Source organism: Paenibacillus sp. 1SOY10, from assembly GCF_056836745.1.
This window is the reverse complement of the sequence record NZ_JBXENK010000008.1, coordinates 113,884-206,355: the sequence shown is the minus strand read 5'-3', so window position 1 is coordinate 206,355 and position 92,472 is coordinate 113,884. Positions and strand designations below refer to the sequence as shown.

The 92,472-nt window shown below is 49.6% G+C and carries 73 protein-coding genes, 2 tRNA genes and 2 other annotated features (1 of these 77 only partly in view); of the genes, 11 read left to right on the top strand and 64 right to left on the bottom strand.

Going from position 1 to position 92,472, the window contains the following annotated elements; all coding sequences use genetic code 11:
* Positions 1–361: 361 nt before the first annotated feature.
* From AC1VOR_RS18040 to AC1VOR_RS17925, 24 genes are all read right to left on the bottom strand, one after another.
* Positions 362–1,948: a LysM peptidoglycan-binding domain-containing protein gene (locus AC1VOR_RS18040; RefSeq protein WP_482619809.1), complete on the bottom strand. Its 1,587-nt coding sequence runs from the start codon at positions 1,946–1,948 to the stop codon at positions 362–364.
* 167 nt (positions 1,949–2,115) lie between these two features.
* A complete protein-coding gene (gene ilvE, locus AC1VOR_RS18035) occupies positions 2,116–2,997 on the bottom strand; it encodes a branched-chain-amino-acid transaminase (RefSeq protein ID WP_482619807.1) in 882 nt (293 codons plus the stop codon).
* A complete protein-coding gene (pheA, locus tag AC1VOR_RS18030) occupies positions 2,973–3,896 on the bottom strand; it encodes a prephenate dehydratase (RefSeq protein WP_482619805.1) in 924 nt (307 codons plus the stop codon). The genes ilvE and pheA overlap by 25 nt, the downstream gene beginning before the upstream one ends.
* Positions 3,893–4,867 (bottom strand): homoserine kinase, encoded by a 975-nt coding sequence (gene thrB, locus AC1VOR_RS18025; RefSeq protein WP_482619803.1) that lies wholly within the window; start codon positions 4,865–4,867, stop codon positions 3,893–3,895. Before thrB ends, pheA begins: the two co-directional genes overlap by 4 nt.
* A complete protein-coding gene (thrC, locus tag AC1VOR_RS18020) occupies positions 4,864–5,934 on the bottom strand; it encodes a threonine synthase (protein WP_482619801.1) in 1,071 nt (356 codons plus the stop codon). Before thrC ends, thrB begins: the two co-directional genes overlap by 4 nt.
* A gap of 51 nt (positions 5,935–5,985) precedes the next feature.
* Entirely contained in the window at positions 5,986–7,272 is a 1,287-nt protein-coding gene (locus AC1VOR_RS18015; RefSeq protein WP_482619799.1) for a homoserine dehydrogenase, read from the bottom strand.
* A 101-nt stretch (positions 7,273–7,373) separates the two neighbouring features.
* A complete protein-coding gene (locus AC1VOR_RS18010; protein ID WP_059049660.1) occupies positions 7,374–7,811 on the bottom strand; it encodes an ACT domain-containing protein in 438 nt (145 codons plus the stop codon).
* Positions 7,812–7,934: 123 nt separating this feature from the next.
* Complete coding sequence (gene obgE / locus AC1VOR_RS18005; protein ID WP_482619797.1) at positions 7,935–9,248, bottom strand: GTPase ObgE; 1,314 nt, start codon at positions 9,246–9,248, stop codon at positions 7,935–7,937.
* The gene (locus AC1VOR_RS18000; RefSeq protein ID WP_482619795.1) at positions 9,239–10,003 is read right to left on the bottom strand and encodes a Spo0B domain-containing protein; all 765 of its coding nucleotides are present in this window, start codon (positions 10,001–10,003) and stop codon (positions 9,239–9,241) included. Before AC1VOR_RS18000 ends, obgE begins: the two co-directional genes overlap by 10 nt.
* Positions 10,004–10,149: 146 nt before the next feature.
* On the bottom strand, positions 10,150–10,461 hold the full coding sequence (gene rpmA, locus AC1VOR_RS17995; protein WP_059049657.1) for a 50S ribosomal protein L27: 312 nt from the start codon (positions 10,459–10,461) through the stop codon (positions 10,150–10,152).
* An 18-nt stretch (positions 10,462–10,479) separates the two neighbouring features.
* The gene (locus AC1VOR_RS17990) at positions 10,480–10,812 is read right to left on the bottom strand and encodes a ribosomal-processing cysteine protease Prp (protein WP_482619793.1); all 333 of its coding nucleotides are present in this window, start codon (positions 10,810–10,812) and stop codon (positions 10,480–10,482) included.
* A gap of 14 nt (positions 10,813–10,826) precedes the next feature.
* Positions 10,827–11,138, bottom strand: a complete 312-nt coding sequence (rplU, locus tag AC1VOR_RS17985; RefSeq protein WP_482619792.1) for a 50S ribosomal protein L21 — start codon at positions 11,136–11,138, stop codon at positions 10,827–10,829.
* A 13-nt stretch (positions 11,139–11,151) separates the two neighbouring features.
* Positions 11,152–11,241 (bottom strand) — a sequence feature (ribosomal protein L21 leader region).
* 55 nt (positions 11,242–11,296) lie between these two features.
* Positions 11,297–12,484, bottom strand: coding sequence for an Rne/Rng family ribonuclease (locus tag AC1VOR_RS17980; protein WP_482619791.1), 1,188 nt, complete (start codon positions 12,482–12,484; stop codon positions 11,297–11,299).
* A gap of 81 nt (positions 12,485–12,565) precedes the next feature.
* Positions 12,566–13,423, bottom strand: coding sequence for a M50 family metallopeptidase (locus AC1VOR_RS17975; RefSeq protein WP_482619789.1), 858 nt, complete (start codon positions 13,421–13,423; stop codon positions 12,566–12,568).
* Complete coding sequence (locus AC1VOR_RS17970; RefSeq protein ID WP_482619787.1) at positions 13,416–14,315, bottom strand: peptidoglycan DD-metalloendopeptidase family protein; 900 nt, start codon at positions 14,313–14,315, stop codon at positions 13,416–13,418. Before AC1VOR_RS17970 ends, AC1VOR_RS17975 begins: the two co-directional genes overlap by 8 nt.
* A 151-nt stretch (positions 14,316–14,466) precedes the next feature.
* Positions 14,467–15,612, bottom strand: a complete 1,146-nt coding sequence (locus AC1VOR_RS17965; RefSeq protein ID WP_482619785.1) for an FtsW/RodA/SpoVE family cell cycle protein — start codon at positions 15,610–15,612, stop codon at positions 14,467–14,469.
* Positions 15,613–15,615: 3 nt separating this feature from the next.
* Entirely contained in the window at positions 15,616–16,413 is a 798-nt protein-coding gene (gene minD, locus AC1VOR_RS17960; RefSeq protein WP_482619784.1) for a septum site-determining protein MinD, read from the bottom strand.
* A gap of 3 nt (positions 16,414–16,416) precedes the next feature.
* Positions 16,417–17,076 (bottom strand): septum site-determining protein MinC, encoded by a 660-nt coding sequence (gene minC, locus AC1VOR_RS17955; protein WP_482619782.1) that lies wholly within the window; start codon positions 17,074–17,076, stop codon positions 16,417–16,419.
* Between the two features lie 79 nt (positions 17,077–17,155).
* A complete protein-coding gene (gene mreD / locus AC1VOR_RS17950) occupies positions 17,156–17,686 on the bottom strand; it encodes a rod shape-determining protein MreD (RefSeq protein ID WP_482619780.1) in 531 nt (176 codons plus the stop codon).
* On the bottom strand, positions 17,683–18,561 hold the full coding sequence (mreC, locus tag AC1VOR_RS17945; RefSeq protein ID WP_482619779.1) for a rod shape-determining protein MreC: 879 nt from the start codon (positions 18,559–18,561) through the stop codon (positions 17,683–17,685). The genes mreD and mreC overlap by 4 nt, the downstream gene beginning before the upstream one ends.
* Before the next feature lie 111 nt (positions 18,562–18,672).
* Positions 18,673–19,707, bottom strand: coding sequence for a rod shape-determining protein (locus AC1VOR_RS17940; protein WP_059049648.1), 1,035 nt, complete (start codon positions 19,705–19,707; stop codon positions 18,673–18,675).
* Positions 19,708–19,746: 39 nt separating this feature from the next.
* Positions 19,747–20,442 carry a RadC family protein gene (radC, locus tag AC1VOR_RS17935; protein ID WP_482619777.1) on the bottom strand — a complete coding sequence of 232 codons (696 nt, stop codon included), beginning with the start codon at positions 20,440–20,442 and terminating at the stop codon, positions 19,747–19,749.
* 67 nt (positions 20,443–20,509) lie between these two features.
* A complete protein-coding gene (locus tag AC1VOR_RS17930; RefSeq protein WP_482619775.1) occupies positions 20,510–21,112 on the bottom strand; it encodes a Maf family protein in 603 nt (200 codons plus the stop codon).
* Positions 21,113–21,287: 175 nt separating this feature from the next.
* Positions 21,288–22,445: an SPOR domain-containing protein gene (locus AC1VOR_RS17925; protein WP_482619774.1), complete on the bottom strand. Its 1,158-nt coding sequence runs from the start codon at positions 22,443–22,445 to the stop codon at positions 21,288–21,290.
* Between the two features lie 284 nt (positions 22,446–22,729).
* Here AC1VOR_RS17925 and AC1VOR_RS17920 point away from each other — a divergent pair, with 284 nt between their 5' ends.
* Entirely contained in the window at positions 22,730–26,971 is a 4,242-nt protein-coding gene (locus tag AC1VOR_RS17920) for a helix-turn-helix transcriptional regulator (RefSeq protein WP_482619773.1), read from the top strand.
* 92 nt (positions 26,972–27,063) lie between these two features.
* On the opposite strand, the gene AC1VOR_RS17915 is transcribed toward AC1VOR_RS17920, so the two are convergent.
* From AC1VOR_RS17915 to speD, 14 genes are all read right to left on the bottom strand, one after another.
* Positions 27,064–30,075 carry an S-layer homology domain-containing protein gene (locus tag AC1VOR_RS17915; protein ID WP_482619771.1) on the bottom strand — a complete coding sequence of 1,004 codons (3,012 nt, stop codon included), beginning with the start codon at positions 30,073–30,075 and terminating at the stop codon, positions 27,064–27,066.
* A 237-nt stretch (positions 30,076–30,312) separates the two neighbouring features.
* Complete coding sequence (locus tag AC1VOR_RS17910; protein ID WP_482619769.1) at positions 30,313–33,810, bottom strand: leucine-rich repeat protein; 3,498 nt, start codon at positions 33,808–33,810, stop codon at positions 30,313–30,315.
* A 209-nt stretch (positions 33,811–34,019) separates the two neighbouring features.
* Entirely contained in the window at positions 34,020–35,339 is a 1,320-nt protein-coding gene (gene murC / locus AC1VOR_RS17905) for a UDP-N-acetylmuramate--L-alanine ligase (RefSeq protein WP_059049707.1), read from the bottom strand.
* Between the two features lie 59 nt (positions 35,340–35,398).
* Positions 35,399–36,778, bottom strand: coding sequence for a bifunctional folylpolyglutamate synthase/dihydrofolate synthase (locus AC1VOR_RS17900; protein WP_482619767.1), 1,380 nt, complete (start codon positions 36,776–36,778; stop codon positions 35,399–35,401).
* 34 nt (positions 36,779–36,812) lie between these two features.
* Positions 36,813–39,497 carry a valine--tRNA ligase gene (locus AC1VOR_RS17895; RefSeq protein ID WP_482619765.1) on the bottom strand — a complete coding sequence of 895 codons (2,685 nt, stop codon included), beginning with the start codon at positions 39,495–39,497 and terminating at the stop codon, positions 36,813–36,815.
* 108 nt (positions 39,498–39,605) lie between these two features.
* Positions 39,606–39,851, bottom strand: a binding site (T-box leader).
* An 84-nt stretch (positions 39,852–39,935) separates the two neighbouring features.
* On the bottom strand, positions 39,936–41,246 hold the full coding sequence (locus AC1VOR_RS17890) for a LysM peptidoglycan-binding domain-containing protein (protein ID WP_482619763.1): 1,311 nt from the start codon (positions 41,244–41,246) through the stop codon (positions 39,936–39,938).
* A 152-nt stretch (positions 41,247–41,398) separates the two neighbouring features.
* A complete protein-coding gene (locus tag AC1VOR_RS17885; protein WP_482619762.1) occupies positions 41,399–42,349 on the bottom strand; it encodes an RluA family pseudouridine synthase in 951 nt (316 codons plus the stop codon).
* Entirely contained in the window at positions 42,346–43,647 is a 1,302-nt protein-coding gene (gene hemL, locus AC1VOR_RS17880) for a glutamate-1-semialdehyde 2,1-aminomutase (RefSeq protein WP_482619760.1), read from the bottom strand. The genes AC1VOR_RS17885 and hemL overlap by 4 nt, the downstream gene beginning before the upstream one ends.
* Positions 43,648–43,698: 51 nt before the next feature.
* Positions 43,699–44,703 carry a porphobilinogen synthase gene (hemB, locus tag AC1VOR_RS17875; RefSeq protein ID WP_482619758.1) on the bottom strand — a complete coding sequence of 335 codons (1,005 nt, stop codon included), beginning with the start codon at positions 44,701–44,703 and terminating at the stop codon, positions 43,699–43,701.
* Positions 44,704–44,756: 53 nt separating this feature from the next.
* Complete coding sequence (gene cobA, locus AC1VOR_RS17870) at positions 44,757–46,304, bottom strand: uroporphyrinogen-III C-methyltransferase (RefSeq protein WP_482619757.1); 1,548 nt, start codon at positions 46,302–46,304, stop codon at positions 44,757–44,759.
* A gap of 6 nt (positions 46,305–46,310) precedes the next feature.
* On the bottom strand, positions 46,311–47,249 hold the full coding sequence (gene hemC, locus AC1VOR_RS17865; RefSeq protein ID WP_482619755.1) for a hydroxymethylbilane synthase: 939 nt from the start codon (positions 47,247–47,249) through the stop codon (positions 46,311–46,313).
* A gap of 3 nt (positions 47,250–47,252) precedes the next feature.
* On the bottom strand, positions 47,253–47,942 hold the full coding sequence (locus tag AC1VOR_RS17860) for a precorrin-2 dehydrogenase/sirohydrochlorin ferrochelatase family protein (RefSeq protein WP_482619753.1): 690 nt from the start codon (positions 47,940–47,942) through the stop codon (positions 47,253–47,255).
* A 175-nt stretch (positions 47,943–48,117) separates the two neighbouring features.
* Positions 48,118–49,503, bottom strand: a complete 1,386-nt coding sequence (gene hemA, locus AC1VOR_RS17855) for a glutamyl-tRNA reductase (RefSeq protein ID WP_482619751.1) — start codon at positions 49,501–49,503, stop codon at positions 48,118–48,120.
* A gap of 196 nt (positions 49,504–49,699) precedes the next feature.
* The gene (gene speD, locus AC1VOR_RS17850) at positions 49,700–50,101 is read right to left on the bottom strand and encodes an adenosylmethionine decarboxylase (RefSeq protein WP_482619749.1); all 402 of its coding nucleotides are present in this window, start codon (positions 50,099–50,101) and stop codon (positions 49,700–49,702) included.
* Between the two features lie 313 nt (positions 50,102–50,414).
* On the opposite strand from speD, the gene AC1VOR_RS17845 reads away from it, so the two are divergent.
* From AC1VOR_RS17845 to AC1VOR_RS17825, 5 genes are all read left to right on the top strand, one after another.
* On the top strand, positions 50,415–51,113 hold the full coding sequence (locus AC1VOR_RS17845) for a response regulator transcription factor (RefSeq protein ID WP_482619747.1): 699 nt from the start codon (positions 50,415–50,417) through the stop codon (positions 51,111–51,113).
* Between the two features lies 1 nt (position 51,114).
* Complete coding sequence (locus tag AC1VOR_RS17840; protein ID WP_482619745.1) at positions 51,115–52,047, top strand: sensor histidine kinase; 933 nt, start codon at positions 51,115–51,117, stop codon at positions 52,045–52,047.
* A gap of 136 nt (positions 52,048–52,183) precedes the next feature.
* Complete coding sequence (locus tag AC1VOR_RS17835) at positions 52,184–53,107, top strand: ABC transporter ATP-binding protein (protein ID WP_482619743.1); 924 nt, start codon at positions 52,184–52,186, stop codon at positions 53,105–53,107.
* The gene (locus tag AC1VOR_RS17830) at positions 53,100–53,858 is read left to right on the top strand and encodes an ABC transporter permease (protein ID WP_482619741.1); all 759 of its coding nucleotides are present in this window, start codon (positions 53,100–53,102) and stop codon (positions 53,856–53,858) included. Before AC1VOR_RS17835 ends, AC1VOR_RS17830 begins: the two co-directional genes overlap by 8 nt.
* 2 nt (positions 53,859–53,860) lie before the next feature.
* Positions 53,861–54,649 (top strand): ABC transporter permease, encoded by a 789-nt coding sequence (locus tag AC1VOR_RS17825; RefSeq protein ID WP_482619739.1) that lies wholly within the window; start codon positions 53,861–53,863, stop codon positions 54,647–54,649.
* 112 nt (positions 54,650–54,761) lie between these two features.
* Here the strand turns inward: AC1VOR_RS17825 and AC1VOR_RS17820 are convergent, their stop codons facing one another.
* The 14 genes from AC1VOR_RS17820 to AC1VOR_RS17755 all read right to left on the bottom strand — a co-directional run bounded on the left by AC1VOR_RS17820 (position 54,762) and on the right by AC1VOR_RS17755 (position 73,818).
* On the bottom strand, positions 54,762–55,775 hold the full coding sequence (locus tag AC1VOR_RS17820; protein WP_482619737.1) for a glycoside hydrolase family 130 protein: 1,014 nt from the start codon (positions 55,773–55,775) through the stop codon (positions 54,762–54,764).
* Positions 55,776–55,819: 44 nt separating this feature from the next.
* Positions 55,820–57,457 (bottom strand): extracellular solute-binding protein, encoded by a 1,638-nt coding sequence (locus AC1VOR_RS17815; protein WP_482619735.1) that lies wholly within the window; start codon positions 57,455–57,457, stop codon positions 55,820–55,822.
* Between the two features lie 60 nt (positions 57,458–57,517).
* Entirely contained in the window at positions 57,518–58,393 is an 876-nt protein-coding gene (locus AC1VOR_RS17810; RefSeq protein ID WP_059049625.1) for a carbohydrate ABC transporter permease, read from the bottom strand.
* Between the two features lie 53 nt (positions 58,394–58,446).
* Positions 58,447–59,400 carry an ABC transporter permease gene (locus AC1VOR_RS17805; RefSeq protein WP_482619733.1) on the bottom strand — a complete coding sequence of 318 codons (954 nt, stop codon included), beginning with the start codon at positions 59,398–59,400 and terminating at the stop codon, positions 58,447–58,449.
* Positions 59,401–59,636: 236 nt separating this feature from the next.
* Positions 59,637–61,922, bottom strand: a complete 2,286-nt coding sequence (locus AC1VOR_RS17800) for a helix-turn-helix transcriptional regulator (protein ID WP_482619731.1) — start codon at positions 61,920–61,922, stop codon at positions 59,637–59,639.
* 240 nt (positions 61,923–62,162) lie between these two features.
* Entirely contained in the window at positions 62,163–62,750 is a 588-nt protein-coding gene (locus tag AC1VOR_RS17795; protein ID WP_482619730.1) for a non-ribosomal peptide synthetase module, read from the bottom strand.
* A 185-nt stretch (positions 62,751–62,935) separates the two neighbouring features.
* Entirely contained in the window at positions 62,936–63,595 is a 660-nt protein-coding gene (yihA, locus tag AC1VOR_RS17790; RefSeq protein WP_482619819.1) for a ribosome biogenesis GTP-binding protein YihA/YsxC, read from the bottom strand.
* Positions 63,596–63,643: 48 nt separating this feature from the next.
* Positions 63,644–65,983 (bottom strand): endopeptidase La, encoded by a 2,340-nt coding sequence (lon, locus tag AC1VOR_RS17785; protein WP_482619817.1) that lies wholly within the window; start codon positions 65,981–65,983, stop codon positions 63,644–63,646.
* Positions 65,984–66,128: 145 nt separating this feature from the next.
* Entirely contained in the window at positions 66,129–67,847 is a 1,719-nt protein-coding gene (gene lonB, locus AC1VOR_RS17780) for an ATP-dependent protease LonB (RefSeq protein WP_482619729.1), read from the bottom strand.
* A gap of 124 nt (positions 67,848–67,971) precedes the next feature.
* Positions 67,972–69,093 carry a flavodoxin-dependent (E)-4-hydroxy-3-methylbut-2-enyl-diphosphate synthase gene (gene ispG / locus AC1VOR_RS17775; protein WP_482619727.1) on the bottom strand — a complete coding sequence of 374 codons (1,122 nt, stop codon included), beginning with the start codon at positions 69,091–69,093 and terminating at the stop codon, positions 67,972–67,974.
* A gap of 105 nt (positions 69,094–69,198) precedes the next feature.
* Positions 69,199–70,461, bottom strand: coding sequence for an ATP-dependent protease ATP-binding subunit ClpX (gene clpX, locus AC1VOR_RS17770; RefSeq protein ID WP_482619726.1), 1,263 nt, complete (start codon positions 70,459–70,461; stop codon positions 69,199–69,201).
* Between the two features lie 12 nt (positions 70,462–70,473).
* Positions 70,474–71,064, bottom strand: coding sequence for an ATP-dependent Clp endopeptidase proteolytic subunit ClpP (gene clpP / locus AC1VOR_RS17765; RefSeq protein ID WP_059049617.1), 591 nt, complete (start codon positions 71,062–71,064; stop codon positions 70,474–70,476).
* Between the two features lie 255 nt (positions 71,065–71,319).
* On the bottom strand, positions 71,320–72,762 hold the full coding sequence (tig, locus tag AC1VOR_RS17760; protein WP_482619723.1) for a trigger factor: 1,443 nt from the start codon (positions 72,760–72,762) through the stop codon (positions 71,320–71,322).
* 168 nt (positions 72,763–72,930) lie between these two features.
* Positions 72,931–73,818 carry a hypothetical protein gene (locus AC1VOR_RS17755; RefSeq protein WP_482619721.1) on the bottom strand — a complete coding sequence of 296 codons (888 nt, stop codon included), beginning with the start codon at positions 73,816–73,818 and terminating at the stop codon, positions 72,931–72,933.
* A 198-nt stretch (positions 73,819–74,016) separates the two neighbouring features.
* Here AC1VOR_RS17755 and AC1VOR_RS17750 point away from each other — a divergent pair.
* Both AC1VOR_RS17750 and AC1VOR_RS17745 read left to right on the top strand, forming a co-directional pair.
* A tRNA-Arg gene (locus AC1VOR_RS17750) sits at positions 74,017–74,090 on the top strand.
* A gap of 647 nt (positions 74,091–74,737) precedes the next feature.
* Positions 74,738–76,087, top strand: a complete 1,350-nt coding sequence (locus tag AC1VOR_RS17745; RefSeq protein WP_482619719.1) for a glycoside hydrolase family 64 protein — start codon at positions 74,738–74,740, stop codon at positions 76,085–76,087.
* A gap of 62 nt (positions 76,088–76,149) precedes the next feature.
* Here the strand turns inward: AC1VOR_RS17745 and AC1VOR_RS17740 are convergent, their stop codons facing one another.
* The 7 genes from AC1VOR_RS17740 to AC1VOR_RS17710 form a co-directional block, all read right to left on the bottom strand.
* A complete protein-coding gene (locus AC1VOR_RS17740; RefSeq protein ID WP_482619717.1) occupies positions 76,150–76,872 on the bottom strand; it encodes a DUF4274 domain-containing protein in 723 nt (240 codons plus the stop codon).
* 45 nt (positions 76,873–76,917) lie between these two features.
* Positions 76,918–77,868 (bottom strand): L-lactate dehydrogenase, encoded by a 951-nt coding sequence (locus AC1VOR_RS17735; RefSeq protein WP_482619716.1) that lies wholly within the window; start codon positions 77,866–77,868, stop codon positions 76,918–76,920.
* A gap of 176 nt (positions 77,869–78,044) precedes the next feature.
* A complete protein-coding gene (gene nikC / locus AC1VOR_RS17730) occupies positions 78,045–78,941 on the bottom strand; it encodes a nickel transporter permease (protein ID WP_482619714.1) in 897 nt (298 codons plus the stop codon).
* Between the two features lie 12 nt (positions 78,942–78,953).
* Positions 78,954–79,958: an ABC transporter permease gene (locus AC1VOR_RS17725; protein ID WP_482619712.1), complete on the bottom strand. Its 1,005-nt coding sequence runs from the start codon at positions 79,956–79,958 to the stop codon at positions 78,954–78,956.
* Positions 79,959–79,997: 39 nt separating this feature from the next.
* The gene (locus tag AC1VOR_RS17720) at positions 79,998–81,650 is read right to left on the bottom strand and encodes an ABC transporter substrate-binding protein (protein WP_482619710.1); all 1,653 of its coding nucleotides are present in this window, start codon (positions 81,648–81,650) and stop codon (positions 79,998–80,000) included.
* Positions 81,651–81,748: 98 nt separating this feature from the next.
* Entirely contained in the window at positions 81,749–82,747 is a 999-nt protein-coding gene (locus AC1VOR_RS17715) for an ABC transporter ATP-binding protein (protein ID WP_482619709.1), read from the bottom strand.
* On the bottom strand, positions 82,744–83,733 hold the full coding sequence (locus AC1VOR_RS17710) for an ABC transporter ATP-binding protein (RefSeq protein ID WP_482619707.1): 990 nt from the start codon (positions 83,731–83,733) through the stop codon (positions 82,744–82,746). The genes AC1VOR_RS17715 and AC1VOR_RS17710 overlap by 4 nt, the downstream gene beginning before the upstream one ends.
* A gap of 658 nt (positions 83,734–84,391) precedes the next feature.
* Between AC1VOR_RS17710 and AC1VOR_RS17705 the strand changes: the two genes are divergently transcribed.
* Positions 84,392–84,973 carry a thioredoxin family protein gene (locus tag AC1VOR_RS17705; RefSeq protein ID WP_482619705.1) on the top strand — a complete coding sequence of 194 codons (582 nt, stop codon included), beginning with the start codon at positions 84,392–84,394 and terminating at the stop codon, positions 84,971–84,973.
* A 116-nt stretch (positions 84,974–85,089) separates the two neighbouring features.
* Here AC1VOR_RS17705 and AC1VOR_RS17700 read toward each other — a convergent pair whose 3' ends face one another.
* The 5 genes from AC1VOR_RS17700 to AC1VOR_RS17680 all read right to left on the bottom strand — a co-directional run bounded on the left by AC1VOR_RS17700 (position 85,090) and on the right by AC1VOR_RS17680 (position 91,929).
* Complete coding sequence (locus AC1VOR_RS17700; protein WP_482619703.1) at positions 85,090–87,528, bottom strand: hypothetical protein; 2,439 nt, start codon at positions 87,526–87,528, stop codon at positions 85,090–85,092.
* 33 nt (positions 87,529–87,561) lie between these two features.
* The gene (locus tag AC1VOR_RS17695; RefSeq protein ID WP_482619702.1) at positions 87,562–88,404 is read right to left on the bottom strand and encodes a carbohydrate ABC transporter permease; all 843 of its coding nucleotides are present in this window, start codon (positions 88,402–88,404) and stop codon (positions 87,562–87,564) included.
* A complete protein-coding gene (locus tag AC1VOR_RS17690) occupies positions 88,401–89,357 on the bottom strand; it encodes a carbohydrate ABC transporter permease (protein WP_482619701.1) in 957 nt (318 codons plus the stop codon). The genes AC1VOR_RS17695 and AC1VOR_RS17690 overlap by 4 nt, the downstream gene beginning before the upstream one ends.
* Positions 89,358–89,427: 70 nt before the next feature.
* Entirely contained in the window at positions 89,428–90,726 is a 1,299-nt protein-coding gene (locus tag AC1VOR_RS17685) for an ABC transporter substrate-binding protein (RefSeq protein WP_482619700.1), read from the bottom strand.
* Positions 90,727–90,870: 144 nt separating this feature from the next.
* Complete coding sequence (locus AC1VOR_RS17680) at positions 90,871–91,929, bottom strand: LacI family DNA-binding transcriptional regulator (protein ID WP_482619815.1); 1,059 nt, start codon at positions 91,927–91,929, stop codon at positions 90,871–90,873.
* A gap of 214 nt (positions 91,930–92,143) precedes the next feature.
* Between AC1VOR_RS17680 and AC1VOR_RS17675 the strand changes: the two genes are divergently transcribed.
* Positions 92,144–92,214 (top strand) — tRNA-Gly (locus AC1VOR_RS17675).
* Positions 92,215–92,324: 110 nt separating this feature from the next.
* Positions 92,325–92,472, top strand: partial view of a tyrosine-type recombinase/integrase gene (locus AC1VOR_RS17670; RefSeq protein ID WP_482619699.1) — the beginning only. The gene runs 773 nt beyond the window's last position; only the first 148 of its 921 coding nucleotides appear in the window; its start codon is at positions 92,325–92,327; its stop codon lies off the right edge, out of view.

Genomic DNA, 92,472 nt, shown 5'->3' with positions numbered 1-92,472 from the left:
ACTTGCTGACGAGAACTTTCGTTCTCTGTATTTCTTACTCACTCGTTGTTCAGTTTTCAAAGATCAACTTGCTTTTTACTCACCACCGCGTTTCAGCGGCGACTTAAATAATATAACACGCTGGGTTTTAAATAGCAAGCAGTTTTTTTGAAAATAATTTAATAGCTTGTATTCCCTAAGCACACCCAGAAATGACTCCCAACCTCTACGAACAGAATAGGTAGATTGGGACATTCAATATATCATAATATTTCAATCTGCTCAAGCGGTTTAGCAGCAAAAAATGCTATATCTCAACTAAAGTATAACTCGAAAAAGCGAGGGCATCCCAAGATACCCTCGCTTTACTGGATTTACTAGCTTAACTGTTAATCCAAGGGTTATGCCGTGTCGAAGCTTTTGTGGAGCGCGAAGTGTGGTTGCGAGACCCGGATGTGTCTCTGCCCGATTTTCCCCGGTTCCCTTTAGCAGAAGGACCTCCCGAGATTTTAACATTTTTCTTCGTCTGCGACTTCGCCTTCCCTGCTGGTTGATGATCCGGCTCTCTCTTTAAGTTACCCTTCAAATTCTCAGAGGCAACATACTCTCCTTTTAAGGGCTTGTTGGCTATAGGAGCCTGATTGGCCATCCCTGCATACGGAGCATTATTATACCCTGGCATCACTGCTCCATAAGGAGATACATACCCCGGGCCAGGCTGCCATCCCATGGTGTGCGGATATGCCATATTCCCGTAGGCTTCCGGAGATACGTACTGGGGAGAGACACTATACGGACTATAACCATGAACCGGACTCCCCTTCATTTCCTGATAAGCACCTCCCAGGTCGGGAGCCTGTGGTAACGGGGCATTAGCATTTGATATTCCTGGATAGTTGACGTCCATTGCAGGTAATGTTGCGGGTTGTTGCATATAGGGAACATTGTCATAAAATACTGGTTCAGCAGCAACGGGATACTGATAAAAAGGATGGTAGGTTTCAGGCTGGTAATTGTACGGTGTGGACCCTGAGCAACCACAAGGAGATGGGGCATACCCCATTGCAGGGAGCACAGAGGCTGGCTGCTCCATCGCGTAGTGTGGCATCGGCGGATTAGGGTAGGCGGACGGGTATAGCGACGACTGCGCCACCGGTTCTCCCTTCATGGGCCCATATCCATATGGATTAAATGTGGCTGGCTCGCCTTTCATGGGCATGTTGGCATAAGGATTAATTGTGGCTGGTTCGCCCTTCATCGGCATATTAGCATAGGGATTATATGCGATAGGTTCGCTTTTCATGGCTTCTCCCTTAAGGGCTTCCCCTTTAAGCGATTCCCCCTTCATGGGCGCGTACTTGACTGGCTCGAATTTAGCCGTCTCATATTTGATTTGTTCAACCTCAACCTTGATTTCCATAGGCACCTTCTTTGGCGGCTCTACATGGATCGGCTGCTCCTTGGGTTTTTCCTGTACAGGAAGAGTCTTTGGTTTCTCCTCCTTAACTGGCTTGGGAGCGGTCATTTCCGGCTTCACGTCAGTGGGTACCTTCTTGATAGGAGCGGTATTTTTCTTCCCTCCAGCCCCAGGCAGAGTTCCTGGATTCTCGTGGGAGGCACCACCTCCCGAACCTCCTGATGCTGACGGAATATTGACGACCTCTCCAATCTTCAGCTTGTTCGGATCGCTTAATTGCGGATTGGCCGTGATCAGGGCTTGTAACGGCAGTCCCCATGCTTTTGACAATTTGAACAGCGTATCCCCTTGCTTCACAACATGCTTGTAGACATTTCCCGTCTCCCCGCCAATCGTTACAGCTACGGCCGGAATTTTCACCTTGTCGCCAATGTTTAACTGGTCCGGGTTTGCCAGTTGCGGATTGGCTTCAATCAGTTTCTGGAGGGGCACGTTATACTTTTTTGACAGTTCAAATAAAGTATCGCCCTGTTTGACAATGTGGATTTTCACGCGATAAAAACCTCCTAGGTTTCTTCTCCGGTACGTGATGTTCGCCCGGGGCCCATTTATTACATCCTATGCAGTTGCCCGGTTTTTGACATCCCGCAAAATAAAAAATCCTATCTCCCTCTCATAATAGAAAGGAAAATAGGATGGATGTAACAGATAGGTCGTCGTTATTGCCAAACTTTCAGGCCATCTTGATCCACGATCGCCCGGAACTCTTCCAATAGCTGCAGCGTGATTGGCCCGGCGTGACCTTCACCAATAATACGGCCGTCTACTTCACGTACGGCAATAACTTCCGCAGCCGTCCCTGTCAGGAACACTTCATCCGCCACATATACATCATGAAGCGTAAATGGTTGCTCTTGAAGACTATAGCCTTTTTGACGACAAATCTCCATGATCGCCTGACGAGTGATGCCGTCCAAAGCACCCAAGTAGCATGGAGGTGTCGTGATAACTCCATTTTTGATGATAAAGATGTTATCCCCCGAGCCCTCAGTCACATAACCTTGTCCATTCAGCATAATGGCTTCACCGGCGCCAGAGAGATTGGATTGAATCTTCACCAATATATTATTGAGGTAATTCAGCGATTTAATTTTTGGGTTGAGCGCATCCGGGATGTTCCGCCGTGTCGATACAGAAACGGTCTTGAGTCCCGTCTTATAGGCTTCCTCTGAATAAATGGCCAACTGTTCTACGATGATAATCACAGATGCTTTAGGGCAGCGATTCGGATCAAGTCCGAGGTTACCCGCCCCGCGCGAGACGATCAAACGGATGTATCCGTCACGCAGTTCATTACGACGCAACGTCTCAACCAACGCATCTTCCATTTCCTGATAAGATAGCGGGATATTTAGCATGATCGATTTGGCCGAATCATAAAGGCGGTCCAAGTGCTCTTTGCATTTAAAGATATTTCCATTGTAGATACGGATACCTTCAAAAATCCCGTCCCCGTACAAAAAGCCGTGATCATACACGGAGACCTTTGCTTGATCCTTGGTTACGAATTGTCCATCTAAATAAATCCATTGCTCTGCCATGTCTTTGACACCTCCGCTTTTTGTTCCCCAGGTGGTAGGCTAGGATAACTCCCCAGCACACGCACCTGACATCCTAATGCTTCAATTTCCTTGATTGCCGAACTCAGCAGCACGGAATCCAGAGACTCCAACACGTCCATGATGAAGTAGTAATTACCCAATCTTTTCTTGGTTGGACGCGATTCAATCCGGGTCAAGTTCAGTTTGCGCCAGGCAAATGCCGACAATACCTGATGCAGCGCGCCCGGGTAATCCTCAGGCAACGTGACCTGCACACTTGTCTTGCTCTGGGCTCCAGTTGTGGTCCGTACCTCAAACGGCTTAGGGCCAATAAGTACAAACCGGGTAAAATTGTTATCATGGTCTGTCACCCGGCTAGCCAGGATATCAAGTCCATGTCGCTGTGCCCCAAGTCCTGTACCGATCGCCGTCCAGCCTTGCCCGGGATTTCGCATGACCCATTCTACAGCTTCCGAAGTGCTTCCAACGTGTTCCAGTTCTGCCTCCGGCATATGCGAGCGGATAAACTGCAAGCACTGTGCCATAGCCACTGGATGCGAAAATACCTTCATCACCTTACTATAATCCACAGCATCGGTATGGTCCGCAGAGATAAACTCTTCCTTCCGTCCAATCAAATTCTGTATAGAAGGATATACCCACTCCACTTGCATCGGAATGTCCACTTCATGGACAAGCCAATCCATATGCAAGCTCACGGAGCCTTCAATGGTATTCTCCATCGGAATCACGCTGTAGTCGCTCTTGCCCGTGGCGGTAGCCAAGAATACATCGGAGATTTGCTTGAAATGCAGCAACTCCGCTGGTTCGTCGCCAAGCAGGTGCAGCGCCGCTTCATGGGACACCGACCCTGCTGGCAGCAGTGCTATTCGCTTCATGTCCTGACTTCCCCTTTGATGTAATCCCAAAATGAACTTTCCTTATCCATAGTAAGCTCCACAGCCCCATGTGTGCAAGATTTTAACCACATCAACTTTGCAGGGACGCCTTGCTCGCCTAATGTATTTAACAAAAAGTTCTCCAGCCGCTTGCTCTCATCCTTAGTACGCTTTGCATCCACCAAGCACAGCAACGTTGGTCCCGCGCCGCTTAAGGCTGCTCCAAGTGCTCCGTGATCAACGGCCTCCGCTAAGATCCGGGCCATGCCTGGAACCAGTGCCGCCCTGTAGGGCTGATGCAGCCGGTCCTGCATAGCTGCCGATATCAAATCCAGTCGACCAGCCGACAATGCCGCTATCAACAGAGAAGCGCGGCTGACATTATACACCGCATCCTGCAAGGTAACTTGCTTCGGCAACGCGTCTCGCGCTTTGGAAGTAGACAATTGAAATTCTGGAATAGCCACCAGTACATCCAAATCTTGTGGCGGTTCAATTCGCAACACATCCGCATGGTTGCCATCCCAGGCTGCCGTAATGATTCCGCCGTAGAGGGAAGCCCCTACATTGTCGGGATGCTTCTCCAAAGCGGTTGCCATATCGAACAGTTTGGCTTGATCCAGAGGTTCACCGATCAGCAGGTTGGCTGCAAACAGCGCTCCGACGATTGCCGAAGCGCTGCTGCCTAGTCCACGTGTAAGCGGGATGTTGGAGTACATCGAAATTTCCAACTCCGGTACGGCTACTCCCGCCTCCGTAAATACCAACTGTGCAACCTGATAAATCAAATTGTTCTTGTCCTTCGGCAGACCCTTCAAATCATCACCATAAAGGTGAAATACCGTCTTGTCTGCCGGCTTGAGTTCAAGCCAAGAGTAGAGAGATAGCGCCATCCCCAAGGTATCGAATCCCGGTCCAAGGTTAGCGGTGCTCGCAGGCACCTTCACCCGGACGCCTTCCCGGCGAATCATGCCTGCGCTCCCCGCAACTTGCTAATGGCCTCCATTACCGCAGCTTCTGTATCCTGTACGACCAGTGGTTCGCTGCCAATACTCTTAATAGCAATATTCGGATCTTTCAGGCCATGGCCAGTCAATACGCACACAACCGTCTCGCCACCTTGGAAATAACCTTCCCGATGCAGCTTGTATACACCGGCAATCGAAGCAGCCGAAGCCGGCTCTGCAAAGATACCTTCCTTAGCCGCAATGGTCCGGTAAGCATTCAGGATCTCTTCATCTGTAACATAATTGATTTGTCCGCCGGACTCCTCCGCTGCTGCTACGGCTGTCTTCCAGCTTGCCGGATTGCCAATGCGAATCGCTGTAGCAATCGTTTCCGGTTCAAGGATTCGCTCACCCTTGACAATAGCCATGGCTCCTTCGGCCTCAAAACCGACCATCCGTGGTAAGGACGCTGATTTGCCACGTTCATGATATTCTTTGAACCCTTTCCAATAAGCCGAGATGTTGCCTGCGTTCCCTACCGGAATAGCCAACACGTCCGGCGCTTTGCCTAATTGATCGCACACCTCAAAGGCTGCCGTCTTCTGACCTTCAATACGGTAAGGATTCACTGAGTTGACCAGCGTAATCGGATGTTTGGCCGTGATATCCCGTACAATCTCCAGAGCACGGTCAAAGTTCCCTTCAATGGCAATCACCTTTGCACCATAAATCATCGCTTGAGCCAATTTCCCGAGCGCGATATTGTTGTTTGGAATAAGTACGATGCAATCAATCCCTGCACGAGCGGCATAAGCTGCGGCTGCTGCCGAGGTATTCCCGGTGGACGCACACATCACAGTTGTGCTGCCTTCCTCAATAGCTTTGGCAACAGCCATCACCATACCACGGTCCTTAAATGAACCGGTCGGATTCAGCCCTTCGTATTTGAAATACAGGTCCAGCCCCAACTCCTGCGACAGATTCTCTGCCCGAACCAGTGGGGTATTGCCTTCCTGTAGGGTAAGCTTCGGGGTATTGCTATTGACGGGCAAATATTCCTTGTACGTTTCCAATAGTCCGAGATATCTCATGCATATAAACTCCTTTTATCTGAAATGTGTATTTCCGTGTCTGATTGCAACTTACCCTTCAACGCGATAGACGCTTTTGATCCGGTGGATGACATCCAGTGATTCGAAATGATGGATTACCTTCTCCAGACTGGCTTTGCTGGCACGATGGGTGACAATCATAATCTCGGCTCCAGCCAGATTGGTATTTGGTGTCTGAACAACCGAGTCCAGGCTCACCTCATATTCGGCAAATACCTGGGTAATCTGAGCCAGTACGCCTGCCTTGTCATCCACATGCAACAGCAGGAAGTTCTTGTACGCAACTTGGTCATCTGTTTTCAGCTTTTTCGTTTTGTAGGGAACGATGGCTTTCAGTCCGTTAACCCCAAGCTTGAGGTTCTTGACCACGGCGACCAGATCGGCCACAACTGACGTTGCCGTCGGCATTTCGCCGGCACCGGCACCATAGAACATCGTCTCGCCCACCGCTTCACCATACACATAGACGGCATTGAATACTCCATGCACCGCTGCAATCGGATGTGTCTTCTTGACCATGGTCGGCTGTACAGTGATACTGAACTCATCGTCTTGCTGTTCTGCAATCCCCAGCAGCTTCATTTCGTAGCCAAGCTTTTTCGCGTACAAAATATCTTCCTTCGATACAGAGGAAATCCCCCGTACCTGCACATCACTCAGTTCCACATTCGTACGGAAGCCCAAGGTACCAAGAATGGCCATCTTCCGGGCCGCATCCAGCCCTTCCACGTCGGAAGTAGGATCAGATTCGGCATAGCCAAGCTGCTGCGCTTCCTTCAGCACATCCTCGTAGGAGGCTCCTTCCTGGCTCATTTTGCTCAAAATATAATTGGTTGTACCGTTGACAATCCCCATAATCCTTACAATTCGGTCCGAAGAGAACCCCTCGATAAGCGTACGGATGATGGGAATACCACCGGCAACGCTTGCTTCATAGAATACATCGCATTGATGCTCAAGCGCCTTGGCTAAAATCTCCGAGCCGTAGAGCGCCATCAAATCCTTGTTGGCAGTCACAATGTGCTTGCCACGCTCCAGCGCCTCCAATATATATGCCTTGGTCTGCTCAACGCCTCCCATCACTTCGACGATCACATCGATATCAGGATGGCGAATGACCTCCCAAGGGTCCTCCGTCAATTTGCTAGAATCCACATAAATACTGCGGGATTTCTCTACATTTCTGACGGCAATTTTCTCAATTAGAATCGGCGAACCAACTTGACTTGCCAGGTCCTCCTGATGACCTTCCAAAATCCGAACGACTCCGGTTCCTACCGTACCCAGTCCAAGCAAACCCACCTTCACAGGCTTCACTGCTGTCCCCTCCTCATATCCAAGTGCGGGTATGTTTCCCTCTTGGTGTTTGTTTCTATCTTTCTCCTCACAATTCCAAATCACCTATTTTCCAACCATGGTCAGCCCTGACCCACAATTTGCGTTCGGCGTACCCCGGGAACGCTTTGCAGCGATTGCAGCATTTCATCCAGTTCCTCCGTTAGCCTGGAGGTCTCTACAGAAATGACCACATTCGCTTTTCCCTGTAATGGAATACTCTGATTGATCGTCAGCACATTCCCTCCTGAACCGGCAATCAACGCGAGCACTTTCGATAATATGCCCGAGCGATGCTCCAAATCGAAGGAAATGGTCACAATGCTCTCCCGCTCGATTTGGTTCAGTTGATGGATGCCATCCTTGTATTTATAAAAGGCACTTCGGCTTAAGCCTACCTGTGCCACAGCCTCATGGACTGTTCTGGCCTCACCGGCTGCCAGCAACTGCTTCACCTGGAGTGTCTTTACTACCGCTTCAGGCAAAATATCCTCTCGTACCAAATAATAATGCTCTTTCACAATCGTCCGCTCCTTAGAGACTTTTGTTTTCATATAGTGGACATTATAACGGAAAGATCAACATCCGGCAATGGTTTTTGCCCTATCTATAACAAGAAAAGCACCCTATAGGTGCTCCTCCTGTTAATAATAGTAACTGCTGCCCTCTACAAATTCGAATTCGAAATCGCCGATTCGAACCGGGGTGCCGTCTTTGGCGCCGCGTTTGCGCAGTTCCTCGTCGACTCCCATATGTCGCAATGTCCGAGCCAGCTTCAGGATGGCATCATGCGAATTCAACTGCATCCGTTTCATCATGCGTTCAATTTTCACACTTTCCACCACAAACGTCTCGTTCTCACGCTTGATTGTGAAGCTGTCGTCCACATCCTGTTCCAACTTATACACCTTGCGTTCCGGAATCTCCGTCAGTTCTTCAATGGCCGGAGCTTCTGGAATTTGATCAAGCAGATCAGCAACACGGTACAATAATTCTTGCACGCCTTGCCGAGTTAAAGAAGAGATAGGCATAATCTCCAAATCACCGCGCACTTTGGCTACTTCCTCCCGGAATTTCTCCAAATTCTCGGCAGATTCCGGCATGTCCATTTTATTAGCAGCCACGATCTGCGGACGATTCTCCAGATCGGCATTGTATTGTCTAAGCTCATCATTGATCTTCTGCCAGTCGTCGAAAGGATCGCGTCCTTCCGATCCAGCCATGTCCACCACATGGATAATCAGGCGGGTACGCTCCACATGTCGCAGGAATTCATGTCCCAAGCCTACGCCTTCATGAGCTCCTTCAATCAGACCTGGCAAATCGGCCATGACAAAGTTACGGCCTTCTCCGACTTCAACTACGCCCAAATTCGGAGTAATCGTCGTAAAATGATAGGCGCCAATCTTGGGGGTAGCTGCTGATACGACCGACAGCAACGTTGATTTCCCAACGCTAGGGAAGCCTACCAATCCAACGTCAGCCATAACCTTCAGTTCCAGCACAACCCAACGCTCCTGGCCTTCCTCGCCGTGCTCCGCTAATTCTGGTGCCGTATTATTGGCCGTTGCAAACCGAGTGTTGCCGCGACCTCCGCGGCCTCCGCGGGCAATAGTGACCTGTTGTCCGTGCCGAGTCAAATCCGCTAGCACTTCCTGCGTGTCATCATCAATTACGATCGTTCCTGGTGGAACCCTTACGATCATATTCTCGGCGTTAGCACCATGCTGGCTCTTATTGCGTCCCTTCACGCCGCGCTCCGCTTTGAAATGCCGTTGATAGCGGAAATCCATCAGCGTTCTCAGGCCCTCATCAACGCGAAAGATCACGTCACCGCCTTTACCGCCATCCCCACCGGCAGGTCCACCTTCCGGTACATACTTCTCGCGGCGAAAGGCAACGATTCCATCGCCTCCGTCACCGCCCTTAACATAAATCTTCGCTTTATCTACAAACATGCATTCACCTCATTCATTTTTCCGCAAGCCATTCGCAGTCTCAGGGAGCTATTCTCCGAGTCCAATTGTTCGGCACGAATTCGCCCCGCCGTCATCCATCCGCCCATATGCTGCCCAAGCAGTTCACGATTTCCCGCTGCCCCCAATTGATCAAACCGGACGACAACCTCTTCGTCCTCAAGGTACAGCAGCATCTTGAGCTGTAAGGTCTCGCCCCAGGAAGAACGCCCACTGTACTGAAACGCCCGTACCGTTTCCATAATGGCCTCTGTCAGTTCCTCCGCATCCGCTTCCGTCAATAAAGTCCCCAATTGCAGGTCATCCGCAATATCAACCTCCAATTGTACAGAACTATTCACCTCACGGAAGGATTGCAGATAGAACACCAAGGACGGAATGCCAAGCCGGGAAATTTTACTCTCCACAGCCATGCGTCCTTTTATTCTTTCCACGCAGTCAACCAGTTTATCAATTTTCCGCAATTGGATATATCCGTACAAAATCTGCAAGTCGTTCATCCAATCGTGCCGATGATGACCTAATGTTGCTGTGGCCGTACGTTGCACCGACGCCAGCAGTTGCTTGCGCTGGGTCTCGGCCTGCTTGCGAATATGTCTGACATAGGCCCAAAATGCGATAAGCAGACTCCCAAATAGCAAGACCTGTCCTATCGGCGATCTCAGATAATACACAATAGCCAGGCAGACCAGTGCCAACAGCACAAACATCGCCCGCACCATGAACCGATGTTTCATATTTTCCCCGTTCCTCTAACAAATTGATCAGGTTATTGACCCCGATATCACTACCAAGTATAGCATAAACCTGTCCGAATATCGCTCTCGTCATTCAAAAAAAGAAAGCCCCGGCACCAAAAGTGCCAGGGCTTTCGTATAAGCTCTTAAGCTTCGACTGCAGCCGCTACTGGAGCGACTTCCACAGGGTAGACGCTCACTTTTTTGCGATCGCGACCCCAACGCTCGAATTTCACAACGCCGTCAACTTTCGCGAACAACGTGTCATCCGAACCGATACCTACGTTCGTACCTGGATGAATCTTCGTACCACGTTGACGAACAAGGATGCTTCCGCCTGTAACCGTTTGACCGTCAGCACGTTTCACGCCAAGGCGTTTCGCGATGCTGTCACGTCCGTTCTTTGTGGAACCTACACCCTTCTTGGATGCAAATAACTGGAGATCCAATTTCAACATTATAGTCTACCTCCTTCTTCAAATATTTAATTCCTGTATCTGAATATACTTACCGTATGTTTCTTGAATACCCTTCAGCATAACAACAAGTGAAGCAAGCAGCAATTGCGCTTGTTCTCTGGCTTCAAGCTCTGTATCCTGCGGAAGACTCGCACTTAGAAAGCCGTTCTTCATGCTGGAGTCCATCACGATTCCCGTCAACGTCTCAACCGAGTTAACCGTACCTACGGTAACCGCCGATACGCCAGCGCACACAATGTCCTTACCAGCTTTGGCATAGCCCGCATGACCTTCAACCTTGAAACCTGAAATGCTGTTATCTGCAAGGCGCAATATGGAAACGATAATCAAATTACCGCACCTTCTTACGCTTGGATTTTCTCGATGGTTACTTTTGTGTAAGGTTGACGATGACCTTGTTTTTTGTGGTAGTTCTTCTTCGGCTTGTATTTGTAAACGACGACCTTTTGGCCTTTGCCGTGTTTTTCGACTTTCGCCGTTACACTTGCGCCGGATACCAATGGAGCTCCCGTTACCAAACCTTCGCCTTTGGATACTGCCAATACACGGTCGAACGTCACGCTAGTGCCGTCTTCTGCGTTCAATTTCTCGATGTAGAGTACATCGCCTTCTTGAACACGGTATTGCTTACCGCCAGTTTCAATGATTGCGTACATTTGCTTGCACCTCCTCATGTCTCAGACTCGCCTGATTCAGGTGCCGTAAGAACCCTAAAGTTCAGCGGACTTGTCAACCCGATCGGAGCGGTTACAGCATGTGCACAAGCTAACGCATGACACATACCTTAATATACTATCACGGAGCACTCAGAAAATCAACCAGTAATTGTAGTCTCCTCACGCATACGCTTGCGCGTCATCTCCAGCAAGCCAAGTCTTGTCCAACCGAGGATATGGTGCTGGGTACGATCGCTATACATGGCTTGCTCCAGTCGTTCGCATACAGCCGTACGGTGAGTGTCGGTGTCCATGTCAATAAAGTCCGCAATAATAATTCCGCCGGTGTCCCGTAGCCGAATCAGCCGGGCCATTTCCTCCGCGGCCTCCAGATTTGTCTGGAACACGGTATCCTCCAAACTGGAACCACCCGTAAATTTTCCAGTGTTCACATCAATAACCGTCAGAGCCTCCGTCGTATCCCAGACAAGGTAGCCTCCTCCCGGCAACCATATCTTCCGTTGGAAATCCCTCTCTAGCTGCGGCTTGACATCATAATGTTCAAATACCGAAGCTTCGCCCTCATAAATAATAATGTCAGGCGATTCTCCGGGCAGCATCCCCTGCAAGAAGGTCAAGGCTTCCTCCGCCTGCTCCGGGCTATCCATAATCAGTTCATCCGTCTCCGGACTATAAGCATCGCGCATCAGACGCTGAATCATACTGAGATCATGATGCAGCGTGACGGGAGCAGTAAGCTGCTCAGCCTTGTCCAAAATGGAGGCCCACTGATTGCGTAGCAGTAACAAATCCTCCGCAATGGATTTAACGTCTTCCTCCTCCGCAACCGTACGCAGGATCAACCCTTCCTCTTCAGTCCGCAGTTCCTCACCAATCGAGCGCAAGCGTTGCTTCTCCGCTTCACGGCTGATTTTCTTGGATACCGCCACATAACCCGAGGTCGGCATATACACAATCCAACGTCCGGGGAGTGAGTAATGGGTCGTCACCCTTGCCCCCTTGTTCCCTATGGCCTCTTTGACAACCTGAACCACCAGCTCTTGTCCGGGCCTGAGCAGTTCTGCAATCGAGGGCTTGGGTTTGGGCTGCTTCTCCAGATGGGGATGCATTACATCATCAATATAAAGAAATGCGTTTTTCTTCAATCCGATATCAACAAATGCTGCCTGCATGCCAGGAATCACATTAACTACTTTGCCCTTCATAAAGCTGCCAACCAGGCCTCTATGCTGAGAACGCTCCACCGCATACTCCACCAGTTTGCCGTCTTCCAGAAGCGCCATCTCGGTAGAGCCGGGCTCGCAGTGAACAATCATCCTTTTCATGATCTCACCCTTCATACGTTCGTCATCTTTGGAAGTGCGGCGAACAACATATCCGTTATATTATAACATGACTTTCTTGCTTCAAGCACCCGAACCTCCCTGTAAGAAAGAGGAAATCACTCTCTGTTCCGGGACGACCGCAACGATATGTCCCCGTGGGTTCATCACATAGATAAAGTGATACTTTTCCCTTCTAAACAAACGTAAAATATGGTCCAAAGGTTGCGTTCTCTCAGCGACAATCGGTTGGGCTAAAGTCCCGGTCAGCAGATGCCTGGCAAAGCGCTGGTCCCGATTCATCAGGAATCGCAAAAAACGGTAAGGAATATTCCGGTAATCTACGATATTGGAATAGAGCAGAAACAGGCCAATCAATAGCAAATTAAGCTGTATTCCCCCGGCTTCAAATAAAAGAGGAAGCACGGAATAAACAACGACCAGTATACTGAACACCAGGCTAATTCGGTATGACCAAATCAAGGTGGCATGGTAAGGCAAGATCATGCTGCACAAGGCCTGGCAGACCTTTCCTCCGTCCAGAGGCAAAATAGGCAACAAATTGAACAAAGCGATAAGTAAATTGCTGGTGATAAAATAACTTAGGAAGGGCCCGTCCCACCATCCGACAGCATGAAGCAGCAGGGAGGCGGCAACCAACAAGATGTTTTGTAATGGGCCCGCCAAGGCCACGATGATTTCCCGTACCGCTGTAATATCACCTGCTTCTTCCATAACAGCTACTCCGCCGAAGGGAAGAAGTTCAACAGACAAGACCTTGATGCCGAAGAGGCGTGCCGCCAGGACATGCCCCATTTCATGAATAAAGACGATACTGAACAAGGCCAGTAGTTCAAGAAAATGACCTGTTAGCACCGAAGTCATCATCAATATGACAAAGAAGGGATGGAAGGACAACTTCATGCCGCCGCATCTAATCAAGCGGCACCACATCCGCCGGGTCGATATAGCGATCCTCTTTTTTGAGCGCAAAATAGAGCGTTGGCCGTGGAGATTGGACAAATTGCGGCAAAGCGCCCAGCACATCCCCACCTTCCAGCCAATCCCCTTTGTCCACAGAAATATGGTCCAGACGCCCATAGATAGATACGTATCCGCCAGCATGCTGAACGGTGACCGTTAGTCCGGTCAAGGCATCGTTCGCCACAGCCAGCACTCTCCCCGTTTCAATGCTTCTGACTTGGACCGCTCCTGCGCTACGCACTGTGTCGGGAACAATCTCTACCCCCTTCAAGCTGAGGGCAAACGGCCCAGCCAGACTGCCCTCTAGCGGAGGGGTGAACCCGCTCTGTGCCCCTACCTTAAGGCTATCCTCTTCATGAGTTTCGAATATAGGAATAAACGACGGGGCTCCGCCGAAATGACTTGTGTACCATGTCTCTATGGCCTTGAAATCCATCTCTTCTGTAAGCGACTGCGCAACAAAGACACGAATGGGTGTCGCCCATGAAGGCTCATAATGATGCATTCCCCAGAAGCCGGCAAACAACATAGCGCTGATCATCAAACGGGCGAACAGTGCGCTCCAAATAGAAGATTTGGGACCAGACCCATCCGGTCCCAAGTCCGCTCGATCACCATACGCGCCAGCATAGGGAGCCTGCCAACGGCCCTGTCCCTGCTTCCATAACAGCTCCGGATCACGCTCTATGCCCTCCCCCGATTCTGTAGCACCCAGTCGTTCAAAATAGGAGGCTGTGGATCTATCCGAAATCTTGCCCTGCTGGGGGGACGGCAACTTCACTTGTCCTTGCATCGTTAACTCGCGAATTCGCTGCTCTCTTCGCTTCCTTACATTGGTTTTAACATCCATCACTAATCCCTCCGGTCGCTTCGCCACAGCGTGTCCCGTCAAACGGGGCCTGTACTTATACTTATGAGCTACCGGATTGGATTATGAACAAGCCAGGTCAAGCCAATGCCCAAACAGCGCAAAAAAACCGATGCCTATGCATCGGTCCCGTTTAATTCACCTTATATTTTTCCTGATGCAGCTTAATACTGAACACCAGCCCAATACATAACATATTAATTAGCAGAGAGGTCCCACCGTAGCTGATGAACGGTAGTGTTATACCTGTAATCGGCATGAGGCCAATCATCATCCCCACATTTTCGAAGATCTGAAACAGAAACATGGCTACAATGCCAATGATTACATAAGCCCCTCGTTTATCTATGCAATGCAGGGCAATCAGAATCATTCGGTAGATAAATAGAAAATAAAGCAGCAACAGCAGTGAAGAACCAACAAACCCAAACTCTTCGCCAATCACGACGAAAATGGAGTCAGAGTAAGGGTAAGGAATAAACTTCTTATTTTTCAGTTCACCCTTCATGTAGCCATCGCCAAGCAGTCCACCTGAGCCAATCGCTATCTTCGCATAGTTCGACTGATGTTTGTCATCGCTAGAGGCCTGGTCCGGATTAATAAAGGTGTTAATCCGTTGATACCAGTGTAGCTTTTGATGCTTGGTAAGATAGTCCTGAATCTCCGTGTTGTAGGCATTGAACAACGTCACCGCCAAAATCAAAGCAGCTACCGCCGCCGTCAAGGCAATCAGAACATGACTGTACCTTGCATTGCCGATCCAGAGCATACCCACTAGAACCACAAGATAGATAATGGCATTCCCCAAATCAGGTTGAATCAGAACGAGAAAGAAAGGGAGCAGCGTCACCAAGGTAATGGGTATGATATCGCGGCGAAATTGCAGGGGCTTTCCTTGTTTTTTGCCCAGAAGGTAGGCCGTAGTCACAATAAGAATCACCTTAACCAACTCGGCAGGTTGAAATTGCAGCCCACCGATGCGAAACCAACTGCGGGCGCCATTTATTTCCGGAGCAAACAGGTAGACCAGCACCAGCAACACACAACCGGCACCGTAGAAATACCAACTAAAGCGCAGCAAGGTGCGGTAGTCGACCAATGCTACGCTAAAGACAACGATAAACCCCAGGACATAGAACAGAAGCGTCTTGATATCGTAGTTATGAAATTCCGATTCGTAAGGAGCGATGGCGCTGCGCACCAGCAAGGTACTGAAGAGCATAAACAGCCCCAGGATGCTCACCATCAGCCAGTCCAGTTTTTTGAGCTTGAACAGCAACGATTATCCACCCATTCCAAAAAGCTTCTTAAAGCGCGTGAACACGCTCTTCTTCTGATCCATGAGCATCAGAGGCACCGTATCACCTAAAATTCGTCTTGCAATGTTACGGTAAGCGATCGCAGCGGGTGAATCCGGGTTCATCACCGTAGGTTCTCCGGTATTTGCGGCCTTAATGACCTTCTCATCGTCGGGTACAATACCGATCAAATCGATGTTGAGAACTTGTAAGATGCCCTCAATATCCAGCATATCTCCGGATTTCATCATATTAATCTTGATCCGATTGACCACCAGCTTGGGCGAATCAATATGCGAGCTTTCCAGCAAACCGATGATCCGGTCAGCATCACGAACAGCCGCATGTTCCGGGGTCGTCACCACAATAGCCCGGTCAGCTCCGGAAATGGCATTTTTGAAGCCCTGCTCAATCCCTGCCGGACAGTCGATAATGACATATTCGAATTCTTTCTTTAATTCCAGAATAATATCCTTTACCTGCTCAGGCGTAATTGAATTTTTGTCTTTCGTTTGCGCCGCTGGCAACATATAAAGCTCTTCAAACCGCTTGTCCTTCACCAGAGCCTGATTCAGGCGGCAACGGCCTTCGGCAACATCAATCAGATCATAAATGATACGATTCTCCAGCCCCATGACCACATCCAAGTTACGCAGGCCAATATCCGTGTCTACCAAGCAAACTTTCTTCCCGAGCAGCGCCAATGCTGTACCGATGTTAGCCGAGGTCGTCGTCTTGCCGACGCCGCCTTTGCCAGACGTTATTACGATAGCTTCTCCCATGATTCACACCCCTCTAAACACATTGAAATCCGGTCTGACCCGGGTTACGTTCGTAATCTTGTCAATCTGCATCTTCCCGTCCTGTAAATAAGCAAACTCCATGCTCGTCTCCCGGTTCTCCCATTCATCCGGAGGCCGGCTAATCGTCTCCGCGATTCGCAACTGAGTTGGGGATAGATATGATGCCGCGATAATTGATTTATCATCGCCTTCAAGCCCTGCATGCGCCATTCCCCTAAGCGCACCTAAGATTAAAATATCGCCCGTAGAACGAATCAACCCGCCGGGGTTGACGTCTCCGACGAACAATAGATGACCTTCATGATGCAGCACCTGACCCGAACGGACAATTCCCGCAATGGTTGTCATCCCATTTGCCGAACTATCTTGGACAATCTCCGGCATCTCAAAGGAACGGACCAGCAGATTGCCCTTTTGCTTCAATATATCAAGTATCATGTCTTTCTGGTCTTCGGTGACGATACGCATGCCCAGCTTCACATCGATATGAATGATTGGACCGGTCAAAATATTTTGATGACTAAACTCCAATTTATATTTAAGTTCTTCCAGCAGACTTGAGAATTCACATTGATCGTCCAGCAGGAAAACCAGGCCATCCTTAATGCCTTTGATCGTCACGTGGTTGGATTTCACTGTCATTAGCCTGTCCCTCCCTCCTAATCAATTCGTTCCAGAGCGGGAAAGTTCCTGCTTGCGACAAGGAAAACTGCACGGTTTGTCAAGCCGCCTCATCGGGAGACCGTCTACGGGTGATGATTTCCAACTGCCGTCGTAGCGGCACATAAATAGCCAGCGCAAAAATAAACTGCACAAATACATTAGGAATAATGTGATTTGTTAAAGCCCAGGTGTACGGCTGGTGAGTCAATTCAAATAGCGAATAGGTACCAAACAGAATGGAATCCAGCAACAGACTTCCGAGCAGAACGATGATCATCATCAAGGGAAGCGGCGCACGCTGTGAGCGGGATAACAATCCCAGCAAGTAGCCGGACAAGCCCATGGCAAAAGAATAAGTTCCAATCAAGGCTCCATAGAATACGATATCATGAAGGATGCCAAATGTCAGGCCCAAGACAAGTCCCGTATGTCGGTGTTCATAAACGGAGAAATACAAAATGATTACATAAACAAGATGCGGAGTAATACGGGTTTGCCATGCTCCCGGTACCAGCCAAGGAATAAGGGTGCCCTCCAGAATAAACAAGACAAAAACGAGCAGCAACAGAATTATTTTACGCTTACTCACTCTTCTTCACCTTCCGGCTGAAACACAATAAACAATTCCTTCCAGTCGGTGAAGTTTGCGGCAGGTTCTACCGTAGCAGTATAAGTAAGACCATATTCGCCAACTTGAATGCTCTTCACCTTGCCGATAACCATACCACGCGGGAATACGCCACCGATCCCGGAAGAAACAACAATATCTTCTTCTTTTAAAGGAGTAGCGTCTTCAATTCTCGTCATCAGGAACATGTCCTGCTCCTGATCGAATGTCTCAATCATCCCGAATACATCATTTTCTTTGCCCTGAGCAGTTACGGCGATACCGTTGGAATTCGGATCGCGAGCATCCATAGAGGTCACCAGCTTGACGGTAGACGTAAAGTTGCTAACGTGGCTAATCACGCCCACCAGTCCCTTATCCGAGGTAACAGCCATCCCTTCTTTTACGCCTTCTCTGGCTCCCAAGTTTAACACAATGGTACGATTCACCGGATCATCATTCACACTAATGACCTGAGCAATCTTCCAGGTGTAGTCGTACAGCTGCTTCTGTACCTCTGTAAAATCAAGCTTCTCTTTTAATCTCTCATTCTCCTGAGCGATCCAGTTATAGGTTGCTTTATCCCGGGTGTAATGGGCTAGAGCAATTTTTAATTGCTCATTCTCCTCCTGCAACGCTTTGAGGTTCGCGATATCTTCAAACAAGCCCGCTACAAAGCTAGCGGGCTTGTAGAACACGTATTGGACAAAACCCACCGTGTCTTTGACAAATTTCTCAGGCCAAGACAAGGAGGTTCTTGGTCCCAAGGTAAAACCCATTACCGCAATAAATAAAATGAGTCCCATCAACAAAATAAACAATCTTTTGTTGCCAAGCAGCTTAAACAGTGTTAGCACCCTCCAACCTTACATATTTCACTCAAAAAAAACGGCATAGGCCGCCCACAAGAGCTTGCTCTTTCAGGACGGCGCCGCTTTATTCATCAGGGTGCCTTCCTCCATGCGAAATTATCGTTTGGAACGAAGGGCGGAACTACTTTTCGCCTTAAATAAATGGATATTATCGAGCGCCCGTCCCGTACCAATGGCCACACAATCAAGCGGGTTCTCAGCTACGATTACCGGCATACCCGTTTCGCTGGCCAGCAATTTATCCAAATTGCGAAGCAAAGCTCCTCCGCCAGTTAATACAATTCCTCGATCCATAATGTCTGCAGCAAGCTCGGGTGGACATTTCTCAAGAGTAACCTTCACAGCGTCCACAATAGCCCCTACCGTATCACTCAAAGCATCAGATATTTCGTCTGAAGTAATTGTAATCGTCTTCGGCAACCCGCTCACCAGGTCACGCCCACGAATCTCCATAGTCTCTACCTGCTCCAGAGCCAGTGCGGAGCCAATATCCATCTTGAGTTGCTCAGAGGTACGTTCCCCGATCATCAAATTGTACTGACGCTTGATATATTGGATGATGGCTTCATCCATTTCATCACCTGCAACGCGAACAGATCGACTGGTTACGATACCGCCCAGCGAAATCACCGCCACCTCTGTCGTACCACCGCCGATGTCTACTACCATACTTCCGGTAGGCTCCCAGACCGGAAGGTCTGCCCCGATAGCTGCAGCGAAAGGCTCTTCAATGGTATAAGCTTCTCGCGCCCCGGCCTGCTTGGTCGCATCCTCTACAGCACGCTGCTCGACTGCCGTAATTCCCGACGGAACGCAAACCATTACGTTCGGATGGCGTTGAAACAACGAGCGTTGCTTTTGTGCCTGTCTGATAAAGTATTTAATCATAGTTGCCGTTGTATCGAAATCAGCAATGACACCATCCTTCATCGGCCGGATCGCCCGGATATTGCCCGGAGTTCTCCCGATCATCTTCTTGGCCGATTCACCGACAGCCACAATGCTCTTGGTGTCCGTATGAATCGCAACCACCGAAGGCTCGCGAACGATAATGCCCTTACCTCTAATATATACCAACGTATTTGCTGTTCCCAAATCAATTCCTAAGTCTTTCGTAAAGCCACCCAACATGCTGTTTTCTTCCTTTCCTTCTGTATCTGAACTATTATATTACATCAAGCCCTGCTCCTTCAAACTGACGAACTTCCCGTCTCCGATCACAATATGATCGAGAACATCGATTCCCACGATTTCTCCGGCTTCGCAGAGCCGTCTGGTCAACTGGATATCCTCTGGACTAGGCGTCGGATCCCCGCTTGGATGGTTATGTGCACATACAATCGAAGCACTACTGCACTTAATCGCGGCACGAAATACCTCCCGAGGATGTACGATGGAAGCATTCAAACTTCCGATGGAAAGCGTCTCCTGAGCAATGATATGATTTTTGGTATTTAGAAAAAGACATACAAAATGCTCTTGCTGCAAATAACGCAATTGTTCCATCAGCAGTTCAGCCACATTCTGTGGACTGCGGATGGTTTCCGCCTCCGGTAGCCTTGTCTTGGCCAGACGGCGACCTAGCTCGATCCCCGCCTTGAGTTGTATGGCCTTGGCTGGGCCGATCCCTTTCGTATGAAGCATTTCATCGAGACTCAGATCCACCAGACCGCGAAGACCTCCAGCCGCAGTTAACATGCGTTGTGCGATATGTATCGCTGATTCCTTCCTCGTACCTGTGCGAACCAGAATTGCCAGCAACTCAGCATGGCTAAGCGCTCCTGCGCCGTATTGCAGCATTCTTTCCCGTGGACGCTCCTCTGCAGGAAGATCCCGCAACATATGCATATAAGGAACCTGTTCCATAAATATTCCCTCGCTTCCGAATGTTTAGTTCGGAAGGATATGCTTTATCACTTCCACTACCCGTCGTTTACAACACGGAGATGCCAAAATCGTTCAACATATCCACAAGCAACGAGATAGGCAATCCCACCACATTGAAGTAACAACCTTCAATATGGGTAACCATTGTTGCGCCAAGTCCCTGTATAGCGTAGGCCCCGGCCTTATCCAAGCCTTCTCCACTACGAGCATAGGCTTGAATCTGCGCTTCGTTTAAAGCTTTCATTGTGACTGTGGTTGAGCGGTAATCAACCTTATACGTCCCCGTGGATGCATCCATACAGGCAACGCCGGTATATACCGTGTGACTTCTTCCTTGTAAGCTGCGAAGCATGTCCGCCGCTTCCGTCTGTGCACGGGGCTTGCCTAGCACAACCCCATCCCTAACAACGATGGTATCGCTCCCTACAATAACTCCATGGCGTCTGGAGGGTTCCAGCGTGAGCCGAACAGCCTCCGCCTTGCGTGCGGCCAGTTCCTTGACCATCCGGTCTGGAGACCAATCTGCCGGAGTAGATTCATCGGCATGACTGGGCATAACCTCAAACGGAAGGCTTAAGGCTGCCATTAATTCTTGCCTCCGAGGCGAGCTCGATGCGAGAATAATCTGAGGCAAGTTTGCTGCTTCCAATGCCGGTCTCTCCTTCGTAAAGACGTTTCATAGACAGAATGGTTACAACTTATCCGCCTTCATACTCGCCATATTTTGACACTAACCTATTATATGATTAATTCGGCCCCCGGTGCAAACACAAAAAAGACAGAGGAAACGATTTCCAGTCCCCTGTCTTCTTCCCGCAATCCCTTTATTCAAGCCCTTTCGCAACCAGTGATTGCTCGGCCAGGATAAAACGCATCATTTCATTTTGAACTTCCCATAGCAGCGTCTTGGCCCCACTCTTGTCGTATTCTCCCATGGCCTCTACCGCACCATTCATGGCCTTCTCCATCTCACTAATGTGCAGAGTCTGGTCCTCAGCCCATTTGCCGCGAATAGCAGATACGCTTTCTGTCCATAACTGATGTTGTTGTTCCAGCAGCAACTGATCCTCCGCACCAAGCGTCCTCTGCTCGGCATCTGTCAGCAAGGAAGCAGATGCAGAGCTTAGCAAGGCTGTTAACTCGCTGCTATGTTTCAAAAAAGTCTCCAGGTTGTCCGGATTTCCAGAGAATTCAACATCGAGCACCTGCGGAAGCACAATTTCATGCAGAATTAAATGCACTCCTGCCGCCTTTAATTGTCCGCTCAGTAGCTTCGACTGCTCACGATCTGTCGAGACCCCGGCATATACCCGCTTCTCATCCACGGTGTCCCTGGCAGCCGCCACTCCCGCTGTCCGTAGCTCCTCTTGAGCAAGCTCTACGCCGTTAGCCGAGCTAAATACGCCATATTGCAGGAAGTAGTAAGTTTGCTCCGGAAGATTCACGCTGATTTGCGGTATCACGTCCTCACTTGACTTGCCAGCTTCATCTATCAATCCCATGACAGGAAGAACGGCGTCTTCACTCACTTTCGTCTGTGAGGTTCCGGTTCCCAGGCCGGGAATAGGCAGCGGCATCTCCTGATTAAATAGCGACAACACCACGAAGCCAAATAATGCTCCGGTTACAATTGCCCCCGTTAGCGAGCCCGCTACCTTCCACCATGAGGTTCGGCTAGGACGAGAGTAATGCGACTCCCGCCATCCCTCCTCATCTTCAGGCAACAAGTCTAGACGCTCTCGCTCTCGTTCCCGTCCATCTGGAAATACGGTTAACCCCATGCCCGTATAATCCGTAAACGGATCACCCCATTCCTCTACCGTCTCTACAGCCCGGTATTGAGATGCGGGAGGGGCTTCTGGTTCCACCGGCGGTCTCCTGCCAAATGGCACTACCTTATCCTCTCCCGGGTCCTTCTTCTGAACTGGCCTGAATTCCCGGCCTTCGTCATCAAACCGGAATGTCATCTTGGCTTTGTTCACATCTGCACGCTCCTTGTCCACTCATCTAGAAATACCATATGAGTATTCGGGTTGTTATATGTCATGCATCAGCAACCTTTGGACGAGCAATTTGTATATTCTTATTCTTACGTACAGAATAGTTCAATTTTTAACTTGCCTGCTTCCTTGATCCAGACGTATCCTTATTATATTAGGAAGAAAAAAATTTCCCACATCATTACAAAAGAACTGCGGTGTCCTCTATGAAAGGCATAAAATTATCTCAATTTATAACTTCAAATGGCATGGAGTTAAAGCCGTTTTTGGAGTTGGCTATACTGCTGGCACGTACGCTCCAATACGAGCATCGAGAACTCTCGTACCTGAATTACCTTCATCCCGAGAATATTCTCATTCAGTCCGGCCAGAATAAGGCCGTCATTATGAAAGAAGCCATAAGTGCCCCGGCCTATTGGGCTCCAGAGCAATCCGGTGTCGCGAATCGCCTTCCGGATGGTCGCTCTGATCTGTATACGCTTGGCATCATCCTGTACGAATTATTAACAGGACATCTCCCTTATCCGGCTGAGGAGCCTGTAAACTGGGAGATGATTCACTTGACCTCCTCACCGGTGCCCATCACCTACTACCGTGAGGATTGTCCCTTGTGGCTGGAGCATATCCTTCGGAAATTATTGACCAAAGACATGAAGCAGCGATACGCGAGCGCATCTTCTTTGTTGCGTGATCTCAAGGCCCATCACGCAGGCACGCTTGATCCAGGCATTGATCATCCCCTCCCCTCGCCGGGATTACTTGATCCCGGCCATTTAATAAGTCGTATTCAGACGGCACATGTATGGACTCGGGAACTGACTCGACTCCATCAAAGCTGGGAGGAGGTCGCTCCTGAACGCGGCAAAGTGATCTGGATTACAGGTGCGAAAGGCAGCGGAAAGACCACCCTGATTCAGCACTTTATACAACCGATTCGACAAAAGGCAGCCGTTATTGAAGCCCAGGCCTATACAAATCAGGACTTACCCTTCGGGGCCATAGCCAGCATTCTTCAATCCTGCTTCCTGTTGCTGTGGAGCGAGCCACCGGCCGCTGTAGAACAAGCATGCAAGATGATCAGACAGCAACTTCCCGATTGGCGCGGGATTCCTTTACTGCAGAAGGAGCTTGGGCAGTTGATGGGACAGCAAGCTCCCTCTCTGGAGCGAACCTTCTCCGAGCAGGAGACGGAGGCCGCCTTTGTGAATCTGATTCGTATCCTTTCACAGCGCTTAGGCCCTCTGGTCATTGTCATAGATAATCTGGAGCAGAGGGATTCAAGATCCCGGCTTCTGCTTCAGCAGTTCGGTGCAACCGGAGACGCTATTGAAAATGTGCTTCTCCTTGTCGGGACTCGGGCCCTTGAGCAATCACACAGCCAGAGCCCTGACCTTCTGTCTGCGGAATACGATCAGATCACTCTGGCCCCACTTTCTTACAAGGATGTATACAAGTATATGTCCACTGTGCTTGGAGAGAAGTCCGCACGTGTACATCCATTATCCCGATTGCTTTATGAGCAGACGGGAGGGGAGCTTGCTATGCTTGCCTCTCAGGTGACGCAGTGGGTACAGCAACAAACATTAATCCTTAACGACGACCTGCGGTGGTCATGGAGTGAGGACTTACTGTTCTCAAGCAACCAAATGGAGATTGAGCCGCAGCTATTTTATGCGGAGTTCATGCTATTGTCAGAGCAAGCCAGGCTACTGCTGCAATACGCCTCTTGCTTCCATACTCACTTTGATGGACATCTGCTCCTACCGCTAACCCAGCAGGCTCCGGAACAGCTTCAAGCGCTATTAAGTGAGGTCGAGGAAGAAGGATATCTGGCCCGGACACGCGATAACAAGCATTATTTTATTTATAAGCAAGTCAAGCAGTACATTTATGATTCCGAGCCTCAACAGCAAGGTGTCTGGCATTACCAACTAGCACGCTGTCTAGGACAGCAGCTTAAGAAGGATTCCCCTCTCTTTTCCGAAGAGGTGGTAAGGCATTGGAACCTCGCGCAAGGCTTATCCTCTGAGGAGGTGGAGCAGCGAGCCCGCTTCAATTACCAGGCTATGAAGTACTGGCAAGATTGTAGAGAGTTTGTCAAATGCAAAGAGGCCGCCAAGCTGACCATTCATTATATCGAGGCAAATCCCGCTTCACCGCTGCGCTCTGTACTCTATCATGCTCAGTTAACCCTGGCCCGTGCACAATACATCACCGGGGAGATGGAGCAAGCCAAGGAGTTACTTTACTCTCTGCTGGAGGACTCGGAGAATCCTTCAGTATCTGAACAAGTGGACGCTTATGAGCTCTTGATGCAAATCCATGCCTTTGATGATAATCCCAAGGCCGTGAGGTTCCATCAAAAAGCCTTATCCCTCCTTGGCTGGGAGATGAAATTTAGGCCCTCGCCAGCAGCGATGCTTGTGGAAATTCTGCGAACCCAGATCACCCTTAATCGGTACAAGGATGGGATTGAAGCTCTTCCCACAAATGAAGAAGGGGATTATCTGCGACTGTGTGACATGGCAATTGAGACTGTAATTCCACAGCTCATAGAAAATCCAACGGGATTGCTTCATTTTTATGCACGTTTTATTCGCCATGGCTTAAAGAAGGGAATGAATCGCCCGTTCAGCGTAGTGCTAGGAGGCTATGCCCTGCTATTGGAGCGATTCCTGCCTCATCTGTCGCGTCTGCCAGGATCAGACAACCTTAAGCAGATTGGGTTACAGAGTCTGGAGCGTATGGAGAACAAGCTAGTGGCAGATTATTGGAAAAGTCTTTATTTGCAGACTCGCTCTCCCAAGCAAAGCAGTGAATATATGAGGCAAGCGATGTATCGGGGAATTCAGGAAGAGAATCTCCATTTTGCCAATTTTGCATGGATTTCATTGATCCTGATCAGTACGGAGACGCCTGCGGCAATGGAGGGTCTTGTTTCGTTCTATGAAGAGCATCTTCTACCCGTGACCAGTGCAATTAATCGGGAAATCTATCAAATTACCAGACAGTACACACAGGCTTTAAGGCAGCCTGAAAAAGCAGCTACTTTTATTCAGACCGGACTCTCTCCAGAGCTTATTCCTTTGCACGAGAAATACGACAATTTTGAATGCCTATGCAAACTGGAGGTTGCTTATCTTGCCGGGAGCTATGATATTGCCAGTGTTTGGGCGAGAGAGGCAGGAAAGACCGAGTTCATCTATGACCATAGCCGAATTCGCAAGCAGCGTATCTACGAGTGGTTAATTCTGATCAGTCACTATGAACAACAACACGAAGGGCGACGCATCTTTGTTCAGCTCTTAAGAAGAGCATTGCGGCAGATTCAACAATGGAAGGGATTGTATGGCGAGCATTCCTCTGTCCATGAGTTCTTTCGAGCAGAATGGAGCAAGGCTCATGGCCAACAGACACAAGCTGTTCTGAGATATCAGGAGGCTGCCCGATTAGCTGGCTCTGAACAGTTGGATTGGCTGGAGGGTATTATCCATGAACGTCTCTCTCTGTGTTACCATCACGATTCTCGAAATCAACTGCTTGCGATTGTAGACGCTTGCGCTGCCTACTCAAGAAGGGGGATTGACTTTAAAGTCAGCTTGCTGCAGCAGAAGTATGCCGACTTATTCCAATCGTTCTCGCAGGCTTGGGAGAATCATGCCTCTTCCTTAAAGCTATGGCTCAAGGAAGAGGGGCTAGAGGTCCGTGCTCAATCAAACTCACAACCCTCTCTCAATGAAGAGGCTGCTTCTTTCATCCTGGAGCTTCCCGCAGATACCGTCAAGCAAGAGCAGGCGCAGTTTCCCCTTGCCCAGCTTGCCGAGACTTCGCTGATGTTCCGCAATGAATATCTGCTGCAGGACCTGTTGGAGCAGACCATCCAGCAAACAGGTGCTAGCGGGGGGATGATGATGATGTGGTCAGAGGCTCAGCCCCGGATCATGGCTACACCATCCTGGTCCGACACCCAAGCGTACCCGTCAAAGCTGTTACGTTATACGGCAACTACCGGAGAATGGACAATACTCCCGGACGCCAATCTGAGCTTGTTTGCCTCGGATGATTATATCCGCTCGGTCCAACCACAAGCCCTATTATGTGCTCCTATAACGATCCCGGGCATGCCAGATATGCTGCTCTATCTGGAAAATCGCTATCTTGCAAATGTATTTACTGAGAGGGATAAGTTAATCATCGAGCTCCTAATATCTCGTATGATTTACCTGGAGATGCTCAGTCAGCCAGAGGAGGGCTCAGCAGACAAAGCTAAACCGACGGCCAGAGCCTATGCACCTGCTACATTGCTAGTTGAACCATTAACGGTAAGAGAGGAAGAGATTTTATCTGCCATGGCTGAAGGCTTGTCCAATAAAGATATTGCCATTCGTCTGGGTATTGCCGAGACAACCGTGAAGACGCATGCTACCAACCTGTTCGGCAAGCTCGACGTCAGGCGGAGAGGTCAAGCCGTTGCCCGGGCCAAGGAATTAGGACTGCTTCAGTTCTAGTGCGTGTCTGTTTTATCGGAATAGGTTTTAAAAAAACAGCAAGTGCGCGAAGAAAACCGAGCACTTGCTGTTTATCTATTGTGTAAGCTGCTTTAATCCAGCATCCGCAGTATCATTACTGTTGCTTCCGCACGATGGGCAAAAGCGTTTGGTTCGAAGCGATTATCGGCTCGCCCGATAACGATGCCTTGGAGACGACTTGCTTCCACCGCACCTTTGGCCCACGTGGGGATCACATCGTCATCCGTAAATGCTGTAGTAGCTATCGTTGTTTGCAAGCCGAGCGACCGGGCGATCATAGTCGCCATTTCAGCCCGGGTAATGACTGCGTTTGGTTGGAAACTTCCATCAGCATATCCGTTCAAAACGCCTAGCTGTACCGCCTGCGCTACGGCCTCGGTTGCCCATGCACCAATTTGCTCCCGGTCTATAAAAGCAAGCTCGGCTCCAACATGCTTCCACTGCAGTGCGCGGGCTAACAGAACGGTAAACTCGGCTCGTGTGACCGGTTTATCAGGTTTGAACGTGCCATCTGGATAACCGCTCACAAGGCCTTGTCTTGCTGCGCGTTCAATCGCGGATTCCGCCCAATTTTCATAAATGTCATAAAATCCTCTTGAAGGTTCTGTTGGTATATCGGGATTCCCGTTGTCACGCTGGATGGTTAGCCTGTAGGTTTTGCTCGTGCCGTTTTCGGCTTGCGCGGTTAGGACAACCAGATTTTCACCAACTGCCAGTTCAATTTCAGTGTTGTGTGTAAGCAGTTTGTCCGACAACCTGACTTTCGCAGCTGGATGAACAGTCTTCCATGCAATTTTAATTTGGGCTTCATCGGTGCGTGTCATGTAGGCAGTTGTTTCAGGAGCAAACGACGGACTTAGCACTAACTCGTTATCCCCAGCCTGTACTAGCAGCTCAGCCAAATCGGCGTTAGCGGACAGGACAGGATTAGAATTAGAATTAGGATTATTGCCCGGAACGAGGATGGGTACCCATGATACCTGCACGGTTCCTCGAACGTCCGTATAGTTGTAAGCATCCGTTGGTATAAAGACCCATTCCTGTATTGTTCCATCCTGCAAAGGGACAAGTGCAGGTTCAACCCAGCTTAAGGTACCAGGCACTACTTCACCCGTGGTCGGGTGTTGGAATTCCCCGCTAAGCGAAGCGTGTAGCAGCGATTGCCCTTGATAAATCGTTCCAGCTTGTACACTAGCTTGCAAGACAGGAATCGCTGCTTCAATGTTGATTGTGTAGCTTTGTTTTGCAGTGCTTGCGGTTGTTGTGTCGGTAGCAGTCACTTCAAAAACATATTGCCCGGCTTTCTTGGCCACACCTTCGATTACACGGCCATTTAGAGTTAGACCGTCCGGCAAATCGCCGTCGCTGACCACAAATGTGTAGTTGCCCGTTCCACCAGTTGCATCTGGAATCAATGCACTATACCTTTCACCATATATGCCATTTTCCAGTAAAGTGCTAGGCAAATTTAGTGGATTGGCTGTCCAACGAGCAAACAACTCGATGTCTTCTTGCATCGAAAACGGAAACAGAATTTCCTGCGCATGGCTGGTATCGGTATACCAGCCGCCAAATGTGAACCCGCTGCGTTCGGGAGCAGGGGACGCTGCCACGATGGCTGTTCCGTAAACAGCTTCTGTAACTGGACTTTGCTCCAGAGTCCCGCCTTCCAATTGCCAATTGAGCGCATATCGGTTGGACCAGAGAACGGTGCCTGCATTCGCTTGTTGTTCATCCGCCAGGATTGTAGAAGGGGTCAAGGAAATTGCCCTATATCCGTTTGCCCCGCTTAATTCGAAATCCGCCAGCGTATATTCGCCTGTTGCGACATGAAACCCAATAGTGCCGTTTTGGTCGGTTTGGACAGAAATGTTTTTTACGAAAATTTCTGCGTTTTTGACCGGTATCTGAGAGGTGCCATCGGGCTCCATAAATGTCAATGTTAGCAACAATGGCGCTTTTGCATTAGGGTTTACGTCGCCGCTGAGCATATTGCCGTCATAGCCAGGCGCGCTGAAGACCATCCCGCCCAAAAGATGTATTGTAGCACTATTGGTAACATAACCACCGTTTGAAAAGATAGAGCCGCCGCCGACACCAGCCGAGTAACCAGCGCCGCCAGAAGCGACAATCAATCCATCAGTAATAGTAATCTTACCGCCGTAGCCACCGTATGAGCCGCCGATGCCTGCTCCGCTCAAATGACCATTATAATTTATATATCCGCCAATGGCCTTAATTTGACCGCCATTGATGTCAATCTCGGAACTATTGCCGCCACCACCGCCACCGATACCTGCACTACCGCTGCTGCCAGTGGCATATATCATTCCGTCATTAATGGTAATTGGACCACTGTTTCCAAAAGACCCTCCGCCAATGCCAGCGCCGCCGTAGGATCCAGTTGCCTGAATTGTCCCACCATTGATTGTAATCTTGCCGGGATGGCTGCCGTATCCGCCACCGATGCCAGCGCCGCCATTCGCGACGCCTATCATGGATCGGTCGTTTGCAACAATCGTGCCACTATTAATGACAATGGTTCCGGTTGAGTTGTAGGCCCCGCTGCCAATGCCTGCCGCCCCGCCACCGGATGTGGCCGATAGCGATCCATCTCCGGAGATCGTCAGTTTGGCGGATCCCTCCACACCGATTGCCGGAGGAGGATATTGAGAAGTAGAGATGGATGTATCGAGGCTGTTTTTCCCTTTCAAAATTAAATGCACCTCACCGCTTCCTCGCAAATCAATGGCGCCAGACAATAACGATTGAAGTTGCAGACCGTCAATCGTCAAGTTCATCATTCCAGTATTGTACGTGAGAATACTCGCCGTTAGCGTCGTGTCGCTAAACTGCTGTCGCAGCACAACGTCCGTAACCCCATCGGCAATACGGATTTCCCTGGGGATGCTGTCCTCGCCTGTTAATTCATAAATGCCATTGGTGATAATCTGCATGTCCCCGCTAATCGGAATAACCTGCTCGGTCGTCGCCCCTTGTGTAAGTTCCGGTTGTAAGACGGTCGAAAAAAGGAAAATGCAGGCCAGCAAGCCTGTAAACCAATGGCGGTAACTATTACTCACTTTTTTTCTCACTCCCTTGTTATTGTCAACTCGAGCCCTCCTATTTGATGCTATAGGAAGAGATTAAAAGGTAATGATTCCGTGGTTAAGGACTAGTCAGGATAAGGGGCCAGTGTACAAATGCTCCCTTATATGTTCCAAGCCCCTTCAGTCCCACTCTTTTGTTGATGTGCAGGAAGGGGCTTTGCTCACTACATCCTTAACGTCTTAAATCAATTAAGCAGGACCCTTTGACGCTTACCTTGCTTCTGTTGCAGCTGCCTCAATTTCTCCCAGGGCCCAATGATCTGGCGGGACATCGCTGAATGTGGACACGGTAAGGCCTTCTACCGCTTGTCGGCCAAATAATTGATTCAGCACCTTAACCGCCTCGGCTCGGCTTAACACTCCATCGGGATGAAAGGTGGTGCCACTCTTGCCGGACATGATTCCCGAGGAACTTACCCGCTCAATAGCCTGGGAGGCCCAATGCGTCGAAGGAACATCCGCAAATGCTTTTCCTTGAACCACAGACCTGCAGTACACTTCGTCAGCATCTGCTCCGCATTGCTTGTCAAGCCAATTGGCTACTACACTCGCCAACTGCGCTCGGGTCAGGGTAGCATCGGGCTCGAACGTACTGTCCGTTGTTCCATGTAATAATCCCGCCTCCTTTACCACCTCGATCGCATCCTTTGAAGGGTGATTCACACTGTCTGCAAAGGAATGGGCTGCCGCTACCGGAATATCTCCATGGCTGAGAAAACGCGCCAGCATCGTTGCCAGCTGTGCACGGGTGACCGGAGCACCCGGTTGAAAGGTACCGTCCGGGTAGCCTTGAATATACGGTGCCAATCGCTGCTCTTCTTCTACCTCTGACGCATATACCAGACTGATCGTTGAAGCAGACCCTGCTTCAAATTGATAGCCCTGTACGCCCCCCTCCAATTCAACCCTCTGCCCGCGTTGGATCTCTACCGTCTCGTCCTCATGCCCGATATAAACAACGATGGAGGCCAGCTGTTCCTCCGTAAGCTCTGGCGGGATTCGTAATGTCATTGTGAGGGGCGCTTGCGTGATATTGCTCTCTAGCTTTACCGGAGTGCCTAATAGAGAGCTCACCGCATTCCCTGGCAGGGCTTGCTGGAGCTGCTCATCGGATAGCACTCTCTCACGAAGTGTCTCGTAAGACTGTCCCGTTACAGGCACCATGCGAACAAGTATCTCCTCTGTCGCACGAGCGAAGGCGGCGGATGGCAGCCTCAATTGGGCTAACGCGGTATCCATGAGGAAATCTCCTCGTTGCTGGCTCAAATACAATGCCGCCGGGCTTGAAAGCTTCGCTTGAGCCTCTGCCGTCACTGTTTCTGCCGGGTATACAAGGTGAAGAATCCGTGCATCAGACTGCGACTGTGGCTGCAGGTGTGCTCGAGCCTGCTCCAGCCCAATGTCCGCCTGGTACTTTACAACCCCTTGCTCCACACTGCGAATGATTCTGATCTCCCGGGACGGTATCGGTTCTACCGAGGAAGCTGACTCTCGCTCCGGTGTTGTCGGTGCTGGCTGGGGGACTACTGGAGCGGCAACCACTGTAATTGTTGTCGTGTCGGATAAGCCGCCATAGGTTGCGCCCGTTACGGTGACCATTCCGGGCGCTAGCCCGGTCAGCGTGTTCCCCTGCATCTCGGCGATGGCCGGATCGCTTACGGTGAAGGTTGCACTCGCTGTCTGGTCGGTGGTGGTGCCGTCTGACAGATGTTCGAGCAGCTGGAAGCTCTGTTTGCCTCCCACCTGTACTTGCCCTGTTTTGGGCGAGAGCGCTATGCCCGTCGTAGTCACAGGAGCGGCAGACACCGTAATTGTTGCTGTATCGGACAAGCCTCCATACGTGGTCGCCGTGACGGTTACGGTGCCGGGCGCTAGTCCAGTCAGCGTATTCCCCTGCATCTCGCCGATGGCCAGATCGCTTACGGTGAAGGTTGCACTCGCTGTCTGATCCGTGGTGGTGCCGTCTGACAAGTGTTCCTTCACCGTAAATATTGTCGTATCACCAACCGTAATTGTGTCTGATTTCGGTGATAAGGCTACTGCTGTCGGTTGAGCCTGCCACTTAGCATAAATGGTCATGGGCTGGGGCACCATTTCCGTCCACGATTTAGTGTATGCTGCATCCTCGAACCACCCGAGAAAAGTATGGTCTTGCTTTCTTTGATCAGTAAATACCTCTGAACCTAGATTTATAACTTGTCCTTTAAATTCAACTTGATTTAGCTGATTAATACGAAAGGCAAAAGACCCTATACTCGTCACGCTGGATGGAATCGATACATTCGTAAGCCGATTATTCCAAAAGGCATAAGACCCTATAATCGTCACGCTGGATGGAATCATCACACTCGTCAGCTGATTACTGCTAAAGGCATAAGACCCTATAATCGTCACGCTGGATGGAATCGTCACACTCGTCAACTGATTACTGCTAAAGGCAAAAGACCCTATACTCGTCACGCTGGATGGAATCATCACACTCGTCAGTTGATTACTGCTAAAGGCGTTAGACCCTATACTCGTCACGCTGGATGGAATTGTCACACTCGTCAGCTGATTACTGCCAAAGGCATAAGATTCTATACTCGTCACGCTGGATGGAATTGTCACACTCGTCAGTTGATTACTGCTAAAGGCGTTAGACCCTATACTCGTCACGCTGGATGGAATCATCACACTCGTCAGTTGATTACTGCTAAAGGCGTTAGACCCTATACTCGTCACGCTGGATGGAATCATCACACTCGTCAGTTGATTACTGCTAAAGGCATAAGACCCTATACTCGTCACGCTGGATGGAATCATCACACTCGTCAACTGATTACTGCTAAAGGCAAAAGACCCTATACTCGTCACGCTGGATGGAATCATCACACTCGTCAGTTGATTACTGCTAAAGGCAAAGGCCCCTATACTCGTCACGCTGGATGGAATTGTCACACTCGTCAGCTGATTACTGCCAAAGGCATAAGCTTCTATACTCGTCACGCTGGATGGAATCATCACACTCGTCAGTTGATTACTGCTAAAGGCGTTAGACCCTATACTCGTCACGCTGGATGGAATCATCACACTCGTCAGTTGATTACTGCTAAAGGCGTTAGACCCTATACTCGTCACACTGGATGGAATCATCACACTCGTCAGTTGATTACTGCTAAAGGCATAATGCCCTATACTCGTCACGCTGGATGGAATCGTTACACTTGTCAGTTGATTATCATAAAAGGCATAAGGCTCTATACTCGTCACGCTGGATGGAATCGTTACACTCATCAGCTGATTATCATAAAAGGCATAAGACCCTATACTCGTCACGCTGGACGGAATCTCCACACTTGTGAGCTGATTACTATTAAAGGCAGCATACCCTATACTCGTCACGTTGGGCGGAATCTCCACACTTGTGAGCTGATTTCCGCTAAAGGCAGCATACCCTATACTCGTCACGCTGGGCGGAATCTCCACACTTGTGAGCTGATTTCCGCTAAAGGCATGAAGCCCTATACTCGTCACTAGCTCACCGTTAATTGTATCTGGAATAATGACGTCTTTTGTTGCTCCAATGTAATCCGTAATGGTTATCCCTGTAGGATTGCTTTCAGTTCGAAAATCCGCCTCCCTATTTGCTTCACCATATATGGGTGCACCTCCCCATGGCAAATTTAAAAGCAATACGATTAGGAATAAGCTCAAGATTTTTTTCATATCGGGTGTCTCGCTCCTTTTTTTGTTGACAAATTACATAGAATTAAGGCTGGGCAACTATTATTTATAAATGATTCGGCTTGTTTTCGGATCATCCAAAAGTAGTAGATGGCCAAAAATACTATGAATTTAATCACAAAAGGCGAGAAATGCAAAAAACGCCCTTCCACATGGAAAGGGCGCGCTGTACAAACTAAAAAGGTCTGATCTTAGCCAAGCTGATGAGCTAACTCATAGCCTACCTTATATATATCTCCCGCTCCCATCGTGAGCACGAGGTCGCCGGACTGAAGACGGTTCTGGAGATCAGCCAGCACGTCTTGTTTGGTGGCCAGGTAGCGGGCACCCGCATTGCTGTTCTCCTTAATCAATTCAACCAGCTTGGAGGAATGAACACCTTCAATCGCTTTCTCTCCGGCTGGAGAATAGATGTCGGTAATAATTACTTCATCTGCTTCTCCAAAGGCCCGGCTAAACGCGTCGAGCAGGAAGAAGGTCCGCGTATACCGTTGCGGCTGGAACACAGCAATAATTCGTTTGCCCGTAGCCTTTGCCGCAGCAATGGTCGCTTGAATCTCCGTTGGGTGGTGGGCATAGTCGTCAATAATAAGGATGCCGTTCATTTCACCCAATACCTGGAAGCGCCGTTTCGCTCCATGGAAGTGTGGCAACGCCTTGGCAATATCCTCGAACGCAATTCCCGCTTCCAAACACACGATGACGGTGGCCATCGCATTATAGACATTATGCTTGCCTGGAACGGAGAGTTCAACCGTACCCAGAGTCACGCCACCATGCTTCATTACGAAGCTGACATACCGGTCTCCCAGTTGAATGTCGTGTGCCGTATAATCACAGACGGGTTCCATACCAAAGGTAATTACATGGCAATGCAGCTTGGGCAGAAGCTCCTGTACATTATGGTCATCCCCACAGACGACAGCTTTGCCGCCCGGTTTCACTTGATTGAGGAATTGCACATAAGCATCCTTCAACTGGCCAAAGTCGCCGCCATAGTTCTCAAGATGATCGGCCTCGATATTCGTAACCACACCAAGAGAGGGATGATACTGCAAGAAGGAGCCATCGCTTTCGTCAGCTTCAGCTACCACGCATTTGCCCTGCCCAGCCTTGGCATTGGTGCCCATGTCCATAATCTCCCCGCCGATAATATAAGTCGGGTCAGTGCCGCATTGCTCCATGACCAGCGCAATCATCGACGAGGTCGTTGTTTTGCCATGTGCTCCCGCAACAGCTACGCCCGTTCTCTCATTGAGCAGGCGTGCGAGCATTTGCGAACGATGCAGGATAGGGATACCCTGCTCCTGCGCCTCTAGCCGCTCCACATTATCCTGTGGCAATGCCGTAGAGTAGACTACCAGGTCCGCTCCATGAACATGTTCTGCTGTATGGCCAATATAAATTTTTGCCCCTTTAGCTGCAAGCTTCTCCGTCAATTCCTGGGAAGCGACGTCCGATCCCGTGACGGTATAACCCATCTCCAGCATAACGCGGGCAATGGCACTCATGCCATAGCCCCCAATGCCGATAAAATGCACATGTTGTTCCGTAATATTTGTCAAAATGGTCACCAGCCTTTTTCAGAATCGGTTTGATGCAAAAGGGCCGCCCGCACGTCAGAGATCATATATAATGTACCGGTCACTACCCCAAGATCCTCCCGTTCCGTCCGTGACTCCAAAAGCGAAAGGGCTTTTCTCCAGTCACGTTCCACGATAATTTCCAAATCCGCTTTCGCGTCCGTTCCCCGAGCTTCCATCACGAGGTTGTACAATGCCTCGGCATCCATCTTCCTGCGAAAATCGGGCTCGGTCAGTATAAGTGTATCCACTATTGGTAATATATGCTTCAAGTAGCCATGATGATGCTTATTGGCTAACATCCCCATCATCAAATGAAGTTTCCGGTAGCGGAAGGCTTCAGGCAAGCTTTGGGCAAGCGATGCGGCTCCCTCCGGATTATGGGCACCGTCGAGCACCAGCCGCGGCTCCTTGCGGATCAGTTCCAGCCTCCCCGCCCAAAAGGTGGTGCGGAAGCCGTCTTGTAATGGCTCATCCTCTAACACGAAGGCCATATACTGCCGCAACAGCTCCAACGCCATCATGGCACCGGAAGCATTCTTGCATTGATGCTCACCCATCAGACCAAGGGTCAGCGGAAGCTCCCGAAAGGGACCGTAGAAATGAATCTGCTGCTCCGATTCCCCAATGGCAAGACGTTTATAATTGAACTGTTCTCCAAGCAAATATAAGGGGGCCTGCTGAGCTTCTGCTGTTGCTTTCAGCACTGCGATGGCCTCCGGTTGCTCCACACAGCTTACAACAGGGACGCCAGGCTTAATAATCCCCGCCTTCTCACGCGCAATCTGCTCAAGGCTATCACCTAAAACATCCATATGATCGTACCCAATATTCGTGATGAGCGAGACGATAGGTGTCACAATGTTGGTAACATCCATCCTTCCCCCAAGCCCGGTCTCCCATACCACTACATCAGGATAGCAAACCTCGGCAAAATATAAAATGGCAATCGCCGTACTCACCTCGAACATGGTTGGAGAACCCAGCTCCGTATCCGCAATCTCTCGCACCAGCGGAGCAATTCGATTGCTCAATTCAAGCAGTGTCTGCTCGGGAATATCCGTCTCATCATATTGGAAGCGATTCGTGAATTTGGTGATATACGGGGACGTAAACGTCCCCACGTGATAACCGCATTCACGTAACGTACGAGACAGAAACGCACAGGAAGAGCCCTTCCCATTCGTTCCGGCAATATGGATGAACTTGAGTCTCCGTTCAGGATGCCCTAGCCGCTCCATCAATAGTTCGATGCGCTCCAGTCCTGGCCGAATGCCAAACGGCAGCAGTGCGTTAATCCAGCTTACCGCTTCGTCATAGCTTTGCAGTCCCAAAGAGCTTGATTCCTCGTCTGTGTGATCCCCCATGTTTCCGTCACCTTCGATTTGTTATTTTTCCAGCCTAGCCCTTCAGCTCGGCAATCCGGGCCAACACCTTATCGCGTTTTTCAGCATAATCCGCCATTTTGGCGCGTTCTTCCTCGATGACTTTGGCCGGAGCCTTGGCCACAAAACCTTCATTCGCCAGCTTCTTCTCTACCCGCTCAACCTCTTTGTTGAGCGTATCAAGCTCCTTGGACAAGCGCTCGATCTCCTGACCAATATCAATCAGTCCGGATAACGGCAGGAACAGTTCGGCACCAGTTACTACCGCAGTCATCGCCTTGTCCGGCACGGCAACCGTCAGGGAAGCCTCATATTCCGAGGTGTTGCAGAAGCGACGGATATAGTGTGCATTGCGCTCCAGCACTTTCAACACTTCAGCATTACCCGGCTTGATAAATAACTCGACCTTCTTGCTCATCGGTACACCCACCTCGGCACGAATGTTCCGTACAGCGCGAATGATATCCATCAAGAGGTTCATCTCCTGAACAGCATCCGGTGCTTCCAGCGAAGTATCATACTCTGGCCAAGCTGCCAGCATAATCGTGTCGCCATGATGCGGCAAATGCTGCCATATTTCCTCGGAAATAAACGGCATAAACGGATGAATCATACGGAGTGTCCGATCAAGAACATAGGCCAGTACCGATTGCGTTTTCTGCTTGGCGGCAGCGTCCTCTCCATAGAACGACAGCTTGGCAAATTCGATATACCAATCGCATAAATCATCCCAAATGAAGTTGTACAGCACTCGTCCAGTCTCTCCGAATTCATATGCATCGATCAGCCGGGTAATCTCGCGTGCCGTCTCGTTCAAGCGATGTAGAATCCAACGGTCCGAGGTCGACAAGTCACCACTGATATCAATATCTTCATACTTCACGCCTTCCAGATTCATTAAAGCAAAGCGGGAAGCATTCCATATTTTATTCGCAAAATTACGCGCCTGCTCTACGCGTTCCCAACGGAAGCGCAGATCCTGCCCCGGCGTGCTGCTGGTTGACAGCATATAACGCATCGCATCAGCACCATACTTGTCGATGACCTCAAGCGGGTCAACTCCGTTACCCAGCGACTTGGACATTTTGCGTCCCTCGCTATCACGTACAAGGCCATGGATGAGCGTATCTTTGAACGGCATTTTGCCGGTAAATTCATAACCCTGGAAGATCATCCGCGAGACCCAGAACGGAATGATGTCGTACCCTGTTACGAGCACATCCGTCGGATAATAGCGCTTGAAATCTTCGCTTTCTTCGTTTGGCCAACCCATCGTTGAAAAAGGCCACAGCGCCGAGCTGAACCAGGTGTCCAGCACGTCATTGTCTTGAACGAGATCGTCGCGCCCCAGCTTCTCACGCGCTTCTTCTTCGCTCTTGGCTACAACCATTTCGCCCGTTTCTTGCGAGTACCAGGCCGGAATACGATGTCCCCACCACAGTTGACGAGAAATACACCAATCGCGCACATTCTCCATCCAGTGAAGATAGGTTCGTTCGAACCGCTCAGGCACGAATTTGACACCCTCGCCCGATTTTTGAGCGTTGACCACGGGCTCAGCCAGCGGCTGCATTTTCACGAACCACTGCGTGGACAGGTACGGCTCGACAACAGCATCAGTCCGCTCGCTATGGCCAACTTGATGCAAGTGATCTTCAATTTTGATCAGGACGCCCTGTTCCTGCAAGTCAGCAACGATTTTCTTGCGGCAATCGGCACGGTCCAAGCCTTTGTAGGGTCCAGCTTCGTCGTTCATCGCACCGCTCTCATCCATCACGATAATTTGCGGCAGATCATGGCGCAAGCCCACTTCAAAATCGTTTGGATCATGAGCTGGTGTAATTTTCACCGCACCGCTCCCGAATTCCTTCTCCACGTACTCATCGGCAATAATCGGAATTTCGCGGCCAATAATCGGCAACACGAGCGTTTTGCCAATCATGTCTTTGTAACGGTCATCTTCCGGGTGAACGGCTACGGCTGTATCGCCCAGCATCGTTTCCGGACGCGTCGTGGCGACCGTGATGGAACCGCTCCCGTCTTTCAGCGGGTATTTCAAATGGTACAGATGACCCTGCGTCTCTTTGTATTCCACCTCAATATCGGATAAAGCGGTGCGTGCAGCCGGGTCCCAGTTAATAATTCGTTTGCCGCGGTAAATCAGGCCTTTGTCGTACAGCTTGACAAAGACTTCCTTGACGGCATCCGACAATCCTTCATCCAGCGTAAAGCGCTCGCGCGAATAGTCGAGTGATAACCCCATCTTCGCCCACTGCGATTTAATGTTCGCGGCATAGGTTTCTTTCCATTCCCATACCTGCTCCAGAAACTTCTCGCGTCCCAGATCGTAGCGGCTAACGCCCTGCTCCCGTAACTTCTGCTCCACTTTGGCCTGCGTGGCGATACCAGCATGGTCAGACCCTGCGAGCCACAATGCATCGTAGCCCTGCATTCGCTTGACACGAGTCAAAATATCTTGAAGCGTGAAGTCTAGCCCGTGACCGATATGCAACACGCCCGTGACGTTCGGCGGTGGAATTACGATGGTATACGGCTTGGCATTCGGACGTTTTCCAGCCTCGAAGAAGCCCCCCTCTAACCAGTAGGAATACCATTTCTGTTCTGCTGATTTCGGATCATACGTCGTTGGCATTTCCGTCGACGCTTGTTGACCTTGACCTTGACCTTGATTTTCTGTCATCCCTTTCAACCTCCGTTACAATAAGCATAGCCTTGGTTTTTTAAAGATAGTCGTTAGCCAGGCAAGTCATGGCCCCACTAAAGACAAAAACAAAAAAAGCCTTTCGTCTCAAAGGACGAAAGGCTTTACTTTCGCGGTACCACCTTTGTTTCGCAAGCCTTCGCTTAAAATGAAGGTCAATGCGACACTCAAGCAGATAACGGCTGCTACCGGTTCGCTCTAACGACTGATACGCTCAAACGAACGACTCCCGGGCGACTTCGGCGAGCTACGTGTCCCGCAGAATCTCTCAGCATTCCGATTCTGCTCTCTGAAGGGTTCACCCTGCCTACTCTTCCCATTCCAAGTCTTTGCATAGATCCATTTATGTTGATCTATATTATCATAACTTGGAACACTCCGGGAGTCAATCCTAAGTCCAGTCAACTACGCACCTGCCTAAGGAATATAAAGAATTTGCCCTTCAGCCAACTCATGCTCAGACAGCCGATTATACAATTGCAGTTCTCTCGAACTAAGATGATAGCGCTCAGCGATATCATCCAGCGTCTCTTCACGCTGCACGATAACCAACTTTACTTTGCGGAATGGTGTTTGGTCTTCACTTTGAATGAACAGGTTCTTCCATCTCAGATCCTCGCCTTCACCCAACTCGGATTCCGTCTCATCGACGAACTCCTCATCATAAGCATCTTGGTCTGCAGCAACCCTTGAAGAGGATAGCAGCTTAGTGAGGCCGAAGACTTCGCTTTCACCTGAACCACCGCTGTTTTTGGAGCCCAGTGCAATCTTCATCTCCTGCTTCTCTTCCGCCTGTGAATAGGAGAATGGGTCGGCTTCCCCCTGAATGGAGGCCTCTACAGCATAGTCATCCTCAGCCAGAACGTCATCTGATAAGGTTCCTGCTTCATGAACATCATCAGCGTAGGTTGGGGTGTCGGTGTCGGACTGGCGAACATCGGCATAGGCTTGCGCTTCTCCCTTGAACCAGATGTGGCTGTCCGCTTCCTCGTCCCGCTCCTCCGCTGCCTCATATTCCTTGTCCGCCCATGCAGCGGTATTCTGGAAGCCAGCGATATCGTCAGACCAGCTTAATTCCTGCTGCTCGTCCTCAGTTAGCGCCTGAGAGGGCAACCGCTCCTCCGGAAATGCCTGCCATGGGGCCGCAGAAACAGCGGGCGTTAATAGCTCTGCATCCTCCGATGACTCGGAGATTTCTTCCGAATTCTCAGCTTCCCAGCCAAACGATGAACCGGAACGCACCTCGTCCGCCAGCAATGGACTGGGCGCCTCCGTCTCCAATTCATCCTCTGCTTCGTCTTCCTCTCCACGGACTACATGAGCGGTCGTGAATTCGCGATCCTTCCAGCTATCGCCCTCTGATAGCAAGGAGGATGTCTCAATTCCCTGTAACGACAGCACCCCCGTAATGTTCAAGCTTCGCGAGCTCAGAAGGTCCACATCAAAATTTTCAATTTCGACCGTGATATCCTCCAACCGGTTCACCCGGCTGAGCGGGATGGTAATTTCCACGGGAATATAGTGTTCCAGCTCCCGCTTCTCTCCTTCGCCCAGATAAGATCCTGTAAGCAGCAAATGACCGCGAAGTGCGGCGTATTCCTCACCGGGCATGACCTGGATTTTTGGATAGAGCTCGATTTCCTCCAATTCCTCAATACCGATCACTTCTTCCGATAAATGAACGCGCTCATAAATATCGAACCTGAGACCATAGGACTGATCAGCCAAAACGTTACCTCCTTTCAGCATATCCAAAACATGATTTAGCATCGATTGCCAGTGATCCAAAATCATCCTCGTTTTAATCTATATGCTTCAAAAAGGAGTGCATGCCAGCTTTTTCATAAACCGTTGGACATCTTGCCAGAGGCCTTGCCACTTTACCTTATGCGCTCGTACAGTTGAGTTAGTTCCACTGGCCAAGGATCAGCCACTTCTACCCTCTCTCCGGTGAGCGGATGGAGGAACGCCAGTCGCTCACCATGAAGCGCCTGATGAGACAGCCACTTAGTACCTCCACCATACAGCGTATCCCCCACAAGCGGATGTCCCGCATGACTGAGATGAACCCGAATCTGATGAGTTCTCCCTGTCTCCAGCGTCAGCCGTACCAGACTTAAGTCATGCTGCGGGAAGACCTCCAGCAGCTCCACATGGGTTATCGCCGACTTCCCACCAAGCGACACCCGGCGTCTCCGGTTATGATGGCGGTCCCGACCGATGGGCAAATCTATGATCTTCAGCTCCGGACTGACCTGCCCTTGCACGAAGGCAATATAGGTACGGTGAATGGCTTTGCGACTCATCGCCTCATCCAGCTTCAATTGGGCATATTCATTTTTGGCGAACAGTACCGGTCCCGAGGTATATTCGTCCAGGCGGTGAATATGGGCAGCAGCAACCGCCTCTCCGCGTAACGCATACAGTCCGGATACCTGGTTGGCCAAAGTATTGGGCGAAGTCCTAGCCGTTAACCCGCCTTGTAAATGGGAAGCGGCTGTCTCCATACCATCGGGATGCACCTTCAAACCAACCGGCTTATGTACGACCAAACACCAATCATCCTCAATTAAAAGATCAAGCTCCGCTGTAAGAAGCGGAGCATAGGAAGAAGTCCTTGGCGGGAAGAGATGCAGGCGTAACCGATCCCCAGCAAGCTTGATCCCTCCCTCGGCTTGTAAGCGACGAATGATCTTGGGCGGAGCGTTCAGATGGTCCGATAACCAGGCCAAAGCGGCGTCAATCCGATCTTGTCCCTCTGCTAGCGACAGCCTGCCCGGCGTCAGTTCCAGCCACTCTCCCCGCCGAGACCAAGCAGTTATCCGGCTCACAGAGCTTGTAGCGCAAGCCGGTGCGCTTCAATGGTCAAGTCGATATCTTCTTCTGTATGAGCACCGGAAACAAACATCCCCTCAAACTGGGAAGGCGCCACGTTGATACCCTGCTCGAGCATAGCCGCAAAATAGCGATTAAACAAGGCGATATCGCTGCTCTTCGCTGTATCGTAGTTGATTACCTGGCTGTCGGTGAAGAACGGACATACCATGGAGCCAACCCGATTGATTGTGCATGGAATCCCTCGCTCCTTGGCATTACGCACAAATCCCGCCTCCAGCTTGGCCGATAAACGTTCCAGTCGATCATATACCTCCGGCGTCAGCAGCGACAATGTTGTGAAACCTGCGACCATCGCCAGGGGATTACCGCTTAATGTACCTGCCTGATAAATCGGGCCACTTGGAGCAATATGCTCCATAATTTCGCGTTTGCCTCCATAAGCTCCTACCGGCAGTCCGCCTCCAATCACTTTCCCCAGGCAAGTCAAGTCAGGCGTGATGCCAAACCGCCCTTGCGCACAATGAATGTCCACCCGAAAACCGGTCATGACTTCGTCAAAAATTAGCAAGCTACCGTATTTCTCAGTGATGCTCCGCAGGCCTTCCAGAAATCCTGGTAACGGGGGAACAACGCCCATATTGCCCGCAATGGGCTCCACAATCACGCCAGCAATCTCCTCACCGAACCGTTCAAAGGCAAGCTCTACGGAAGCCAGGTCATTATAAGGAACAGCAATTGTATTCGCGGCTACTCCTTCTGGAACGCCAGGGCTATCCGGCAATCCCAGTGTCGCCACTCCCGAACCAGCCTTGATCAGCAGGCTGTCGGCATGACCATGGTAAGAGCCCTCAAATTTCATGATTTTGCTACGGCCAGTGTATCCCCGTGCCAACCGAATCGCACTCATCGTGGCTTCTGTGCCCGAGTTGACCATTCTGACCACATCTATAGAAGGAACACGCTCAGCTACTAATTGTGCCATCTGCGTTTCCAATAACGTGGGTGCACCAAAGCTCGTTCCTTTGGCCGCTGTTTCCTGGAGAGCTTGAACTACCTCCGGATGGGCATGTCCCATAATCAAGGGTCCCCAGGAGCAAACGTAGTCAATAAAGCTGTTGCCATCAATATCATAAATACGTGAGCCGCTCGCGCGGTCGATATACATCGGCGTCAAACCCACCGATTTAAATGCCCGTACCGGGCTGTTAACCCCGCCGGGCATAACCTTCTTCGCTTCCTCAAAAGCTTGCTGTGATTGCTGCGCACCACGCCGCCCCAACTTCTCTTGCATAACGATAACCCTCCTCAGTGATAGAAAGAATGGCCGATCCGGCTTGCACCTTTAACGTTCTTCACGCAACCAGCGGGCCATATCTTTGGCAAAATACGTAATGATGATGTCCGCACCAGCACGCTTCATCCCGAGCAACATTTCCGTCACGATCGCCCGTTCATTAATCCAGCCCTGCTGTGCCGCCGCCTTGACCATGGAATACTCACCACTCACATTGTAAGCCACCAGCGGTAGATCAAACTGGTCTCGCAGCATCCGCAAGATGTCCATGAACGCCAGTGCAGGCTTGACCATCAGCATATCCGCACCTTCCAGCACATCGGACTTCGCTTCTCGAAGCGCTTCGCGTGCGTTAGCAGGATCCATTTGATAGGTCTTCCGGTCGCCAAATTGCGGTGCAGAATCGGCCGCTTCCCGGAACGGTCCATAAAACGCTGAGGCATATTTAACGGAATAAGACATAATTGGAATATGGCTGAACCCAGCTTCATCAAGTCCGGTGCGAATAGCCTGCACGAAGCCATCCATCATGTTGGAAGGGGCAATGATATCGGCGCCCGCCTCCGCTTGAGAGACCGCCGTCTTGACCAGAAGCTCAAGCGATTCGTCATTCAGCACATCGCCGCAGACATGACCGTCCCGCTCAAAGGTATGTACCATGCCGCAATGACCATGATCCGTGAACTCGCATAGACAGGTGTCTGCAATAACGAGCATATCCGGATAACGTGATTTGATCACACGGGTAGCCTCCTGCACGATACCCTGCTCCGCGTAAGCCGAGGTACCCACACTATCCTTGGTATCAGGAACGCCGAACAAGAGCACAGCGGGTATTCCCAATTCCGCGATGAATTGAACCTCTTCTTCCAACGTATCTAGCGAAAAATGAAAAACGCCGGGCATTGAAGAGATTTCATGCTTAACACCACTTCCATAAGTGACAAAGATCGGTTGAACAAAATCGTCCACCGTCAGAACCGTTTCGCGTACCATGCCCCGAATGGCAGCCGATTGCCGCAAACGGCGATGTCTTACTACTGGAAAATTCATATCATACGCCTCCTATAATAAACTGCAACGGGCATCCCCGCTAATCATAGCTTTTAAGAAAAAAATGTAGTCCGCTGCTTCCAGGCGCACAACGCATCGATCAGGCTCGGGATGGTGGCCTCCTCGGCAAAAATCGACACCTTTAGTCCCGCGTCCTCAGCCGTCTTGGCCGTAAGCGGCCCGATGCAGGCAATCTCTACACCCTTGAGCGCCGCCACCGGATCAGCAGCACCACTTGCCCGCAGTGCACGAAGCAAATTAGTTACCGTAGATGAGCTGGTGAAGGTCGCAGCATGGATACGCCCGAGCTCTAGCAGCTTAACCAATTCCTCGTCGCTCTCATTTGCCGGCACCGTCTGATACATGATGGCTTCTGTGACCTTAAGGCCTTTCTCCCGCAGCACCTCAGGCAGCCAGGCTCTTGCCAAGTCCCCCCGCGGTAGCAGCACATGTTGTCCGGCTATCAATTGAGGTCCATAGACATCGATCAGCCCTTCGGCCTGAAACCGTCCAGGCAAGCCCTCGGCAGCGATGCCGTGTACCCGTAAGGCGGCCTGCGTAGCCGGGCCAACCGCAGCAATCCGTGCACCATAGAGGGCTCTGATATCTTTCCCCAGTCTCTCCAGGTGCCGGAAGAAATACTCCACTCCGTTAACGCTGGTGAAGAACACCCAATCATAGCGTTCCAAAGCCTCTAGCGCCTGGTCAGTCGCTTGTGCTTGATCATGGTCCGGCATGACTACATCGATCACCGGAAGCTCGTAGGCTTCCCCGCCCAGATCTTCTATACTCCGCACCAGATCACTTGCCTGAGAACGGGCACGAGTGACAAGAATTCGCTTGCCAAACAGCGGCAGTGCCTCCGCCCATTGAAGCTGCTCCCGCTGACTGACCACCTCACCAACAACAATCACAGCCGGGGGTTTAAAATCAGCCGCCAGCACTTTCTCTTCAATATCCTCAAGCGTACCGGTCAACGTCTCCTGCTCTGCCCGGGTACCCCAGCGTATCAACGCTACAGGCGTACAGGACGGACGGCCGTAATGTATCAATTGCTTGGTAATATAACCGATATTGGCAACCCCCATCATAAAGACCAGGGTTCCCGTAGCATGGGTTACCTTCTCCCAATCAATGGCCAAATCCAGCTTGTCCGGGTGCTCATGGCCCGTAATAATCGACACCGAGGAGGCTATATCGCGATGAGTCACGGGAATCCCTGCATAGGCAGGCACCGCAATCGCCGCGGTAATTCCTGGAACAATCTCGTAAGGAATACCGTGGCGTCGCAGCAATTCAGCTTCCTCACCTACTCGACCAAATATGGTTGGATCTCCACCCTTGAGGCGCACAACCGTCTTGCCCGTCAGTGCCAGGTCAACTAATAATTGGTTGATGTCCTCCTGCTTCATCGTATGCCGTTCCGTTCGTTTGCCCACGTATATCTTCTCTGCACCAGGCTTGGTTCTCCGCAGCAAGCTTGGATTAGCCAAGCGGTCGTAGACGATGACATCGCCCTTCTCCAGGCAATCCAGACCTTTTAACGTGATCAGCCGTGCATCACCGGGACCCGCTCCAACCAGATAGACTTTGCCTGCCATCCTCCATCACACCCCGGCTTCCTTCAGCAAATCGGCGGCCCCGAGAGAGATCAGCCGCTCCGCCACTTCTTCACCCAGTTCCAGTGGGCTCTCTCCTTCTGCATGCTCCTTAAGGATGGTCACCCCATCAGCCGATCCAACCATACCGGTTAACGAAATACGCCGGGAGGATTGCTCCAGCGTGGCATAAGCACCAATCGGCACCTGGCAGCCACCGTTCAGTACACCGAGGAAGCGACGCTCCGCCGCCACCGTCAATGCTGTTTCTTCATCGTTATAAAGCGACAGCAAACGACGCAGTTGGGCATCGTCTTCGCGACATTCAATGCCCAGCGCACCTTGCCCAACAGCAGGCAGGCATACGTCTACCGGCAGATACTCCGTAATGCGTCCTTCCCAACCCATCCGGTACAATCCTGCAGCCGCCAGGATAATAGCGTCAAAGTTGCCGTCCTCAAGCTTGCGCAGCCGGGAATCAATGTTGCCCCGGACAGGTTCCAGCACCAGGTCCGGACGATAAGCCTGAAGCTGGCTAGCCCTCCGCAAGCTACTCGTACCTACCTTGGCGCCTTCCGGTAATTCTTCCAGGCGCAGCCCGGTTCTGGAGATGAAGGCATCTCGAGGATCAACCCGCTTGGGCACCGCTCCGTTGACCAACCCGTCCGGCAGCACCGAGGGCATATCCTTCATGCTATGCACCGCAAGATCGATCTCCCCACTCAGCATGGCTTGCTCAATTTCCTTGACGAATAGTCCTTTGCCGCCCACCTTGGACAAGGTAACGTCGAGAATCCGATCTCCCTTCGTGATGATCTTGCGAATTTCAAATTGAAAGGGAATACGATGTTTTTCGCATAATGCGGCCAATTCATCTATAACTTGCCCTGTTTGGGTCAAAGCCAACTGGCTTTGTCTTGTTCCCACCACTATTGTACGCTTCGTCATTCCCTATTCCTCCGTTTGCTTCTCAATCCAGGCCACAACGTCCTCCCCGCTCTGCGGTGGGAAGGTTCCTGCCCGAATCAATGTCAATATATCCGCCTCAGCGAGTTTTTGAAACAACCGCTTTCTATATCCCGGTTCCGGTATGTTCACCTTAATCCATGAGCGAGCTGAGCTTAACACTTCAATATACCGCTCATAATCATTCCCGATATGATCGTCAATCTCCCGGCACAGTTCAACGGCCGCTCTTGGTCCAGCCCCAGACGTGGATACGGCAATGACAAGACCACCGCGGCGAATCGCTGCAGGCGTTATAAAGCTGCCTTGTGAACCCTCACTAACATCGTTTACCGGAATCCCCAGCATTTCCCCTTCGGCAACCACGGCACTATTCACCGTATGTTGGTCCGTTGCCGCAAAAGCGAGAAAAGCACCACCCAGATCGCCCGGTAAATACTCACGCTCAACCCAGCGGATTTTCTGCTCATCCCTCTGCTTGTGTAAATAAGCTGTAATTTCCGGACTAATGATAATCGTCTGCGCTCCCGCTTCAATCAACATCGCAGCTTTCCGCTCGGCCACCTTCCCTCCGCCAATGACCATGCATTTCTGGCCTTCCAGGTTCAGCATTACAGGTACGTAATGAGGCATGCCAAGCTCCTTTCCTGGCTGCGCGCCATCGCTTTGTTTCATCGCTTATAGCATACCTTACCCTGCCGTATATTTCCACGCCGCCTTCTTACAACAATCGGAAACTTCCTAGCCCATCTGCAAAAAAAAGCCCCGCCCTTCCGTCCCGAATTGCAGTGTCAATTCGAAGGAGGGAGTAAGGGCGGGAAGCATCAAATGTATCCTATATTTCATGTTGCTATACAGATATCTTTACCATGGGCAATGAAGGTTCAGGTTCATAGGTGACCGGAAGCTCCGGCAATTCCCGAGATGGTGCCTCTTCTTCCATCAAGACAGGAACCTCTTCTTCCGTCAGACGGTCTTCCAAAGCAAAGATGTGGGAGAACATCTCCAGTGCCTCGGGTCCCTGCTGTGCACCCGCCAACTCCTTGACCCGATTAATCGGATCGTGAAGCATCTGGTTGACAATACTCTTGGTGAGACGCCGAATGACTTTGCGCTGGCGTTCATCCAATTCAGGCAACTTATTAAAGAGGCTATCGAGTGTAGCTGAATGAATATCGGAGCCCTTCTCCTGAAGCGCCCGAATGACCGGCTTGACACCGAGCGTTTGCAGCCAACCGGCAAAAGCCTCCATATCTTCCTCAATCATGGCTTCAATCTTGATGGCTTCGGCACGGCGCATTTCCATATTACTTTCCACAATCCCTTCCAGATCGTCGATATCATAAAGAAATACCTGCTCCAGCTCTCCAATAGCCGGATCAATGTCCCGGGGTACGGCAATATCGATCATGAACAACGGGCGTTCCGGACGTTGCTTCATACTGCGGGCAACCTGTGCCGAAGTAATCACATAACCTTCCGCCCCTGTTGAACTGATAAGAATGTCAACCTCTTCAAGGCGTTGCAACGCCTCCTGCATCGTACAGGCAGCTCCGCCAAAGTTGGCGGCAAGTTCCTGCGCCCGGGCAAAAGTGCGGTTCGCTACCAGCACTTCTTCCGCACCCGCACCACTTAAGTGCTTGGCTGTAAGTTCACTCATTTTCCCGGCACCCAGAATTAAAACGCGTTTACCATGAAAGCTCCCGAATATCCGCTTGCCCAATTCTACAGCCGCATAGCTGATGGATACTGCACTCTCCCCGATGGATGTCTCCGAGTGAGCCCGCTTGCCAAGTGTCACCGCCTGTTTAAACAACCGGTTGAACCACGTACCTGTACCTTTCTCCTGTTGTGACAACAAAAAGGCATTTCTGACCTGTCCGAGAATTTGCGTCTCACCAAGTACCATCGAATCCAGTCCACAAGCCACGCGAAACAGATGGCGGACAGCTTGCTCTTCCTCGTACATATATAAATGACGTGTAAACTCTTCGCGTGGAACCCCGAACCAGCGTTCCATGAAGCTTCGGATAAAGTATCCGCACATGTGCAGGCGATCTACAACAACATAAATTTCCGTGCGGTTGCAGGTGGCGATAATAACGCCTTCCAATACACTTTTGGTGCGCATAAGTTCCTGCAGCGCTTGCGGCATATCCTTATCTGCAAAAGAGAAGCGTTCTCTGACCTCCACAGGCGCTGTTCGGTAGTTTAGTCCGACCACGACAATGTGCATTGCAAAGTTCACCTGCCTCAAATGAAATATCTTATATCTCTAACATGAACCGAAAACAAACTGTGTTAATTATATCACAGTAATTATTTGTTCCCGCAGCTATCCGTGAGTATTTTATGACTAATTTATGAAATCGTATTCATTTAACATAAATAACCATGGATTGTCTCCATGGTTATCCTTAAATTATATTTATTTATACGAATTCAGTAGCTTGAACCTTCGTCTCGACCACTTCCAACTCGCCCATTCCACGAATCAACTTCTTCGCATACGTCTTCTCAGGTTCTAATACAGATACCAGGTACTCAACCGCTACTTGCGGATCAACCATTTCCCCGCAGGTATAGCAATCAATTGCAGCAAACCCTCTCTCAGGGTACGTGTGAATGGAGAGATGGCTCTCCGACAGCATCACCAGTACAGCGGCCCCTTCTTGCGCCTCAAACTGTCTGGATTGCATGGACAATATCGTGGCTCCGCAAGCTTCTGCGGCCTCCACCAGGTGAGCTTCCAACAGCCCCGCGTTGTTCAGCACCTCAGGGTCGATCCCCCAAGCATCAACAGCAACGTGTCTTCCGAAAGTCGAATGTTCCATCTTTCGGTCCCCCTTCCTAGGAATAAAACATGTAACAAAATTTCATCCGCTAGGACCTACGTCATTCACTTCCCGAGGGAAAACTCTCTCGCAACATCTCCATGTCCTGAGTGAATCCTGGTTCCTATATTCTTTTCAACGTGATTAAAAATAACATCTATTACGGGCAATTGCAACCTTTTTTCAGGATATCCGCCAAGAACTGATTCATTTGCCCAGATTAACAGCTTATACGGCTTCCATTGTATTGTGTATATAATGGAATATAGTCTTATGATGGCCTCCAGTTGATCAGAGAAAGAAGGATGATACAATGAGCAGCCGCATTCTGTTAATTGATGATGATACAGATCTATGTCATTTACTAATAAGATATTTGGAAAATGAACATTTTGCCGTTGAAGTAACGCATGATGGCCATCAAGGGCTAGCCTTGGCCCGCAAGGAAGCTTACGATTTGATTATTCTTGACGTCATGCTTCCGGGACTTGATGGCTTCCTTGTCCTTGAAGAAGTTCGGAAGATAAGCGCCGTGCCCGTCCTCATGCTTACAGCCAAGACCGCGAGTACAGACAAGGTAAATGGCCTAAGAGCAGGAGCCGATGACTATTTAACCAAGCCCTTTGATGTCGAGGAATTGATGGCCCGCGTCTTTTCGCTAATTCGCAGATATACTACCTTGAACGGGCAACCGCAGTCCTCTGGCAGCCGCCTTTCCTTTGAAGGACTTGTGATTGATAGAGATACGCGAATTGTCCATGTAAGGGACGAGCCTATAGAGCTTCATGCCAAGGAATTCAACATCCTTTATTATTTGGCCAGCAACCCGGGGACAATTCTCACCAAGCAGCAGATTTATGAGGAAGTCTGGCAAGAGCCTTATGCTTACGATGACAATAATATTATGGGTTACATTAGCAAGCTGCGAAAATATATTGAAGCAGACCCGAACCAGCCGATGTACATTCAAACCGTCAAAGGTGTTGGGTATCGCTTCAATCGTGAGGTATGATATGCACATTAACTATGGATTGTTCCTGGGCTTGATTACCCTGGCTATTGCCTCCTTGGTATCTACGCTGGTGTTGTTGCATAAGCTAAGCCGCAACAAGGTAAAGCTCCAAGATATTTCCGATGCTCTGGACGATATTGCCCAGGGGAACATCAGCCGCAAATTGTTGGCCAAACCGGGTGACCCCCTTGCCTTCCTATGCTATCGGATCAATGAAATCACCGACGCCTTTCGGGCACAAAGCACCGAGTTTAAAAGGACAGAGGAGGCGAACAAGCAGCTCATGACCAGCCTCTCCCATGATGTACGCACCCCTCTGACCACCCTCATCGGGTATCTGGATGCGATCCAGAAGGGAATCGTACAGGGACGGGAACGGGAAGAGTATACCGAAACAGCCCGTTTGCGAGCCTATGACTTGAAAGCTTATGTTGATCTTTTATTCGAGTGGTTCAAGCTGAATTCCAATGATCAAATTTATACCTTACAACAAGTCGACCTGGCCGAACTCACCCGCAATATGCTTAAAGACTGGGTAGCCCTATTTGAGGCCAATGCCCTTGACTTCCACATCGACATTCCTGACGAGCGGATTGAGGTAAGTCTGGATAGCGATGCTTACTTACGTATTCTGAATAACCTGCTTCAAAATGTTGTATCCCATAGCCAAGCGACCCAGGTGTCCATTCTTCTCCACAAGGATGAGCAATCTGCCGTGCTGACGATTTGCGATAATGGTGTAGGCATTGACGCACGAGACTTGCCCCGTATATTTGAACGCCTTTACAAATCAGACAAGGCCCGAACGGGAAAAGGAAGCGGATTAGGACTGGCTATTGTACAACAGCTTATCACCGGGATGGGCGGGAGGATTACGGCTGCAAGCACCCCACATGAACAAACCGTATTTACCACGTACTTCCCCATCTCGTGATCACGCAGTCCCTGTCCAAATGCAGGGGCTTTTTGCTACCCTCCGTACGTTCAAGGTTAGTTCAAGGTTGATGCAAGGTTTATTCAAGGTCCAACGTCTATAATCAGTCTTAAAGATACTAAGGAGGACTCACATAATGAATGATCTCGTCATCCAAACCAAGCGGCTAACCAAGATATATGGGGAACAGAAGAGTGTTAGCAACTTGAACTTACATGTAAGAAAGGGGCGAATTTACGGTTTATTGGGTAGAAACGGAGCAGGCAAAACTACCACAATGAAAATGCTGCTCGGTCTAACCAAACCCACCGAAGGAGAAATCAGTATCTTCGGCTCAGATATCCAAGGGGCCGAGGGCAAGATTTACCCCCGAATCGGTAACCTTATTGAGACGCCCGGCTTTTACCCAAACTTAACAGGCAGTGAGAATCTGAAAATATTGGCTCGACTTCGGGGAGTGCCCCATCAGAATGCAGTAAAACGCGCCCTGGAAGTGGTGGGCCTGCCCTATAACGACAAGAAGCTATTCGCCCAGTATTCCCTTGGCATGAAGCAACGGCTGGGCATTGCCAATGCCATCATGCATGATCCTGAGTTGCTGATTTTGGACGAGCCCATCAACGGTCTGGACCCCATCGGTATTGCAGAGGTACGTGAATTTATTAAGCGATTGAGCGTGGAGCAAGGTAAAACAATTCTCATCTCAAGCCATATTTTATCCGAAATTGCCTTGCTAGCCGACGATATCGGTATCATCGATCACGGTGTATTGCTGGAAGAGTCGAGTCTGGAGATGCTGGAGAAGAAAAATAGCAGGTATGTCCATTTTATTGTTTCCTCTGCTGGACAAGCAGCACGCATCCTGGAGCTTGACTTTCACACCTCTCACTTCCATATCGATGATGATTACAGCCTGCGGCTACATGATACAAATATTGATGTTGCCGCCATTACCCGCAAGTTCATTGAGTCCGGGATTGATGTATCGGAAGCACATACCCAAAATGATACGTTAGAGGATTACTTCAAGCGCGTTACCGGGGGTGAGGGGATTGCTTGATTTGCTGATTTGTGAACTGTCCAAAATAAAGAGACAGAAGTTCATTCAGCTTTCTTTGCTTGGAGCCTTTCTCTTCCCTATTCCATTGACTATTTTAATGGCCAAGGACCGGATGTCCTTCGATCAATTATTTCGGGGAAATGTGATCTTTGGCGAACTGTTGCTCTTGCCCTGCATCCTTGGCGTGATTATATCTATCCTATTTTTTATGGAAAGAGATCACGACACTTTGAAGAACCTGGTCACGATTCCCGTCTCCAAGACCAAAATGATATTAGCCAAGCTCATGCTCATGACGCTCCTGTCTGTTCTTTACTCGGTGGCGGCCTTGGGAGCTACGGTGGTTGGCGGACTTATCATAGGCGGGGTGGAAGGCATTCTTTACAGGCTGGGCATCAGTATCGTGCTTGGTATTTTGATTTCTATAGCCGTATTTCCGGTTGTTATCGTTATCGTACACTTTAACAAAAGTTATATTTTCTCCATTATCGTTTCATTTATTTATGCGGTTGCCGGTCTTATCATTACGATGATGTTCTCGGCAAACCCGGCTTCCGTGAACCCGGTCGCCTCCGTTATGCCTGTTCCGGTTATTATGAAGTGGTATCTGTCCTTATTCCCCCGGGAAGAAGCTCTAACCTATATTGATCCTTACTTAATAACCACCCCCGCTTGCTTCGGCCTACTAGCGGTCTATGCCCTGGTGTCAGTCTCCCTAATGGTTGTTATCTACCGTAGGAAGGAGGTCTAGGTATGAAGCTTATGTATAATCTTGTTATTGGCGAGTTCACCAAGCTTAAGCGATATAGCATTCTATGGATCGGCGTTGTCACCGTATTTTGCTCTGTGCTGCTGGCCGCTTTTCAGTCGAGTAGCGGTGGAACCGGGGATATTAGATATGAACATTTATATAATAACGTCATCTGGAATAATTACAGCCTGGCCTTCCCATTCCTGATCGTATTAATCGGAGGGTACCTGATTAACCGCGAATTTACGGACAATACGTTGAAAACCGTGCTAACCTTGCCCGTCTCTTTCCGAAGATTGTTGCTCGCAAAGATGATAACCATCGGATTACTTACGACCCTGTTCGCCGTGCTCAGCTTCTTAAGCACCTTCTTGTTGGCCATGATGTTTCAATATAAAGACCTGTCCTGGGCATTTATTATAAAATCGATGTATCAAATTATAGGGGTGAGCGTGGGCAATTATATCGCCGTTCTCCCTATCATCGTCTATTTTTCCCGGAAACGAAATGCCTTTTTCACCGGTGTCAGTCTGGCCTTCGTCTACGGATTTTGCGGAATCTTCGTCGCAGGAAGGCAACTGACCGATTATTATCCCGTCACAGCAGCACTTGGCCTCTTCGGGTATACCGGTCAGGAAGAGGCTGTCTATCAGCTTCCGATCGCACTCTCAAGCTTGCTGCTTATGCTGGTTATCGCAGGACTACTTATGATAAGGGTTCCACGTTATGAGCAGTTGACGAACAAGCCGCGCAAGCAACGTCCCAAAAAGCATCGTAATCGTATGAAATAAAGGCTGTACAACTGCAAGGAAAAGCAGTTCTTAGCCTGAATGATAACTCCCATCATCGTAGACAGTAGAAGAAACAAAAATTCTACATCTACCCTGATGGGAGTTTTTAACTCTACTCTCTGCTTTGAGGCTCCAAACAGAGGCGTATCAGTTCATGGACGTCTGCTGTAGCCAGACATTCCACCGTGTCAGCAGCACCGTAATAAATCTTTACTTCGCCGGAATCTTCAAGCAGCATCCCCCCCGGGAAGATAACATTATTTCGGAAGCCTCCTGCGACCTCATAGTCCGCCTCCGGTACGAGGAGCGGTGACTTATACATCCCTAGCACGCGACTCGGATTGTCGAGGTCCAGCAGCATGATCCCTGCTGTGTAGCGTTTTTTCCACGTAGGCTCCCAGCCGTTCTTACCACGCGCCTTGTCAAGGTCAACCGCATGGAATGTAGTGAGCCAGCCTTGCTCCGTCTTAATCGGAGGTGCTCCCGGTCCGATCTTATCATTCGCAAAGGGTACCTGCTCCACGGTCAACAACAGCTCTGAGTTCCCCCAATGACGCAGATCAGGCGAGCGGCTCAGCCACATATCAAATCGATCCATGCCCCCTCGGCTGTATACTGTGAACGGGCGCTCCAGTCGTACATACTGACCCCCAATTCGCTCCGGGAACAGCACCATATTTCGATTATCCGGCACAGACAAACTGAGCACCTCAAACGATTGGAAATCATCCGTAACGGCAATTCCCCCACGTATGCCATGCTTGGTATCTACTGCAAAGCAAAGATAACAGCGCCCCTCAATCACGGTAAGCCGCGGATCGTAGACTCTCTGAACCTCCTCATCATGCCAGTTCCAGCATGGGGTTGGCGCGACCTTCCACACCACCCCATCCTCGCTGAAGGCTAAGCCCAGATTCGTGGTATGGCTCTGGTATACCTGTTCCTCTTGCTCATTACCGTAATCATTGCGAAATACCATGACATACTTGCCCTGAAATTTGGCAACGCCCGCATTAAAGACCATTGCCGGGCCATAAGGCACATCCTTGGGAGTAAGCACGGGATTAGCCGCATGGCGATGGATATGTTTGCTCGATTGAATGGGAAAGCCAAGATTAGCTTGCATCGCTCTCTCTCCTTTCTCCTAGTAAGGGCTTTCAATTTGGATCATTACTGTTGAAAATCACTGATATATAATACATTGTCTGCTTTCTCTTCAAGCCAATTGCTGAAGTATTCATCAATCTTGGTTCCACCAGCGCTGTTCCATAGCGCCTGCACATCAGCCAGCGCCTGATCGGTTGTGTATTTATCACCACTGACAATCGATTTTCTCCAGATATCCCCAATGGTTTCCGTATTCTTAGATACCACTTGCAGATCAGACGGCAAGCCTGGCCAGTTGATAATCGGATGAGCGTATGGCCGATCCGGATTCAAAAATGCTGCATGTGCAGAGTCAATCAGCTCACTGAACGCCTTCTCTGCAGGAACATCCATATTGAGTTTAACCTCAGCTTGCTCCTTCTCTGGCAATGTGCCGATGAAGCTCAGCATGTTGTAATCCAGCATGCCTACCAGTTCAGTCTTATTCTTCTCCACATCAATCGGGATTGCAACACCGTCTGCATCCTTGTTATAATGAACACCCTCAATTCCATTCTTTAGCGTCATGATGGTGTCTTGTTCTACCAGGAAGTCAATATATTGCATAACAGCTTGCGGATTCTTGGCATTAGCATTAATGGCACCGGTCATCTGAATTGGTGATTTGTATTTGGGATTAAAGGCACCATACGGGCTTTCTGGCAGTGGTACTGGTTCAATCACCGCTTCCGGATTGTTCTGCAACAAGGATTTGTGTGCTTCAAGCAGTAAGGCATTGTCAATTCCACTACTCGACAGATAAATACCCAGTTTTCCACTTATCCAGCTTTGCTTGGCCACTTCACCCGTCTTATCTGTCAAGAAATCCTTATCTACGATACCTGCCTCAAACAAGCGTTTCTGGAAATCGGCTGCTGCCTTTGCCTGCTCGCCTACGGTTGGGTTAACCAGCTTACCCTCCTGTACAAAACGACTGCCATTATTGAACATGGCATTGATAACGGATTCTGCATTATTGCCGCCCATGTTCATACCGAAGGTGTCTTTCTCCCCATTCTCATCCGGATCTTGCTCACGGAATGCCTTGGCCACCTCAAAAAGTTGTTCCGTCGTGGTTGGCATATCGAGCTTCAGCTTATCCAGCCAATCCTTACGAATCAGCATGTAGTCATTGGTCTTCATGCCCAAAATCCGACCAACCAGATAGGTACCACCATCATCCATTTGCCCGAGGGTGCGCAGTTGTGGATATTCCTCCGTCATTTTCTTGTAAGTGGTGCTATGTTCAGTAATGAGGTCATCAAGCTTCAAGAGTTGCTTCTGCCCATATAGCTGATTAAGGAAGTTACCGTCATACTCCAGTATCAGGTCCGGAGCATCCCCTGAAGCAAACAACAGATTTAGCTTCTGCACTTGCTCTGATCGCGGGAAGGGAATGAAATCAACGCCTACAGGACTATGTTCATTAATCCACTGGGACCAGATGTTGTCGTCCACCGTTCCTGCTGCTGGTGGCACATTGCCGCGATCATACAAGGTAACGGTAATTGTACTACGGTCTGCTGCTGACTTATCACCATTAACAGACTTGTCGCCTGCAGCCGACTCATTATTCCCTGTTCCGCATGCAGCGAGCACTAGCACAATCAACATAGTCGTTGCAATTAACAGCGCACTCTTGCTTGTATTCCTGCCCATCATCCTATAACCCCCATTTATTAATATGTTTGACCGTAAATAACAACAAGATAATTCCTGCGCCTATCCCTTGACCGCACCAATCATGACACCCTTCACGAAATACTTCTGCAGAAAAGGATATACAACCAGCATGGGGATGAGCATCACGAACAATGCAGCGGCCTTGATCGATTCCGGGGTCATCTGTTGCACACTCTCCGATTGGAGATTATTCATCTCCTGCAGCATCGTCTGACTCTGCACCATTTGTTGAACCATCACAGCAAGGTTATATTTGGTCGTATCATGAATAAAAATCATTACACTGTAGAAGGAATTCCAATAACCGACCGCGTAGAACAGCGTCAAGGTTGCAATGACCGGCATGGATAAAGGTAATACAATTCGCAGCAGTTGCCTGTACTCTCCACAACCATCGATTTTGGCCGACTCGATCACCTCTTCAGGGATGCCCTCGAAGAAGGTTCGCATGACCAGCATATTGTACGTGCTGACCAGGCCCGTCAACCATAATGCCCAGTAGCTGTTAATCAGCCCCAATGCCTTCAGCACAAGGAAAGTCGGGATCGTTCCGCCGCCAAATAGCATGGTGAAAACAATGATTAAGGTAAATGTTCTCCGTGCATAGAAATGCCGCTTGGATAACGGATAGGCCGCCATCACCGTGAAGAGCATACTCAGACCTACCCCGACAACGGTGAGGATAACGCTATTCTTAAAAGCTTCCACGATCCGTGTGCCTTCAAACAGCGAGCGATAAGTCTCAAAGCTCCAGCCCACCGGCCATAGCGTAACCGTCCCGGACAGAATCGCATGGTTATCACTCAAGGATACCGCCAGCAGGTGAATAAGCGGCAGCAAGCAACTGAGTCCAGCCAATGTCAGTACTCCGTAATTAAATGCATAAAACCATCTTTCACCTTGTGTTGTTCTCATGTTCTCTCTCGTCCTCCCTCTGTATCAGCACCTGCTGATTCATATGGTCTTGTTTACCACAGGCCATTGCCAAATCTCCGAGCGACCACATTGGCGCTGAACACCAGCACGAAACCTACGATTGATTCGAACAAGCCCATAGCGGAGGTCAAGCTGAACTGTCCGCCTTGAATACCGACCTTGTAGATATAAGTACTGATAACCTCTGATACGTTGTACACCCCGGAATTCTGCAGGACATACACAGGATCAAAGCCCACACTCATCACACTGCCCATTTGCAAAATCAGGAGCAGCACGATCGTGGCACTAATTCCCGGCAGGGTTATATTGATAATCTGCCGCCATTTGCTAGCGCCATCCATGCTCGCCGCCTCATAGAGAGAAGGATCGATGCCCGTGATGGCGGCCAGGAAGATAATCGTGCTAAATCCGGCTTCCTTCCAGATACCAGCTCCGAGGAAAATCGCAATCCATGATCCCTCGTCATAGAGGAAGGGAAAGGTCTTGCCTGTCATCCGTTCCAGAATGGCATTCACAATCCCGTTCTGCTCAGCAAACATCGTTACTACAATCCCGCCAACAATAACCCAGGAGAAAAAATGTGGGAGATAAACAAGCGTCTGCACCCATTTCTTGAACCATTGTCTACGTACTTCATTGAGCAGAATAGCGAGCAAAATCGGAATGGGAAAGCCAACAACAATATTCAATACGCTAAGCACCAGTGTATTACGAATAATGTTAAGCGTCTGCGGGTTATTGAACAGGATTTCGAAGTTGCCCAACCCGATCCATGGACTATGAAGAATGCCATCTGTAAAGTTGTAGCTTTTGAACGCCATAATGGCGCCGAACATCGGTACATACTTGAAGATCAAGTAGAACAGCAATACTGGCACAAATAATGAGAGCAACGGCAGGTTTTCTCTAAATCTCCGCTTGGCCTCACGTCGGCGCTGATCCTGATTACTTAACTTCAGTACACCGCCAGTTGAGTCTGCCACATGCAACCTCCTTCATCTCTATGTTATGATGTGGTACCACCCACACATCGACTATAGGCGGGTTGCCCTTGGATAAGCAATCGTCAAGATTCCACTTATCTCCATTTGGTAGAATGTTGATCTTATTCGCAATTGCGTTAAATCCAGGTGATTGACGTTTTTACAAAAAGCGCTACCCCAGGCAGAAAAAAAACCTGCATCAGCCATCCAAAACGGATTCCTGAACAGGCTTAAAGTCATGAAATTTCCTGTTTCTCCTGTTTGCGATAATCTCCAGGTGTCATGCCGTAATGCTTCTTGAAGCTGCGAATAAAAGTCATCGGATTCGTATACCCAACTTGAAGCGCAATTTGCTGAATCTCCTCATTGGTCTCCAGCAACAGACGCTCTGCATGACTCAAGCGAATCTTGGCCAGGAAGTCAACAAACTTATCGCCGATTTCTTCGCGAAATAAGGTGCTCATGTATTTTCCGCTGATGCCAAATTGCTCCTCCAGCATATTCAGTGACAGATGCGGACTTGCATAGTGCTGCTCAATATATTGTCGCACCTCTTGCATCCGACTATGATGCTTGCGTGACTCTCGATATTTTGCAAGTCGGCCCTCCATCTCGGTAAATAGTGCCATAAGTTGCTGCCTGGTTTCTTCAATCGTCTCCATTCCTTGTAGCATACGCTCCAGAGACGGATATAAATCTTGCTTCCAAAGCGACTGCCCTTCCTCAGAGAACTCCATCAATTCTCTGCGGAGCATATGGACAATTTGATTAATTAAATAGTATACATCACTCTTGGCGAACCCTCCTGTAGTCAGTTCCTCGAATAGGAGATGCATCTCGTCCTTCCAGCGCTCTTCCCCAATCCGATAGGCATGGGTGAGGGAACGAATCCTTGGGATCAGTCTGTAAACTTCTCGCTGACTCTCAACATGTAGTTCTTCATAAGCAATCACACGTCCGCTGCCCTGAATAAACTTGTCATTCAAAGCCTCCTGAGCTTCTGCATGAATCAGATATAGCTGCTCCGGATCTGAGATTGCCCTGCTGAGTCCCATCGAAATTGTGAAATCAAGATTGTTCCTGACCCAATCAGACAGCCTGGTGGCAATCACATGAACCCTCTCCTGAAGACCCCGTTCATTTCTATTCAAAGAATCCTCTTCAGCAAGCTGTTTTGTTCCATTGGTGTCGACCAGCAAGATTGTCATCCTTGATCCCTCCAGCCACTCTGCCCATATATTCACGGCATGCTGACCTGCGAGCTCTTTAGATACACTGTTCATAACAAACTGAAATAAATACTGGTCACGTGTAGCGTAACGATTGGCAAATTCCGCGTAATGATCGATTTCAACAATCCCAACGGACAACTGCGTAGAGAAACTGCATATCCTCAGTTTAATGGCTGCCTTCTTCCATTCATCCCGATTCCAGATTTCACTACCTGCAACTAACTCACGCAGCTTGTGCCGACGCTTGAACATCAGGCTTTCTTCCTGCTCACGCTCATATTCAATTACCTGTTTAGTAAGATGCTGAAAGGCCTCTTCGATATATTTCAGTTCATCCTTCGTCGGCTGAGACTGCGGCTGGAAAATCTCGTGTTGAGCCGAGCGAAAGTAAACAATACGCTGCATGATGGTATGGATTGGCTTGTATTGACTGCGTGCTGTGTAAACAATCCAGGCAATGCCCAGTATTAACATAACCAAGGAAATCCCAAGCATCACGGTGAACAGCCCGGAGGTGAAGGTATAGGCCGAATCGTCCTGTATGCCAGTGGCAATCGTCCAGCCTGTATAGTCCGATACAATGTGATGTAGTTCCTCCATGTCGCTCGGGAACGAGGAATTGAAGATATCCAGACCGTTACTGCCAATTAACCTTGCGCTGCTAATGTCCGCTGCCTGATTCATTTCCGCAACCAGTTGCTGCAGCTCGGACACCTTTACATTAACAACAATAAGTCCACTCTCCCCCTTCGGAGGAGGGTAAGCGCTCACCAACGAGACAACATCTCCGGTCTGCTCTGCATATTTGTTACGAAGTGATCGTGCATTCGACCATTTGTGATCACGCTCGCTATGTTCCAGCCAGCTTCGAATGAACGCCTGATCGCTGTGCTTGTCCAATGGCAGAAACATTGCATTCGACAACACCGTCTCATCTGCGGCCCGATATAGATAAATTGATTCAATGAGGGGCAATGACAGCTTGATCTTATCCAGCTCTTTAGAGATTTCGTATTTATAGAAATAACGTTTGCCCAATTCCTGCTCATAGAAATAAGTTGCAAGCTTCTCATCTTGTAGTGCTGCGTTCAGAACCTGCGTCTCGACTGCCTTGAGATTGAAATCAACAACCTGCTGAACATGCTCTGCAAATACCCCATTGGCACGAACAACATCTTGTTTGGATTGCTGGACAATGGACAGGAAGGTTGCACCTAACAGGACAAAGATAATCAATAGTAACAGCGGAAGATAAGAAAGCATCTGCTTTTTGAACCACCATCGACTCATCGTCCGCCTCCATTCCTATCATCCGTTCAGGTATGCGCTTTCATTTTCTGATACATTTCTGAAGCATCTTTCCAAATTATTGTAGGTTATTGAGACTATATCCGTCAAACCCGGCTCCTCACCGAGTGGAACTTACTGCATTCCGAGTCGGCTAAACAAACAACAGCCTCCTCCACTCACGAATTCGTGAATGTAGAAGGCTGAGCCCGAAAGTATTTATTCTCTTGAATAGCGTATTTATTAAGCTTCAAGCACAAAGAGCCGACGTGAGCAATTACGCAACTCATCATCGATGCCGTCCGTTTCCAGGGCGTCCCTGCTAACAAAACGGGTATCAAGTAACGCGTTAATCCGCTTCTGAATACCGGCAATCTCCGTTTCGATATCATTGTTGCGATACACCTGCTGCAAGTTAGCAGTTGCATCTTTCTGTTCAAAGACAAGCTTATAGGAATCCCGGGAATACTCCACAATTTTGCGAACCCGACCCTCCTGATAATAATACATCATCATGAATCCGTTATAAATTCTTGTCACCATGCCGGTGCCCTTGAATGCGGCAAACAGCAATCTCATGACATTGGTCAAATGAGGTGCCTCCAAACGGAAGGACAGCTCACAGACGTAATGTCCGTCTCTGCGGTCGAAGGGCAAATGAACTTCCTCCCCGCCATCATCCTCCAGCACAACCTCCTGTCCACCGTGATCAAGCACCTTGACGCGCTGGCGTACATGAGGGTCATATACCTTGTGAATAAATTGGGACATCTGTTCTTCCGACAAACGCATACTGGCATTAACATATTCTGTGGCTAACCGCTGAGCCATAAAAATCTCCTCAATTCTTATTGTTTCGCTTTATCAACATTATACACCACGATCCAAAGCCTTTGCTCAGCAACCAAAACGTGAATTTCTGCCATTTTCCAGAAAAAACAGGATTAAGCCGTTTTTAAGCGCAGCATTCCCGCTACATGCTCACTTTCCTACCTGAACTGCTCTAAATCCCTTCGCTATCCATCGCTTTCCACTGAATTCCGCACATGTTCTTCAGAGGCATCCGTTCCCACTTCATTGCCTGATTCCTCTGGCTTGACATGCTGGCTAATCAGGTTCCACAGCTCGTCCTTGCCGATGCCTTCCTCTGAAGAGAAGAGTACAATCGGATCGCCGGCCCGAAGCGCTAACCCTTCACGCACAATCTTCAAGTGCTTCTGCCAGCGTGACTTTGGAATCTTGTCAGCCTTGGTAGCCACGACGCAAACGGGAAGATCAAACGCCTTCAGCCAGTCATACATCAATTCATCATCCTTGGTCGGCGGGTGCCGGAGGTCAATGATTTGCAGCACCAGCCGGAGCGTCTCACGCTCCTGCAGGTATTGTTCGATCATCTTCCCCCATTGCTCCCGCTGCGTTTTGGATACCTTCGCATACCCATATCCGGGAACATCCACGAAGTACAGTTCCTCATTGATGCGGTAGTAATTCAGATGCTGGGTCTTCCCCGGGGTGGAGCTTGTTCTGGCCAAATTTTTGCGCTGGATCATTCGGTTAATCAGCGATGACTTGCCTACGTTGGACCGACCTGCCAGCGCAACCTCCGGTAAGCCGTCCTCAGGATATTGATTGGCCCCTACTGCGCTGATTACAAATTCTGCATTGGTTACTTTCATCAATTCAATCCTCTCTCCTTGCGTGCAAACAGCCTCTAACCTGATCCGTCAATGTACCTTGGGCTGTTCAACTAACGCATGTTCCAACACCTGATCCATGTGAGACACAGGAACGAACACCATATCTTCCCTCACGCTCTCCGGAATGTCTCCCAGGTCCCGTTCGTTATCCTTCGGCAGAAGTACCTTACGGTATCCCGCACGATGGGCAGCCAGGGATTTCTCCTTAAGTCCGCCGATCGGTAGCACTCGACCCCGTAGCGTAATCTCACCAGTCATAGCAACCTCCTTGGAGACATACCGCTCAGTAAGCGCAGAGATCAAAGCCGTAGCAATCGTAATCCCTGCGGATGGACCATCCTTCGGAATGGCTCCCTCGGGGATATGAATATGGACATCATTCTTCTCATGGAAGTCCGGGGCAATGCCAAGCTCTCCTGCCTTGGAGCGGGTATAGCTAAATGCCGCCTGAGCCGACTCCTTCATGACGTCGCCCAGCTTCCCGGTCAAGGTCAGCTTGCCTGTGCCGGGAACGACCGTCACCTCGATGACTAAGGTCTCTCCCCCTACTTCCGTCCAGGCCAGTCCAGTGACGGTGCCAATCTGATCTTCCATCTCGGCCATGCCGTAACGGAATTTGGCCGTACCCAGGTAATCCTTGACGTCATCGGGTGCGATAACAATTTGTTCCTTCTCCTGCGCCGACACAATTTGCTTCGCCGCCTTACGGCAAAGGGCAGCCACCTGCTGCTCCAGACTGCGCACACCTGATTCCCGGGTATACTCGCGAATCACCTTCAACAAGACATCTTGACCAATCTCAAGCTGCTCAGACGCAAGCCCATGCTCCTTCTTCTGCTTGGGCAGCAGGTAGCGATCGGCAATTTCCAGCTTCTCCAGTTCCGTATAGCCGGGAATAAACAGCATTTCCATCCGGTCCAGTAATGGCCGGGGAATATTGTGTACGGCATTGGCCGTGGTGACAAACATGACGTTGGATAGGTCAAACGGCACTTCAACGAAGTGATCGCTAAACGTATTATTTTGCTCCGGATCCAACACTTCAAGCAAGGCCGATGAAGGATCGCCACGGAAATCAGAGGCCATCTTATCAATCTCGTCCAACAGGAATACCGGATTTATTGTCCCTGCCGTCTTCATGCCCTGAATAATTCGTCCTGGCATCGCACCAACATAAGTCCGGCGATGCCCGCGGATTTCAGCCTCATCACGTACTCCGCCTAGTGAGATACGCACGAACTCACGGCCAAGCGAGCGAGCAATGGAACGGGCCAACGAGGTTTTACCAACCCCTGGAGGACCCACCAGGCAAAGAATTGGCCCCTTCAATTTCTTGACCAGCTTCTGAACCGCCAGATATTCCAGAACACGTTCCTTCGGCTTCTCCAAGCCGTAATGGTCTTCATTGAGTACCTGCTCTGCCTTGGCCAGGTCCAAATCATCTTCCGTCCGCTCACTCCACGGCAAGCTGAGCAGCCAATCTACGTAATTGCGGATGACGCCCCCTTCAGCAGAGCTGGCTGGCATTTTCTCCAGACGATCAATTTCCTTCTCGACCTTCTCCCGAATCTTATCCGGAAGGTCCTTCTCCTGCATTTGCGTTCGAAGTTCCTCCGCCTCACCAGCCCGTCCTTCCTTCTCACCAAGCTCCTTCTGAATCGCCTTCATCTGTTCACGCAAATAGTATTCCTTCTGGGTCTTCTCCATTTGCTTCTTGACCCGTTGATTAATCTTGCGTTCCAGTTCAAGCACTTCACGCTCATTATTCAGGATGTCGAGCAGCTTCTCGAGCCGGTTACGAACATCGACAGTCTCCAGAATTTCTTGCTTATCCTTGATCTTGAGGGAAAGGTGGCTGGTAATCACATCAGCAAGACGGCCTGCCTCCTCAATATCGGATACGGCTGCCAACGTCTCTGGCGTCACCTTCTTGGACAGGTTAATATAATGTTCAAACTGGGTTAGCACCGTGCGCATCAGCGCATCGACCTCCGGATCATCGTTCTCCTCTTCCGGACGCTCTTTGGCCATAACCTCGTAATATTCTTCATTATCCAAATATTCCATGATTTCAGCGCGTTCCATGCCTTCGACCAATACACGAATGGTGCCGTTAGGCAGTTTCAGCATTTGCCGCACCTTTGCAACGGTTCCGATGCGGAATATATCTTCCTGGCTTGGTTCTTCTATGTTCACTTCGGATTGAGAACAGAGGAGAATCAGATTATCTTCGACCATAGCCTTTTCCAAAGCCTTTACGGACTTTTCCCGTCCTACGTCCAAGTGCAGCACCATACTCGGATAGACGAGAAGGCCCCGCAGTGGCAAGAGCGGAAAGCGCCGGCCCTTCGTTTTATAGGGTCCCACCACTTATGCACCTCCCAAACGTTCTCAGTAGATATCATTGCTATTTTAGCAAATGTTCCATAAAAACACCAACGGGGAGCGGCTGCCCACGGCAACCCCTCCCCGTAATTTCACTGTCATGCGGCTTATCGTTCATCGACTTGGACTAGATCACTCCACCTTGCGAAGGTGACTCCGCATGCAGGAAGGATGCCGGAGTTGTTGCCAGAGCAAAATGCTCTCCGCCCATAGACACGTCCAGGCTCTTCTCTACCTCGGGGCCAAATACATGCTGGAACACTTCCGCCAGCGTCTCGACCGGAATGACTCGCAGTCCTTCCAAGCCTTCGAACAAGGACTGCCAGTTGTCCTTGGGAATCAACACCGTCAAGGCTCCCGCTTGAAGCGCCGACTCTACCTTGGATACGACACCTCCGACAGGCTTGACCTTGCCATGAATACCGAGTTCCCCGGTCATAGCAATCTGATGGTTCACGGGTATCTGCTTGATCGCCGAGGCTACGGCCGTAGCAATCGCCAGACCAGCCGAAGGGCCATCAATCGGTGTTCCCCCCGGGAAATTGATATGCAAATCATAATTCGAAGGGTTCAGACCGATACGCTGCAATACCGTAAGCACATTCTCCACCGAGCCCTTGGCCATACTTTTACGGCGTAACGTCCGGGTTCCTCCACCAATCTCCTCTTCATCCACAACACCCGTAATATGATAAACCCCTTTGCCTTTGTCGACAGGGACGGCTGTAGCCTCAATCTCCAGCAAGGTCCCCATATTTGCACCGTATACCGCCAACCCGTTCACGACACCCACGGCTGGGCTGGCCGGAATCTTGCGGTCTGGACGAGGGGCCAACTGACTGCTCGTTGCTACCCATTCCAGGTCTGAGGACAACAAGTGATCCCTTGACTCCGTCAAGGCAAGTCCAGCAGCCAACTGCACCATGTTCACGGCTTCGCGACCATTGGTAGCATATTTCTTAATGACCTCCACCGCCTCCGGACAAGGCTGAAAGCCAATTCGTCCAACGGCATCTTCGGCAATTTGAGCAATCTCCTCCGGCAACAAGGGTCGGAAGTATATTTCCATACAACGAGAGCGAAGAGCCGCTGGAATTTCCTGCGGAGAACGTGTTGTTGCCCCAACCAGACGAAAGTCCGCCGGCAAACCATTCTGAAAGATATCATGAATATAGGCAGGTGTGCCCGTATCCTCGGAGTTATAATAAGCACTCTCCAAGTAAACTTTGCGGTCCTCCAGCACTTTCAGCAGCTTATTCATCTGAGTCGTATGCAGCTCACCGATTTCATCGATAAATAAAATACCGCCATGCGCCTTAGTAACCGCCCCGGGTTTGGGCTGCGGAACGCCTGCAATTCCCATAGCACCCGCGCCTTGATAGATAGGATCATGCACCGAGCCAATAAGCGGGTCGGCAATCCCCCGTTCATCAAACCGGGCAATCGTTGCATCTATTTCTGTGAACTTGGCGTTAGACTTGAACGGAGACACAGGATTCTTCTTCGCTTCCTCCATCACCACCCGAGCAGCCGCTGTCTTCCCTACGCCAGGTGGTCCATAGATGATCACATGCTGGGGATTAGCGCTGCACAATGCCGCTTTCAAAGCCCGTAACCCATCCTTCTGCCCAACGATATCATCCATCGTGGCTGGACGTGTACGTTCTGCGAGCGGTTTGGTCAGCGATACTGCCCGCAGCTTACGCAGCTTCTCCATCTCTTTACGTGACTCCCTATCTATGGCGACACGGTTCCCTTTCTGGCTGCGTAATTGATTCCAGAAATACATACCAATGACAACCGCAAAAAACATCTGAACGGCGATGAGAATGACATTTAGCTCCATATTCGTTAGGCCTCCCACACTTTGACTGTTACTTGGTAGTATAGCCTTTTCCCTCCATCATCAAACAAAATGCAAAAAAACCGTCTGTAACCTTTGGGAGGCCACAGACGGTTGTATTAAATAATTACGAATTGGCGTGGGTACGGTGTTCTTTGCGTCCAGGTATTTCTCCTGTCGCCTCGAAGACCTCCACAATATGATCAATTTCCTTCTTCAGTTCATTCAACAGCTCTTCTTCAGGCACCTTACGAATCATCTGCCCATATCGGAATAGCAATCCTTCCCCACGAGCGCCCGCAATTCCAATATCAGCTTCGCGAGCTTCGCCTGGACCGTTTACAGCGCATCCCAGGACAGACACCTTAATCGGCACCTTCAGGTTAGCGATGTAATCCTCCACCTCATTGGCAATTGAGAACAGATCAATATCCAGGCGCCCACAGGTTGGGCAAGATACTAATGTCGCCGCGTTCGTAATAAGCCCAAAGGTCTTGAGCAATTCACGAGCCACCTTGACCTCCTCAACAGGGTCAGCACTCAAGGATATACGTAACGTAGAGCCAATGCCTTGAGATAACAATGCCCCGATACCCGCAGCACTCTTCACCGTACCCGAGAACAAAGTCCCGGCTTCCGTAATGCCCAGATGCAGCGGATAAGGAATAACCTCTGCCGCCTTGGTATAAGCCGCGATGGCCATAGGCACATCGGAAGCCTTCAAGGATACAATGATATCGTGGAAGTCCAATTCCTCCAAGATTCCGATATGGAACAGCGCACTTTCCACCATAGCTTCCGGAGTAGGAAATCCGTATTTCTCCAACAAATGGTTCTCAAGGGAGCCGGCATTTACACCTATACGAATCGGAATTCCCCGCTCCTTACAGGCCTTAACCACAGCCTCGACCTTCTCACGGCGCCCAATATTCCCCGGATTAATCCGTACCTTATCAATGCCGTTCTCAATAGCTAACAACGCCAGCTTATAATTAAAATGAATATCGGCAACAAGGGGGATATGAATTTGTTTCTTGATTTCCTTGATCGCCGCAGCCGCTTCTTCATTGTTCACCGTCACGCGTACCAATTGGCAGCCGGCCTCTTCCAATCGGAGGATTTCCGCAACCGTAGCAGCCACATCCGCCGTTTTCGTCGTACACATACTCTGGATGATCACTTCGTTGCTGCCGCCGATCGTCAGATTACCAATCTTGACCGGCCGCGTATCTTGTCTCAAGAATGTCATTCTTCGGTCTCTCCCATAACGACCAAGCTCCACCCCTGCGAAGAGCCTTGGCAGGCACATCAAGCACAAAGGTGGAGACCCCGGTCTTTATTTTACGCGACTAGCTTACGCGCTTTCTTCTTGTTTTTTGTTCTTCTTGGTTGTGGCGGTTAATTCAGGCACGGCCTTCTCCTGAACGACTTGTTCAGTAATTACGCAGTCCGTCACATCGTCACGAGATGGTACTTCATACATCACGTCCAGCATAATGCCTTCGATGATGGCACGAAGTCCACGCGCTCCCGTATTCCGCTTGATCGCTTCTTGAGCGATTGCCTCAAGCGCCTTCGGTTCAAATTGCAGACTAACGTTATCCAGCTCAAGCAGCTTCTGGTACTGCTTGACAAGCGCATTCTTCGGCTCGGATAGAATACGAACCAGCGTCAGTTCATCAAGCGGCTCCAAGGTCGAGATAACTGGCAGACGGCCTACGAATTCGGGAATCAGGCCGAATTTGAGCAGATCCTCTGGCAATACCATGGACAGGTATTCGCCCGGTTTGAGCTCTTTTTGTCCATCACTGACTGCGTTAAAGCCGATAACCTTCTTACCGATCCGACGTTTGATCATTTGCTCCAGACCATCAAAAGCACCACCGCAGATGAACAAGATGTTGGTCGTATCGATTTGGATAAATTCTTGATGAGGATGCTTACGTCCACCTTGTGGTGGGACTGAAGCAACCGTACCCTCCAGAATTTTCAGCAGGGCCTGCTGAACCCCTTCCCCGGACACATCACGAGTAATTGAAGGGTTCTCTGACTTGCGCGCAACCTTATCGATTTCATCGATATAAATGATGCCGCGTTCCGCCTTCTCTACATCGTAATCGGCGGCTTGAATCAACTTCAGCAAAATATTCTCTACGTCCTCACCCACATAACCAGCCTCTGTCAAAGAGGTAGCGTCAGCGATAGCGAACGGTACATTCAAAATTTTGGCCATGGTTTGAGCCAGCAATGTCTTACCGGAGCCTGTGGGTCCGAGCAACAGAATGTTACTCTTCTGCAACTCGACGTCTTCAATCTTGCTTTGCGTATTTACCCGTTTGTAGTGATTATATACAGCAACGGACAACGATTTCTTGGCTTGTTCCTGACCGATAACATACTGGTCCAGAATGTCACGAATTTCCTTTGGTTTTGGAATTTCCTTGAGGTCCAGCTCTTCCTCATGGCCAAGTTCTTCCTCCACAATTTCGGTGCACAACTCGATGCATTCATCACATATATAAACGCCCGGTCCTGCTACAAGCTTACGAACCTGCTCCTGCGACTTGCCGCAGAATGAGCATTTGAGTTGACCTTTTTCGTCGTTAAACTTAAACATGTAAACACCCCTTTACAAATTAGTGGGCTTGTTGATGACCCGGTCGATAATCCCGTAAGCAGCAGCCTCTTCCGCGCTCATGAAAAAGTCGCGGTCCGTGTCGCGCTCGATCTTTTCAAGGGGTTGACCCGTACGATCCACATAGATTTGGTTTAATTTTTCCTTCGTCTTAATGATCCAGTCGGCATGGATTTTGATATCCGCAGCCTGACCGCGCACCCCACCAAGCGGTTGATGGATCATAACTTCACTGTTAGGAAGTGCGAAGCGTTTTCCTGGGGCCCCCGCTGTTAACAGCAAAGATCCCATGCTCGCCGCCATTCCCACACAAATAGTGGACACATCGGGCTTGATGAATTGCATTGTATCATATATACCCATCCCCGCAGTCACGGAACCACCCGGAGAATTGATGTACAGGTGAATGTCTTTCTCAGGGTCCTCAGCCGCCAAGAACAACAGTTGAGCAATCACGAGATTGGCAACTTCATCATCAATTGCGTTACTGAGAAAAATAATGCGATCTTTAAGGAGTCTCGAATAGATGTCGTAAGAACGCTCTCCACGACTCGTCTGTTCTACGACCATAGGTACCAGACTCATGCGACCAACCTCTTTTCCTTTTCAGTTTCCCTTGCGCTTACAGAAACATTCTACCATGTTCAAAGCGTCATGTCATTTTTCACACCATACAGTTTATGTTTGCCTCCACATATTATATAACCGAAGGCTTGTACTCGCTAAATGGAAATATATGTATCGTTAAAAGGTGAAAAATTAAGGCACGCATTTGAGTATACGTGCCCTAACTGTAATGATGTATTCAGGCGAAGCCTCCGTCTAAAGGATAATGACTTATTATTCTTTATCTTCGGCTGCTTCCGCTTCTTTTTTGTCAGCATCTGCCGCCTTGGCCGTTTTCTTCGTCGTTTTCTTGGCTGCCGGTTTTGCTTCTTTTTCTGCTTTTGCTTCCTTGTCTGCCTTTGCCTTCGGTGCTTCTGCTTTCTCAGCAGGAACTTCCTTGCTGTTCTCCAGCAAGAAATCGATCGTCTTGCGGATCAGGATTTCTTCGTTCAATCCGCTGAGCGAACCATTGGCTGCAAGGATGTTGCGAATCTCTTCTGGGGAACGTTTGTAAGCTTCCGCCATATCGTTAAGTTCCTTATTAACTTCATCTTGAGTAACTTCAATCTTCTCAGCTTTGGCAATTTGCTCCAATGCCAGGTTATTACGAACGCGCTTCTCGGCGTCACCTTGCATTTGTGTTCTGAGATCATCCACCGTTTGACCGGAGAAGCCCAGGAACATGTCCATGTTCATCCCTTGGGAACGAAGACGGTTGTCGAAATCGCGGACCATGTTGTCCACTTCGCCTTTGATCATGGCTTCAGGAATTTCGACTTCTACGCTTTCACCAATCTTGTCTACCAGAGCGGATTCACGAGTTGCCTTGCCTTCTTGCTCTTTGCGTTTGCTCAGTTGGCTCTTCAGATCTTCCTTGAACTCGTCCAAGGTATCGAATTCGCTAACGTCTTTGGCAAATTCATCATCCAGTTCAGGAAGCTGTTTGCGTTTGATTTCATGCAATTTCACTTGGAAAACGGCTTCTTTGCCGGCCAGTTCTTCCGCATGATAAGTCTCCGGGAAGGTTACCATTACGTCCTTGAAGTCGCCGGTAGCCAGTCCAACCAACTGTTCTTCGAAGCCAGGGATAAAGGCATTGCTTCCCAGTTCCAAAGAATGACGCTCCGCTTTGCCGCCTTCGAAAGGCACGCCTTCGATGGAACCGTCAAAGTCGATAACAACTGTATCGCCATTTTGAGCAGCTTCCTCATCGATGACAACGAGTTCAGCATGACGTTGTTGCAAGCGTTCCAGTTCCTCAGCAAGCTCCTCTTCGCTCACTTCAACGTTAACAGCCGGTACTTCTACGCCCTTGTATTCGCCAAGCTTCACTTCAGGTTTTACAGTAATTGTAGCTTTGAATTTAAATGCTTGTCCTTTAGCAAATTGCTCAACGTCCACTTCCGGACGATCCACAGGGAAGATATCCGTTTGATCAATCGCTTCGCTGTAAGCTTCAGGCAACAAAATGTCGATTGCATCTTGATACAAGCTCTCCACACCGTAACGAGCTTCAAAGATAGCCCGAGGCACTTTCCCTTTACGGAATCCAGGTACGCTTGCTTTTTTTACTACTTTTTGAAAAGCTTTATCCAGTGCTGCGGATACACGTTCCGCATCCACTTCGACCTCGAGAACGCCGAGGTTCTTCTCTATTTTTTCCCAAGTTGCTTTCATTTTATGCCTTCCCCTCCAAATTTCACATATACTTTAATATACTGAGCCCGAATCGCGAATAAAGCAGCTATCAGGAATCAGTATAGCTGTCTCTATGAGCACGTTCAGAATAACCACTATATTATAAACAACAATAGGTTTTTTTACAAGAGCAGGCTTAAATGCGAGTTATTGATTCCGGTTTTGGCTTGTTGACATAAACTTGCCGAACGTTCGGCAGACCTGCTCGTAACGGAGTCTCAATTCGTCGGTAATGCCATATAGCGAGCGGATTTCTTCCTCCGTCTTCGCCCCGGGCAAACTGTCTGCCACCATTTGATGCAGGGCGGCAGCCCAAACGTCGAGTACCGCATCCTCATCACCCAGCAAGGAGCGGTAATCCACAGTACCGTATAACGCCATGACCAATTGCAGCCATAATTCCTGTGCGAAATAGAACAAGGTTGGATCATGCACTTGTGTCTGATGTCCCACACGCTCCAATACAGCTTGTACCGCCGCAGGAAAGTCCTCAGGCTTGAGCGGTACCGACTCAACCTCCACCTCAACCCATTCGCCGCCGCGAAAAAACGACACCGTCCCCGTATACCCACGACGGCGTAGCGTTTGCAGCACTCGATATTGCAGCATCGGATGGAGCTCCGTCTGGCTCAACCAGGCGGTCAGTGCTTCATCGACTTCCCCCTGATTCACATAGGCTAATTGATCGAGAGCAAGCAAAGTTTGCTCTGAGAATGGGCGGCCCATGGCAGCTTGCAGCAATTTTTCCATATATGTAGAATCCTCGGCCAGCTTCGCCTCCACATGTCGGCGAGCCAGTGATTCCTCGGTCTCTTCATCCTCTTCGTCACCCACGGCTCCGGAGGCACCATTCTTCAAGGTAGGAAATGCGCCGATGAGCCAATCCAGCAGGGCTTGCCATTCCTCATAGTGACGCGGGTCTTCACCCTGGCATTGCAATAGGAATTGCAGTAATTCGACCGCTTCTCCGTATCGCTCCGTCTCCAACATGCGAGTCAATTCAATTTGATAATAATCCAACGTCTTCGGGAACAAAACGACGTTATCCTTCTCCTCGGGTCGTAAACCGCTGATAAGGGCACCTCCTATCTCCGTATTTCAGTTAATTGAGATTATAGCACAGTCTTGGACGAAGGCAAAAAGCAATATCCGCCAGGATATCAAACTTTTTTTATTGCTTCTTTCCCTCTGATATGATAATATATTTTTTGCTTGCATTTTCTATATTGAGATGTCCCAGTAGCTCAGCTGGATAGAGCAACGGCCTTCTAAGCCGTCGGTCAGGGGTTCGAATCCCTTCTGGGACGTATAAAAAGAATCGGTTCAGTTTGAACCGGTTCTTTTTGCGTCTCATGGGGATGAGAACCCCTTAAGGGGTTCGTCGTAGTGAGACAGTCTGTGCACGGCAGAATGGTGAACGGAGTCTCGCGCCGGAGCGCGAGTATCCCTTCTGGGACGTAAAGTATAAAGGCTCCTTTTTTGAGGAGCCTTTTGTCGTCACATCGGGATGAGAACCCCTAAGGGTTCGTCGTAGTGAGACAGTCTGTGCACGGCAGACTGGCAGACGGATACTCGCGCCGGAGCGCGAGTATTCCTTCCGGGACGTGCCCTTCTATTTATTTGGGCAAAGACCAAGGAGTTTAGGTACCCCGTACCTAAACTCCTTGGTCTTTTTGGTGCCTCCCATCTGCTCAACCGATTACAAATAGCCTAAAAAGACATTCGACCTACTTCGAGAGTAGTCGTCAGGAACCAAATTAACAGAAGAGAATGCTATCCTAACCTGTCTATCCCCTCTATTAGATGAAGTAATTTTTTCTACAAGAACAATATTTTAAATTTTTAAACCTATTTCGAAATTTATACACTACTATATTTTGTAAAATAATGATAATATTTGTATGTCTATTATTGAGACAGCGCTTTTATCCCATTTATAGAGGAGGAGTTTTTAATGTTGCGAAAAACTATGTCTTACCTGCTGATTTTATCTTTACTACTGGTTTCTACAGTAATCTTCGGTACGAAAGCCAAAGCTGCGGATTATGCCCAGGGCGTTGAATTGTCGGGAAGCACAGCTACCGTATGGTTCAAGTCTACAGTTAACACAAGTTGGGTGGATATCCATTACTCCGTGAACAATGGGGTGCAACAGAATTTACGGATGACTTACAATAACCAGCAATCCCGGTATGAGCAGACCGTCCCGGGAATTGCCTCCGGTAGCGTGCTGGCCTATTCATTTACTTATAATAATGGTGCACCGGCATATGACACCAACATCTTTACCTACACTGCCGGCTCCACCCCGCCTCCCACTTCTTCCAACTCCATCTATGACGTTAACCCTTCATCAGTTCCTACGCCACCAGACGGGGCCGTCTCTGTAAAAGTCATGAATGGAACACAAGGAACATACAATGACAATCAAATTTATTGGGGCGTGCTCGGTATCAACCCGGTAAATGAACAGTGGAGCTATCTGGATCTGAACGGCAACCTGATTCCGATCTCCACAGCTTTAAATGATGCACCGGGACATTTAACCAAGAACGGTGTGAATTATGCAAATATTTATCACAAGGTCAGCGATTCTTCCTGGATTACCTTACCCAAGATCACTTCGGGCCGGATGTTTCTGAGCGTAGGCACGCCCATGTTCATCAAAACCTTTAATAATGGGTTTGCCGGACCGGATCTGAAGAATCCAACCGATCCCCATCTTGATATCATTTTTGATTTTGTTGAGTTCACCATCGACAATACCGGATATCATGGCAACACCACTCGGGTCGATGGATTTGGCTTCCCGATTCAACATCGCCTGATTAACAAATCGGGTTCCTTCGATCAAACCGTAGGCGAGCTCGAATCCGAAACACGAAGCGGTATCTTCGCTAAATACCAGGCCGAGGTTCCAGCAGAATTCAAACCTCTCGGCACACTTCTCGCTCCTTATCGCATCGTGGCCCCCGTATACGGGTCATTCGCTCCAGGCGGAGCAAATGCCAACTATTTTGCCGGATACGCCCCATACAGCGCCAAGGATATTTTCCTGTGCGACGGAGCCTTGACGGATGCGGCAACCTGCGCAGCCATTAATCGCCACGTGTACACTTCTGGAGACTGGAACAATGTATCCAATTACTATCAAGCTGCACCGGCCAATTATTATGCCAAGTTCTGGCATGATCACAGCATTAATGGGTTGGCCTACGGCTTCGCTTATGATGATGTCAATGGCCAGGCTTCTTACCTGGAGGTAGGTGATCCGAAAGGCCTCATCATCCGCGTCGGCTGGTAAGGCTCAGAAGAGAAGGAGGGACCCCAGCCTTGGGCTGAGAGGTCCCTTCCTTTTTTAGAAAACTATAATAGGCACCCACTGGTTCCCCGAGACCCTAACCGCTCGCGAATTTTCAACGCCAACTCTTGGCAAGCGGCATCCTCTGGATATCTCAATTCCTCAGCTTCTATCCCCACCCAGTAATCCCCATCCAGCAATTCGTACATATCCATTAAGGTTATCGGTGCAATGTTAGGGTTAGAGAATGCCGTCAACATAGCTTGTGGACCATCGTCCCAATTGTATTGCTCGACCACAGCCTGAAGCAATACGGGAGATTCCAGGGCTTGGATCAGACCGCAGACCTTATCAAGAGATTCTTCATATATAATAGCGTCAACCGTCTCTTGCTCCTCATCGGTTAAGGTCAACCTGAGCGCTCCCTTTGTCTTCAGCAGCTTGTCGGCAAGCTGCTTGCTGCGTTTGCGGGCTGCATGCCATGCTGTTCCCAAAATGCCATGGGGTGAATCCAGATGACTTCCTGCTTCCAGTAGCCTATCAATAATCTCGGGTTGGTTGAACTTGACGGCCTTAATCAATGCAGTTTCTTTCATTTTATCTTCTATTTCCAAATCCGCACCATGGTTCATCAACAGCTCTACAGACTGGACAGGTGCCCGATTCGTTATTAGTAGCATTAACGGAGTACGCCCTCTGGAATCGCACCAGTTCACATCCCCACCTTCGGTAAGCGCCTGGCGAATGGCTTCAAGGCCCTTACTCTTGCAGATCTCCGTCCAATTCACTGACAATCGTCTCCTTCATTAAAAGTAAATATTCTTGCTTCTGGCCTAATGCGTCAGACTTGCCATAGCCGATTGAATTACCCCGCAGGAACGCTCAAATAGTAGCTGCTCCTCCGGAGATAGTTGCAGCTCAAGCACTTCCTCAATCCCGCCCTCTCCGATGATTGCCGGTACTCCTACGCATACGCCAGACTGACCGTATTCCCCTTCGAGAACCGCCGATACAGCAATAATCTTATGATCGTCATTGAGGATGGAGCGTACAATATACGCCAAGGCATTCCCGATACCGAATTGAGTATTGCCTTTTCGGGTAAATATCTCCCAGCCTGCATCCCTTGTCTTGCGAGCGATATCATCCAGATTCACATGCGCGAACCGCTCCTTGTGCTGCTCGAGGATATGCAATAATGGCTTCCCGCCGATGGTAACATGTGACCAGGCGACAAACTGAGAATCACCATGCTCCCCCATCGCGTAACCATTCACACTACGCGGGTCAATCTCAAACACCTCGGACAGCAACGTCTTTAATCGAGCAGAGTCAATGGAGGTCCCTGTTCCTATGACCCGATTACGCGGAAAACCTGACACATCACGTACGATATGTGTGACAATATCCACCGGATTGGCCGCAATCACGAATACGCCCTGAAAACCTCCCCCTACAATGCGTTGTACGATATCTCGCGTGATCTTCTCCGCATCCTCCAGTACGTCCAGTCTGGTTTGTCCCGGCTTTGGATTTGCCCCTGCGGTAAGCACTACCACATCGACGTCACTGCAATCCTCCATTCGCCCCGCCGACACCTTGGTCCGGGTTGAGGTGAAATCCATGCAATGCGAAAGGTCTAGCGCATTTGCAACCGCTCGTTCATAGGTTCGGTCAATCATCATAATCTCATCACTGATCGATTGATTAATCATGGAATAAGCGCAGGCCGTCCCTACTAAACCAGAACCAACGATGCTTACCTTCCTTGCTTTTCTAGCCATACCTCGGCCTCCCATCCATCCTGTTTGATGGCTCTATTATGTATTTGATTATAACTGAAATTTCGGCATGTGTCATATTAACTAACATCACTGACAGACTAGTTCATGTCCTTCTAATCACACGAAAAAAGACTGCCGGGGGAACCCACCCCGGACAGTCTTATGTAGCCACTTTGCTAGTTCTTCATTCGAGGGTCCAACGCATCGCGCAAGCCATCTCCCATCAGATTGAAAGCCAATACCGTCAACATGATTGATACCCCCGGGAAAACAACCGTCCACGGAGCCGTAGCAATAAATTGCCGCGAGTCGGACAACATTTTGCCCCATTCAGGAGCAGGCGGCTGTGCGCCTAGCCCCAGAAATCCCAAAGCAGCCGCTTCAATAATTGCCGTGGCAATTCCCAGCGTCCCTTGCACAATAATTGGGGTCAAGCTATTCGGCAATATATGACGAAGCAGGATGCCGCTATCCTTCATGCCGATGGAACGTGCCGCCGTAATATACTCCTCATTCTTCAAGCCAAGCACCTTGGCCCTTACTAGCCGCCCATAGGTCGGAATGTTGACAATAGCGATGGCTAGCAAGGCATTTTGCAGGGAGGGACCCAGAATGGCGACAATGGCAATCGCCAGCAAGATGCTCGGGAAGGCCAACAAAATATCAAACATGCGGGAGATGATCATATCTACCCATTTGCCATAGAATCCAGCTAAAATGCCAAGTAATGTCCCCAAAATGATGGAGCCCACCACCGAGAACGTACCTACCCACAATGAAATGCGCGCCCCATACAGCACACGGGTAAATAAATCTCGACCCAAATCATCCGTGCCGAACCAGTGCTCGGAAGATGGAGGCTTCAGCCGATCAGCCAGCTCCTGGGCCTTATAGTCATAAGGGGCAATGACAGGAGCCAGCAAGGCGATCAAGACAAAGAATACAATCATGATCAAGCCGGCCATAGCGATTTTGTTCTTGCGGAAAGCCCTCCACGCATCGTGCCAAGGTCCGGAAACCTTCTCCGCCTGAATTACGGGGGCGTTATTCGTGCTCGTCGTAGCCTGTGCCATGGTTTCCCTCCTTTAGCGATAACGAATACGTGGATCGACTGCTGCATACAGCAAATCCACAATCAGATTAATAAATACGAACAAGAAGGCAATAATCAGAATCCCGGATTGGATGACCGGATAATCCCGGGAGCTAATGGCTTCATAAATATATCTCCCGACACCAGGCCAGGCGAATATCGTTTCCGTCAACACTGCGCCACCGAGCAGAGCACCCGTCTGCAATCCAATTACCGTTAATACAGGAATAAATGCATTCTTAAGTGCGTGCTTATAAACAACGATGAATTGGGACAAGCCCTTCGCTTTAGCGGTACGAACGAAGTCAGAACTCATCACCTCAAGCATACTGGAGCGAGTCATTCTGGCGATGACCGCCATAGGAATAGTGCCAAGTGCTACACTCGGTAAGATCAGATGGCGAACTACTGTCCATAATTGATCCCAGCGGCCCGCAATCATACTGTCGATAAGATACAGATTGGTGATCGCCTCCACTGGGTCTCGCTGATTCATCCGGCCAATGGAGGGAAGCCAGTGGAGCTTCAGTGAGAAGATCCACTGTTCCATCAGCCCCAGCCAGAATATGGGCATCGATACACCAATCAGGGCGATCAGCATTGAGATGTAATCAAACCAGGAGTTTTGTTTCCATGCGCTGATGATACCTGCATTTACTCCAAAGAAGATAGCAAAGGCCATTGCCGCAATCGTCAGTTCCGCGGTTGCTGCTAAATAAGGCGTAATTTCCTGGGCAATCGGAACTCTGGTACGGATGGATTGACCCAAATCTCCCTTCAGCAAATCCCCCATATACATGAAATATTGCTGATACCAAGGGTTATTCAGACCCAATTGCTCACGAAGCGCCTCCTTGGACTGCTCCGTGGCCTTCTGGCCCAAAATAGTCTCGGCCGGGTCACCAGGAATCGCATGAATAATAGAAAACACGATGATTGTCATACCAATCAGGACAGGGATCATGATGAATAATCGTTTTAAAATATAAGCTTTCAAGCTGAGGCTCACCTGCCAGAGGCGTAAAAATACCGCCTGTTATTCAAAATGGATGTTGCTGTAATACTCCGTTCCCGTTGGTGCCGGAACATACCCTTTCAGGTTGGCCTTAGCAGCCAGCAGCGGCGTTGTATGCACGAGTGGAATCCAAGGTGCGTCCACCTTAATGATTTCCTGGGCTTGCTTGTAAAGCTCTTCCCGCTTGGATTGCTCGGTTTCGGTTTGTGCCGCAACGAGCAACTCATGCAACTCATCATTGGCATAATAGCTGTAGTTATTGGACGGAATAGCATCTTTGTCCAGCAGCGTATACAAGAAGTTGTCCGGGTCCCCATTGTCACCGGTCCACCCAAGCATGAACAAATCATCCTTCTCCCCGGCTTGCGCATCATCCAGATAGGTCGCCCATTCCGGAGATTCAATGTTCACTTTCACGCCAATTTTCTCAAAGTCAGCCTGGATTACCTCAGCGACCTTCTTACCATCGGGCATGTAAGGACGGGGTACCGGCATGGCATAGAAGGTGTACTCACCTGGCAAGCCGTCAGCGTAACCCGCATCAGCTAACAACGACTTGGCTTTCTCCAAATCATATTCGTAATCGGTGATGCTGTCGTTATAACCCCACAGAGACGGAGGCATAGGATTCTTGGCCGGCTCTGCTTGACCTGCAAAGAAAGCATCAATAATGGCTTGTTTATTTACAGCATGGCTCAGTGCTTGTCTGACCTTCACATCATTAAATGGTTCTTTCTTCAAGTTGAAACCAACATAACCCACGTTGTTGGAAGGACGTTCAATCTTCTGCAACTCCGGATTAGCTTCCAGCGTGGCCAGATCATCCGGACTTAAGTCTTCCATTAAATCGATCTCACCGCTTTGCAAGGCATTAAAGCGAGCAGAGTTGTCAGGAATAGAGCGGACAATCACTTTATTCAGCTTAGGAAGTCCTTCCTTCCAATAGTCGGCATTCTTCTCCAGGGTGATGGAATCGTTGCGCTTCCACTCCTTGAACACGAACGGTCCGGTTCCTACAGGCTCATTCTTGAAGTTCTCCTTCTTCTCTTGAATTGCCGTCGGACTGGCAATGCCAAAGGAAGTCATAGCCAAGTTCTGCAGGAATGGAGCTTGCGGTTGATTCAGCGTAATTTCTACCGTGTTGGCATCCGTAGCCTTGACCTCTTTGATGACGCGTTTGCCATCCGGACCAAACATGGAATCATAGTAATCAAATGAATCTCCTTCAAATTTGTATTCACTGGCAGGATCGGACCAACGAGTGAAGTTGAACACCACGGCATCAGCATTAAAATCGGTTCCGTCATGGAACTTCACACCCTGACGCAGGTTGAACGTGTACGTCAAGCCGTCGTCGGAGACCGCCCAATCTTCGGCAAGAGATGCTTGAACCTCCGTGGTTCCTTCTTTATACTCCACCAAGGAGTCATAGACTTGGTGCGCAATCTTGAGCGACTCCCCATCGGTGACGATCGCAGCATCCAGCGAAGCAGAATCGCCGCCGCGGCCAACGATTAACGTATCCTGAACGGATACTAGCGGTGTATTCTCTCCCCCATTGCTCCCCTCGTTGGTGCCAGCGGCACCGTTGTTGCTGCTCCCGCAACCCGTAAGGGCAACGGCGGCACTAAGCATCATAACTAAAACGACACTACTCCATCTCTTTACTCTCATATTTGTGGCTCCCTTCTGAATCACGATTATTTTTAGGTGTTTATAAGAAGCCAGACCTAAGGCCCAGCTATAAACCATGGTTTATGCCCCTGTTGTTATCAAGCTAGATGAGCCTGGCCGGCAGCACGCATCTCTGTGAATAAATGACAGGCTGTCAGATGCCCTTGGTCCGTCTCGGCTAACTCGGGACGGTGCGTGTGGCAGACTTCCATCGCTTGGGGACATCGCGTGTGGAATGCGCAGCCGATGGGCGCGTTAGCCGGGCTCGGAACCTCCCCTTGCAGAATGATCCGCTCCGGCTTACGGTCTGGATCAGGCTCTGGCACGGCTGATAACAGCGCTTGAGTGTAGGGATGCTGCGGCTTAGTATACAATTTGTGCTTGTCAGCAATTTCCACAATCCGGCCCAGATACATGACAGCAACTCGGTCACAAATGTGCTTCACAACGCTAAGGTCATGCGCAATAAAGATATAGGTTAATCCGAATTCTTCCTGCAAATCCTGGAGCAGGTTAATGACTTGAGATTGAATGGACACATCCAGCGCTGAGACAGGCTCATCCGCCACAATAAGCTTCGGTTGCAAGGACAGGGCTCTGGCTATTCCTATCCGTTGTCGTTGTCCTCCCGAGAATTGGTGAGGATAACGTTGCAAATGACTTTGTGTTAGCCCAACCACATCAATAAGCCGCTGGATCATGGCCTGGCGTTCTTTCGCATTCCCCATTCCGTGCACAATCAGCGGCTCTTCCAGAATCCGCTGAACAGTATGACGTGGATCCAGAGAAGAGAAAGGGTCCTGGAACACAATTTGCATGTCCTTACGCGTGCGTCTCAGTTCTTCCGAGGAAAGTGCGGTAATCTCTTTCCCGTCGAAGATCACCTTTCCCCCGCTAGGTTCAATCAGTCGCAGGATAGAGCGGCCGGTCGTCGATTTGCCGCAGCCACTTTCTCCTACCAGTCCAAAGGTTTCCCCTTTGTATACGTTGAAGGAGATATCATCCACCGCTTTGACCAACTGCGGAGACTTGCCCCATCCTCCCCCGATCGGGTAATATTTCTTCAGATGTTCGACTTGCAATAAAGGTTCACTCATACGACTTCCTCCTGTGGCGTTTCATGAAGCCAGCATCGGCAATGATGCGCCGATTCGCATTCCTGTAATTCAGGAAGCTTCTCCAGACATACCGGCATGACGTTCTCACACCGTTCAGCAAAGCGACAGCCCGTTAGCTCCGTGTTCAAAATGGGCACGTTACCGGGAATGGAGAACAAACGCCTGCGGTCTTCATCCATACGAGGCACGGATTTAATCAAGCCTTGCGTATAGGGGTGCAGTGGATTTTTAAAAATATCATGCACACTTCCTTCTTCCACCACTTTCCCTGCATACATCACCGCTACCCGGTGACACATCTCGGCAACTACGCCAAGATCATGGGTAATCATCATGACAGCCGTACCATTCTCTTCGTTCAGACGACGAATCAAATCAAGAATCTGCGCCTGAATGGTTACATCCAGTGCAGTGGTGGGTTCGTCGGCAATCAATAATTCGGGACTACAGGAGATCGCCATCGCAATCATGACCCGCTGCCGCATGCCGCCGGACAATTGATGCGGATACTCGTCGATGATAGCTTCTGGCCGCGCGATACCAACTCGTCTCAACATATCGATGGTATGCTCCCGCGCTTCCTTCTTGCTGAACTGGCGATGTAGCCGAACCGTTTCTCCGATTTGCTGCCCCACGGTGAACAACGGGTTCAACGAAGTCATAGGTTCCTGAAAAATCATGGAAATGGAGTTCCCACGGATGGATCGCATTTCACGTTCCTTCATCGCAACGATGTCCTGCCCCTTGAACAAGATTGAGCCTCCGGTAATTCTCCCGGGCGGCTGCGGAATAAGCTTGAGTATGGACAGGGATGTTACGCTTTTCCCACAACCGGATTCGCCCACGACACCCAAGACTTCCCCGGGATTAACATACAAATTAACACCATCAACCGCCGGGATTTCACCTCGATCCGTAAAAAAGTGTGTGTGCAAATCCTCAATTTGCAAAATGGGTTGAATCATGTCACAGCCTCTTTTCTTCACAAAAATAAATAGACAAAACCATCCACCAGTTGTGGACAATTGTGCATTATATCTTCTTCGCTGCAATACACTAAAGAAAGAGAAAAAACGATATTATATCAGCGAATAGTTACTAGTTATACGCTTGATTTGGATAAACTAAATGTCTTTTCAGTATGGACAACTGTGTGTTCTTGCTTCTTTGCTGTATTTGGATAAAGTAATGAGTAAAATCATCTCGCTGTTCGAGGCTATATCATGCATCACATTAGTTCCACTATATGTGACAGATAATCGAACTGAGGTCAATTTGCGTGTGAGGTATACTAACGCGAAGGATGAATTGGTTTATTTGTTAAGTTACTTTACATTATTTTTACGTTAGAGACAATACAATTTTTTCTATTTCTCTCCTTTATAAAAAATTTCCAATCTCTCTTTTAGGCTCAAAACCAAAATCAGTGCTTGTTATGTGTACGCCGAGGTACTACGGGTTAGTAGAATTCTTCCGATCGCTTCCCCTCATGGATTTCCTTGATTTAATAAATTCATGCAAGGTTGAGCCCTCTTTAAAATGGAAATTAAAAATTGAGATAATAAGGTTGATAGAGTACAATGCTAGTAAGCGCTTCAAAATTTCATAGGGAAGGTGATCAGTTTGAGTTTCACGTTGGAAATCGGATCCAAGGCGCCGGACTTTCTGCTGCCGGCTACGGATGGCCAGACGTATTCCTTACAAAGTTTCTCCGAATCTCCGGTGCTTGTCGTGTTCTTCACCTGTAATCATTGTCCTTACGTCGTTGGCTCTGACGAAGTCACACGTCAGACTGCCGAGAAGTTTAAAGAGCATGGTGTTACTTTTGTTGGCATTAATGCCAATAGCGAAATTACGCATCCGGATGATTCTTTTGAGCATATGGTCAAGCGAATGGAGGAACAACGTTTTCCTTGGGTCTATTTGCGGGATCGGTCACAAGAGGCCGCTAAAGCCTACGGCGCTTTACGAACACCCCATTTCTATGTATTTGATACCGAGCGTAAGCTGGTCTATACCGGCCGCGGGGTAGATAACCCTCGTGAGGTTAGCAAGATGACAACAAATGATCTTGAGCGTGCTTTGTCCGAGCTGGTCTCTGGCAAGCCGATTTCCGTCTCCTTAACGAATCCTATTGGCTGCAATGTCAAATGGGAAGGTCAGGATGCCCACTGGATGCCGGCCGATGCCTGCGATTTGGTATAAACAAGGATACACTTATTGCATGAAGCCGCAGAGCTAATTCTCTGCGGCTTTTTGTACGACATCATTCTGTGATAGACTGCGCAAGCACGTCTCCTTTCCTTGCACGCTGTTCATAACTAATCTCCCGGCTCTACCTCCCGAAGCTCCCCCTCCTGCAACCAGGCTTCCCGAAGCTGTCTTCCAGGCTTAGCTTGCAGGGAAAGTCCCTCTTCCAGCATAACTATTTTTTGCGGATAAGCGGCATAGCTCGTGATACGAATCCCCCTCTGCTCCTCGCTCAAATATCCGTTAATGCACTTCAGCTTACCGGAGGCTAACCGGTACACATAGGCAGTCGTTCCAAATCCGAGCAGGTAAGCCACAAGCTCTTCCCCCATGTCCCAATCATCTCCGGTTACACTGGAGAACAGGGCGGCAAAAAGTGGATCATCTGCATGCTGAAACACCGACTGACCGAAGCGGTTCCGCGACAACATTGGCATATTCAGATTAGGAGCTACTACACTAAAAGTAGAAGCCGCCTCTCCCGGCTGCAGCCGCCTGGGGGTGGAACTGACGTTCCAATCATAACCGTTGAATACCGCCATCGTAGCCCGATAAGAGGCTTCAAGATACTCCGGATTTCCCAGATGCTCGTAAGCCACCCGCGAGGAAGCCGCTACTAATCCCCCCCATAACGAATGGATCATGTAGGACAACGCTTCCCACCATCGATCCGGATTCTGCCCCCGATAATCGTTGCTGAAGCCGATGTTGGCCAGAATTAATTGCCCGTATTTCTCGGCTTCTTCGCTCATCCCAAGATGCAGCAATGTTTCGCAGGTTGGGCCAAATCCAGCGTTATCATAGAAATGCTCGGTTACAGCCCCGGCGAATTCACGAGTATCGTGACTCAATCGTTCGCCAAAGCTCTCCCAAAGGCCCTTTAGCTTGTCGTACCATCCTTCCATCCCCGCTGCCTCCAAACCTGCCAGCAAATCATCGATGTAAAGGATTAACACGCCACTCAGTCCCGTTTCGTCCTGTTCCCGCTGCCCCGCATGACAAGCCGGGTCGAGCCGGATGCTCATCACCTCGGCGGCCCACTGCAAATACGTCTGGGGTAAGTTCAGCTTCAAGAGCGCCCCCTCCATTTGCGAGAGCAAGTAGAAGACATGGGCGATATAGTCCAAGTCAAAAATACGGTAGAACGAGCCGTATAAGGCCCGAGGTCTGGTGAAATCACCGTCTTCAAACCAATGATTTCTCAGATCAAACACCGCCGAAGCCTCTGCCTTATGCACCTGTTCGGCCACCGGAGCAGCCAGCTTGTTCTTCATCAGCAGGAAGTTAAGCTTGCCCAAAGACTCTCCTTGATTGGATAGGGGCAAGAAGGCATGAGGCCTTCCCGCCTGCCCTGTCTCATCATAACTTTGCTGGCATAACCACTCTGCCCGCTTCTCCAGCATTTGATCAATCGGCTCCAGGACGTTCCAGACCAAGATATCTCTACGTCCATCTTCCATGATTAATTCCAGCCTGCGTTCCCCGGGATCATGCGGGTGATATCGTATTTGATAGGGTCCTTCGGCCTGTTGCTCATTCCTAGTTACAAGTCTTGTTATATCTTCCGCAGCCAGACCCCGTTCTCCAGCAGATGGCCCATCAGCCGTAACCAGACGAAGGGATTTGAACTTTTGCCCCAGCGGCAGCTCCAATTCCGCCTCGAATGGCCCGCCTTCCGTCAACACCGGCGTATACGACCAGCGTGGGTGGCCATGCTCCAGCGCCTTACGGTAGAAATCCTCTCTCCCCTGACAGGCAGTGAACACATACTCCCAGCGGAGCTGTTGCCCTGCCTCCAGCATCACCGAATGGTAATTCTCCTTATAAATCCAGTCTGTAGCCACCAATTCTGGCATGGAGGCTCCGTTCTCCACCAACCCCAAACGATGAAACACAACCCCATCCAAAGAAGGCGACACCTGCTCCAGGAAGCGGTTCTCATAGCGGCAGAAGGAGCCAAAGGCGGCCGTAGTGCCTTCTTGCCCGTAAATGCCCAAATGCGGGACTTCATGGCTGCGCCGGATGGCAGCAAACTTGGCAAAATCTCCGCCTGTATGAGCAAATATCGCACAGGACTGCTGCATGTTGCGCAGTACATTCTCGTCTCGGAACATGATATAGGCTAATGAGAACCATATATGCAGACCATCCAGGGTGATGGGCACGTCCAGTGCGTTACGACAAGTAATACCCCAGCGCAGCCGCTCTTCCTCCAAGGTATAGGTCAAGTCCACCTCCAGCATTTCCGCATGGAAGCCAACCGTCAGGCCATTCTCACTGGCCTGCATCCTGGTTGGAATATAATCACTGCTGTTGATGCTCTTCCCCTCGACCACGGCACTCCATTCCCCGAATAATTTATCGATCGTGTCAGAATACCCGGCTTCGAGCAGATATTCCGGGTCCACAACCCAGTTCATGGCACTGGGATCGTCCTTGAACCGAAAACTCTTCACCGCGCCGCGAGAAGTAAATTCCAATGCGAATGTTGCATTTTCCAGTATGTTCATCAGACTCCTCCACCCTCCGTCAGTCGGCTGATTTTACTTTTTGACCCCACTCAGGGAAATGCCCCCCAGAATCAAGTTCTGTGTAAAATAGAACAGCGTGGCCGGGAAGAGCACCGACAAGCAGGAGATGGCCATCAGCTTTTCGTATTCGATATTAAAGGCGTTCTTGAACAGGTTAATCCCAAGTGGCAAGGTGTACATGCTCTGGTCGTTAATGAAGATAAGCGGAGTCAAAAACTCATTCCAGCACCACACAAAATGAAATACGCCAATCACTACTACAATCGGTCGGCATAAAGGTAAAATAATGCGTTGATAGATGTGCCAGCGGTTGCATCCATCAATCTCCGCTGCCTCATCCAAGTCCTTGGGGATACCCATAATAAATTGTCTGGCCAGGAAGATGAAGAAGGCGGAACCAAAGGCTCCGGGCAAAATCATCGGCCACAGCGTATTAATCAGCCCCAGCTTGTTATATTCGATATAAAGAGGAATCGCCGTCACATCCCAGGGAATGACCATCGTTCCGATGACTAGCAAAAATAACGAGTTCCTGCCCCAAAAGTTAATTCGCGCGAACCCGAAGGCAACCATCGTGGCTGACAGCATGGCAAACGGTGTAGACACCCCCACCACAATCAGGGTATTGAGCAAAAACCGGCCAAATGGCTGGGCATTCCACGCGTTGATAAAGTTGCTCCATTGGAATGATTCCGGCAGAAGCTGCGGCTTCGCCGTAAAAATATCCTCCGGCAGCTTAAGCGCCGTGGACAACATCCAGGCAATCGGGAACAGGAAGGCCGCTGCTGTCAGCCAAATCAGAATTTGAAATATGATCGTGTGTATTCGCTTCTTGCCTATGGACGTCTGCATCATCGCCCACCTCCGTCCGCTTCGTAGTAAACCCAGTATTTGGACGATTTCAGAACCAGCCCGGTCAGCAGGACCACCAGGATGAACATGACCCATGCCATCGCCGAAGCATAACCCATCTTAAAATGAGTAAATGCGTTGCGGTAGACATGCAGAGAGTAGAAGTAAGTCGAGTTGGCCGGTCCGCCGCCCGTCAATACGAAGGCCAGCACGATGGTCTGGAAGGCTGAAATCAGACTGGTCAATATGTTAAATAAAATGGTCGGCGTAATCAGCGGTAACGTAATATTAAAAAATTTGCGCACCGGACCTGCACCGTCGATATCCGCAGCTTCATAATATTCTGAAGACACCGAGCGCAATGCCGACAGGTATAGCACCATCGGCGAACCGACGCCCCAAAGGGCAATGAACACCAGCGCATATAAAGCCACGTTCGGGTCAGTCAGCCAATGTACGCGTGGCAAGCCAACCTGTTCAAGCATATAGTTGACCGGGCCAAAGTCATCATTCAGCATCCAACTGAAAATCAAAGCCAAAGTCACACCCTGAATCAAGGATGGCAAATAAAAAATGGCTCTAAAAAACTTGATTCCATAAGTGGCTCGGTTCAGCAATACGGCAATCACGATAGCGAACACCACTTGAAGTGGCACCATCAGGAACACATATTTGAACGTGATCCCCATCGCCTTGAAATAAAACGGGTCGTTCGTAAACATATGGACATAATTTTCAATGCCGATATATTGTGGACTTCCCGTCATATTCCACTGCGTAAAGCTGATCACCAGGGAGAAGACCAGTGGGAAAAACATGAGCAACATAAATCCAATCAGCCAAGGGGAAATAAAGAACAAACCCGCCAAGTTCTCACGCCGTTGCTTCCGTCTTCGTGAACGACGCGTCCCGACTAAGTCCGGCTTGGTCGTCGCCAATTTTGCCTCTGCTAACATCTCTCGCATCACCTCAATCGTTTGGAGGATCAGGAAGCATCTTTAAAGACGCTCCCTGATTCGTGTTACTTTATTTCAAGACAGCTTGCGCCTGCTCTGACACCTCGTCCAGCGTCTTCGGTATATCCGCATTACCGTAGAAAATCGCTTGTACGGCCGCTCGAATTAAATCCTCGGCTTCGCTCCATCTTTCATGTCGCATACTGGCGACCAGCTTATCCGTTCCTTCCAATTCCTTCGCGAAAGCTTCCAGATAAGGATCGCTAGCATATCCATTCTCCTCGTCCACGGCAATGACCGGGGAGAAAGCGAACTTGTCCGCTGTAATGATCTTGATGCCTTCCTCGCCAGACATGAACTTGATCAGTTCCCAAGCGGCTTCCTTGTTCTTCCCGGATTTTGGCATAGAGTAACCAGACGTATGGATAATGCCCTTTAAACTTCCACCCTCAGGAAGAGGATGCGTCACGGTGCCAATATCGAGCTTCCCATCCTTAAGCATGTCGCCGAGCGGCCACATCCCGTTGTCGAACATGGCAATTTGTCCCGTCTGGAACGACTCCAGGCCATTGTTGGTGCTGAACTTGCCAGCTGAATTAATCTTGGAAGATGCATCGTATAATTGCTTGAGGAACGTCATGGTTTGTATATTTTCGGCGCTATTTAATACACCTTGAATGGTTGTGCCATCATCACTGACCATATCTCCGCCATTACTCCAGAAGTACGGTTGCATTGTCATCACATCATCCGGGGTCATAATAAATCCGTATTGTCCTGGCTTGGTGAGCTTTTGTACCGTCTCGACAAATTGATCCCAAGTCCACCCATCCTGTGGGTATGACACCCCTGCATCGTCGAACAGCTTCTTGTTGTAATAGATAGCTCGCGTGGAATACGTCGTTGGCAAGCCCCACAGCTTCTCGTCATATTTCATATAGTCCATAATAATGGGATAATACATGTTCAAGTCATAGCTATCCTTGTCTACCCAGGTTTGCATATCCTCCAAAGCGCCACCAGGGACATATAGCGGATAATTCCAGGCCATAAATACGTCGGGGGCTGTCTCGGATGCAAGAGAGGTGAGCAGCTTCTGGTCGTAATTATCCGGTACGGATTCTACCTTTACTTTAATCTCAGGATACTTCTCCATAAAAGCATTGATTGCGTTCTGATATGGCTGAAGCGTCTGGCCCGAATCCCAGGTCATAAATCGCAGGGTTACTTCCTCCGGCTTACCAGAAGCCGCGCTTCCGTCTCCACCGCCATTGACACCGCTTTCATTTTTGCCGCCGCAAGCGCTCAATAATCCGATGCACAATACGGAGATTAAAGTAAAAACCACCCATTTCTTGCTCTGTTTCAATACGAACCCCTCCTTCAATGTATGTTTATTGCTATATGTGAACTTGCCAGGTGAACCATGATTCCTCGTGGCTATACCCGGAAAGGAGTCACTATTGTCAAAATCTAAACGTTTAGATTTTTGTTTAAAAAGAGACTTCTGGCGTTAGCCTATCTCTTTGTGCTGACGCGGAGGCGCTACAGACTCCCGTTCTGTTAACCGGCATACCGGCATCGGCGGGCGAGCCGTGTTCTTCCCTTGCATGCGCTCATGCAGCGTTTGCATCACCAGGTAGCCCATTTCATGGAGCGGTAAATCCATCGTTGTGATCTTGGGAGTCAGATAACCGCTGAACTCGCGGTTATCAAAGCCAATCAGCGAGACATCGCCAGGAATGTCGACGCCCAGTTCCTTGGCAGCTTCCAGCACCCCCACTGCCATCACGTCATTCATCGCTAAAATGGCGGTCGGCGGCGTCTCCATAGTCAAGAGCTCCTTGGCAAGGTGGTAGCCGGATTCCTTCTCCCAATCTCCCATTTTGATCAAGGAAGGGTCGAACGGAAGCTCAAACTCGGTCACAGCTCGATAGTATCCATTTAACCGCAGCCGCGAAGGAGTAGAGTCCATCAATCCGCTGATAACAGCGATTCTCTGATGGCCCTTCTGAACAAAATGAGACATGGCTTCATAGGAAGCTTGCTCGTCATCGTATTGAATGGAAATATCCTCTTGTGTATAGGCATAAGTGTAGATGATCGGTTTACCTTCCGAATCAATCAATCCGGTCAAATCGCGAGGATGGACACCGATGTAGATCATTCCATCGACCTGCTTGCTTAGTAGCTCTGATACCGCATTTTCCGCGTAACCCCGATAGCTGTCCACCTGGCTAAAATTCCGGCCGATTCGCTTGTCCAGCCGCAGGTTAGTCAGCAAGATGTAGAGATCATGACGATCTCCATAGTCGTTGATGCCGTCGATAATTTCTGGCGTGTTAAATACGGTGACATCCTCGGCAATAACTCCAATGGTATCGGTACGCCGTCGCTTGAGGCTCTTGGCAATATTATTGGGCTTGTAGTTCATCTCCGCTATGGCGGCCAGCACCCGTTCACGGGTCTTCGGACGGACATTGCGTGTCCCGTTCAGCACGTAGGAGACGGTAGCCGTAGATACATTCGCTTTCGCTGCGATATCTTTGATGCTTGGATGACTCTTGCTCATGCTCATGCTCATGCCCCTCCTCCTTCCATAGCTTCGCTAGAAGCCTGGTGAACAAAATTAAAATCTAATCGTTTAGATTTTCTATTTTTTATATATCACAACTCCAAATTGGCTGCAAGCGTTTTCCGAAAAAATAAGTACACGCTTCTGCATTTTCCCTAAACCGCTTGAACTTCCGTTCACTTGGAGTTATAATGTTTCTTGCTTAGCTTTTGCGGGTGTAGTTCAATGGTAGAATGCCAGCTTCCCAAGCTTGAGGCGAGGGTTCGATTCCCTTCACCCGCTTTCCAAGACTTTTCAGCCCTTTTTGTTTTGTGTCTACGTTAAAACCCTATGACATAATCGAACACACTGACTAATTGTTTTCCAAACTTTTAGGAGGTGTGTTTTTTGTCGTGTTAATTAAATTTGCAGTACAAGACTTTCTTCAGGACAAAAAATATAAGAATCTCTCAACAAAAACGATTGACGGATACAGAAGAAGCTTGAGCATGTTTCATGAATACTGCGCTCAGCAAGAAGTACTCAATGTCGAAGACATTA

Excerpts from the sequence above, each read along its gene's own strand:
- ilvE (WP_482619807.1), bottom strand. The coding sequence starts at position 2,997 with ATGGCAGAGCAATGGATTTATTTAGATGGACAATTCGTAACCAAGGAT.
- pheA (WP_482619805.1), bottom strand. The coding sequence starts at position 3,896 with ATGAAGCGAATAGCACTGCTGCCAGCAGGGTCGGTGTCCCATGAAGCG.
- thrB (WP_482619803.1), bottom strand. The coding sequence starts at position 4,867 with ATGATTCGCCGGGAAGGCGTCCGGGTGAAGGTGCCTGCGAGCACCGCT.
- thrC (WP_482619801.1), bottom strand. The coding sequence starts at position 5,934 with ATGAGATATCTCGGACTATTGGAAACGTACAAGGAATATTTGCCCGTC.
- obgE (WP_482619797.1), bottom strand. The coding sequence starts at position 9,248 with ATGTTTGTAGATAAAGCGAAGATTTATGTTAAGGGCGGTGACGGAGGC.
- AC1VOR_RS18000 (WP_482619795.1), bottom strand. The coding sequence starts at position 10,003 with ATGAAACATCGGTTCATGGTGCGGGCGATGTTTGTGCTGTTGGCACTG.
- rpmA (WP_059049657.1), bottom strand. The coding sequence starts at position 10,461 with ATGTTGAAATTGGATCTCCAGTTATTTGCATCCAAGAAGGGTGTAGGT.
- rplU (WP_482619792.1), bottom strand. The coding sequence starts at position 11,138 with ATGTACGCAATCATTGAAACTGGCGGTAAGCAATACCGTGTTCAAGAA.
- AC1VOR_RS17980 (WP_482619791.1), bottom strand. The coding sequence starts at position 12,484 with ATGAAAAGGATGATTGTTCACTGCGAGCCCGGCTCTACCGAGATGGCG.
- AC1VOR_RS17970 (WP_482619787.1), bottom strand. The coding sequence starts at position 14,315 with ATGGATGTTAAAACCAATGTAAGGAAGCGAAGAGAGCAGCGAATTCGC.
- minD (WP_482619784.1), bottom strand. The coding sequence starts at position 16,413 with ATGGGAGAAGCTATCGTAATAACGTCTGGCAAAGGCGGCGTCGGCAAG.
- minC (WP_482619782.1), bottom strand. The coding sequence starts at position 17,076 with ATGACAGTGAAATCCAACCACGTGACGATCAAAGGCATTAAGGATGGC.
- AC1VOR_RS17940 (WP_059049648.1), bottom strand. The coding sequence starts at position 19,707 with ATGTTGGGTGGCTTTACGAAAGACTTAGGAATTGATTTGGGAACAGCA.
- radC (WP_482619777.1), bottom strand. The coding sequence starts at position 20,442 with ATGGAACAGGTTCCTTATATGCATATGTTGCGGGATCTTCCTGCAGAG.
- AC1VOR_RS17910 (WP_482619769.1), bottom strand. The coding sequence starts at position 33,810 with ATGAAAAAAATCTTGAGCTTATTCCTAATCGTATTGCTTTTAAATTTG.
- murC (WP_059049707.1), bottom strand. The coding sequence starts at position 35,339 with ATGAGTGCCATTGCCCGCGTTATGCTGGAGATGGGTTATACCGTCACG.
- AC1VOR_RS17900 (WP_482619767.1), bottom strand. The coding sequence starts at position 36,778 with ATGGGGGATCACACAGACGAGGAATCAAGCTCTTTGGGACTGCAAAGC.
- AC1VOR_RS17895 (WP_482619765.1), bottom strand. The coding sequence starts at position 39,497 with ATGACAGAAAATCAAGGTCAAGGTCAAGGTCAACAAGCGTCGACGGAA.
- hemL (WP_482619760.1), bottom strand. The coding sequence starts at position 43,647 with ATGCAAGAGAAGTTGGGGCGGCGTGGTGCGCAGCAATCACAGCAAGCT.
- hemB (WP_482619758.1), bottom strand. The coding sequence starts at position 44,703 with ATGAATTTTCCAGTAGTAAGACATCGCCGTTTGCGGCAATCGGCTGCC.
- cobA (WP_482619757.1), bottom strand. The coding sequence starts at position 46,304 with ATGGCAGGCAAAGTCTATCTGGTTGGAGCGGGTCCCGGTGATGCACGG.
- hemC (WP_482619755.1), bottom strand. The coding sequence starts at position 47,249 with ATGACGAAGCGTACAATAGTGGTGGGAACAAGACAAAGCCAGTTGGCT.
- AC1VOR_RS17860 (WP_482619753.1), bottom strand. The coding sequence starts at position 47,942 with ATGAAACAAAGCGATGGCGCGCAGCCAGGAAAGGAGCTTGGCATGCCT.
- hemA (WP_482619751.1), bottom strand. The coding sequence starts at position 49,503 with ATGCACATTGTCGTGGTCGGACTAAACTACCGAACAGCGCCTGTGGAG.
- speD (WP_482619749.1), bottom strand. The coding sequence starts at position 50,101 with ATGGAACATTCGACTTTCGGAAGACACGTTGCTGTTGATGCTTGGGGG.
- AC1VOR_RS17845 (WP_482619747.1), top strand. The coding sequence starts at position 50,415 with ATGAGCAGCCGCATTCTGTTAATTGATGATGATACAGATCTATGTCAT.
- AC1VOR_RS17840 (WP_482619745.1), top strand. The coding sequence starts at position 51,115 with ATGCACATTAACTATGGATTGTTCCTGGGCTTGATTACCCTGGCTATT.
- AC1VOR_RS17835 (WP_482619743.1), top strand. The coding sequence starts at position 52,184 with ATGAATGATCTCGTCATCCAAACCAAGCGGCTAACCAAGATATATGGG.
- AC1VOR_RS17825 (WP_482619739.1), top strand. The coding sequence starts at position 53,861 with ATGAAGCTTATGTATAATCTTGTTATTGGCGAGTTCACCAAGCTTAAG.
- AC1VOR_RS17820 (WP_482619737.1), bottom strand. The coding sequence starts at position 55,775 with ATGCAAGCTAATCTTGGCTTTCCCATTCAATCGAGCAAACATATCCAT.
- AC1VOR_RS17815 (WP_482619735.1), bottom strand. The coding sequence starts at position 57,457 with ATGATGGGCAGGAATACAAGCAAGAGTGCGCTGTTAATTGCAACGACT.
- AC1VOR_RS17810 (WP_059049625.1), bottom strand. The coding sequence starts at position 58,393 with ATGAGAACAACACAAGGTGAAAGATGGTTTTATGCATTTAATTACGGA.
- AC1VOR_RS17800 (WP_482619731.1), bottom strand. The coding sequence starts at position 61,922 with ATGAGTCGATGGTGGTTCAAAAAGCAGATGCTTTCTTATCTTCCGCTG.
- AC1VOR_RS17795 (WP_482619730.1), bottom strand. The coding sequence starts at position 62,750 with ATGGCTCAGCGGTTAGCCACAGAATATGTTAATGCCAGTATGCGTTTG.
- yihA (WP_482619819.1), bottom strand. The coding sequence starts at position 63,595 with ATGAAAGTAACCAATGCAGAATTTGTAATCAGCGCAGTAGGGGCCAAT.
- lonB (WP_482619729.1), bottom strand. The coding sequence starts at position 67,847 with ATGGAGCTAAATGTCATTCTCATCGCCGTTCAGATGTTTTTTGCGGTT.
- ispG (WP_482619727.1), bottom strand. The coding sequence starts at position 69,093 with ATGACATTCTTGAGACAAGATACGCGGCCGGTCAAGATTGGTAATCTG.
- clpX (WP_482619726.1), bottom strand. The coding sequence starts at position 70,461 with ATGTTTAAGTTTAACGACGAAAAAGGTCAACTCAAATGCTCATTCTGC.
- clpP (WP_059049617.1), bottom strand. The coding sequence starts at position 71,064 with ATGAGTCTGGTACCTATGGTCGTAGAACAGACGAGTCGTGGAGAGCGT.
- tig (WP_482619723.1), bottom strand. The coding sequence starts at position 72,762 with ATGAAAGCAACTTGGGAAAAAATAGAGAAGAACCTCGGCGTTCTCGAG.
- AC1VOR_RS17745 (WP_482619719.1), top strand. The coding sequence starts at position 74,738 with ATGTTGCGAAAAACTATGTCTTACCTGCTGATTTTATCTTTACTACTG.
- AC1VOR_RS17735 (WP_482619716.1), bottom strand. The coding sequence starts at position 77,868 with ATGGCTAGAAAAGCAAGGAAGGTAAGCATCGTTGGTTCTGGTTTAGTA.
- nikC (WP_482619714.1), bottom strand. The coding sequence starts at position 78,941 with ATGGCACAGGCTACGACGAGCACGAATAACGCCCCCGTAATTCAGGCG.
- AC1VOR_RS17720 (WP_482619710.1), bottom strand. The coding sequence starts at position 81,650 with ATGAGAGTAAAGAGATGGAGTAGTGTCGTTTTAGTTATGATGCTTAGT.
- AC1VOR_RS17715 (WP_482619709.1), bottom strand. The coding sequence starts at position 82,747 with ATGAGTGAACCTTTATTGCAAGTCGAACATCTGAAGAAATATTACCCG.
- AC1VOR_RS17710 (WP_482619707.1), bottom strand. The coding sequence starts at position 83,733 with ATGATTCAACCCATTTTGCAAATTGAGGATTTGCACACACACTTTTTT.
- AC1VOR_RS17700 (WP_482619703.1), bottom strand. The coding sequence starts at position 87,528 with ATGAACATACTGGAAAATGCAACATTCGCATTGGAATTTACTTCTCGC.
- AC1VOR_RS17695 (WP_482619702.1), bottom strand. The coding sequence starts at position 88,404 with ATGATGCAGACGTCCATAGGCAAGAAGCGAATACACACGATCATATTT.
- AC1VOR_RS17690 (WP_482619701.1), bottom strand. The coding sequence starts at position 89,357 with ATGTTAGCAGAGGCAAAATTGGCGACGACCAAGCCGGACTTAGTCGGG.
- AC1VOR_RS17680 (WP_482619815.1), bottom strand. The coding sequence starts at position 91,929 with ATGAGCAAGAGTCATCCAAGCATCAAAGATATCGCAGCGAAAGCGAAT.